A 107,826-nucleotide genomic window follows, 5' to 3' on the forward strand; every position below is an offset into this window, starting at 1 on the left:
ACGCCATTCCAGGCCACGCCGGCTTCCGAGGCATTCCTGGTTACCCCACCTGCTCCACCTCCCGAGTCGCCGCTGCCTGCGGGTGCGGCAGCGTCCGGGCTTTGGCGGACGCCGACACGGGACACGGTGGAGGAGTCCGGCGCTTTCGCCGTGGGCCGGGCCGACGTTCCAGTCACCGACCCCACTTCGCTGCCGATAGAGGTGCCGGAGCCGACAGGGTCGAAGGGATGGGATGGCGGCAGGATGGCGCTCATCGCCGCCGGTGTGATCGTGCTGCTAGGCGGGGCCGCCGCGCTCGCCCAGGTCACCGGCTGGTCATCGCGGAACGGGGCGCTGCCCGCAACCTCGTTGAGCCCACGACCAAGCATTTCGGCCTCCCCGTCCGTCAGCCCTGCCGCCTCGCCCACGCCAACCGCGGTCACGTCGCCGACGCAGGTGCCGACCAGCAAGCCCGCCACACCGAAGACCTCCGCGCCCGCATCAAGCCCGTTCTTCACTCCGGAGCTCAAGACTTTCGGTGCCGGCTGGCAGTCCGGGATGAGGTGCCACAGCAACCATGCGGCCCCAGCCCGCGCCCTCGACGCCTCCGATTGCAGCCTGTCACCCGCCCCGATCCCGGATGTGACCAAGAGCGCCTCGCGTTGGGTCACCGTCACGCTGGAGCAGTTCGCCCCCGGCGGGGCCGACGACAACATGGGCTGCGGTTCACCCGCCTATCCCATTTCGGGTATGGCCACCGCCAAGGTCGATCAGCCGGGAACCTCCGGCAATCGGGCCGGGTTCTACTGCGAGACCACGGGAAACTTCACCAGCAACGACACTCCCATCGGGGCCTGCATCTACATCATGTGGACCTCAGGCGACAACACCATGTTCGGCACTCTTTACACCTGCTTCAAGTTCGCCGACGAGGGAGCCAGCTTCCGGCCCACGCCCGCAATGTTGGCCTACCTGCGCAGTCTTTGGAACGCCAGAGCCTAGTGAGCGTCCTATCACGACAGTGAGTCAGTAACCAGTGTCCTCGGCCTGGGGCGGCGCACCTTTCCATTGGAATATCCAGCGAATGGTGTCCTCGTCCGGCAAACCTTCCCCTCCAGTAATCCCCGGCGTCACCCTCTCCGCCTCCCCCCGCTCAATCCCCCGGATGCGCTCTTCACTGATCTCAGCCAGATACTGCGCATTTCCTTCGGGGTCGTATACCCAACCCTGCTGGAGGTGATCCCAATGCATAGCGTGGTATACCAGACTTTCCAAGTCTGGTGCATAGATTCTCTCAGCTACCACAATCCCGACAGGGGCCTCTCCTTTTTCCCATCCAACCCAGTTGTTATAGACAGCAACGTATTCAATTCCCACGCGCCCAATCCTCCCTTCCAATGTCACGGTAACCGAGTTGGGTGAGGATTAATCCGAACTCAAGCACGATCTCGGGAAATGTTCGACCATTTTCGGCCAACCAGGTTTCGTATTCTGTCCAAGCCTCGGGATGTCCGCTGACCCATGCGGAGAATCCGATGTCGACGGACGGATACACCTCGTTGAGGCCGGCTGGAACTCGCTCCGGCAAGCCAAGTCGCTGGTTGACCGCCGCGATATTCAGCAGACCATGGATCCGCCGAGCCGCCAGTTCGTCAGCTCGACGAACTATCTCGTAGAGCTCATGGGTCATGTCATCTGCCCGCAGCGCGGTCGGCGAGGAGAATTGCAGCTCGAAGAGCTGGCCCTGCACCGAGCGAAGGGCTGCGTTGACACCGTAGAAGCGGTTTCCTGACTTCCAGTAGTTCCTGACCTCCACAACCTCATACCCCTGCTGACCCAAGGTTTCTAGGCAGGAGACCAGGTTTGTGGTGTATGACTGCCCGTCATCGAGAATCAGCTTGAATCGCAGTATGTCGTTGACCCGGCTTAGCGGCGCACGCGCGCCTTTGTGCGCCAGTGATTCGGCTGATTTTATGCGGTTTTCTAGGTTGTGCAGTGGGAAACCAAGGGATTCAAGATCGGCTTGAACGCGGTCAGCCTGACGTTCAGCGTCCAACCGCGCCTGAGTGAGCGTTGCTGTGGTCGATGGCGGCAGGCGGGGCGGCGTGGGTGAGCCCGGAGGCCTTCCTAATGTGACCGGCTCTTGTTTGGTACCAAACAGATGCCCTGGAAGCAGGCTTCGCTGATCTCCGGCACGGAAGAGCGCTGCCTCGCCACATGTGGTGGGGGCTTTGCCTTTCGGGTAGATGATTTCGCCTTCGTCGCCTCCGACTATCCATGAGCCGTCGGGCAGGCGGCGCAGGTCGTCTGCGAGAGGCTCGCCTGGCTCGCCCCAGGCCGAAATCGGGTCGGACGCGGCGTGGATGACCACCGGCACTCGGTCGAGGTTGGCGCGAAGGGCGGCGCGCAGGCGGCGGTGGTCGAGGCTGGCTAGGCTTCCGTCGCCCCAAAGGATGGCGTGCACGGGGCCGCCACGCCAGCCGTCGGCGCCGAGCCGGCGTTCCAGCTCGGTGGCGGCGACGCCGTCGCCGGTTGAAGCTGAGACGCTGCGCTGGGTGAAGCTGATCCGGCCCGGGTGCAGGACGGCGACGCGAGGCAGCTCGGCTCGTTGTTTGGCGGTCAGATCGGCCTCGGCCAGGCCGAGGTCCGCGGCGGTGGCGGTGCCGACCCCAAGCGCGGCAAGCTCTTCGGGCGTCGGGTCGCGCATCATCCGGTCGATATCGGTGACCGGTTTCGAGTGTGCGCGCGGCGGGCCTTCGGGGTCGACATCCCAGATGTCTTGCCCTGTGCCAAGCTCGACCGGCCGGGCGGACGGGTCGATCACAAGGACCTGCATCCGGTCGGCGCCGAGCGGGCGGCCGCCGATCAGCGGGGCCTCGGGACGCTGGGCGTCGACGTAGAAGATTTCCCCGTTCTGGTTATGGACAGTGGTGGCATGCGAGTCGCCGTTCGGCCACTGCTGGACAAGCACCGCGCAAGAACCATGGCCCTGTCCGTGCAAGACTTCCTCGAGCCGCGCAAACCCCGGCCGATCGGTGGGGAGACTTTCGAATTGGCCGCCGGTCGCGATTTCGATCCTGCGCATGCCATCCGGTTCGCCGCCGAGCGGCCTGAGCGCGTCGTCAAGGGTGAATTTATCGATAGTCCGGGGTGCGGCAACCCTTGGCCTGCCATGAAGCCAGGTGTCCAGAACCGAGAGCACCACATCGGTACAGTTGATAGCACGGCTAAGGTCAGCGGCCGGACCGCCATCATTGATGCGGCGCAACCATTCGCCGTTGAGGTCCCCGAATCGCTGCGGCCGGCCGCTCTCGTCGCGGGTCATCGCCAGTTCTACATCCTGTTGATGCAACGCAAGCGGACGTCGATAGCCACCGGGCTCGTCATAGCGCCGGCTGGTCTCGGCCGCCGGCGGATAGTCCCGTCCGGTCGCGAGCGAGGTGGCGCTCAAGTCGAGAAGCCCGCCGTGAGTCAGCCTCACCCGCGGCCGAAGGCTGTCGTCGTTGGCTATCTGCCAAAGTTCGTCCGCGATCGACTCGAGATCCTGCGGGGTGAGCGCGGCGATGGCGTTCTCGCGCAGTTCGCGTCGGCGCTCAGGGAAATCGGCCATCAGTTGATCAACCAACTGCAGGAGGCGGCTCGTCAACGCCGCGTGCACATCCTCGCGCACCTTCATGCCGTAATAGGCGCGCTCATCCGCGTCTTCGGCGACCACCGGCTGCGGCACAACGGCAACCTGAGGTGGCTCAACGCTTTTTTGTGGTACCTGAGCCAGCAACCAAGGATGCAGCACGATCGGCTCATCGGAAACGACGAAGCCCTCCGGCACCCGGGGCACAGTCCCCGCCGATGATGCCCCGGGGGGCGCGGCATAGTGCGCCCCCGGCTGCGAGACGGATGCCACCGGGTAGACCGGCGCGGGCGTGGCGGCCGGCCCCGAGGCGGGCGTGGCGGGCACCGCGACGTGCGTGGCCTGCGCCGGGACAGTGGCGGCCGGAACCGTTGCAGCGGGCTGGACCGGGGTGATACCCGCCGGGCTGATCTCTGGCGACGGCGCAGGCACAGCCGCCGCAATTGCGGCTCGGCCGGCGGCGCTCAGCTGCGCGGAGTCGGCCACCGGAGGCGCAGCCGTCGGAACGTCATGCGAAGCGGGCGCTGGCCGAACCCATGACGCCTCAGAACTCACCATTGAAGCCCGAGGCGAATGCTCGCCATGAACCGTCGCCGCACCAATCGGCGCATCCGCAAGCCGCGCAGTGTCGCCCGTGGGCCTCGGTATCTCGGCCGCAGGCCCAGCCACACCATCGGAAAGGCCAGCGCCGCCCAAACCAACCAGAGGTGCAGAAAGCAAATCACCGCCAGGCCCGGACGACATGGCAGCCAACAGATCACCGCCCGCAACCGCCGAAGCGCCAGCCGGTAGCCCAGTGCCAGGGGCAGCCGAAGCGGTCGACAGTAGCTCGCTGCCAGACGCGGCCGGAGTGGTCGACGTCAGATCACCGCCTGCAACCGTCGAAGCGGCAGGCGGTAGCTGACTGCCGGGGACGGCGGGCGTGGTTGATAGCGGATCGCCGATCGAAAGGGCAGTGGCGGGAGGGAGGTCGGTGGACCCGGGTGTGGGCTGGAGGAAGTCGGGCAGGGCCGTCGGAGTGGAATCGGCTGTCCAGTGGATGAAGTCACTGGTGAGGCGGCCGTCAACAAGGTGCTGGCCGTCGCCCATCACCGATCCGAAGGTCGCCGAACTGGCGGCCATGCCCAGTGAGGTCCAGGTGACCCCTTGGCCGGTGACCACGCCTATCGAGGTTTCGGCCAGCATCTCACCGAAGGCCCCACGGATTGCCTTCTCCCCGAAGCGGCCGCTCATGGAGGTGGCTTTGACACCGCCGACGCTGGTCACGTTGGCCACGGCTCCGCCGAGGGTGCCCAGGCCGAAAGCGGTGGCCAGATCCTTGGGCGCGAAGCCGGCCCGGTTTCCCTGACTCACCTGATAGGCCTGCACGCCGCCGCTGGTCCCCAGCTCCTCGGCCCCCTCCTCCAGAGCTTCCCGGAAGGTGTGTAGACCGAACCCGAGCAGGCGCGACTTTGCCTTGTCCCGCCAGGACTTTTTCACGGCACGTGTCAAGAGTTCCTTGGTGGCGCGGCGCAGGATCTGCTGGATGGCGAAGCGGGTGGCAAGCATGACCGGGCCGGCACCGGCGAGCGAACCGCCGAAGGTGAGCACCGCGGTCGCGATGAGGGTCAGCAGCTCGATGAGAAGCAGGCCCAGCTCGATATAGAACTCGAGCTTCACGCCCTCGATTTCGTTGGCGCCGGCGTCGACCAGATTTCCCAATGCGGGAAGAAGCTCATGGACCGCCGCCATCGTCGACTCGGGGCCGCCGCCCAGCTTGTGCCACAACGCAAGCAAGGCCTGCGCCTGGGTGCCCTCCGGCCCACCGAACGCCGCGACGGCCGAGAGCGCGGCCTGATCGGCCTCGTCGAGCAGCGGCCCGAGCCGTTGACCGGCGGCGTGCCATTCGTCGGCGAGGGCACGCATGGCTTTCTCGTCGCCCTCAGGCCAGTCAACGCCCACGACCCACTCCAGGGCGTCGCTCAACCAGCCAGGTGCCTCGAAAAAGGCCAGCGGATGCGGAATCGGAGTCGGCAGAGCCACATTCCCTCCCCAGGGGCGTTGCTGGCACCGTACTGAAAAATGTCGCGACCGGAGGGTACCGTATCCGGCATGCCCACGATCGACGATGCTCTACGCCTCGCCGCCCGTTACGCCAACTCCCATTCCCAAAGCACAGGCCAGGCATGGCGGGGCATGGTCGAGGAGTTCGAGCACGGCTGGGCGATCTGGACAGCTCCACCGGCCGGCCAGCCACCGGTGCTCGGCGATGGCAACAAGACCGTGCTCGATCGCGACTCCGGCCTGATCTCCCACTGGCCATCGTGGCCTGTGCACACGCTGGCCGAGGTCTATGCGACCGAGCGGGTCAAGGTCCGCCGCCCACCGATCGCGCATGGGCCGTCACCCGGCAAGACGTATGCGGCGTGGAATCTTGTCACCATCCTGGCCGCCGACGGCCGCACCTGGCCCCAGCGCAGCGAAAACGGTGAGCGCACGCCCGAGCACCATCCGCTGGTGGCACAGTGGCTATCCAGTCAGCCACCGGAGTCGGTGGTGCGCGGGGCCGAGCGGCATGCCCATCTGTTCGCGCTGTCCGAGGTTTTGCACGATCTGCAGCCCGAGGCGCTGCCGACCTGCACCTTCCAGCAGCAGCGCCGCGGTTGCGACACCTGCCTGCGCGCATACGTCCACTTCGGACTGTGCGAGCCGGGGGCGCTCGTGTTTTGCGAGCCCAACGACAGCCCGCTGGTGACCAGAACAGCGGCGGTGACCGATGACCGATTCGATCCGGCGCGCTGGGCTCAGATCGCCGCCGAGATGTTTGACGCCTCTGGCCCCACCCGGATTCCGCCGGTGGCGGCCGCCCGCGACGCGATCGAGCGCTACCCGGTGGTCGTCTCAGATCGGCGTGGGCCGGGGCAGCGATGCTGGGTGCGCCCGTTCCATCTCGCTGTCACGGCAGAGTTGCAGACCTATGCGCAAATCCTTGCCGCCTATGGTGAGATCCTTGGCGCCGAGCTGTTTCCGCTCGGCGAGGAGGAGAGCGGCCACGTCATCGCGGTCGATGCGCATGGAAGGTTTTTTGTCATCGACGAGGCCGGCGCGTGGTTCATCGGCTCGGGCATCGATACAGCCCTCGGTGTGCTATTCGAGGGACATCAGCCGCTACGGTTGCGCTCCGACGGCTCACTTGATTGGGAGGACCCGGATGGACAGGGTTGATCGTGAGGCGAATGCCGGGTTGCGCGCTCGTTTTGACGATGTGCACGCCCAGTACACGAAGATGCGCGAAGGCGTCAAAGATCTTCAGGATGATCTCGCCGCGATGGAAGTGCGGGTGGCGTCGCCAGACGGCATGGTGACTGTCGTGGTTGGACCGCGCGGCAACCTCAAGAGCCTCACCCTGGACAAGCGGGCCTACCAGCAGCATCCGCCGGAGCGCCTGGCCGCCCTCATCGTGCAGGCCTGCCAGCGAGCCGAGTCGGCGGTGGCGGGCGCCGTTCAGCAGCGCTTGGGCCGGATGTTGCCCGAGGGCAGCGGGCTCGACGAGGTGCTGCGGCGACACGATCAGCGGATGGGCTACAGCGATGACAAGCGATGAAATCAACCTCGACCCAGGCCGAGCGGCATCGGCGGGGCACCTGTTGAGCGATTCAGGATCAGCATTTTCCCGGGTACTGGAGACCGCAGCCGCCCCGATCGAAGAGGCGGCCAATGGCAAGCCCTGGGGCACCGACGCGCTGGGCACCGCCTTCGCCACCGACTATCTGGAGCCCGCCGCGCAGCTGCTGGAGGTCTGGAAGACGGCCGCCGATCGCACCACCCAGCTGGGCCAAGACATCGTCACCGCCGTCGATGCCACGGTCTACACCGACGTCACGGCCGCACATCGCCTCAGCACAATTTCGGAGCCCGCCTGATTTAGACGGTCGTGCACACGACCGGAGGGTTGCGTGATGTCAGATTAGACGTCACTATGACGTCATGCCTGAAACCGTCGACGCCGTAATTGAAGTCAACTCGACGTCAGCCCCTGAGTCAAGCGACCAGAAGCTGCCCAGCCTGTGGCGCAACCGTGCCTTTACGCTGCTCTGGGGCAGTCAGGCCATGTCCGATCTGGGCAGTTCCATGTCCAATCTGGCGTTGCCGTTGCTGACGCTGGCGATCACCCGATCGCCTGTTCAGGCCGGTGTGGTGGGAACGGCGGGGGCGCTGGTGCGGCTGGCGTGCCAGTTGCCCGCCGGGGTGGTCACCGACCGCTTCGAGCGAAGGCGGCTGATGCTCGCGGCGGATGCGATCCGGCTCATCGCCTACGCCATCCTCGGCTTCGCCGTGATCACCGATCGGGTCACGCTGACCTGGATCATCGTGACCACGGTGATCGTTTCGGTCTTCAACGTGGCACATGAGAACGCGCAGATGGGGGCGATCCGCAACGTGGTGCCGCTGGCCCAGGTGCCCGATGCCACCGCCCGGAACGAGGCCCGTGGCGCGGCGGTCTCGCTGGTCGGCCCGCCGATCGGCGGTGCCCTCTACAGCCTGTCCCGCAGCGTGCCGTTCTTCGCCGACGCGATCTCCTATCTGCTGTCCTTCGTGGGTGTATGGCTGGTCCGGGAGCCCCTGCAGCAGGAACGCACCGAGCCGCACGGGCATCCGGTCAAAGAGCTGATCGAGGGAGTCAAATTCACGCTCGCCGAACCCTTCCTGCGCGCTGTTCTGTTCATCGCTGCCCCCATGAACCTGGCCTTCAACGGGCTGGCCTTCGCGATCATTGTGATCCTGCAGCAGCAGGGCACGCCGCCGGCCCTGATCGGGGTGGTGGAGACGATATTCGGCGTAGGCGTGCTAGCCGGGGCCTTGTTGGCGCCCTGGATTACGCGCCGCGTTTCGTTGCGCCAGCTCGCGATCGGCATCACCTGGCTGGGCGTGGCCCTCATCGCGATCTCCGCGACGCTGACCGGTTCGATACTTGTCGGGGTCCCGATGGCTATGGCCATCTTCTTCGGCCCCGCCTGCAACGCGGCTCTCTTCGGCTATCAGGCGGCGATCACACCGGATCGGCTGCAGGGCCGGGTGGTATCAGTGATCTTCTTGGCCGCGATGAGCCTCGCCAGCGTCGCCGCGCTCCTGGGTGGCCTGCTCGTGCATTGGTGGGGCGGCCCGGCCGCGATCCTTGCCTTCGCCGCCATCCTGTCCATCTCCGCAATCGCCGCCACGGTAAGCAAAGGCATCCGCAAGATGCGCCCACTGTCCGAGATCGTCGCGGCCGGCTGACCCCGGCACAACGGCGAACCGGTGAGATTGCCGATGCGTCAACCAGTAGATCCTGGTCAATATGAGGCTGTGATGACGCATGCTCGCAAGTGCTGGGCAGTCGCGGCGGCGGCCGCGTTGATGGTGACCCTGGTTCCGGCCAGCTCCGCGATCGCCGAGCAAGCCCGAACACCGATCTCGCAGCCGGCCGTCTCCGGGCCGATCCCGGGCACCGTGCCGGGCGACCGCCTCTCGCCAGTCCTGGCGGACACCTATCCGTTCTTCTCCACCCCCGACGACCTGGCCGGTGCGGGTTACGTCGAGCAGGAGTTCTACCTGTCGGGCGTCGCCGACGGCTGGGACCTCCAGGGAAATCTGGTCGCCAGCGATGTGCCCTACCAGACCCGGATCCTGGTGAGGCGTCCCGCGAGTGATCACAGGTTCAACGGCACCGCCTTGGTCGAATGGCAGAACGTCACCGCCGGCTACGACCTCGATGCATTGTGGAACGGCGAAGCCATCATGCGCGCCGGTTACGCCTGGATCGGTGTCTCCGCCCAGCGCGTCGGCGTCAACCAGCTCCGCGGCTGGAGCCCAACCCGTTACGGCACACTGGATGTCACCGGCGGTGGGCTGTACAACGCCGACGAGCTGTCCTACGACATCTTCGCCCAGGCCGCCAAGGCCATCAGCTCGGGTGGCCGCGGATCGCCCATGGGACGACTGGACGTGCGGACAGTGCTCGCCATCGGCGCCTCCCAGTCCGCCGGGCGGATGACGGTCTACTACCAGAACATCCTGCCCAAAGTGGAGCCGGTGTTCGACGGCTACGCGTTCATCGTCGGCAACGCGCCCACCCGCGTGGGCGAAGAACCTGTGTTCCAGGTGCTTTCCGAAACCGACGTGCGCACCCCGGTCAGACCATCGCCGGACACCGATCAGTTCCGGCGCTGGGAAGTGGCGGGCGGGGCGCATTCCGGCTGGCGTGGCCAGGAGTACAGGATGCCCATCTCCGTACGTGACCTGGGCGCCGCCCCCGTCTACAACTGCACGCTGCCACCGTTCAGCCGCATGCCCGTGCACCACGCCACCGCCGCCGCCTACGACCACCTCGTCCGCTGGGTCCGCCACGGCACCCCACCGCCGACCGCGCAACCGCTGGTCTTCAACCCCGACGGCACCAAAGCCCGCGACAGTCTCGGCCTGGCGCTCGGCGGGATCCGCTACTCCCAGCTGACCGTGCCGACCGCGCTGAACACCGGCGACAACTCGGGCCAGACTTTCTGTGTCCTCTTCGGCACCTACCAGCCGTTCGACCAGGCCACCCTCGACGAGCTGTATCGCACGCACGGCGGGTACATCGCCAAGGTGGTGTTGGCGGACCTACGCAACATCCACTCCGGTTACCTGCTGCCGGCCGACGCCCGGGTCAATCTGCGCGAGGCCCTGGCATCCAGCATCGGCCAATGATTCATGTCACTCGCTTGCGCCAACAGTCTAAGCTAAGTCGATAAGCATTCGTCGATCTTTGCGCGCGAATGAATCGACATGCATAGATCATCCTGAGTTGGCCAGGAGGCGGGTTGCCCGACTGCTACTTCTTTCTCAGCTACGCCCGCGGTGATGATCGGCAGTACATCGAACGCCTGTTCACCGATCTGTCCGCTGAAGTCCGGTCACGTGCCGGACTTCCGGCCAACACCACCGTGGGTTTCCTCGATGTGCACGTCCAGGTGGGCGCGACCTGGTCGAGCACACTCATGACGGCGCTGGCGACCTGTGCCACCTTCGTGGCGCTGGTTTCGCCGCGCTATCTGGTAAGCGTGCCCTGCGGGCGGGAATGGACGATCTTCGAAAGCCGGCTGCACGCCATGCACCGGCGCGGCAAGCCACCACCTCCCGCGTTGCTGCCGCTGCTGTGGGATCCACCCGACGAAATCCCCAGGGTGATCGGTGATCGGCAATACCAGAACAGAAACATGCCCGAGGCCTACGACCGCACCGGCTTGCGGCAGATCATGCGGCTACAGCGCCACCATGACGACTATTGGGTGCTGCTGGGTGAGCTGGCGCGGCAGATAGTGTCCATCGCCAACCATCATCCAGTGCCGCACGGCCCGGACGATGTGGACTACCACCAGGTGCAAAGCGCTTTCACGGGTGCCGGCGCCGATCCCACGTCGTCGGAGTCGCAGGGCGAGGTGCATTTCATCGTGGCCGCGCCATCGCGCCGAGATCTGGATTCGGCCGAGCTGGCCGATCCGCCGCGGGATCCCCAGTTCTACGGCGAACAAGCCAATGAGTGGGCGCCCTTCAGGCCCGGGCTCGACCTGCCACTGGCCGAGTATGCGCAGGCCATCGCCACCGAACGCCAGTTTCGCACCACCGTGACCGACATCGCGGGAATCTCCGAGTGGGTCAAGGAAGCGTCCGGTCACGAAGGCATTGTGGTGCTGCTCGTCGACCCATGGTCCACCAAACTGACCGCACATCGCCACGCCCTCTATCAGATGACGCTGTTCGGCAACGATTACGAGCCGATCGGGGCGGTCATGGTACCGGCCAGCCACCACGACTATCAAACACACGAATATCTCGATGAACTTATCGACTCGCTTAGAGCACTATTGGGATGGCGCGGACACGGTGCCAATTTCCGCTCCAGCGTGCTGAGCCCGCAGGCTTTCAACGCCGATCTCCAAGCGCTGCTAGAGGCCTATCGCAACCACATATTTAGTACCGGCTCATTCATCCGCCGTCCGCCCGGCCGCATCGGCAAGCGTCCCATTCTGCAAGGCCCATAACCGCAATGTCAGCAAGCCAGGAGCAGCCAATGGCAAGCCAGAGCGAGCCCCCACATGACGGGCACATCGTCACCTTCTATTCTTTCAAGGGCCGGACTGGACGCACCACCGCCTTAGCCAACGTGGCTTGGATTCTCGCCGCCAATGGTCAACGCGTATTGGCCGTGGACTGGGACTTGGAATCGCCATGGCTTCATCGATGTTTTCGCCCATTTCTCATCGACAAAAACCTCAGCCATTCTCGAGGCGTAATCGATATTATCCGCAACTTCGTCCGGGCGGCGTTCCGTCCCCACAGCGGGCCACAGAACGCCAGCTGGTACGTCCGTTATGCCGACGTGGAAAGGGAAGCCGTCTCGCTGACGTGGCGATTCATCGGTGAGGGCGTCATCGATCTCCTTCCAGCCGGGCAGCAGGATCCGTCCTATCCGGTCACTGTCAGCACTTTCGACTGGGAGGCATTCCACCGCCTCAACGGCAAGGCGTTTCTGAAGGCACTGCGCAATGACATGCGAAAGAGATACGACTACGTGCTGATTGACAGCCGAAGCGGGCTCAGCGACACTGCCGCGATCTGCACTGTCAACCTCGCGGACACCGTCGTCGACTGCTTCGACTTGACGGACCAAAGTATCGATGCCGCCGCGACAGTGGCGGAGTCAATAGTCCGCCTGCGTAGACACGAGCCGGTTCGCCTCCTGCCGGTGCCGATCCGAACAGCGGACACCGAGCAGTACAAATTGGAGGATTGGCGAGCCCATGCCAGAAGGCGTTTCGTCCAAGACCTAGCCGCCGAGATTCCATACCAGCCCGATACGGAGGCAGAGGAAATCCTCGCTGTCTTTGACACCTCACCACATGGCGAGGCGTCGCTGATCTCGGCTTACGAAAAGCTGACCGCCATCATCACCGATGGTGCGATAACGCACCTGCCCACCATCGCCAAAGACCAGTACCGGCAATGGCTGGCGGACAACGACTCCGGTTAGCGGCCTATGTCTCCGGCGGCTCGATGTCGCTGTTGATGCGCTCGCCTTCCCGAATGGCCACGGTGTGGGGATACTGCGCACCGTAGTTGTCCTCGGCGATGCGGTAAGTATTGTCGTACAGCGCATCCGCGCCATGCTGGTCACCACTGGCCCGCATGCTGGCAATCAGGTTCGCCGCCGCAGCAAGCAACGTGGGGTGGCTACGGTTGACGAACAGACGCCGCAGCTGGCCTATGCACTTCTCGTCAAGCCCACGCGCGGTCTCGATGTCACCGGCCGCGAAACGCGCATTCGCCAGGTTCATCTGGCAGAAGACAGTATATGGGTGGTCTGGCAGCCTGGCCTGGAACCCGTCAATCGCGTCTTCCAGGATGGGTGTCGCCTCAGCGAACCTGCCCTCGCGCAACAGGAAGATCGCCATATCGTTGGCGGCGCCCATTGCAAACGGGTGGTCGGCACCATGGGCATGCTGGTAGCGCTCGAGCACATCTCTTGCCCGAGTATAAGCGCCTTCATGGTTACCCTGGGCGGACTCGATACAAGCGACCTCCAGCTCGCAGTTCAGCCGGTTGGGGTGGTCGTGTTTGAAGACCCGCTGGTATTGGGCGAACGTCTTGTCGATGACCTCGCGAGACTCCTCAGTCTGCCCGAGCCGGCGCAATGTCACCGCCAGGCTCTTGCTCGCCGAAAGAGTGATGCTGTCTGTCTCCCCGAGCTCCTTGTGGCAGTCGGTCAGCACGCTCTCCAACACGGCTTGAGACTGAACCAGCTCACCGACCTCGCGCAGGTCCCGCCCATAGGCGACCCGCGACAGCAGCGTCCACCGGTGCCCCTTGGCCAGGGTGCGCTCGTAGCGCGCCAGGGTGTCCTCATCACGCAGTTTGGCGCCGGCGAAGTCACCCATCAGGCGCAATGAGATGGCCAGGTTGTTGGCCGCCATCAAGGTGCGCTCGCCATCGCCCCCCTGCGCGGCATGCCACGCGGTAAAGGTGCGTTCGTCAAGTAAACGAGCCTCAGCGTATTTTCCGATGCCGCGATACGCGGCCGCCTGTCCACCAAGTGCGACCAGCGTGTAAGGGTGAGTGGGGCCAAGCGACCCGGACATACGCTGGACGATGTCGGCGTACGTTTCAATGCTGCGAGGGTACTCACCATGCTCAAGAAGAGTGTTCGCCAGCTCACTACGTATTCGGAGTACATACAGATCGTCCTCGCCGAACTTGGGGACCCACAGGGCGAGCGCGCGCTCCGCCAGACCTTGCGCCCCCGCGTAGTCGCCACGGTAGCGCAGGTACCGGACCGTATCAATCACCAGCTGCCGCGATTCGGGCTCCGGGGAGGCCAGCGTGTCGGATGGTTCCAAGTGGGCAAGGAGCCCCTGGTACGCCGGCCAATTTTTCTGATCTGTTGGTTCGCCCGGACGTGCATTTGCGAGAATCACGTGTACCTGCCCCTGCCGGATCACCCTAACCTGCTCCGGGAGATCGCTACGAATGACCGACTGTACCAAACGGTGCATCTTCAAGGCCCTCACAGGGTGGTCGCTCCAGACCACTGAATCCACCCTAGCCAAGCCAAACCGCGTGATCTCACGAACCAGCGAACTTCGCATTAGCTTGTCACGCAAATTTGTGTCGACAGTCGCCAGGGCCTCGACCATGCCTGCGCTATCGAACAGGTCGGTGGGGATGGGTTCCGGCGAAAGGAAGCTGCAGAGTTCAACGAGGAAGGCGGCGGCCGGCGTCTTCTCGCGCAGTCGTCTTTGAGACAGGCGCCAAGTTTCCGCCACCGCGTGACGATAGCCAGGAGGCGGGGGTTCGTTGAGGATCCGCGCCATGTGTTCGTCGAGGATCTCCAGGTAGCTGGCGGCCGACATGGCTGTGGCCTCGAGAAGCGCGGCGGCCTGCTCAATCGCTAGTGGAAGATCGCCAAGCTTCGCGGCGATGGAGTCCGCGTCGTCTGCGGTCAACCCGCCGACGCGGCGCATCAGCAAACTGACACTTTCGGAACGATCAAAGACGTTAACGTCCAGGGTCCAGGCTTGCCGTGACCACTCCTGCCCCGGCGTGGTCACAATGACGTCACCATTGCCAGTCGGCAGGTAGGGCCGCAGCAACTCCGGATCCATGGTGTGGTTGTCAAAGACAATAACCCAGTTGTCGAACGGCACGCCCAGCCGGAGCGACTCGAGTACCGATTGGACCTGTTCATCCGCGCGGCCGGCGATCGGCAACTCCAGCTTCTGCGCCAAGTCGGCCAGGGCCGTCACAATCATCGCGGGCTGGTCAGCCGATATCCACCAGGCGATGTCATAGTCAGCGGCGAATCTATGCAAATACTCGGTCGCGATTTGTGTCTTGCCGACGCCGCCGATTCCTTGCAGCACAGCAGGTCCAGCCATCGCGTTGCTGGAATTCAGGCGCCCCCTGAGCTCCTCAAGCGCCGCATCTCTACCGACGAAGTTTGTGTTGCGGGCCGGCACCTGCCAAACACGAGCGGGCTCAAACGGAAACCGCGGCGTGGGCGCCGCCGGCCCGAGGCCCTCGGCCTCCAGCACGTCGCGCATGGCCAGCCGGTTGAGAAGCGCCTGCCGTGCTCTGCGCCCGTCGAGGTTTACCATTTCCACCGACTCGCGGGCGTCAAACGGGTGCTGCAGCGGGTATCCGTCGACCCGAACCGACACCAGGAAGCGGCCGGCACCGGGTGCCTCGCGCTTGCCACCGGCGTCCCACCAGGTCAAGATTTGGGGCGTATGCATGGACTCGCGCGACAGCAGAACAATGAGCCGATCCACTCGCGACATAGCCTCTGCGACATTGACCTGCCCGGTCATGTCCTGCATCGCGCAGCGCTGACCCGCAGCGCGCAACTGATGCTGCACCCATTCGGCCCAGATCCGGTCGCGGGGAATGTAGGCGATCAGAATGTTGTCCGGATTGGCCACGCCACGATGTTCGAACTCGGCCGCCCAGGCCTGCCTGCTGGCCTCGGAGATCGCGGCCAACGTGCACCGCTCCCCCACTAGCTCACTGGCGAGCCTTTCGTAGGCCGCCAGCAGCGTGCCCTCCTGATGTGACCGATCACCGAACGCGGCCAGGGTCTCCTCGTAGGCGTAAAACACCTTGTAGGGAATTTCCACCGATCCCCAGTATTTGCTCGCGTCGGAATACCCGAGCGCGGCCACGTACTCGGCGAACCTCTGCTGAGCCAAGCTCCTGCGACGGTCCAATTTGGCCGTCTCACCATCTTCGACCCGGGTGGGCACCGGAAACATCCGCACACCGCGGGGACGCAATCGGCGAATGTTACGGGCGATGGCCACCGCGCCCTCAATGCTTTGGTTGTTGAATCCAAAGCAGTTGACGACGGCGTCCGGAAGGGCGACTGTGCAGATTCCCGCATTGTCACTCAGCCCGGTGCGGCTGTCGATGAGAGCGATGTCGTAGTTGCGGCGCATGTCATCGGCGAGGGCGAGCAGAAACTCCTCGCCATTGAGCCGTGTATAGAAGTGATCCCAGTCGAAATGGGAGACCATTCGCGAATACTCGGCCACCTGTTCTCCGGCCGGAACGAAGTCGATCGACCCGCCTTTAGGAAAGTCATATCGTTCCAGCGAGGTGGCGAAATCCTTGATTTTCGCCAGGTCGCGTATCTCGTCGGAATTCAGCGGGCTATCCGCCCGGGTGGCAGCCGCCGAAAAGCGCATCGTGGCATTAATGACACCTGGCGAATGCCTTAGGTCGCGATCCCTCAGGAATGGTGAAAAGTATCGATGAAGACCCGGCGATTCGAGGTCCCAGTCTACGGCGAGCACACGGCGCCCGGTGCTGGCGAGAATCCACGCCACGTTGGCCAGGGCCATTGTCCGGCCCACTCCACCCTTGAACGAATAGAAGGTTATGACCTGGCTTCGGCGGCGATCGGGAATCATTTTTCGGCCTCGTCACATGTCAGCGCTGCGCCGCCAAAACGACAGCACAGCACTGTCCAATCACGATGGCCTAGTCGGCGGCCAAAGGAGCGAGGCATAGCCTGCCCTCACATTGATCACTCGGGGGTACGAACGACTTAGCGTACAAACCTTAGGATAAGTTGGCTAGACAAGAAATAGCTCGAGGGCGGCCCTAATCCCGAAGTGCCTGATGGACCGGGTTCAAGGTCCTTCCAGGATCGGCCGCCGAGTTGATCCACGTTCGTTCAAGGGCCGAGTCGCATGCGCCCCATGATCTATCCGATACTGTGCTTCCGCCAGCGCCACCGAGAGATCATCATCGAAAGTCCCAGCTGATTCGATGTCGACTCGGAACATCAGGTCGCGATATCCGGCACGATCAGGGAAGACGCTTAGCACGGCCGAGCGCAGCTCGCCCTGGTACACCGTGCTTTCCTCGTCCTCCCGGTTGGCCGGCACCAGAACGGCGACGTCGTCACGCCGGCTGATGGCCTTCAACGCGTGTTTCAGGGGCTCTACCCGGGTCGCCCAGGCGTCCACCAACAACACCACGATGTCGCTACGGTGGCTCTCCGCAGAGAGGCGCTCGGCCAGCCCTTCGATCGGCACCACCTCCGATTCAAGTAGCCGCCTGGTAACGATCGTGCGCGCTTGAGCCGCCAACGGTTGCGGAAATGATGGCTGGAAGGGTGCCCAATCCTCCCGACGGGTTCCGTAGAACTGCAGATTCGTCCTTACCGCACTCATCTGTTCGCGCGTCCCGGTCGCCAGCACCAGAAAGACCTGACGGCGACGTTCTGCCAGCTGATCCTGGTGTGCGCGAACCGCGAAAATGTCGGTCGCCGTCGTCACGTCTGTCCCGCGAGGCGACGCGGGCAACCGGTCGCTGTGGGCCGTCTCCACCACGCGGTGCGCCACCGATGCCACGAACTGACGGTAGGCGAGCCGGAAACGCTGCAACCTGATCAAGACTCTCAGGTCCTCGTTGTCAGGGGTCCTATGTGGAGTTATCTCAAGATCTGCTTGGTCGAAAGGCGGCTCTGCCAAGCCTTCCCCTGCCCAAACGAGAGGGATGAGCGATCCCATCCGGCGGCCGGTGGCGTAGTAGTGATCACGAAGCCGGGTCGCGAACACCCCCCATGATCTCCCGCAGCGCTCGGTCAGGAAGTACTTCGCCGAGTACAGCGCAATAAAGGTCTGTGCGGTGGCGAGCGCATTGTTTGCATCTACCGGCCATCGGGCATCGCCCCACCGGATGCTGTCGAGGTAACCGACCTCGCGGTTCTGGTCGGCGCGGACCCGGGATCTCACCTCTTCGGAGAGATCGTCGAAGAACTTCCGGACGTAGAGCTCGTCCTCGCCGGGAGCGTGACTCAGAAAGAAATACAGCATATGCCCGCTCCCACTGCGCCTGGGATCTCGCACCGCCGCAATTCGGCATCGTCCTCGACGATCTCGTCCGCTCGCATTCCATAATTTTTACCGCATCGGAGGCACCCAAAGCATCTCCAGCACCAAGACCAAGATCTCGCCATGGTCACCTCGTCATGATGTGTGGCGGCACTGTAAGGTCTGTCGCCAGTCTCCGTGCAATATGCCGGATGAGCAGTGTCAGATCCGCGCAATAGACGCTGGGATTACTGAACAGCGTGTCCTCGCGATAGCGATGCGCGTGTTGGCCGCCTCCGCAAACGCCCACGATCGGGCAGCGCCGGCAGGTGTCTCCCAGCGACATCAGCCCAGCCTGGCGGGCTATTGCGCCAGGGTGTTGCAAATACTCGTCAAAGGAGTTCCATTCGACATGCAGGCCGGTGGCGGCCATTCCGGCGGCAACGGACTTGAGAATATCGACTAGCTCAATAGAGCCGTCGGTTTCGATAGTGGCGAGATCTACCTTGCCCAACCCGACATTCTCACTGCCGCTCGGGCCACCCAGCAGTAGCGAGATTATGGATTCAAAAAGCCTTATCCGAGTCTCCTGAACCTTGGCGTGGTACCAACGATCAAAAATGGCGATGAGCCACTTTCCATAAGGCGCTGACGTCTGGTCGGCGGTCCGTCCCGGAGGTGGATTGTCCCAATGCCCATGAGGTAACAGAAAATCAATTTCCGGTGGCTCGAAGGACAAGAGATGCTCGAATACCTCAACTGGTTCATTGGCGAGGTCCACCGTGCACAGGATGCCACCGAACAGGTGCCGAAATCGCGGGTTGTTCAGTCTTCGCAACGCCGCGGCCACACCCGCATAGCTACTGCGCCCATCGGCGAAAAGCCGATGCCTGTCGTTCGCGGCCGGTGATCCGTCGAGGCTGATTCCGACGCTGACGCCGTGTGCGGCGAAGAGCTCAAGAAACGCCTCATCCAGCAACAGGCCGTTGGTCTGGACGCCGAACGCGATCCGGGTTTGCGACCCGACCGTCCGGCGAATCGTTCGAGCCGCGTAGTCAAGGGTTTGGGTTCCGGCTAGCAGCGGCTCGCCGCCATGGAAGATCACCACTACGAACGGGAGGTCGTGTTTGCCCGCATGCTCGGCAATCCTGATCGCGGCCTGCTCGATTACCTTCGGCCGCATCACATTTGGCTGAAGCCGCCAGCTCTGGTCCGCGTGCTCGTAGACGTAGCAGTGATCGCACTTGAGGTTGCAACGGCTGTGCACTTTCATGAGGAACTGCCGTACCGGAGCCGGTTCCATCCGATACGGCGAGTTCGGATAGCTGCCAGCGCTCACCCGGGATGGACTGACATGAAGTTGGAGAACGCGGTCAACACCTCATGCGGACAGTCAAGGGTGGCCTGAACACGCCTGACCGCTTCGGCAAGCACCGCCCGGTCCAGACGAAGTTCGAGTAGCTGCGCGAGCGGGACCTCGGTGGCCCGCGGAAGCTGAGTGACAACGTCGAGCTGTGGATCCGGCGCCATGTGTCACCTCGTGAAGATCTTCGGTCGTGCAGGGACGAACCACGACACGATTTGGATTGATAAATATACCTATAGATGGCCGGATCTTGCACTTACCAAGCGGCTACAGTCCCATCCACTGAATGACGGCTCGAGGCCCCATCGCCTTTTGAGGGCTCGCATCCATGCTGTTGACCTCCCAAAAAATGGCACGGGCCAACTCTGCGTGTTCCGCAACGACCTCGGCGCCCGGGTCGGCCAGTCTCCCCATCGCCACTGCGAGCCCGGCCCAGGCGTCCGGATCATCCGTTAGCCGGATCGCCTCTTCGTAGCGGTCGACGGCCTCCTCGTACCGGCCGCAAAGCAGGTCTGCGTCTGGTTCGTTGCCGGAAAGCGTGCCCACGAGCCAGTGCCGGGCCGCGTCGGCCAGCCGCGGCCCACCACCCGGCGGCACGTCCGAGGTGAAACTTGACATCTCGGACGGCGCGGCGAACGGCTGGCCCAGCACGCAACGGGAACCCATGGCACTGGCGGATTGCCTAGCGGCGGTGCGATTCACGATGCGCCACCGAACCCGGTAGGCAAGCACGACATCGCGCACGATCTCGGCGATGGCCGCCTGGACCACGTCTTCGCCGCTATCGAATACCGTTTCCTGCATGCCGGCCGTAAACCTCACGCCCAGCTCGGTCAATTCCCCTGATTGTTTGACGGCGCCGATTCCGTCGGCCACCAGCATTTGCCACAGACAGAACTCGAAGTCCGACAGGGTGCGGCTCAAGTCTGTCTGGAACAGACGGTGTCGACGCCAAAATTCCAGGACGCCCAAATGGGCATAGCAACCTTGCAGCAATGGGCCTACCGAACGCGCGTCGCGTCGCCAGGGCGCGTAGTGCCGCGGCCCGCTGCCGGATTCGTACATGTCCACGAGATCGAGCATTGCGCCCAGTTTGAGATGTTGTGCTTCATGGACAAGCGTTTCGGCCATAGCCGCGGCATTGTCGGTGAGCGATATCGCGATCGCGCCGAACGCCTGCCGCGAGGCGCCACTGATCACCTCATCACCCTGCGGAACAAGGGGAACGACCGTCCGGATGATCAGCCGCAGCGCGCTCGCGTGTTGCGGGCACTCCCGGCCGAGCAGCAACCACGCTTTGCGCCACACCTGCCGCAGCTCGTCTGCTTCGGTCCGGCTGAGCCGCCCGGTGGGCGGCCGGTGATACGCGTCGCGATAGGGGTCGAGATCATCGATGGCGGCGGCGGGTACCTCGCCTCCGTCACCGAGCTGACGCAACGGAAGCCACATCGGGGCTTCTTCGCCGCGAAGCACATCGATCTGTACCGCCGCTTCGGTTCCGGCGCAGGACAGGACCGATCCGTTGCCGGCGAGGCGGACTGGCCCTGCTCCCAGTCGCGTGACCGCCCCGAGCGTGGGCAGCACGAGACGCCCGTCCGCGGAAACCACACTCAGCTGAAACGACACTCCCGCACGGCACGCGGCCGCCGCCGCCAGCAACGTCAGCTCGTCGATCACCGGACCGCGGTCGGCGGCCGGAGCGGTGAGCAGCCCAAGGTGATGCAGAGCCCACGCGGCCACCTGCGGCGCGGCCAGAACCCAGCTCACCGCCGCGGGATGGTGTTCCTCCGCGGCGGCAAGCGTCTTCAGCGCTGATCCGGCTGCACGAGTGGCGCCCGGCAGCCCCTCCGCGATCTTGTCCACCAGAACCCTCAGCAGGAGGCGTCGTTTGGCGGCCTGGCCATCGACCAGTATTCCCACCGCCTCGTCGTCGCCGTATCCCCGGGCTAGGCCATCGAACTGTTGCGCGGTAAGCACAAAGGGCGACAGATGACTGCGGCCGCTCATGGCCCCACGCTCACCCGGTGCTGCAGAAGCCAGTCCAGCGCGAAGGCGACCGCGTCGCCGATCGGGAAAAGACGAGCCGTTGCCGCGCCCACCTTGCCCACCGAGATTGGTCCTGCCTTGCGCTCGAACTCCATCCCGAGAGTGTCGAAAGAGGTCGCGTCGAGATCGACGCCGAGGTAGGAAACCCACTGCCGTCCCTGCGCTCCCAGCACCGCGCAGGATTTCTCCTTCCGATTGAGCGACGGCAAGCGGTACTCGGCGAGGTGAAATGCGGTGCATTTGTCATAGGAGACACCGAGCAACAGGACGCTGGCCCCCGCCTCCTCAAGCGACTTGAGCGGCGATGCCTCGCCCAGTTCGCTGTCCAGATCATGCCGGGCCATCAGATCTACCGCGTGGTACCCGATCGCGGCGAACGAGGTCTGGGGATGCGCGCTGCGCACGGCCGACGGCCAGGTCCGAACCGTCTCGGCAATGACACCCATGTTCCGGCTCGGAGTCACCGCCGGATCGAAGGCGGGCATGTGCTCCCGGATGGCCGGCCACCACGACTGCGGGATGGCGGGACTGGTCATGCTCGACGGGTCGCGATTGTCGGCGGTTTGCGTCGGCACGACCAGCGTGCCCGAATCGCCGAGCGCATCGAGCAGCGCCTGCACCACCGCCACCGGCCCGCCGCACACGTAGCCCAGTGACCGCAGGGAGGCGTGCAGCAGCAGAGTCTGACCTGGCTCTACGCCGACGGAACGCAGGTCCTCGCGGAGCGACAGCCGCGTGTGCGGGCAAGACATCACCATACGCATAGATTGTGGTCGCTAGAGCCCGCTCGATCCAGCGCGAAGACCGACGGATACCGCGAGGTAAAAGCCACCATGTCCGGATCGTCGAGGTGGGGTATGCTTGCTTCGCGGCTTGATCGGTTCTGCCTCGGCCGCGTTTGACTTGTATGGCGGCTCGCGCCGGGCAGAACGCCCCTTGACGTTCGGAGATTTCATGGCGGTCACCCGCCCGCGCAACGATTCACCCATCATGCCCGCCGGCTTTGCCGAGCTTGGGATTGCCGCATCGCTCACCAAGGTGCTCGCGGCGAAGGGCATCACCCGTCCCACCCCTATTCAGGCGCACACGCTGCCAGACTCGCTGGCCGGCCGGGACGTGCTGGGCCGTGGGCAGACCGGGTCCGGTAAGACCTATGCTTTCCTGCTTCCGTTGCTTACGAGGCTTTCCGCTTCGGCTGTGAAGCGGCAACCGGGCCGTCCGCGAGCGCTCATTCTGGTACCCACCAGAGAGCTCGCCACTCAGGTGCACGCCTCGATGGCCGAATTGGCCGAAGCGCTGTCCCTGCGATCGGTCACCATTTTCGGCGGCGTCAGCGCGAGGCCGCAGATTTCCGCTTTGCGGGGCGGGGTGGACATTGTGGTCGCCTGCCCGGGCCGGCTCGCCGACCACGTGGAGTCGGGTCACGCGTCGCTTGACGCGATCGAGATTACGGTCCTCGACGAGGCCGACCATATGGCAGAGCTTGGATTCCTGCCCGCCGTGCGCAGGCTGATGAGTCTCACGCCGCGCGACGGTCAGCGAATGCTGTTCTCCGCCACCCTCGATGGTGGCGTCGATGTCTTGGCCCGCCAGTTCATGAACCGCCCGGTGACGCACCAGGTCGACTCCGCGGCGTCGCCGCCGCCCAAGATGGCCCATCACGTGTTGCATTTGCGTCACGAAGACCGGCTGCCGGTGCTTGTTGACCTAGCCGCTTCGCCCGGCCGCACCCTGGTCTTCACGCGCACCAAGCACGGTGCCAAAAAGCTCACCAAACAACTTATTGCCTCCGGGGTACCGGCGGTGGAGCTGCACGGAAACCTGGCGCAAAACGCCCGCGACCGGAATCTTCGCGCTTTCTCCGACGGGGTCACCAACACCTTGGTAGCCACCGACATCGCGGCACGCGGAATCCACGTCGATGACGTGGCTCTGGTGATCCACGCCGATCCGCCGGTCGAGCACAAGGCATACCTGCACCGGTCGGGGCGCACAGCCCGGGCCGGCGCGGCTGGCATCGTCATCACGTTGACCACCGATGACCAGCATCGTGAGGTACGCGACCTGACTCGCAAGGCCGGTGTGAATCCGATCACCACCACCGTGCGCCCAGGTCACGCGCTGCTGGCGGAGCTGGCGCCCGGCGAGCGCTCGTTGGTGCCACCACCGCCGACCGCGCCGCGCACCTCAAACCGGCGCGGCACCCCCGCCGGCGCCTCGGCCACACCGGGCCGGCGCGGAGGAGCCGCACGGCAAGCCAGCGCCCCCACCCAGGACAGCGGTCACGCAACCCTGCGACACAGCAGCGACAGCGGGCGCGCCCCAACACGGCAGCACAGCGGCGACAGCGGTCGCGCAGGCACCCGGCACAACACCGGCGACAGCGGGCACGCAACCCTGCGGCAGAACAGCAGCGACAGTGGGCGCGCAGCCACCCGACGCAACACCAGCGACAGCGGTCGCGCAGCCACGCAGAAGCACAACGGCGCGGCGCACGACAGCGGGTATGCCGGTGAACGGCGTGGCGGCGGCGCAACGCGGGTCGGCGGCGCACGGCGCGACGGCAGCGCAACCACGGCAGAAAGCGGCCGCGCGCGGCGCGGAGCTGCCGGGCAGCGGGGCGGCACAGCCGTGGAGGAAAAGGCAACCGCATCGGCGTCGACCGGCGGGAGCCGCGGAATTGCCGCATTCTCCTCGCAGAGCCGGGCCGGCGGGCGCGGCCGGCGCTAAGCCGAGCTAGACACAGGTGTGGCCGCACCGGCGCCAGCCGGCGGGAGCCGCGCAGCCGGGCCGGCGGGCGCGGCCGGCGCTAAGCCGAGCCGGACACAGGTGTGGCCGCACCGGCGCCAGCCGCGCAGAGCCGGGCCGGCGCTGAGCCGAACTAGACAGACGTGTGGCCGCACCGGGAAACCGGTGCGGCCACACGCTTTTGGGGCTAACCGGCCGCCGCGGCGACGATGTCGTCAGTGGACATCAGGATGGCGCCGATGCCGGCTATCTCCCGCAGCCCTTGCTCGCTCGACTGGGAAACAGCGTCGGTGGCCAGCACCACGCGATAGTCGCGCTCGCTGGCTTCGATGATGCTGGCGCGTGGGCAGTTGGGCATGTTACAGCCGGCGAAGACGAGCGTGTCCACGCCCTGCGCGGTCAGCAGCGACTCCAGCGCTGTCCGATAGAACGCGCCCCATCTGGGTTTGTAGATGGCGTATTCGCCGGGGGCCAGCTCCTGCTCCTTGCCCGCGAGCAGGGCCTCATCGTCAAGGTCGAGGTCGCCCTTCGGCAGCAGGCCGGGTGCCAGCAGACGGCCCGGCGTTCCGGGCCGCACGATGCTGGCCCCGCCGGACAGCAGGGTGCGGCGAAGCAGGTCGGCGTTGCTGCCGTCGGGCTGGTAGAGCCGGACGATGTGCACGATCGGCCGGCCGGCGGCCCGGAACGCGGTGGCGAGCTTGGCCAGCGCCGGGATGACCTCGGTGGTGCCGGCCAGACCGTAGGGGCTTTCGGAGAGGAAGTCGCGTTGCATGTCGATGGTGATGAGCGCGGCGCTGCCCCAATGGGGAGCCAGATGCGGATCGGTCATGGCCTGCTGGTCAGGCTGGATGCTCCGGCGTAGCGCGCGGCCGAGCCGAGCTCCTCCTCGATGCGGATGAGCTGATTCCATTTGGCCGTGCGGTCGCTGCGTGACAGGGAACCGGTTTTGATCAGGCCGCAGCCGGTCGCCACCGCGAGGTCGGCGATGGTGGTGTCCTCGGTCTCCCCCGAGCGGTGCGACATGACCACGCTGTATCCGGCGGCGCGGGCGGCCTGTGCGGTGTCGAGCATCTCGGTCAGGGTGCCGATCTGGTTGACCTTCACCAGGATCGAGTTGGCGATGCCGGCCGCGATGCCCTCGCGAAGTAGGGAAACGTTGGTGCAGAACACATCGTCACCGACCAGCTGCACGCGAGCGCCGAGGGTCCGGGTGATCAGTTTCCAGCCGGCCAGGTCGTCCTGAGCTATACCATCCTCAATAGACACTATGGGGTACGACGCCACCAGCCCGGCAAGGTAATCCACGTGCTCGGGCATGGAGCGCGCCAGCCCTTCGCCCACGTAGTGGTAGGCGCCGTCGCGGTAGAACTCGGATGCCGCCGGGTCCAGGGCGATCGCGATGTCTTTGCCCGGGGTGTAGCCCGCGTCGGCGATCGCCTGGGTGACAAAGGAAAGCACCTCACCCGCGGTGCTCATGCTGGGCGCGAAGCCGCCCTCGTCGCCGACAGCCGTGCTGTGCCCGGCCTTCTTCAGCGACAGGCGCAGGGTGTGGAAGACCTCCGATCCCATCCGCACCGCGTCGGCGAGCGTGGCCGCTCCCACCGGAGCCACCATAAACTCCTGAAAGTCGAGCGGGTTGTCGGCGTGCGCTCCACCGTTCACTATGTTGAATAGCGGCAACGGCAGCAGCGAGGCCTCGGGGCCACCGAGGAATCGGTAGAGCGGCTCCCCTGCCGCCGCAGCGGCCGCCTTCGCCACGGCAAGGGAGACGCCGAGGGTGGCGTTGGCCCCGAGGCGTGACTTGTTCGCCGTGCCATCGAGCGCGATCAGCACATTGTCCACTTCGGACTGCGCGGATGCCTCCAGGCCCAGCACCGCCGACGCGATCTCGCCATTGACCGCATTAACTGCCCGCAGCACCCCTTTGCCCAGGTATCGCGAGGGATCGCCGTCGCGCAGCTCCACCGCTTCGCGAGTGCCGGTGGAGGCGCCGGACGGCACCGCGGCGCGGCCCAGCGCGCCATCATCGAGCAGGACATCCACCTCAACTGTGGGATTCCCGCGACTGTCAAGGATTTCACGAGCAACGACTTTGGAGATCTGCGGCATTGAGGCGCCTCCGGAGAAGGGCGGATAGGTCACGCTGCGCTGCGCCGAGGACAAACCTACCGGCTAGCCCATCCAGCCCGCAGCCCCGCGCAGGGAACCGCGGGGGCAGGAGGCAACGTGTCTAAAGGGTGAAGCTGATTGCGTTAGGGATGGCCGCCGTGCTCGTGGTGTCGGGCTGTGATACGCCACCGGAAAAGGGGGTGGCCACCGCGCAAACGCCTACGGCGGTGGCCGGCGGCGCGCCTGAACCGGTACCCACCAAGGAAACCGACTATGACAAAGCCTTGCGTTTCACCAGATGCATGACCGACAACGGCGTGCCGACGAACGACCCGGTGCTCGGTGAGATGCTGCCGACCGGCCTGAGCTGGGGACCGGGCGTGACCGCGGCGGCCATCGAAGCGCAACGGGCAGCGTGGGGCAAATGCAAGGCGCTCCTGCCGCAGACCTGGCCGGTCAAGCTCGACCAGCGGGAGATCGAGCGTTCCCGCAACTACGTGCTCTGTATGCGGGAGAACGGAATCCCGGAGCCGATCGCCGACGCCAACGGTGTCGTCGACCAGCCGACCGACGACCAGCTCTACCGGATGCCCGGCTATGACCAGGCCGTCGCCAAGTGCCGCCACCTGGTCGACGACCCGGCCAACGACCATCAGGACTGATCGAGGTCGTGCGCCAGCTTGGCGATGCGGGTGATCTCGGCATCGGAGATCTCGAAGGGGGCGGCCGGGCGGCCGACGCCCCATGTGCCCACGTTGACGGGCAGCTCGATGTTCGAAGCCGTATAGAGATAAGCCGCCTCGCGGCTGACCGGAACGTAGATGGACACCACCATGCTTTCGAAGGCGAACGGCGCGGAATGCTGACGCCGCACCCATACCTCACCCTGCGGGGTGAACAAAGTCGCGCAGCTCTCGCCGGGGGTATACGGCACGTCGTAGGGCAGCTCACAAGGGTCGGCCACCGGGGCGAGCGTGTCGACGTACCAGAAGACATGGCCCTGGCGGGACTTCCCCTCGATGATCCACATGATCCGCTCCAGCGGAGACGGCGTCGGGCGAGGCTCGAGCCGATCGGCCACATCCGCCGCGGTGAGCTGGATGGGCGCCATGCTGGCCGACGGCACCGCAATGGGTCGCGGCGCGGGGCTGGAACCGTTGCGCCCCATCTCCAGCAACCCCCACGAGCCACCGATCGCCGTCACCGCCAGGGTTGCGGCGGCCACCCGCCGCGAGATGCTGTGCCGCGCCGACCTGCGGGCCGCCGCCAGCACCTCAGCGCTGTCGCGCAGCGGGGGCGCTTGCGGATCGTCCAGCATGCGGGAAAAGACCCGTTTCATCTGCTCCATCTGCCCCACCTCCCAACAGTTTGCGCAGGCTGGCCAGGCCACGTGAGGTCTGGCTCTTGACCGTGCCCGGCGAGCATTCGAGGATCTCGGCGACCTGCTCCACCGGCATGTCCTCCCAGTAGCGCAACACCAGCACCGCGCGGTGTTGCCGGCTCAGCTGCAGCACAGCCTGCCGGATCGCCAGGCGGCCTTCCGTGTCGTCGCCGAAATCGGCTACCTCCAGGTCTTCCGCGTCCGGCTCGGTCGGGAACTCGCGGCGCCAGGGCCGTCGCCGCTCGTCGAGATAGGTTCGCAGCAACACCTTTCGGGCGAACTGGTCCATCGTGTCGTGGCGCTCTATTCGCCGCCATGCCCGATAGAGCTTGATGAACACCGTCTGGGTCAGATCCTCGGCCAGATGCCAGTCGCCGCAAAGCAAATACGCGGTGTTGCGCAGCATCGGGGCACGCGACGAGTAGAACGAGGTGAACTCGTCCTGCACAGCCCGCCGGGAGGGCCAGAATGCTACCACCGTAAAACCGGATCCCTTTCATACGCCCTACTGCTGGTCCAGCGGGGGCGGATCGCCCTGACCGCCGCTGAGGTGCTTGCGGCACAACCGATGTGCCGCCATGTATTCCGGTGACGGGCCCGGGTCGGGGCCGACCCGCGCCGCGGAGTTGTTCTTGTCGGCTATTGTGCCGTCATCTTCGACCGTTGGCACGCCTTCGATCATGCCGTGCTCGCGCATGCACAGGCCGTAGTTGCGGTACTCCTGGGCCTGGGCCGGGTCCACCTTGCGGTAGGTGATGCTCGGGTACAGGTGACGGCAGGCTATCCAGGCGTTGCGCAGGCGGTCGTCGGGGTAGTCGTCGGTGAGCGCGCCCAGGAGGGCACCGGCACCGTTGAAAATGATGATCGGCATTTCGCCGTCGACCGGGTCCTTGATCTCCACGCCGTTGGCGGTCATACAGCGCGCATACATGATCCCCTTCTCGGCCTCGGTGAGCCGCAACGGCTTCGGCGTCGGGCTCGAGCTCACGCTCGGCTGCGGGACCGGGGCGCTCTGATCGGCCGCGGTGGCGACTGACGGCTCCTTCGCCTGGGTGCATCCGGCGAAGACCAGCGCTGCCAACGCTATGGCAGTCATCCGGGTCAGCTGGCGAATCATGTTTCTTCCTTCCGGCTATGGTGCGGCGAGGGCGACGGTCGGCGATAGCCGGGCAGCGCGGGCCGCGGGGTAGATGCCCGCCAGGGCACCGACCGCGACCGTGATCGCGATACCGCCGCCGGCCGCCCACAGCGGAACCGTCGGCGGCCAGGATTGGCTCAGCGCATAGGCGAAGGTGACCGCCGCGCCCAGCACCACCCCACCGACTCCGCCAAGGGCGGCCAGAAGCACCGATTCGGTAAGGAACTGCATCCTGATGTGGCGCCTTGTCGCGCCGAGGGACCGCCGCAGGCCTATCTCCGAACGCCTTTCGAGCACCGAAATCACCATCGTGTTGGCGACACCGATGCCGCCCACCAAGAGCGCCACCGCGCCCAGGCCGAGCAGCACCGCGTTGAAGGCCCGATCGGTGGCGAGCTTGGCGGCCAAGGCATCCGAGGGCCGCGACACCTGGACATGGTAGGGCTGCGCCGGATTGGCGGTAGCCGCAAGCACTTCCCGCACCGCCTCCACCTGACGTTCGGCCGAGCGGACATAGATTGTCGTTTTGCCACTGGTGATTCCGAGATAGTCGGCAGCCGCGGCTTGCCCGATCAGCGCCGCGGAATCCAGGTCGGCCGCCAGTGGTACCGGATTCAAAATGCCGATAATCGAGAACGCTCTCCCACCGAGCTGAATGACCACATTGGACCGAACGGTGGTGATGCCCAATCGCTTGGCAGCCGAGGAACCCAGGACCACCGCCGGATAGCGCGCCGTCGCGGCGTTGAACCAGCCACCACCGGCCATGGTGGCGCCCACCACCGAGGGCAGGTCGTTGTCCACCGAATACACCACGATGCCACTGGTCCGGGCCTTGGCGATGTACTCGTGCCGGTAGACGTTGACATCGTCGGGCAGCCGGGTGACCCCGGAGGCGCTGAGCACCGGGCCGACCCGTTTGATCATCGGCAATGCGGGCTCGGGGAAGCTGACCGTATGGCCGTCGGAGTCCTTGCCCGCAGCCACGGTCAGCAGGTTGGTGCCGAGCTGGTCGAGCGTGCGGTCGAGATCGGCCCGGCCGGAGAAGGAGATGCCCACGACAGCGAGCATGGCGGCGATGCCGATGCCTATCCCGAGCGCGGAAAGAAAGGCGCGCAGCGGCCGGTTGCGCAGGCCGACCCCACCGACGCGGATCAGATCACGGGCGGAAAGCTTGTGCGGCTTGAGTTTCACGACATCACCGGACCCGGCCATCGCGCAGCGCCACCGTGCGCGGCAGACCCTCGGCGATCTCGCGATCGTGAGTGATCACCACTACCGTCGTCCCCGAGCTGTTCAGCTCCCGAAGAAGCGCGACGATCGCGCCGCCGGTCGCGGTGTCCAGGTTGCCGGTCGGCTCGTCGGCCAACAGCAGATCCGGCTCACCCACCACGGCGCGGGCGATCGCCACCCGCTGCTTCTCGCCACCCGACAGCTCGTGTGGCCGGTGGCGCATCCGATGGCCCAGCCCCACCCGCTGCAGCGCCCGTGCCGCGCGCTCGCGCCGCTGGGCCTGGCCGACGCCGCAGTAGAGCAGGCCGTCGGCGACGTTGTCGAGCGCGGTCGTCGCGGGCGCCAGATGGAACTGCTGGAACACGAAACCCACGTGATCGGCGCGCAGCGCGGACAGGTGCCGGTCGCTGAGCCCGGCCACGGGATGGCCCGCGATCCTCACCTCACCGGACGTCGGCTGGTCGAGGGTGCCCAGCAGATTGAGCAAAGTGGACTTACCCGACCCTGACGGGCCGACGATGGCGAGCAGCTCTCCCGGCTCGATGCGCAGGTCCACCTCCTGCAAAGCGGCCACCCCGCCCGGGTAGAGCTTCGACACGGCGATCAGCTCGGCCACGGCATCGCCGGTCATTGGGCCATCCCCACGGTCATGCCCTCGGCGATGGCCGGGCCGCTGACCTCCACGTTGCCGTTGGCGAAGAGCCCGGCTTCCACGGCGACCACCCGGCTGCCCGCGCCATCGATGATCTCCAGGCCGAAACCGCCTTCGGCCAGGGCCAGCAGGGCACCCACCGGTACGACGAGGACGTCCTTGCGTTCACCTACCACCATCCGCACATTGACCGGGCCGTCGTCGATGCCGCTGACCGACTCGGGGTCCACCAGCGACACATCGACTTCAAGGCCGGCGGCCGTGCCCGGATCACCCTGATCTCGTACCGGACGGATGGCGATGACCCGGCCCAGCACCACCTTGCCGCTGGGCAAAGCCACACTGACCGGTGCCCCCTTCTTGGTCAGGTCATGCTCATGGGCCTTGAGCTCGGCGGTGACCATCCGCGCTGTGGCCGTGAAGGTGAGCACCGGTCCGCTGACCCGTTGCCCGACCACGCGATCGTGACCGGCTATCCGCACCGGCCCCGCGGCGTAGAAGACCCGGCCCAGCTCGACCGCACCGCTGGGTGGCAGGCCCTGGTCCTCCTGCCAGCGGCGCAGCGCGGACTCGGAAAACCGCGAGTAGCCAAGGGCTTTGAGGTTCTGCTCGAACTGGGCGACGTCGTTGCCCTTGAGTGCCGTGGTGAGCTCGCGGTAGGCGGGCAGCTCGCCGAAGAACAGGATCACCGGCAGATCGTTGATGCGCAGCAACACCTTGCCCCGATCGACCACCGACCCGACCTCGGGCAGCCAGGTGATGATGCCTTCCAGCGGCGTTTCGACCTGATGCTCGGCGCCGTAGGCCAAGCGGCCGGGCACTGTGCGCTGATCCACCAGAGTCTGCCGGGTGATCTTCGCATGGGTCAGCGGCAAGGTGGGCGCGGCCGCGGTCGCCTGTGGGCGGCGCGCGATCCAGGCCGCCGAGCCGCCGGCGGCAGCTGCCAGCGCGACGACCCCGATCGCCAGCACACCGCGCCGGCGCGGCCGCGCCGCGCCAAGCTCCTGCTCCATTTCGTGGTCCTCTTCCGCCGGTTTGAACACCCTCCGCCAGGAAGACACGTAACCGGACCACGCCGCGGTTCCGCTGAGGACGGAAAATTTAGAGCGGCCCGAAAAGCTCGTTCTGCTGGGCCTGGGTCAGATCGACCCCACTGTGCTCGGGCGCCTGCCTCTGCTCTCCGGGGGAGGAATAGAGCCGCACGCCGTGGCTGGCCTTGCGAGCCACCGTGGGATAGGGCACCAGCCGCACCGGGTCCGGCGGAACGAGGAACGGGCCGGCACCCCATCGCACCCAGAGGGCGACCCGACCCGCGGCCGCCTCGGCGACCAGCTTTTCCACCGTGCGCTTGCGGTCGGAGCGGTCCACCTCGACCACGATCGGGGCGGCCAGATCCCGGGCGACACCGACATCGACCGTCGAGTGCCGATCGGCGTAGGAAAGCGGAACGACGCTGCGCGCGCCGCGATAGACCCGCCAGCGCTGTGCCACCGCCCACCCCAGCACCGCCTCGATCAGGGCCTCGGTCACCTGATCGGCGTTGCGGTCCTTAAGGGAGACCGCGGCAAGCCAGCCGGTCAATGAAGCAGCTACCCGATCGGCATCCTCTTTCACCGCTGTCCAAGATAGCCCTCGCCGCAGTGGCTATTCGGATGGCTCGTCGGGATCGGCGGCCGGATCGGACCGGGTGAGGATCAAAGCCGCCACCACCGCCACGATGAGCACGAGTAGGGGCAGGATCAAGGTCACCCGCATGGCCGGAATGTAGGCCTCATAAAACGTCTTCAGCGCCACCTGTTCCACCGCGGGACGCACCGACTCCGGGATCTCCGGTGGCAGGTGGGCGCCGCTTTGGCCCGCCCCGACCTCCAGGCCGTGGCCTCCGGTGGTCACCTTGTCGAAGCCCTCCAGGAAGCGGGCGCGTAGCGACTGCGGAAGGGCATCGACGTTGACCCGAGCCGACTCCGGGAGCCGGGCCACGAGCTGAGCTTGCAGCAGCGCGCCGACCGCAGCAGAACCCAGCACGGCACCCAGCTGACGGGTCGTGTTGATCAGCCCGGCGGCCGAGCCGGCCATCTTGGGCTGCACGTTGCGCATGGCGATGCTCTGCAGTGGCGCGAAGGTCATGCCGAGCCCGAACCCGGCTATCACCAGACCGGTGATCAGCTCGCGCCGGTCGTAGTAGGGGCGGGTGGCCCACAGCACGAGACCGATGCCACCGGCCCACAGCACCAGCCCGGTGATGAGGGTGTCCTTACCGCCGCCCCGATCGGCGAGGCGTCCGGCGAAAGGCGCGCTGGCGATGGAGGCCAGCGACATGGGGGCAAGGACCAGTCCGGCCTGAAGCGCGGTCAGGGACAGCACCGACTGCAGGAAGATCACGAGAGGAAGGAAGAGGCCGAGCATGCCGAACGAAATAGCGGCAACGACACCACTCATGGTGGCGAAGTTGCGATCGGCGAACATGCCCGCCGGGACAAGCGGCTCACCGTCGCGATTGCGCCACTGCTGCCACGCGAACAGGCCCAGGCACACCAGGCCCGCCAGCAGGATCATCGGGATGCTGACGAAACTCCACACCTGACCCCAGCGATGCGACGGGCCCTCGATGAGGCCGAAGCAGAACAGAAAGAGGGCGAGCGAGGCGAGCAGGATGCCGAAGAAGTCGATGCGGTGACGCCGGTTGAGGCGGATGTCGGGCAGCACCACGGCTGCCATCACCAAAGCGGCGATGCCGATCGGCACGTTGACATAGAAAATCCAGCGCCAGCTCAGACTGGTCACCAGCCAGCCGCCGAAGGTAGGACCGGCGATGGTCGCCAAACCCGCGACCGCGCCCCAGATGCCGAAGGCAGCGCCGCGCTTGTTCTGCGGGAAGGTCATGGTCAGGATGGCGAGGGTCTGCGGGGTCAGCAGAGCGCCGCCGATGCCCTGCAGCACCCGAGTCGCCACCAGCTGGGCGGGCGTCTGGGCCAGACCGCAAGCGGCCGAGGCGAGGGTGAACAGGGCCAGGCCCACCATGAACAAGCGCTTGGGGCCGTACAGGTCGCCCAGCCGGCCGCCGGTGATGAGCAGAGCCGCGTAGGTGAGCGTGTAGGCGTTGAGGATCCACAGGATCTGGTCGAGCGTCGCCGAAAGGGACACCGTCAGCTCGGGGACGGCGATGTTCACGATCGTCGTGTCCAGCAGGATGATGAAAAAACCCAGACACAGCACGGTAAGCACGAGCCAAGGGCTTCGCTTGCTGATGATCTGCGGTTCCTCGGACACGGTCTGAGTGCTCATCAAGTCTTCCCTTGGGCCGAGAGGTGTTGGCGCCGCGGGAGTCCGCGGCGCCAACGGTGGGGTGTTACGTCATTGTTGCGGGCTAGGGATTACAGGGGTTCGTTGCACCGACGCCTGCCGCGCCGACCAAGGGTCCGCGGGCCGGTGTTCATCGGGATAGTCGCAGCCTTTCCGCCGGTACCAACATTAGATCCGTTGTTACTGCGGGTAAAGCGCGACGCTGCTGTGGGCTCGGTGCCGGCCGGGCTGGAATTAGCCTGCACACCCGCGGCAGCAGCCGCTTCGGTCGGGGCGAAGAACACGTTGGCTTCGAGATCACCGGCGGGAATGTCGGTGTTCGCCGCGATCACCTGGGCAAGGGTCCTGCGGTAGTCGATCCCGAAGTTGTTCCGGATGAAGGCTTGCAGCGGGTCGTTCAGGTAGAAGAACCGGTCACCATCGCGTGCCGCGGTGAACTGCTCTCTCCAGATTGCGCGCTGCAACTCGCCAAATTCGGAACCGGTGACGTGACGCTCGGCAACCATGCCGGAGAAGGCGTCCAGGTTGGACACCGATCCGTAGACTGCCTTGAGCCGGGCCGCAAGCGTGGTCCGGCGCACGATGCGCACGGCGTTGTCGGCCTCGACGGTGGTGGGGTTACCGTCGGCGTCGAACAGCGCGATGATGTCCAGTGCGTTGGGGTCGTTGATCTCGTTGCCCGGCGTCAGCAGCGGGTCGGACGGGAACGATTCCGTCGTCTCGCCGGTGATTGCGGTGAACGAGGTCTTCGACGCCAGCCCGAAGGCGTTGCGCATCTGGTTGTAGCTCGGCATGCCGTGGTCGCGACCACGCTGGATGTCAATGGCACCCAGGTCCACTACGCCGTTGAAGCACTGCGGCAACGTGGGTCCGTCAAGGCAGGTCGGGTTGCTGGAGACCGGAACCTTGAACAGCACGCTGCGCAGCTGGTTGTCGATCAGTTCTTCGTTCTTGTACTCGGGCTCCGAACCGATCCCCTTCATGATGGGACCGAGCTGGATCAGCGGCACGAGGTCGGGGTTGAAGAAACCGACGCCCAGCGGGACGGCGATCGCGACATCAGCACCGTCGACCTCGACCTCGACGCCCTGTGCTTCGAGGGCATCCAGGTTCGCCTGGGTGTAACGGCTGACGTTGGTCTCGGCCTCGAGCTCGCCGTGGATCTGGCTGTGCGCACGGTAGCCGGTGGTGGCGAACTCGTGTGACAGCGCCGGGTTCAGGAACTCGTCGTAGCCCTGATACGCCGGCAGGCTCACTCCCATCGCGGGGAGGAACTCGTTGTAGGTGATGTACTGCTGCTCGGCGATCACTACCGCGCGGGCGATTTGGAACTTGTCCTGCTGCGAAATGGTACTGGGCAGCCTGGACACGATGCGGTTGTGTTCCCGGGCGAACAGCGTGTGGGTGGCGGTCAACGCGATGTTCTCGTTGGCGCGCTGGTCACCGGCCACGACAGCCTTGTTCGGGTTGGCCAGCAGACGTCCATCTACGGCCATGGTGGGGGCGGCCGCGGGGTTACCTCTGCTGTCCTTGCGTGGCAGGTAGTTGCTGGGCAACAACAGTGAGCCGCTGTTGTTGTCCGGGTTACCGTCCACCGTGCCGCTGCGTAGCCAGTCGAGCCGGGTGTCCGTGTTGCCATAGACAGCCTCGGCGTCGATGAACGAGGTGAGCGTGTTCACGTGCTGGCGCGCGTTGCTGACACCCGTGCCTGGTGCCGCAGCCGAGCGGACGAACGGAATGACACCCAGGTCATTGCGGAATGACTCGAGGGGGTCAGTCGAGGTGAACGGAATGTTCGCTGTGGTGCCGTTTTCCTGGCGCAGCCCGAAGGTGTGGTCCAGGAACTGGCCCCACACGAATCCCCATTGACTAACGCCACGCTCCGAGAAGACGTTGACGTTGGTGTCGTTGAAGACCCGGTTGGAGACGTTGCGGACGTTCGGTCCGGTGACCGGTGTGCTTCGCCCGTCGGCGTAACGGGCGCTGCCGATCCGCAGGTAGTTCGCTCCCGCTTTGCCCGCGCTGGGAGAGAACGGGTTGTTGTTGATGCCGTTCAGGCTCTGGACTTCCCAGATACCCAGGATGGGGGCATCCGAGGTCCCGCCGTCCTCAGCGGAAGCACTTCCGGAGGAGATGCCTAGGGCACCAACGACGATGAGCGCGGCGAGGGCGGCGGTTAGGCGTCTCCGCCGCCGGCCCGGGCGCGTGGTTACACGCATTGCCATCACTCCTTCCAAACCGACCGACAGTTTTCGGCCGGAGGTTGGCGCTCATACTCCGCCTCCTTCAATATCGCTTCAATAGATAACTCTCAAATTGTCACGTCTTTTTTAATGGTTCCAGAGATCTATGACCAGCATTGCGTCACGGCGGAGTTACCTTCCGCTTCAGGTGACTGAGTCCCGGCACAGCGGCATGGGGAATGGCAGCAAGGCAATTCCGCGCGGGAGCAGCAAAGTCGCAGAGGACTTCAATACCTTAAATTAGAGTATTGGGCGCACGCATCGGCAATATTGCCGGTCTCGAAATTTAACAATGTCGATGGTATCGTCTACCCACGGGCTCGCCCCCGGAACCTGGCTCCTGTTTGGAGCATCGAGCCGGGACAGGGCCGCGTGTGCTTATCGACGGGCCACCAATCGGCGGCACGACTCATCCAGCTCCCGGCTGAGCTCACCGAGATCCGCGGTGCGCAGCTTGGCATCGACCACCACTTCATTACCCTGAACGATTAGGCGGGCCAAGGGCGCGGGCGGGCCGAGGACCAGAGCCGCCACCGGGTCGGCGATGCCGCTGTGGCCCAGCCCATCCAGCCGCCACAGCGCCACATCGGCAAGCTTGCCCACCTCCAATGAGCCGATCTCGCCTGCCCGGCCAAGGCAGTGAGCGCCGCCCATGGTGGCCATCCACAGCGCTTCGCGCACGGTCAGCGCTTTCGGGCCGCCCTGGGCGCGGGCAAGGTAGACCGCTTGGCGCAGCTCCTCTATCAATAGCCCCGACTCCTGCGATGCCGGGCCACCCACGCCTAGGCCGACCGGGATCCCGGCGTCGAGCATCCGGCGCACCGGCGCTATCCCCGCGCCGAGGCGGGCATTGGAGCTCGGGCAGTGCGCGAGGGAGGTATTTGCTTCGGCCAGCACGGCAATGTCCCGATCCGGAAGATGCACGCCGTGCGCGAGCCAGACGTCGTCGCCTAGCCAGCCGAGGCGATCCAGGTACACCAAAGGAGAAAGCCCGAACCGGGCACGGCAATAGCGTTCCTCCTCGGTGCTCTCGGCCAGCTGCGTATGCAGGCGCACACCGCGGCTGCGGGCCAGCGCCGCGGTCTCGACCATCAGCTGAGCGCTCACCGAGAACGGGGAACACGGCGCGAGCGCCACCCGCACCATCGCCTCCGGCGACGGGTCGTGGAAGTCGATGATGGCCGCATCCATGCCAGCGATGACTTTCCCGGTTTCCTCGACGAGACTGTCGGGGGCCAAGCCGCCCGACGAGCGTCCCAGGTCCATCCCACCGCGGCAGATCTGCATCCGTAGGCCGATGCGCCGGGCGGCGCCGACCTGCGCGGCCATCATGTCACCCGCACCCTGTGGAAAGACGTGGTGTAGGTCGGCAGTGGTGGTGCAGCCCGATAATCCAAGCCAGGCAAGGCCGGCGGCGGTCGTGTCACCCACCAGATCGGCGTCGATGCCGGCCCAGATCGGGTAGAGCTCATCAAGCCAGCCGAACAGATCCTCGCTCTGCGCGAGGCCGCGGGTTGCCCACTGATATAGATGATGGTGTACGTTGACCAGCCCCGGCGTCGCGAGGCAGCCGCGACCGTCGATGCGCCGCATCCCGGCTCGGGCCGGTGCGGGGCCGGCGCCCACCGCAACGATCTTCCCGCGCTCCAGCACCACGTGTCCGTCGGTGAACTCGGTCAGCTCGCCGTCCACGGTTGCCACGGCGCATCCCTCTATGGCCAGCGCTCGCCGCGCTCGGCCGCGTGGATCTACCACAGCCAGCTCCCTACGCCGCGGCACATGCCACCGTCGTACACCCGTGTCGTGAAACGACACTCGTTCCCGGGCATGTCCGTCGACGGTGCCTTCATGTTGCCGTATCTATGTCTGATAGAGACGATCTTGAGTGGCTACCCCGGGCCGAATTCAGAAGAGGCGCCGGGTTCTGCTTTGTCCAATGCGGACAGGACGCACGCGGTCAAGAATGTAGATCGACTCTCGTCACTGCCATTGTTAAAGAGGGCCTTCCGGCTGGCAGATGACCCTCTTTGGCGGCCGTATCGGCGAAGTCCGGGGTGTTCCTTAGCCCCAGATCGTGTCGCTGCGGGTCGCGGCGGCGTGGTCGAAGGCGACAAGGGCGGTGGCCAGGTTCGACATCTCAAGCTCCTTCATGGGATTCGCTGTCGATGCCTAGGTTCTGGCCAATGCCTTCTATCGCCCTACCGTACCTCTTTCGTCCCGCTAAATTTTAGATAGATCATTTTCAATTTTATTGATACCTATCTCATCGCGCAGCGCCATCGTCCGCTCGCGCCACGCATTGGCGCGCAAGCGTTCGAAGAGTTCCAGCGCTCGGGTCAGCGCGCTGTACGCCTGATCGAGCCGGCCCGCGCCGCGGTGCAACTGGCCGATGGTGAGGTTGATTCGCGCCTCGGCAAAGGCTTCGCCAAGGTGCACGGCCAGCGCGCAGGCCGAGCGCAGCATCGCCTCGGCCTGCTCGGTGCGCCCGAGCCGGAGCATGACCGCGGCGAGGCCGTGCTTGGCGGTCGCCTCTCCCACCCGGTCGTGCAGCACCAGGACGAGGTCGAGCGCGCGCTGGAAGGACCGCTGGGCCTCGGTCACCTCATCGGCGGCCAGCTGCAACTCGCCCAGGCGGCACAGCACCTGAGCGTGGATCCGGCGCGCGCCGGTCTCCTCCGCCGCGGCGAGCGCGAGCTTGAGGTCGGTGGCGGCGGTGTCGGCGTCGCCGCGCTCCAGCCGGATCTGCGCGATGTTGCTCAGCACGTGGGCTTCGCCGACCAGGTCGCCGGCGGCCTGCAGGAGCGCCAGCGCCTCTTCGAACACGGCTAGGGCGCTGTCCAGGTCGCCCTGCACCCGGTAAAGATAGGCCTGACTGCGGATAGCCAGCGCGTAGCCGTGGTCGTGCTTAAGCTGCCGGAACAGGCGCGCTGCCTCCTCGAGCAACGGCCACGCCTGGTCGTAGCGCTGCTCGAAAGCGGTGAGCGACCCGAGCGAGGAGAGCATGGCCGCCGCGCCACGCCGGTTGCCGCTGGCCCGGGTGGCGGCGAGGGCGAGGTCGTGGGTCACCCGCCAGTCCTGGAAGTAGCGCCGGTTCTCGAAGAGGGTGACCGCGGACATCGCCAGGTCCCAGCAGGCTTCGTCCAAACCGGACTCGGCCGCCAGCCGCACCGCGGCGACCAGGCCGCCGCGCTCCGCGTCGTACCAGGCGAGCGAGTCGGCCAGGGCCGCTTCCACGGTGGCTTCGGGCAGGGGCCAGCGCGGGGCATCGCCGTGGATCAGGGTGTGGTCGCCGCCGTACTCGGAGCGGTGTGCCCGCTCCGCGAGGAAGAGCCACGACCCGACCAGCCGCTGGATCGTCTGCTCCCGCTCCGGCCCGCTCTCCTCGAGGTCCAGCAGCTCCCGCGAATAGGCCCGGATAAGGTCGTGCACCTTGAACCGGGCCGAGCTTCCCCGGCCTCGTTCCACCTCGACCAGCCGCGCGTCGACCAGCTCGTCCAGCAGATCGATTGCCGTCAACGTGTCGGTGTCCATGAGCGGACCGCAGATCCATCCCCCGAAGTCCGAGGTGCCCAGATGGCCCAGCCGGCGGAACAACCGCTGGGCGTCCGGTGTCAGCGACCGGCAGGACAGGGCGAGATTGGCCCGGACATCGAGGCCGCCGTAGACCAGCTCACTGAGGCGGCGCCGCTCGTCGGAAAGCCGCTCGACGAGGTGGGCGATCGTCCAATGTGGACGGGCGGCGAGCCGGGCGCCGGCCACCCGCAGCGCTAGCGGCAGCCCGCCGCACAGCCGCACCAGCTCGGTCGCCGGCGTCAGCTCCGAGCGCAGCCGCTCCGAGCCGAGCATGTTGCCCAGCAGCTCCAGCGAATGATCGAGGCTGAGCACATCGACCTCGACCTGATAGGCGCCGGACAGGCCGCTGAGCCGCTGCCGGCTGGTGACCAGAAGCGTGCACCCGGCCGTGGCGGGCATGAACCAGCGCACCTGCTCCTCATCGGCACAGTCGTCGAGCACCACCAGCATCCGCTGACCGGCCACACTCGAGCGGAACATGTCGACGCGTTCCTCGAGTTGCTCGGGCACCTTGTTACCCGCCACCCCGAGCGCGCGCAGAAACCTTCCCAGCACCTCGCCCGGGGCCGAGGGCTCCGGGCCCGCGCCGTGCAGGTGGGCGAAAAGCTGCCCATCGGGGAAGGAACCGACCAAGCTGTGGGCGACATGGGTGGCCAGTGTCGTCTTGCCCGCGCCGCCGCGACCGGAGATCACCACGACCTTCGGCCCGCCGCGGCCATCGCGGCGCAACACATAGCGCAGCATCGCCTCGGTCATCTCGCTGTGCCCTGCGATATCGGACAGCGCCCCGGGCAGCATCCGCGGGACGGTGCGCTGCCCGGTCATCATGCCCACGCTGACGATGCCCGAGTCGAGGCGCAGCTCTGGATCATCGCTGAGAATGGCACGCTCGATCTTGCGCAGCTGGTCGCCCGGCTCGAGGCCCAGCTGGTCGACGAGGATGCGGCGACCCTGCCGATAGACGTCCAGGGCATCGGCTCGCCGATCGGAGCGGAACAGCGCCAGCATCAGCTGCGCACGAAGCCGTTCCCGGAGTGGATAACGCTCTACCAGGTCTACTAGCTCGCCGATGATGTTCTGGTGTTGGCCAAGGCGCATCCGCAGGTCGGCGTACTCCTCCACCGCCGCGAGCCGGCGCTCGACAAGCGGAGTCGCCGCCGCCTGCAGGGTGGGGCTGGCCGATCCGGCGAAGGGCTCGCCCCGCCACAGCCCCACGGCTTGCTTATAGGCGTCAACAGCTTCCGATAGGCGGCCGGCCGACGAGGCCTGCCTGCCAACGCCGACCAGACGCTCGAACGCCAGGAGATCAACGGCGTCTTCGCGCACCTCTATCTGGTACCCAGGCGGCTTGGTGTTGATGATCGCGGGCAGCTCATGCTTGGTGAGAATGCCCCGCAGGCTGGAGATACAGATCTGGATCTGGCCACGCGCGGTGACCGGCGGCTCGTCGGGCCAGACCGCATCCACAAGCCGGTCAACCGAGACAATGCGGTTGGTCTCCAACAGCAGGGTAGACATGATGATGCTCTGCCTGGACGCGGAGAGGAGCACCGGCCCATGCTTGCCCGCCAGCTCGAGCGGGCCAAGGATCCGAAACCACATGGATGGCCCCGCATTCCATCAGCTAGACCAAGTTCAATCGCACGCTACCGAAAAGCAGCGCCGATCGCATCCTCTAGCATTCGGGCGGGGCCGTCCTGAACTGCGCTGAAGCTTCTGGGACTGTTCATGATCGACTGCTGGTGTCAGCACATCCTCCTGCGTGTGGGCACTATGGGCTGACGGCAAGTCATACAGCAGGGCTTGAGCCGGCTCGGCCGGCATCGCCGGCACCGCCGCAATGCGGTGCCCCACCAGATTTGTGGTCTCGCCTCCTGTTTGATCCAGCGGAATGCTTGGCAACTACGCGACTTCACACTCGACCGTCTTCCACACGTGACCTCCCGCCGAAAGCCCCCGTTGTTGGCATGCCGGACCCAACGGCCTGTGAACGTCACTGTCTGGATAGGACGAACCGATGCCGGCAAGACACCGGCAAGACACCAGGCACCCCCTGCACAGCCATGTGGACTTAGACATCGTTGCTCTCCATCCGTTGGCTTCACCGAGATCGTCAGCCGGTGCGCTATCGCGCTTCTTTCGCGGCTCTTTCGCCATCGCCGAACGCGAATGAAAAGTTGGTCAGCCTAGCTATTCAGGGCGATGGCGTTCTCGATCCACTGCCATCCACGCTGGGCGGTGATAGATTCGGCGAATTGGCCGCTCAGGGTCGCAAATCCGCAAACCGTCCGAGCGGATGGTAGCGAGACGATAGGGGGGCAATGGGCGTCACCACGATCACGGGTCTGGTCTTGGCCGCCGGGGGCGGCCGCCGCTTCGGCGGCCCGAAGGCACTCGCCCGCCTGCACGGAAGCCCGCTGGCGCAGCGCGCGGTCGCCCTGATGCGCGAAGGCGGCTGCGAAGACATCTATATAGTCCTCGGCGCGCAGGCAAGCAGGGTCGTCGAGACGGTCGACCTCGGTGATGCGGTGGTGGTGGACAACCCGGATTGGGAATCGGGGATCGGCTCGTCGCTCCGCGCGGGGCTCGCCGCCCTTCCGCCGGCCGCGGCCGCGGCCGTAGTCGTCCTCGTCGACCAGCCGCTCATCGGCGCCGAGGCCATCCGCCGCGTGATCCAAGCCCACCTCACCGGCGCGGCCATCGCCGTGGCCACCTACGGCGGCCAATTCGGACACCCGGTTCTCCTATCCCGACCCACCTGGGCCGGCGTCGCCCAGCTTGCCCAGGGCGACACCGGTGCCCGGGCCTACCTGCGCACCCATCCAGAGCAGGTGATCGAGGTAGCCTGCGATGAGACCGGCTCCCCCGCGGACGTCGACACCCCAGACGACCTCGCCGCTCTGCAACAGAAGCACTGACAGAATGCAGATCGCCTCTCAGCGGCGATCTGCCGCGCGTTGCTTCGCACGCGCCAGCATTAAGGAGTTCGCGATGCGAGTCATGGTTCTGATCAAGTCCGATGAGCTGGCCGAGGCGGGCCAGCTGCCCGAACAGGAAATGATCACCGGCATGATCAAGTTTAGTGAGGAGCTTGTCGAGGCCGGGGTGATGCTGGCCGGGGAAGGCCTGCACCCGAGTGCGCGGGGCGCCAAGGTGAACTGGACCGGCGGCAAGGTGACGGTGGTCGACGGACCCTTCACCGAGACCAAGGAGATCATCGCGGGCTACTGGCTCTGGCAGGTCAACTCGATGGAGGAAGCGATCGAGTGGGTCAAGCGCATGCCCGCCTCGGGTAAGCAGGACGGCACCATCGAAATCCGCGAGATCTTCGAGACCGCCGAGTTCGGAGATCACATGACCGACGAGCAGCGCGAGAGGAACGAGCGCATGCGCGCTCAGCTGGGTCAGTAGCCGTGTCAGGGGAGACGCATCAGGCGATCGATGCGGTCTGGCGCATGGAGTCCGCCCGGCTGATCGCCGCCCTCACCCGCATGGTCCACGACGTCGGCCTGGCCGAGGAGCTGGCCCAGGACGCCCTGGTCGCCGCGCTCGAACAGTGGCCCGCCGAGGGAGTTCCGCAGAACCCCGGCGCCTGGCTGATGGCGGTCGCCAAACGCCGCGCCATCGACCTGTTCCGGCGCGAGGAAACCTTGCAGCGCAAGGTGGCCGAGCTCGGGCGTGACCTGGAGACCCATCAGGCCAGCTTTGAGGCCGAGGTGGCCGCCGCGGTAGACGACTATATAGGCGACGATCTGCTGAGCCTGGTCTTCACCGCTTGCCATCCGGTCCTGCCCGCCGAGGCGCGGGTAGCGCTCACGCTGCGGCTGCTCGGCGGGCTGACCACCGAGGAGATCGCCCGCGCCTACCTTGTCCAGGAAAGCACGATCGCGCAGCGCATCGTGCGCGCCAAGCGAACCCTTGCCCAGCAACGGATCCCGTTCGAAATTCCGGAGGGCGAAGAACTCGCGCCCCGGCTGGCCTCGGTGCTGGAGGTCATCTACGCCATCTTCAACGAGGGCTACTCCGCCACCACCGGCGACGACTGGATGCGTCCCGCGCTTTGCGAAGACGCCATGCGCCTGGGCCGGATCATGGCCGGTCTCGCCCCCGACCAGCCCGAAGTGCTCGGCCTGCTCGCCCTGATGGAGATCCAAGCCTCCCGGTTGCGCGCCCGCTCAGGGCCTTCCGGCGAGCCGATTCTGCTGCTCGACCAGAATCGCGCCCGCTGGGACAGGCTGCTGGTCCGGCGGGGGCTGGCCGGTCTGCAACGCGCCGAGCAGCTCACCGACTCCCCCGGGCCCTATCAGGTGCAGGCCGCGATCGCCGCCTGTCACGCCCGCGCCACCACCGCCGAGCAGACAGATTGGGCGCAGATAGCGCGGCTGTATGAAACGCTGGGCGCCCTGACTCCGTCGCCGGTGGTGGAGCTCAACCGGGCGGTGGCGGTTTCCATGGCGTTCGGCCCGGAGGCGGCGCTCGAAATCGTTGACTCGCTTTTGACCGAGCCTGCTCTTTCCGGGTACCACCTCCTGCCCAGCGTTCGCGCGGATTTCCTGGCCAAACTGGGCCGTACAGCCGAGGCCCACGCCGAGCTGGAACGCGCGGCACAGCTCACCCGCAACGAGCGGGAACGAGCGCTGCTGCGCGACCGCGCCGCCCGCATCGCGGTGAAGTAACCGCGTCCGGGAGCCATTGACCCGCATCGCTGAAATAGGTAGCTTTGTGACCAGAGAGCGCTCTCCGGAGATCCAATGGCAGGAGTTTCCTATGCGGACTTCCCGCTCCATCGTCACCATCGCCCTTGCGGTTGTTGCCGGCACCCAGATCGCCGCGGTCGTGGGGCCCACCCCGCAGGCGGTCATCTGCAACCGGTACTGCGACGCGCGCGATCCGGGGTTGTCCACCAGCGATCGCCAACCGGTGTCCTCGACCGTCTGGGGCCGCCGGGTCGTGTTGCACCTCAACGACAACGACGCGATGGGATGGGCCTCGATCGAGAACGGCAACCCCGGCGACCGGGTCTGGCTGGATCGCTCGCTAGACGGCGGCCGTGGCTGGGAGGGATTGCTGGGCAACACCGCGATCCCGGCCGGGCAACGCGGCTGGCGAACTCTGATGTACAACAACGACTATTGGGCCACCAACGGCGTCGGGGCGCTGCGCGCGTGCGGCAAGGCCGGCGATCGCCCGGAGGTCGCCTGTACGGCGTGGGCCCGCACCACATGGAACGCCTGGAACCGCAGCACGGCCGCCGCGACCGGCCTGATGATGCTCTACAACCAGGGCACCGGCCTGTTCGACACCACCGGCTGGTGGAACTCGGCCAACGCCCTAACCGCGATCATCGACAGCGTCAAAGTGACCGGCATGCCGAGCTACCGGTACGCGATAGCCAACACCTACAACAGAAACCTCAACGCGCATCAGGGAAGCTTCCGCAACGACTTCATCGATGACACCGGCTGGTGGGGCATGGCGTGGGTCGGCGCCTTCGACGTCACCGGCGACAGCCGCTACCTCAACACGGCTCGAGCCGATGCCGACCACATGTTCCGTTACTGGGACGGCGTTTGCGGCGGAGGAGTCTGGTGGAGCACCGCGCGAACCTACAAGAACGCGATTTCCAACAGCCTCTACATCCAGCTCAATGCGGCTCTGCACAACCGGATCGCGGGCGACACCGTTTATTTGCAAAGGGCTCAAGCCGGATGGGCGTGGTTCCAAGGTACCCAGATGATAAACAGTTCAAATCTGGTCAACGATGGGATTGACCTGAGCACGTGCCGCAATAACGGCTCGGCGGTCTGGTCATACAACCAGGGCGTGCTCATGGCCGGGCTGACCGAGCTGAGCAGGGCCACCGGCGACGCGGGATTGCTCACGCGGGCAAGGCAACTGGGCAACGCGTCCACGACCAGCGGCCAGCTTAACAGCAATGGGATCCTGCGCGATCCTTGCGAGGGCGGCGATTGTGGCGCCGACGGGCCGTCGTTCAAGGGCGCTTTCGCGCGCGGGCTGGGCGCGCTCAACCTGGCACTCAGCGATCGTCCCTTCGCCGTTTACCTTCGCCGGCAAGCCGATACCGCATTCGCCCAGAACCGCACCCCGCTGGACACCTATGGGCTGCGCTGGATCGGCCCGGTCGACAAGACCGACGCCGCGCGGCAGCACAGCGCCCTGGACCTGATGAACGCCACTAACTGAGTCGCTCCAGCGCTTCCACCTGCCGCACCAGGTGCTCAGCCACGAAACCGATCCGGCGCGGGTCGGTGATGCCGCGGCTGGGCACCTCCACGTGCATGAGCAGGTCGAGGTAGAGCCGGTAGAGGACAAGCCGTTGCCGCGCAAGGCCGTAGAGCGCCACCTCGCCGTAGCCGCGCAGGAACGGGTGATCGGGCTCGTCTTCCAGGTTGCGGAAAATCGCGGGCGAGACGAAGTCGATAAGCGGATCGCCGTAGAGGTAGCGCTCGCCGTCGACCAGGCCGGTCAGCTTGCCTTCGTGCGCCAGCACGTTGCCGTCCCAGAGGTCGAAGTGCACCAGCACCGGAGTCCGCACCTCGCCCAGGGCCGGTGCCGCGGCAGCGACCACATCGCGGATCCGTTGCGCTGACACAGGAAGCGCAACCTGCCAGACGACCGCGTCCTGCAGCAGCGCCTCCATCATGGCGGCGAAGGCGGTCGGCCAGTCGGTCGCGTTTGGACGGTCGCCCGGGTAGCCGAAGAAGGTGCCGGTGATGGTGTGCACGCGGGCCAGCGCCGCACCCAGCTGCTCGCGCACTCCGGCGTGCTCCGGCTCGGGCAGCTTCGAAAGCGGTGTGCCCGCAAGCATGCTGGTGAACAGCCAATCATCGCCGTTAAACAGCACCCGCGGCACCGGCACCTCGGGCGCCTTCGCGGCAACCAGGCGAAAGTATTCGGCCTCCGACCTGATCATGTCGCGTTCATAGATGAGGATCGGCACCCCGGGCAGCGGCCCGACCTTGAGCACCGCCTCGCGCCCATCGACCAAGCCCACTTTCCAGACCGCGGCGAAGGTGCCGCCTTCCAGCGGGGCGGCCTGCGCGACCGGCAGCCCGAACGCCTCCTCGGCGAAGGCGGCTACCTGCGCAAGCGTCAGCTGGCGCTGAGTGGGGCTGGTCAAGGGGGTGCTCCGGATTTCTTAAATCGCCCACATGATGGCAAATGATGCGCCAACATGAGTTTCATGCGGATTAGGGTTCTAAGTGGGTTGACTCTCCTCGCGCTGATCTCGGCCTGCACCAGCGTTACCCCGAAAGCGGAGGTGCCCGAGCAGCCCGCGATCACCGTACCGCTCGCCGAGGTCGCCATGGATCCCGCCACCGAAACGGCGGGAGTGCCGATCAGCGCCGAGATCGGGCTCACGGTCAAGAACGGCACCCTCAAAACCGTCGCCCTCCACGACGCCGCCGGAAAGCCGGTCGCCGGGAATCTTCGCCAAGACCTTTCTTCGTGGGTACCAGATCTGCCGCTCGCGTTCAGCACCCGCTACACCGCGACCGCGGTCGTCGCCGGGCAGGACGGAAAAGAGGTCACCCAGACCAGTGCCTTCACCACCATGGCCGAGCCCGGACACCGCGTCGGCACCGGCCTTTATCTGTTCGACGGCAACGAATATGGCATCGCGATGCCGGTGGTGGTCGAGTTCACCGATGATGTGGAAGACAGTGCCCGCGCCTCGGTCGAGAAGCGGCTCTTCGTCACCACGGAACCGGAACAGAAGGGTGCCTGGACGTGGGTCGCCGCGCACCAGGTCGAGTACCGCGCGCCGGAGTACTGGCAGCCTGGTACCAAGATAACCGTGCGCGCGGCATTGGACGGCCAGCCGCTGGGCGGGGGGAAGTTCGGCGACACCGATCGGCGGGCCACCGCCACCATCGCCAAGAACCGGATAGAACTGTTCGTGGACAACGCCACCAAACAGCTGACGGTCAAGGAGAACGGCGCAGACATCCGCAGCATGCCGGTGAGCCTTGGCAAGCCCAGCACCCCGTCCTCCTCGGGCACAATGGTGATCATGGATAAGGCCGTGCACACGGTCTTCGACACCACCGGCGAACCGGGCGACCAATATCGCGCCGACATCTCCTACGCGCAGCGGATCACCTGGGGTGGCGAGTTCATCCACGCCGCTCCCTGGTCCGTGGGTGATCAGGGTTACAACAACGTCTCCCATGGCTGCATAAACATGTCTTGGGAGAACGCGGAGTGGCTGTTCGGCATCACCCATGTGGGCGACCCGGTCACAGTCCGTGGCACAGAAGTGGCATTGGCACGCGGCAACGGATTTACCGCCTGGAATGAGAGCTGGTCAGAGCATTTGAAGGGAAGCGCGTTGCCGCAGCGGTAATCGGCGGGCACGATAGTGGGACCACCCCTCGATTTTTCGGTGAGGAGATCATGCCCACCCGTCGTCATACGCTCGCCGCCATCGGCCTTGCAGGGGCCGGCCTGGCGGGAGTGGCAGCTTGTACCAACAAGCCGTCCTTCAATGCCGGGGATAAGAAGGATCCGCCACCCAAGGCCTCGGCGACGATCACCACTCCCGAGGCGGACGCGACCAACGTCTACGCCGGCGCGGAGTTCGTCTTCACCACCAAGGAAGCCAAAGAGAGCAAGTTCGAGCTGACCGACGCCAACGGCGCATCGATCGCCGGGGAGATGCACCCCGACGGCGCCGGCTGGATTCCAGCCAAGATGCTCACCTACGGAGCCGCTTACACGGCAACGCTTTCGGCCACCGGCGACGATGGCAAGACCGTCACCGCGACCACGAAGTTCACCGTGATGGCCAAGCCCACCAACGAGGTTCGCTTCACCAGCTTCCTGCCCGACAACAAGGAGATCGGCACCGGGATGCCGCTCATCTTCCAGATGAGCCGCGACATTCCCAAGGATGCCCGCGCCGGGGTGCAGCGGCGGCTCATGGTCAAGATTGAGCCTGAGGTCGAGGGAGTCTGGGCCTGGTACACGCCGCGTGAGTTGCACTGGCGCCCCAAGGAGTTCTGGAAGCCGGGCACCAAGATCTTCGTGGACGCCCGTGTGGGCGGCATACCCTGCGGCGACGGCTACTTCGGCGTGCGCAACGTCACCCTGACCACGACGGCCGCCAGGCAGCTCGTGATGTCGGTCGACGATGCGATCGCGCCCAAGGTGATGATCGTCACCAAGGACGGGCAGGAGATCCGGCGCATCAAGGTCAGCCTCGGCAAGCCCACCTGGCAGTCGTCCTCGGGCGTGATGGTGATCATCGAGAAGAAGGAACACACCATCTTCGACACCCGCAACGATCCGAACGCGCGGGAAAAATACGTCACGCCAGTCGACTACGCCCAGCGCATCACCTGGGGCGGCGAGCACATCCACTCCGCGCCGTGGTCAGTGGCCAGCCAGGGCATCCGCAACGTCTCGCACGGCTGCATCAACATGTCGGCCGACGACGCAAAGTGGCTCTTCGAGCAGACCATGGTTGGCGATCCGGTGATCACCGTGAACACCGGTCAGGCGCTCAAGTACGGCGACGGCTGGACCCACTGGACGAAGACCTTCGAGGAGTACGCCAAGGGGTCGGCAATCCCCTACACGCCGCCGGCGGCGGGCCCGAGCCCGACCGCCTCACCAACGGCTTAAACAGCAGACTTGGACCTCCCCCGCCAAGGGGGAGTCCAAGTCTGGGATTTGGGGTGATCGACGGGACTCGAACCCGCGACATCCCGGACCACAACCGGGTGCTCTACCAGCTGAGCTACGACCACCATGCACTTGCGCGCCCGCCAATGATAGCCACACCTTCTAGGTAGCTGTCGAGCGGGTAACCTCCGCTGCGATTCGCTTGGCTTCCTCGACATCCGGTCCGGGGAGCGGCACGAAGATCGTCTCGCGGTAATAGCGCAGCTCGCGGATGCTCTCCCGGATGTCGGCCAGGGCCCGGTGGGCGAGACCCTTCTCGGGCTGCCCGAAATACACCCGCGGGTACCAGCGACGGCACAGCTCCTTCACCGACGAAACGTCGATCATCCGATAGTGCAGGTGCGCGTCGAGCCGTGGCATGTCCCGAATGATGAAGCCGCGATCGGTGGCGATCGAGTTGCCGCACAGCGGCGCCGTCCGCGCCTCGGGGACGTAGCGGGTCACGTAGTCGAGAACCCTGTCCTCGGCTTCGGCCACGGTGACCGTGGATTTGCGGACCTCCTCGGTGAGCCCCGACTTCTCGTGCATCAGGCGCACGATGTCCACCATGCCCGCCAGCGCCGCCTCCTCGGCGTGGATCACGATGTCGACCCCGTCGCCCAGCACGTTGAGGTCAGGGTCGGTGACCAGGGCGGCTACCTCTATCAATGAGTCCCGTGCGGACAAACCCGTCATCTCACAGTCGATCCACACGAGTCGATCGGAGCCAATACTTCGAAGATCTGCCACCGCCACAGCCTACGACCTGGGGGCTGCATTAGGGTTTCGGCCATGCAGCGCAAGACCCGCTACGCCCTCTTTGCTCTCGTCGTCGCGGCCTCGGGCTGGGTGTTCTACTCGCTGTACAACACCGGTCATCACTTCTTCGACCTCAAGATCTACATGCGAGCGCTCGATTGGTGGACCTCGGGTCACGACCTCTACGACTATTCACAGCCCGACTTCCTGCAGAAGTATCTCTATTTCACTTACCCGCCCTTTGCCGCGCTGCTCCTGCTTCCGTTCTCGCTTCTGCCCCTCGGCCTGGTCGAAGTGCTCCTCACGATCGGCACCGTCGCGGCCACCATCGTCACCACGATCTGGATCTTCCGGGCGCTCAAACTCGACTTCAAATGGGTCATCTTCGCGATCCCGCTGATCCTCATCACCGAGCCGATGCGTGAGACCATCCCGCTTGGCCAGATCAACATGCTGCTGGTCCTGCTGGTCTTGATGGATCTGCTGGTCTTGCGCCCACGCGGGAGCCGGTGGATGGGCGTCGGGATCGGACTGGCCACGGCCATCAAGCTGCTGCCCGGGATCTTCATCCTGTATCTGCTGCTCACCCGCCAATGGCGCGCCGCGATCACCTCCATGGTCACCGCCGTCGCCGCCACTGTGATCACCGCCGTGGTCGCGCCCCGGGCCTCCTGGGACTTCTGGACCGCAGCTCTCTGGGACACGACCCGCGTCGGACGCACCGACATCACCGGCAACCAGTCACTGCTCGGCCTGCTACACCGCCTGGTCGCTCCGGCCGAACCCAATCGGGTGATTTGGGTGGCTCTGGCGCTAGCCGTCCTCGCCTTTGGACTCTGGCGCGCCGTCATCGCTCACCGCAACGGCAACGAGGTGGCCGCACTCGCCATCACCGGCCTGGTCGGCAGCCTGATCAGCCCCATCACCTGGCCACATCACCTCTACTGGTTCGTCCCCGCCCTGCTCGCTGCGCTCGCCGCCCGCGCCTGGCTGCTAGCCATCGCGGGCTACGCGGTCACCGTCTACGGCGTGGTCAGCGTCCACGACTACGGCGTCGCCGCCCAGCCCACCGACTCCGTCAAAGAGTTTCTGGCGCGCAACGCTTTTACCCTGCTCAGTCTTGCATTGATCGCTTTCGTGCCGATTCGCCATTATCCCACCACCCAACCTGATTAGACAGACTTGTCCGATCTGACATATTTATCTAATCTGGAGCAAGCCGCACGTCGTCCCCCGACGTAGGTGTGGAGACACCGTTCCCCCGGTGAGAGTGGCCTGTCGCGCGCGCGGCAGGCCACTCGCCGCTGAAATCTCATTTCTTGGCGTCGGCACGTAGTGGTCACTCGCACCTCCACTTCTGCCTCACTGCCCTAACGCAGAGATGCAGGTGCCACGGGAGCAGTAGGCAGAGGCGGCAGCAGCGCGGCGGGCAGCGGCGGAAGCGGCGATGTGCGCGGCACCTCCATCTCTGCGCCGCCTGTCTGGTGCAGAGATGGACATACCCGCTAAGAGTGGTCGTGCGCGGCGGGGCTTGGGGATGATCTAGCGGCTGCGGATCGACGGCGCGGCCGCCGGGGGTGAGTAGGCACGGAGGTGGCGTTGCCGCCGGGAGATACGGCGAGCGACCACGACGCAGCGGCGCAATGGGGTTATTGGGGTTTGGCGAAATGCAGCTGCATCCCTTCGGTGGGCATGGGGTTTTCAGCGTCGATGGTGGGGAGCTCTTGCGTGGGGATTTCCCGGGCGGACTCGGTCGTGGTTGGAGGTTCCGCAGGGGGCCAGGTCAGCTCGGGCTGGAAGGGCGGGGAGGGCTGGAAGGTGAATTGGGTCGGGAGCGAGGGTGGGGCGTCGGGGCTGATGGGGGTGGCGGTGTAGGCGGAAGGGGCGGGCGCGCCGCCGGCTACCGGGATACCTGCGGCGGAGGTGGGGGCAGGAATCGGGGTGATGGGCAGGTCGGAGGCGGGAAGAGCGGGACGGCGGAAGAGATGTGGGAGGGAGCGGGGGGCGGGCAGGGTGAAGCCGGCGCTGGCGGTGGGGGCGTCTACGACGTAGACGATTTCTCGGGGGCGCTGGGGCCAGGCCAGGGCGGCCAGGCCGAGGAGCAGCAGGACCGGGCCGAGGATGAGCAAGCCCCAGGTGGTGGAATTGAGCCAGCCGGCGGTGAGGGCCACGCTCAGGCGGATCGGGGCATCGCCGGGTGGGGCGACCACGATCAGGGCCAGATGGCGGTCGCGGTCGGTAGTGGGGGTCCAGCGCAGTTCGCCGGTGGCTGCGCGGAGCCAGAACTGCTGCGCTGAAGGTGGGGCAAGCTGGCCGCCGGTGGCGGCGGGCTGATCGCCAGAGGCGGCGGGCTGGTCGCCGGTGTTGGCGGTGGGCTGGTCGCTGGGGGCGGTGGGCTGGTCGCCGGTGTTGGCGGTGGGCTGATCGCTGGGGGCGGTGGGTTGTTGGCTGGGGGCGGCGATGGCGCGGGTCTGGATTGCCAGCGGGCCGCGGCCGAGGCTGACTCCGGAGATCTCGGTGTAGTTGACGCCGGTGAGGTAGGCGGCGAGATCGGCGGGGGTGGCCATGCCGACAAAGGAGCCGCTGTCGGCTGTGAGGCGAAGCTCGGTCTGGTCGGCGCGGGCGAAAGGTGCGTCGCGGCGGAGGACGGCGTCGACGTCGGGGACGACCACCACCCGGTTTTCGGCGGAGAGGGGGGCGAGGTCTGCTTTGAAGGCACCGTCGGGGCTGCGATGCTGCATCGTCCACCAGCCCACGGCGCCGGCCACCAGAACCGGCGTGGCGAGTAGCAACGTCAGAATCCCAAGAACCACCCGCAAAACGCGCATGCCCCGCCCTTCCCACCAAGACGTGTCCAACCAGGACAACGCAGCCCCCACACCCAGGATGCGGGTGTGAGGGCTGAAAGGCGTTGGCGTATTTAAGACCGGCGGGACCGGACAAGTGCAAGCCCGGCAAGGATCAGAGCGACAATGCCCACGCCGAGCCCCGCCCAGGCGAGCCCGTTGTTGGTGCCGGTGTTGTTGTCCGCCAAGGGAACCGATGATGGGCTGGCGGCGGGAACAAGGTTGAGGGCGGGAGCGGGATGTTCCGCACCCTCCTTGGGCGGGTCGATCCAGCGCACCACGGTGCCATCGGAATATGTCTGCAACGCCTTGAACAACACCTGATCCACGCCGGTCGGCATGGGGCCGGCCGAGATCGCGAACTCCTGGAACTCGCCCGGTTTGATGGCGGCGCCCGCGGACGCCGTCCAGGTGATGACCGAGACCTTGTCGCCGTTCTTGGTCACCGCGATGGTCCAGCCCGGTACCGGTTGCGTGGACACCGACTCGAGAGCCGCGTTCTCCGGCATCTGCACCTCGAGCTTGGTGGTGCTTGCCGTGTCGGACTCGGTCGGCACCCGGAAGGCGAGCCGGGCATAGCTGCCCTGCGTCGCCTGGCCGGGGTTGACCGTCACGTGCGCGGCGGCTGGCGTGGCGATCGCCAGCACGCCGATGGCGGCCAGCAGGATCGTCGCGACCTTTTTCATGATGTCCCCTTACTTGACCTGTACCGTGACGGCGACCGTGTCCTGGTCGAACTCTGTGAGGCGAAGCGTGAACCGGAACTCCCAGGCGCCCGCGGTGGGCAGCGTTATGGAACCGGTGGCGTGGTTGTCGGTGAGCTTGAGCGTCGGCACCTCGATCGGTTCCACGCCCGCCGCCGGCAGGGCCGCGGTCACCTTCCATTCCACTACCAGGACGGGTTTGCCGTCCGGGCCGTAGGCGAAGAGGTGCACCAGGTTGTTGCCGACCCGGGCCGGGTCGATCTCCACCTGAAGCTGATAGAGCGAGCTGTCAAGGGTTGCCGTGAAGTAGCCCGGTTGGGTGGGCGTCTGCGAGCTCACCTCGGCTGTGCGGGCCGGGGTGGTCTGGGTCAGCACCGCGGTCACGCCGAGCACCATGGCCGCGATGACCAGCTCCACGATGACGAGCCGGCGCAGCTTGCCGGTTTCCAGCCTTGGCACGAGCTTGCGCGAGAACCAGGCCGTGAGCAGAAGCAGGCTCACCAGTCCCAGCTTGACCACGAGCCAACGGCCGTAGGTGGTTTCCAGCAACGCGGACACCGTGCCGACTTCGATCAGGGCGGCCATGACGCCGGAGAGCAGCACGACGGAGACCGCGAACCCGGCCCAGCGCGACCACACCGGCAGGATCGCTTCGGCTTCCCGCTCGTCGGCTTGGCGCAACAGGAAAAGCGCGAGCATGACCAGCCCGCCGAGCCAGAACGCCGCCCCGCCAAGGTGAAGTGCGTCGGCGGCCATCGAGACCGCCGGGACCGGTGAGGCGGCCGGATGGCCGGCGGCCGAGTACGTCAGCGCGCCCAACACCGCGAGGATGAGCGCGAGGGCCCGGTCGGTCTTGCCGGAGGTGCCGTTGAGCATGGGCCGCAGCAGGATCGCGGCCACAGCGAGCACCGCGAGCCGAACCAGCATCGCGACGCCGTACCGGCTTTCCATCACGTCGGAGACCGCCGTGCCGTCGACCGAGAAGAGCGCGTTGCCGCTCGTATAGGGGATCTGCAGATAGAGCCCGGCGACTGTGGTGAGCCCCACGATCCCAAACCCGATCCACAGCACCCGTTTGGCGGGACGCCGCTCGAGCCGGGCCGGCCACAGCAGCGCAAGCACCCACGCGGCACCCACCAGGAGCACCAGGCCGAGATAGCCCAGGTATTTGTTGAACTTGATGAGGTTGCTGACCGCCGTGTTCTCGACCTCCTGCTGCGGCAGCTCGGCCGGGGTCGCCGACTGCTGTCCGTAGGAGTAGGTGAATCCGCCCGGTACCGGGTGGGAGTCGGCCGAGATGACCCGATAGCTGACCAGATACGTGCCGCGGGCCGGGTTGTCGGCCATGCCGATGCGCAGCACCCCACCCTCGACCGTGATCTTCCCGTTGTCGGCCCGTTTGCCGTCCGGCCCGATCACCCGGATCTTCTCGTTGACCGGGGTGATGGATTCGCTGAAGGTCAGCACGACCTGCTTGGGCGCTTCCTGAACCACGGAGTTGGCCACCGGGTTGGACTTGGTGAGCACGGCGTGCGCCTGGGCGGGCGAGGCCACCCCGAGTACGAGCAGCAGTCCACTTAGGACGATGAAACCCACACGCTTGATCATGCGACGGTCACCTGGCGCGGGGCGGAAGCGCGACCGGACGACACCCGTCGCGACAACGCGAGCAGCAATCCGGCTTGGGCCAGCGCGGCCACATGCGAGATTTCGTGCGCGACCAGTGTCGCGCCGGCCGCGATGTCGAAGGCGCTGGTCAGCGTGAGGCAGCCGGCCAGCACGAACGCGACCGGGACGAAGGCGCGGGCCCGTTCCGGCCACCAGGCCGCGAGCGCGAAGCCGACCGCGAGAGCGATGTCGAAGGACGCCGCCTCCCGGCTGGTGTGCAGATCCACCCCGGCCACGAGGAGACCCGGGATGGCCAGCGCCAGCTGGACCACGGCGGAGAGCCCGAGCGCGATCTGCAGGATCCGTTTGCGTCCGGCGAAGTCGGCTTGCCTCTGCTGCGCTACCGCGGCCAGGATCGGGGCGGTCAGGTCTGGTACCCCCATCGGCTGACGAATGATCAAGGTCACCTGTTCGGCGGCGGCCTGCCAGGCTCGGCAGTCCGCGCAGCCAGCTAGATGATCATCTAGGAGGGTGGCCTGGGTCAGGCCGGTGTCCTCAGCGTCCAGGCGAGCGGACAGCGCCGTGCGCATTTCCTCACAGCTCTGCGTCATGCGCGGGTAGTCGCTCGAAGAGGGCATCCAGTTCCCACGGTGTTGAACACGTAGGCTTGCTCACCGTGAACCCGCCGCCCGCCCTCGATGCGCCCACCCGCTGGGCCATCGCCGCGCGCGACGGCGACTCCGCAGCTCAGGTGGCTTTCGTGCGAGCCACCCAGGAAGAGGTGTGGCGTTTCGTAGCGGCGTTGGTCGATGTCAACGCCGCCGATGATCTCACCCAGGAAACCTATCTGCGGGCCTTTCGCGCGCTGCCCCGGTTCGAGGCGCGGTCCAGCGTGCGCACCTGGCTGCTCGGGATCGCCCGGCGCACCTGCGCGGACCATCTGCGAGCGGTGATCCGCAAACGCCGGCTCGAAGCCCGGCTGGCCACCGAGTCGCTGACCGAGTTGCCCCACCCCGATCCGTCCGGGCAGATCAGCGCTGCGGCCCTGCTCAACCGGCTTTCCGCGGCCAGACGTGAGGCTTTCGTGCTCACCCAGCTGCTCGGGCTGAGCTATGAGCAGGCGGCCGCGACCCTCGAGGTGCCGATCGGGACGATCCGATCCCGGGTGGCCCGCGCCCGAGCCGATCTTGTTGCCGACGTCGTTACGGCCTTAGCGGCATAAATCGGGCCGCGCGTCGTCGCGTTCGAGGGGCAAGGCGTGAGTAAGTGGGATCGGGCCCAACCCTGGGTCAGTCTGCTCGTCCGGCTCGGGTTGGCCGGGATCTTCCTGGTCGCCGGAACGCTCAAGATCAGCGATCTGGAGGCGAACAGCCGCTCGGTGGTCGCCTATGAGTTGCTTCCCAACACCGTCGCGGTGACGGTCGGGCGGGTTCAGCCCTTCTTGGAGATCGCGCTCGGGCTTCTGCTCCTGATCGGCCTGGCCACCTACATCGCCGCGTGGATCAGCGCCGCGGTGCTGGTGGTCTTCATCGCAGCCATCTCGTCGGCCTGGGGCCGCGGTCTCAACATCGATTGCGGGTGCTTCAGCAAGGGTGGGGTTTTGGCTGAAGGCGAGACTCCGAACTATCTGCCCAGCATTGCGTGGGATGTCCTTTATCTTGCTATGGCGATCTTTTTGATTGTGTACCCGATCAGCCGGTTCTCCCTCGACGGCTGGATCAATAGTCCGTCCATTGTGGATAGTGAGGGAAACGACAATGAATAAACGGGATCGGGACAAGACGTCTGCCGCCCGGATGGTTCGCGAGCAGCTTGCCGCCGAGAAGCGCCGCAAACGGATGATCTGGACCACAGTCTTCGTCGTCTTCGGCGTGGCCATAGTCGGGATGGTCGCCTGGATGCTGCTGCTCAGCCACGAGGCGAGCGAGGTGCACACCCCGGCCAACGCCAACGCCGAAGGCAACGCGATCGTCACCGGCTCGGGGCCGGTCGTGGTCGAGGACTACATCGACTTCATCTGCCCGCACTGCAAGACTTTTCACGATGAGACCAATGCGGCCATCAAACAGCTGGTCGCCGAAAACAAGATCACTTTGGTGCAGCATCCGGTGGCTTACCTGGACCGGTTCTCCAGCAACAAGTACTCCACCCGCGCCTCCGCCGCGTCGGCCTGCGCGGCGGACGGGGGCAAGTTCAACGAGTACGTCGACGTGCTCTTCGCCAACCAGCCCGCCGAGGGCGGCGACGGCCCCACCGACGCCCAGCTCATCGAGTTCGGCAAGGGCATCGGGCTCGGCGACGACTTCGAAGCGTGCGTCAAGAGCAAGCGATACGTCAGCTGGGCCGGCAAGGTCAGCGACGACGCCACTAAGGCGGGTGTGACCGGTACCCCCACGGTGTTCGTCAATGGCAAGAAGATTCAGGGCGGTTCGGCCGCCATCCTCGCCGCTGTGGCCGCGGCATCCGGCGGACCGGTGCCGACGCCGTCTGCGAGTTAGCATCAGCACTCATGCTGACGCGAAAGGTGGGTGCCACGCTGGCCGTGGCACTCACCCTGATCCTCTCCACCGCCTCCCCGGCCTTCGCCCATGGCGCAGACGCACCCGACGCGACCAACTACCGCAGCGCCATCACCAGCACCCCCGCGCTCGACGGGCTGGAAATCCGCACCATCGAGGCGGGCGCACGGCTTCAGCTGACCAACCGGACAGGGCGCAACATCGAGGTTCTCGGCTATCAGGGTGAGCCCTATCTCGAGATCCGGCCCGACGGTGTCTATGAGAACTTCCACTCCCCCGCCACGTACCTGAACATCACCATCGCGCACGTGGACCCGCCGGCCCACGCCGACCCGACCGTTCCGCCGGTCTGGAACAAGGTCTCCGACGAGCCGATGTACCGCTGGCACGACCAGCGCGCCCTGTGGACCTCACCGCAGCAGCCCGATGTCGTCCGGGCCGACCCCGGCCGGGAGCACCACCTGCGGGACTGGACCGTCCCGATGCGGGTGGACGCCACACCTCTTCAGCTCAAGGGAACCCTCGACTGGGTACCGCCGGGGGCCTCCTGGCTGTGGTGGCTCGCCGCCATCGGCGGTGGCGCGCTGCTGGCTCTGCTCGGCCTCACCGCCCGCCCCCGCGTCCCGCTGGCTCTGCTCGCCATCGCCGCTGGCGCGGTCGGCCTGGTCTACGCGGTCGGCCGGGAGCTCGACGCCGGGTATTCGTCGGCGCTGCCCATCCTCGGCCAGCTCTTCACCGCCCAGCTCTGGAACACGGTCACCTCGCTGGTCGCTATCGCGGCCGGCATCTATGCGCTGACCAAACCCAAGGGCGACGGCGATTTCGCGCTGGCCCTCGGCGGTGCGGCGGTGGGCCTGTTCGCCGGAATGACCAACGCGGCGGTCTTCCACCGTTCGATCACCCCGCTGCCCTGGGGCACCACCACCGCCCGGCTTCTGGTGGCCGCGGTAATAGCGCTCGGCGCCGGAGTGGCCGTGGCCGCGATGCTCCGCCTGCGCGGCACCGCCCCACCCCCATCAGAGCCCGCCGTCCTCACGGCCCTACCGCCAGCAGAGCCCGCCGTCCCCACCGCAGCCGAACCCCCGGCCGCATCCGCCCCGCCAGCCCCGCCCGCGTAGCCCGCGGCGCTGGCACAGCGGCGCGGGACCCCCGCCGCATCCGCCCTCGCCCGCGTAGCCCCCGGGCCGGCTCAGCGGCGTGGAACCCCCGGCCGCATCGGCCCCGTCAGCCCCGCCCGTGTTGCCCCCGGGCTGGCTAGCGGCGTGGGGACCCGCCGCTTCGGCCCCACCCGCATAGCCCCCGGCGCCGGCTCAGCGGCGGGGATCGATGTGGAGTTTCGGGGCGTGGCCCCACTGCGCCCGTCGGCGACCGGCGAGGACCTCGGCGACGTCGTCGAGGCCGACGGTGGCGGCTATGAGTGGATGCGGGTCTACCACGCCTGAGGCGTAGAGGTCGACGGCGCCGGCCAGGCCGCCCGATCCGCTGAGCACGCCCACGACGGTGACGTCCTTCAGCGCGATGGCGCGGGTATCGATCGTGCTCGGCTCACCGGACAGTCCAATGTAGACAACTCGGCGGCCGGGCTCGACCAGATCGAGCGCGAGCGCGGGCAGGGCGGGCGCGTTGGAGGCGTCGATGACCGCGTCCCAGCGCAGCGCGGGCAGGGTGTCGGCCGTCCACGTGTTCGGAAAGCCAAGGCCACGCGCGAAATCGAGGGCTGGACCGGGCAGACCGAGCAGATGGACTTCGGCGCCCTGCGCCCTGGCGAACTGGGCGGCCAGCAAACCGATGGTGCCCGGACCGAGCACCAGCAGCCGGTCACCGGCCGCGAGCGCAGCGGCGCGGACTGCCCGCAGAGCATTGCCGCCCGGCTCGACGAGCGCGCCCAGGGTGGCGTCGACGTTGTCCGGCAAGGTTTGCAGAGCACGAGCCGGGACGAGGAGCCGCTCGGCGAGCGCGCCGGGCCACCCGTTGCGGATGCCTGTCTCGAACCGGTCGGCACACAGATGCTGCCGGCCCGCGGCGCATCGCGGGCAATGGCCGCAGCCGAGCATGGTGTCGCCGGTGACCCGCTTTCCCAGCCACGCCGGATCGGCTCCGGCCCCCACCGAAGAGACGACACCGCACCACTCATGACCTATCCGGATCGGGTAAGCCGCTTGGCCCGTATGGAGATAGACCATCTCACCGGAGTAGAACTCCATGTCCGTGCCGCATACGCCGGCACGCTCCACATCAACGACCACTTCCCGCGCTCCCGGCACGGGCTCCTCGACCTGTTGCACCTCCGCGCGGCCCGGCCCGGTAATGACAAAGGCGCGCATCACTGGTGAACCGACCCCGCGACAGCGGCTCGGATCAGGTCAACGCCGGCGACCAGCTGGGTGAGCGGCGTGCGGTAGGCGGGCGCGGAGACGCTGACCGCTCCGGAGGGCATCGTGGGCGAGGTGAGAAAGGCCGGCACGGCAAGGCAAACGATGCCGGGCTCGTTCTCCTGATCGTCGACGCTGTAGCCGCGCTCGCGGATCGCTTGCAGCTCTTGGGCAAGCGCCCGCGCGGTGACGATGGTGTTTTCGGTGCGGCGCTCCAGCTCGCGTTCTCCTAGCCACCGGGCGACCGCGGCTTCGTCGGGCAGCAGATAGCTGAGCAACAGCTTGCCGACCGCGGTGCTGTGGGTGGGGTTGCGCCCGCCGATGGTGGAGGTCAGCCGCACCGCGCCGGTGGACGGATCCACCTTCGAGCGGTAGACAACGGTCGCGGCGTCGAGGACCGCATAGTGGGCGGACTCCCCGAAATGGTCTGCCAGCATGCGAAGGGCGGGCTGGACGCGGACATGGTCGGGTCGCGCTTCGTGATGGGCGAAGGCGAGCCGGAGGAACTCGTCGCCCAGCACATATCTTCCGCGGCCGTCGAGCGCGGCGAATCCGGCGCGGCGCAACGCGGCCAGCGCGCGGTGGGCGGTCGGCTTGGGGCTGTTGACGGCTCGGGCCAGCTCATCGAGGCCCACACCGTCGGAATGGCGCGCAAGCTCGGCGAGAACGGCCAGCACCCGGTCTGCGCCGACCAGGCTTTTGGCCTGTTCCCCGATCGTCTCGCTTGGAGTATCGTCCACGGTGTTTCGGATAGTAGACCCTCTTTCAAACTATTGGAAGAAGTGCCGATGACCGAGCTGCGCAGCGACGCCTGGTACGCCACTGGCGGCCGCAACGCCTACATCCATCGCGCCTGGATGCGCCGGGGCCTGCCCGACTCCGCTTTCCAGGGCCGGCCACAGATCGCGATCGCCAACACCGCCTCCGATCTGGCCCCGTGCAACAGCCACCTCAACGAGGTCGCCGAGCACGTCAAGCGCGGCGTTTGGGAGGCGGGCGGCGTCCCGCACAACCTGCCGGTGGTGTCCATCGGCGAGACCCAGGTGCGGCCGACCGCGATGCTGTGGCGCAACATGGCCGCGATGGCCATCGAGGAAATGTTGCGCGCCAACCCGATTGACGCGGTCGTCCTGCTCGGTGGCTGCGACAAGACCATCCCCTCGCTGCTGATGGCGGCCGCCTCGGTCGACCTGCCCGCACTGGTGGTGCCCGGTGGTCCCATGCTGACGGGCACCTTCCGGGGCGCGCCCTTGGGTTGCGGCACCGATGTTTGGCGGCTGTCCGAAGAGGTTCGGGCGGGAAGCCTGCCGGAGCAAGCGTTTCTGCAGTCCGATTCCTCGATGATCCGCAGCCGGGGTCACTGCAACACCATGGGCACCGCCTCCACGATGGGCCTGCTCGCCGAATCGCTTGGCATGACCTTGCCCGGAAGCTCTGGGATCCCCGCCGCGGACAGCCGGCTGCTGACCCGGGCCCACGAGGCCGGGCGAGTGATCGTCGATATGGTCGCCCGCGATCTGCGGCCGAGCCAGGTGATCACCACCGGGTCGTTCCACAACGCAATCGTGGCGCTCGCCGCGATCGGCGGCTCCACCAATGCGGTGGTGCATCTACTGGCCCTGGCCGGGCGGCTCAACGTGCCGCTGACGCTCGACGACTTCGATCGGGTCGGCGCAGACGTGCCGCTCCTGGTCGACCTGCAGCCCGCGGGCAGATTCCTCATGGAAGACCTTTACCGCGCGGGCGGGCTGGCGGCTGTGCTGCGCCAGGTTGTCGATCTGCTCGACCACGATGCGGTGACCGTGCTCGGCGCGCCATTGGTCGATTCGCTGGCCGACGCCGAGATCTGGGACAGGGAAGTGATCCGCCTTCGCGACGAGCCGCTGCAGCCGAAGGCGGGCATCGCGGTGCTGCGTGGCAACCTGGCCCCCAACGGCGCGATCATCAAGCCGGCCGCCGCTTCTGCGCACCTGCTGCGCCACCGCGGCCGTGCCGTGGTCTTCGACTCGATCGAAGACTTCCATGCCCGCATCGACGACCCCGACCTCGAGGTGGATGCCGACTCGGTGCTGGTGCTGCGCGGGTGCGGTCCCAAGGGCTATCCCGGCATGCCCGAGGTCTCCAATATGCCGCTACCCACCAAGCTGCTCAAACAGGGCGTGCGCGATGTGGTCCGGGTCTGCGATGGACGGATGAGCGGCACCGCCTATGGCACCGTGGTGCTGCATGTCGCGCCCGAGGCCGCCGCCGGGGGTCCGCTCGACAAGGTCCAAACCGGAGACTGGATCATTCTCGATGTCGGGGCCCGCCGTCTCGACATCGATCTGCCTCAGCAGGATCTCGATGCCCGTGAGCCGTCGCAGGCGATGCGCGACCGCTTGGCCACACCGCGCCGGGGCTGGGAATGGCTTTACGTCAACACGGTGATGGGGGCCGACACCGGCGCCGATTGCGACTTCCTCATCGGCTCCAGCGGCAACCGGGTCTCGCGCGAGTCGCATTGACCCAACCTCGGTGACCGCCCGGCCGTGTACCACACGAGAACGGGAGGTCCTGTGGATCCTTATGAGGGGTTCCGCGAATTCGTGCTGGCTCGCGGGCCGGCTCTGTCGCGGGCCGCGTACCTGCTGACCGGTAACCGGACCCAGGCCGAGGAACTGGTCCAGGCGGCGCTGGTGAAGGCCGCGGTGCGCTGGCGGCGCCTCTCTACCGGGGGCAATCCGGAGGCCTACGTCCGCAAGATCATGGTGAATGACCACATCAGCTGGTGGCGCAGGTTCGCCCGGCGCGAGCTGCCCGAGACCAGCGCCCGCGAGCAGGCCGTGCACGATCAGTCCGACCGCACTGCGCAGCGGATCGACCTCGCCGCCGCGCTGGCGAAGCTCCCGGCGCGACAGCGTGCGGTCATCGTGCTGCGGTTCTACCAGGATCTGTCCGAAGCGGAAACAGCCGCAGCCATGGGTTGCGCCGTCGGTACGGTGAAAAGCCAGACCTCCGACGCCTTGGCCAAGTTGCGCCGCCTCATCCACACCGGGGCGGACGAGACCGTGGAGGTCGGGAAATGAATCTGCATGAAGAGCTGGCCCAGCTGGCCAGGTCCGCTCCCCCGGTCGCCGAGGTCGACCTGCTCATCCGCCGGGCCCGTCACACCAAGGCAAAGCGCGCCATAGCCGCGCCACTGGCCGTCGTGCTCGTGACGCTGGTGGTCTTCCTGCCGAATTGGTCATCGCAGGGCGCGCAGCCGGTTCAGCCGACCGAAACCAGGTCGTTTCTCGTCTTGCGGAACGACGGGCCGATCGCCAGCTTCCCCGCGCTGAACGCCCTTTTGGTCAGCCGCGCCCTGGCCCTGGGCTTGATCAGCCCGCACGTTTCGCTCATAGATTCCCGAACTGTCGAGCTGAGCGTGACCGGGCTGCCCGCGGAGCGGTTGCTGCGAGCCGTCGCGCAGTCGCACCGCCTTCATGTACGCAAGGTGCTGAGCCTCACCGGCGGAAAGCCTGATGGCCCACTCAGGTTCGGGCCCGCCTCGACGCTCGATGCGGTCATCGCGAAGCTGGGTGAGGCCTATCAGGTGGCACTGAACATTCAGGATCCAAGCCACCTTGACGCCGGCGACGGCGCAAAACTGGCAGTCTTCGGCGAGCTCACCCCGGCGGAGGTGGAGGTGCTTCCGGCACAGATGCAGTTCAACGTGCCCGACGTGACGTGCGCTCAGCTGTTCGCTCGGCCGACCTCTCAAGGCACTCCACTCGACCAGCGATTCACGACCTGCCAGGGCGAGACCAAGTTCCTGCTCGATGGTGCCAAGCTGACCAATGACGACGTCGCTTCCGCGCAGGGCTCCGTCGATCAGAGCATTGGCACGGGGTTCGTCGACATGCAGCTCACGCCGGCGGGCCGGGTCAAGCTGACCGAGCTGAGCACTGAGGCCTACCAAAACTCCGGTCCCACCAAGTGCGACGCCAGCGCTCAAGGCGATCAGGAAAGATGCCTGATCGGGCTCTCGCTCGGGCCTCGCCTGCTCAGCGCTCCAGAGGTGCAGGGCATCCTGAGCTCTAATCTTCCGCTTTTCGCCGGCGGCAACGTCACCCGTGAGCAGATGATCGCGCTCGCCACGGCGGTCTCGGCCAAGGACGCCGCGCTTGCCTTGACCGTGGTCGAGGTGCGCGGGGGCGCCTAACGCGACACTGACAGCCGGGCGGTGTTCCGACCCGGGCCTGCTTCGATGTGCACCTCGTCGCACAGCTCTTGAACGATGTGCAGACCGCGACCCGCGTCGGGGTCGTCGGGCGCTGCCTGTGGGCCGATCGCCGGACGCGGCAGGCGGCCATGGTCGGTCACCTCGCAGGTGATGCTCTGCTCATCGGACCAGACGCGCAGCACTCCGCCGAGGCAGGTGTGCCGCAAGGTGTTGGTGACCAGTTCATTGACAGCCAGCTTGAGCCGGGCGCTCTGGTCGGCCGTGCTGCCTGCCAGCGCTGTCTGACGATCCAGGAACCGCCGCAACTGCGCTAGATCATCTGGGCTGGCGTAGGTCATCGCTGCGGTGTGTGGCATGCCCATCCCCTCCTTTGGTGTCGGAGTCCGAGCCTCCTTCCTGTTGTGCCCAGGATCCGCGGGTCTATTCGGGGTGCGGCGTGGCAATGTTGTGGGCATGGCCTCCAGTCGCGATGTCGGCCTCTTCGGGCCCGGTTCGGTGACCTGGCGTGTGCATGCCGAGCCGGTGCTGATGGTGGCCGGCCTCAGATCGCTTTTTCTGCAATCGCTGCACCCCCGCGCGGTCGCCGGCGTGGTGCAGAATTCCGGCTACCAAGCAGATCCTTGGGGCCGTTTATTGCGTACGATTAACTACGTTGCAACAGTGGTCTACGGCACCACGGCACAGGCACGCGCGGCCGGACGCCGGGTCAGGTCCATCCATGCCGCACTGACCGCCACCGATCCACGCACCGGCGAGCTGTTCCGCATCGACGAGCCTGACCTTTTGCGATGGGTCCACGTCACCGAGGTGGAATCATTCCTCGACACCGCGAAGCGGGCCGGTGTGGCGCTTACCGAGTCCGAAGTGGACGGTTACTACACCGAGCAGCTGCGAGCGGCCGAGCTGGTCGGCCTGGACCCCTCATCGGTGCCGGCGACCGCCGCCGAGGTCGACGCCTACTACCGACACGTCCGGCCGGAGCTGGCGATGACCGCTGACGCGGCCAAAACGCTCGCCTTCCTCGCTGTTCCGCCACTGCCGTGGCGACTCGGGCTCACCCCTGCCCGTCTGATCTACACCGGTGTCGCCGCCACCTCTTTCGGTCTGCAGCCGCCGTGGGCGCGCCGCCTTTACGGCCTGCCCGGCCTTCCAAGCACCGATCTTTCGGCCTCCCTCTCCGCCCGTGCCCTGCGCACGTTGCTCAACGCGTTGCCCCGTCGCTACTTCGAAGGCCCGATCTACAAGTCGGCCATGGCCAGAGCCGGGCGGGCCGCGTCGATTGACAGCTCAGGCACAGCTAGCGCATAGGCTGCGGCTACCCCCGGCAAATACGGTCGCCCACATCAGGCACCGACGATGGTTGGGGAGCGAAAGAAATGGAACACGACCACGAGGGCCAGCGCGTCAGCCGGAGAACACTCGTCCGCGGACTGAGCCTGCTGAGCCTGGGCGGTGTGCTGGCGGCCTGCGCCAAGGAAACCGAGGGCACACCCACCGCGACAGCGCCAGCCACCGGGACGACCGGCTCGGACCTGTTCGCCGGTCTCGCCGCGTGCGCGCTGACGCTGGAAACCACCCAGGGTCCCTACTATTTCGACGCGGACAAGGTGCGCAGCGACATCCGCGAAGACCGAGCGGGCAAACGTTTGCGGGTGGCCATCAAGGTCCAGGACAGCGAAACCTGTGCCCCGGTACCAAATGCGGTGGTAGAAATCTGGCATTGTGACGCCGACGGTCTCTACTCGGGCGCCGAAGCGCAATCCACCGGCGGCGGGGGCGGCCCGGGCGGCGGCGCCCCTCCCGGCGGCGGCGGGCCTGGCGGCACCCCGCCCAGCGGCGGGCCGGGCCCGGGCGGCGGCAACGGCGGCATAGCCGATCTCGTGCCCACCGACGACAAGCGTTACCTACGCGGGGCTCAGGTCACCAACGGGGAAGGCGTGGTCGAATTCACCACCGTCTGGCCCGGCTGGTACCGGGGGCGGACAGTGCACATCCACGCCATGGTTCACGTGAGCAACAATCGCGTCCTCACCACCCAGATGATGTTCGACGAAGCGCTCAACACGAAGGTCTTCGCCGACAAGCCCTACTCGGCCCACACCGGCCGGGACACCTTCAACAACAACGACTCCATCTTCAAGGACAGCATGCTGGCGAAGGTCACCGAGGACGGCGACGGTTACCTGAGCGCGATGGTCTTCGGCGCCGACTCGGACAAGGACGGCGCCTGACCCGACACACCAGCGTGGCCCCGGGCGCGATGCCCGGAGCCACGCTGTCCCCCGATAGGTCAATCAGCTCAGCTTCGAATAGAACTGCTGGATATCCGCGATCAGCAGGTCGGTCGCCTCGTGGGCGGCGTAGTGGCCACCGGCATCGTTGCCGCCCGGCGTCTTCAGGCCGGGATCGTAGGAGTTCCAGCTGACGATGTTGCTGTGATCGCGCTCGGCGAACCGGCGGATCGATTGGAAGTCGCCGGAGAACATCGCCAGCCCGGTGGCCACCGTCGTCGGCTCGGTCGGGTGTTGCTCAGCGTGCGCGTCCTCGTAGTAGAAGCGCGTCGAGGAGCCGGCCGTGCCGGTGAACCAATAGATGGCCACATTGGCGAGGATGAAATCCTTGTCCAGGCTTTCGCCGAGCAGCTGCGAATTCCAGGCGAGCAGGCCGATCGGCGAGTCGGCCAGCGCGAAGGCAAGCGTCTGCGGCTGCTGGCTGTGCAATTGGTTGAACGACATCTTGTTCTCGTAGAACCACTGCAGCTTGCCCAGCGCCGCCATGTCGGCCTCGGAGAGCCCTTCGAACTCCGAAGGATCGCCGGTCGGGAACGAGAACAGCTGCGTGACGTGGACGCCGATCACGTGCTCAGGATCGATGCGGCCGATCTCGGGCGCGATCATCGAACCGGCGTCGTTTCCCACCGCTCCATAGCGCTCATAACCCAGGCGGCTCATCAGCTCGGCCCAGGCGCGGGCGGTGCGGTACTTGTTCCAGCCCTTGCTCTTGGTCGGCCCGGAGAACCCGAAGCCTGGCAACGATGGAATCACCACGTGGAAGGCGGGCGCCTGCGGCGAGGCGGGCTCGGTCAGCGGCTCGATCGCCCGCAGGTACTCCACCACGGAGCCGGGCCAGCCGTGCGTGAGGATCAGCGGCGTGGCATCGGGCCGAGCGGACCGCACGTGGATGAAGTGGATGTCTTCGCCCTCGATCTCGGTGACGAACTGCGGGTAGGCGTTGAGCTTCGCCTCGAACGCGCGCCAATCGAAGCCGTCAAGCCAATACGCCGCAAGCTCTTTGACGCGCTCGTTGGTCACCCCATAGGCGTCACCCACGCCCGGCAACTCGTTGGGCCAGATCACTCGGCTGAGCCGCTGGTTGAGGTCGTCGATGGCAGCTTGCTCGACCCGAACGGTGAAGGGGCGGATTTCGTTAGACATCGGAGTTCTCCCTCGTGAATTTCAAACGGAGTGTTTCGCTCCGTTTCAACTTAACAGAGCGGAGCACTCCGCTCCAAGTGTTACGCTCAAAAACATGGAAAAACTTCCTGGGCGGCGCGGACAGGCCGTCCGAAACGACGCGATCATCCTCGAAGCGGCACGAAACGTCTTCCTCGAAGATCCGTCCGCGCCCATCGCCGCGGTCGCCGAACGCGCCGGCGTCGGCTTCAGCGCCCTCTATCGCCGCTACGCCGGCAAGGAGCAGCTATTGCGCCAGCTGTGCCATGACGGGCTGAAAAGGTTCATTGCCGAAGCCGACACCGGGCTGGCCGACAGCGACGGATGGCGCGGCCTCACCGGCTTCATCGAGCGCATAGTCGACGCCGACGTGCACTCCCTCACCGTCAAGCTCGCCGGAACCTTCACCCCCACCCCCGAGATGAACGAGGATGCCAAGCGCGCCAACAAGCTTGCGGTCACGCTGGTGAAGCGCGCCCACGAAAGCGGCCGGCTGCGCTCAGACGTCGTCCCCGACGATCTTGATCTCCTGCTTGAGGGGTGCGCCGCGATCCGCCTCCCCGACCCGGACCGCACCCGCCAACTCCGCAAGCGCTATCTCGCGCTGCTGATCAGAGGCCTGTCGGCCGACGACGCCAAACAGGAGCCCCTTCCGGGCCCAGCCCCGGACGCGCAGGAGCTGAACTGGCGCTGGACCCGCCGGCCCCAGGCGGGGACGGCGAAGCCGTAGCTCCAGCCGATGCCTGACCTGCCAGCCTCAGACTGGGACGGCGAAACCGTAGGGAAGCTCCAGCCGATGCTTGGCGAGCAGCTGGGTGTCGGCGAGGATCTCCAGGATTGGCCCGTCGGCGACGATGCGGCCCTCGTCGAGCACGACCGCGCGCTGACAAAGCTGTGCCGCGTAGGGCAGATCGTGGGTCACCATGAGCATGGTCACCGGCAGGCTCAGCAGGATCTCGGCCAGCTCCCGGCGGGCCTGCGGGTCTAGGTTGGACGACGGCTCGTCGAGCACGAGCAGCTCCGGCTTCATCGCCAGGACCGTCGCCACCGCGACCCGGCGTCGCTGCCCGAGCGAAAGATGGTGGGGCGCACGGTGTTTCACGTCGCTCATGCCCACCGCGGCCAGCGCCTCGTCCACCGCGGCGGCCAGCTCCTCGCCGCGCAGACCGAGGTTGGCCGGGCCGAAGGCGACATCTTCTCCCACCGTCGGGAGGAACAGCTGATCGTCGGGATCCTGGAAGACGAGACCGACCCGGCGGCGGATCTCGGCCAGGCCCGCCCGGTCTTTCGGCTCGATCTTCTTACCGCCCACCGCGACAGTGCCCCTGACACCGCGCATGTTCGCGGCTGAAGCCGGGGGCAGGATGCCGTTGAGGTGGAGGACGAGCGTGGTCTTCCCGGCACCGTTGGGGCCGAGGAGCGCGACCCGCTCCCCCGCCCCGATGTGCAGATCCACGCCTTGCAGCGCTTCATGTCCGTCGGGGTAGGAGTAGTGAAGGTCACTGATTTCGAGCGCTTTCACTGGAGCCCCCAAAGGATGAGAAACGCTAAGGCCACGGCGGGTAGTAGTGCGACTGTCATCCATTGCCTGGTATTGGCGACGTTGTCGGCCTGCAAAGCGGCGGGTAGACGGCCGGTGTATCCGCGCGAGCGCATTGCCAGGTAGACCCGCTCGCCTCGCTCGAAAGCACGCAGGAACAGCGTGCCCAAACCAGTGGCGAAACCCTTGACCTGCCAGAGGAAACGGGGATCGTCCAACCTGGACATTCTGGCGATGCGCATCCGTCGCGCCTCATCGGCGAGGACTTCGAGGTAGCGCAGCATGAACATGGCTATCTGGGTGATCGCCTGCGGCAGCCGCAACCGATCGAGGCCCGTCATGATGTCGCGGGCCGGGGTGGTCGCGGCCAGCAGCAGCGCGATGAGCACGCCCAGGGTGCCTTTGACGAGAATGTTCCAGCCGCCCCACAGGCCCTCCTGCGCCACCTGAAGGCCAAGGACGGAGACCTTGGGTCCGGCCGCGAAGAACGGCAGCAGCAGGGCGGTGGCCACGAACGGGATCTCGATCAGGCTTCGCTTGGCCAGCCATAGCGCCGGAACCCGCGCCAGCACCGCGATCGCGGCTATCAGCACGGCATACGCGCCGAAGGCGAGAAGGCCTTCGCGCGGCGTGGCCACCACGATGATCGTGAAGGCCAGCGCCGCGGCTATCTTCGTCTCGGGTGCCAGGTGGTGCACAGCGGAGTGCTGGTGCACGTACATGGCGTGCGCATGCCCTGCCCCCATCAGACTCGCGCCTTCCTTCGTCGCCGCACGATCTGGAAGATCGCCAGACCGACGGCGAAGGTCACCGCGACCCCGATGATGCCCGCGATGCCCGTGGTGCCCTCGACGCCGTTGATGCCGTAGTCGGCGAGCAGGCCGCCGGACAGCTCGTGCTCGCCCTGGCTCTGCGCGATGCAGCTGCCGCCGGTGATCTCCCCCGCCGCGTTGACGGTGCAGCCGCGCAGGGTGGTCGCGTCGAGACCGTCGGGCGCGCTGGAAGCGAAGTAGCTGACGCCGCCCGCCAGCACCGCCGCCGTGAGCAGGCCCGCCACCACCAGGCGCTTCGGGCTGGCCTGAGCGTGACCGTCGAGCCTTTCGCCGCGCAGGGCGTAGACCAGGTCGGGGCGCACCTTGGCGACCGCCACCACCGCAAGCGCGGCGATCGTGCCCTCACCCAGGCCGATGAGCGCGTGCACCCCGCCCATCACGGCCGAGATCTCGCCAAAGCCGATGGTCAGCGGCACCTCTCCGCCCAGCGCGTATTGCAGGACAAAGCCTTGCGACGCGATCACGACGCTGACGACCGAGGCGGCGAACACCGCCGCGCCAACGCCAAAAGCACTGCGCGGCAACAGCTTCATCAGCCCGACCACCACAAGGTAGCCAACCGCGGTGCCCAGCAGAGCCATGTTGGTGATGTTAAGACCGAGGGCCGACAATCCGCCGTCGGCGAAGATCAGCGCTTGGACGATCAGGACCACCGAGACGCAGAGCGCGCCCACCCATGGCCCGACCAAGGTCGCCGCCAGCGCACCGCCCAGCAGGTGACCGCTGACCCCGGGCAGAACGGGAAAATTCAGCATCTGGACGGCGAAGATGAAGGCCGCCACCAATCCGGCCATCGGCGCTAGTCGATCAGAAAGATCCTGTCGCGAGCGGTTCAAACAGAGCGCTAGCAGGGCAACTGCGACTCCCGCATAGGCCAGCGACACCGGCCCGTTGATGATTCCGTTGCTGATATGCATGGCGACGTTCACCCGGCCATCATTGCCTTACTGCACATAACTTGCAACAAGGTTTGAGTAAGGTCGAGAAGTATGAGGCTTGAACCTGGGGCAAAGGCCCCAACCTGGAAACTCCCCACCGCAGAAGGCACCAAGCTCGGCCTTGCCGATCTCAAGGGCAAGAAGGTCATCCTTTACGCCTATCCGGCCGCCATGACGCCGGGCTGCACCACCCAGGCCTGCGACTTTCGAGATTCCCTCGCCTCGCTGACCGCCGCCGGGTACGCCGTGGTGGGCATCTCTCCCGACAAGCCGGAAAAGCTGGCAAAATTTGTGGAGCGCGATGCGATCACCTTCCCGCTCGTCTCCGACGAGGACAAAAGCGTGCTCACGGCCTATGGCGCCTACGGCGAGAAGAAGAACTACGGCAAGACCGTGATGGGCGTCATACGATCCACTTTCGTCATCGACGAAACCGGAAAAATCGAACACGCCTTCTACAACGTCAAGGCCACCGGGCACGTCGCCAAGCTCCGGCGCGACCTCGGCCTCGACTGAGCAGGGTTGGCCGCTGGGCCGGGTTCATGATCCCCGGCCCAGGCTTTAGACTTCATGGCGTTGCGGGAGTGGCGGAATGGCAGACGCGCCAGACTTAGGATCTGGTGCCTTCGGGCGTGGGGGTTCAAGTCCCCCCTCCCGCACTAAAAAATTTTGATCATGGTGTCCACAAGCGGGGCACCGGCACACGGGCCCAGTCGAGGTCCGAGCCCAGGTAGAAACTCGGGTAGGCCGGCTGGTTGTAGGCGGTCTGCTGGCGTGCCACCTCCACCCGGTACTGGGGGTCGTGCATCAGCGTGTAGAGCTTGCGGTCGGTGAGCTCCGTGCTCAGATAGATGCGGATAGCGGTGCTGTCCACGGTGCGCAGCAACAGTTCCTCGCGCCAATCACCGAAGATGTCCGCCACGAGCGAGGGGTTGCCCTTCGTGAAGTTGTTGGCCAGCGTGCCTTCTGCGGTGAGCAGAGTCCCGCGGAGCCAGTCTTCGATTCGGGGGGTTTCCACCACGGTGGCGGCTGCGCCATTGACGACCTGGGTGGTCATGTCGGCGGCCCAGCGGATGCTCTGGTTGGTGCCGGGAATGGTGGTGCCGAGCGACCTTCCGTCGGCGGTCCACAGGCCCAAGCCGGTGACTGCCCACGCTTCCAGCCCCGGCTCGCCGGGCAGAATATCGCCGACCATGCCTCGTCCGGTGTCGCGGCCGCTGTACCCGCCGAACAAGACTTCACCGGTACGGGCATCGCGCATCGCATGGCCGTAGGGCGCGAAGGTGCCACCCTCATGCACCATGTAGATCTCGAGGCCGGGACGGTTGGGGTCGATGTCACCGACATGCAACGCGTCGCCGTGCCCGACCCGGGCCATGGTTCCGGGCTGGGCGCTTTGCGGTGGCATCAGAGCGAACGAGCTGTAGAGCAGGCTTCCGTCGTTGTCGATGGTCGCCCCGCCGTAGACGATTTCCTGTTTACCGTCGGCGTCCACATCCGCCACGCTCATGGAGTGCGCGCCCTGCGTGGTGATGGTCCCGAACTGCGGGTCGGTGCCGTTGCGGCCGTGCGGGCCGTCGTTGAACGGGTTCGTCATCGGCGTCCAGCCGCTGTCGACGAACCACTGTTCCTGCAGCCGCCTGCCGTCCCAGCGATAGGCGATCAGGGTGGTGCGCGTGTAGTAGCCGCGGGCGAAAACCGCTGACGGGCGGCGGCCATCCAAATAGGCCACAGCGGCCAGGAACCGGTCCACCCGGTTACCCGGCTCGATGCGCGACAGCGCATAGTCTCCCCACATCAGCCCGTCGTCCTCGCGACCCGGCTTGTAGGGGATGGTCTGCAGCTCCCTGCCGCTGCGCCCGTCGAAAACGGTCAGATACTCCGGCCCGTCCACGATGAAGCCCTCGAACAGCCGCAAGGCATTGCGGGCGCTACGGCTGGGCGCGTAGACATCGATGAAGTAGTCCACGAGAGCAGTCGCGTCCGCTTCCGACAGCGGATAGGAGTATTGAGGCGCGATGCCGAAGGCCTGCTCCAGCGTCGCGGGCCAGTGCCCCGCAACGACTTCCGGGTGCGCCTGCCAGCCGCGGAACATCTCGACGAGATGTGCGTGGTAGCCGGACCGGCTGAGGCGATAGTCATCGGTGTGCGAGAAACCGGCCTGCACGTCCTCTTTCGGCATCGTGATGTACTTCTCGGAGACGATGCCGCCTTCCCTGTCATATCTGATTATCTTGGTACCGGGTGCGGTCTTGAACATCATCTCGCTGCGCCCGTCCCCGTCGAAGTCGTAGACGAGGAACTGCGTGTAGTGGGCTCCGGCGCGCACGTTGACGCCGAGGTCGATGCGGTGCAGCAGGGTGCCGTCGAGGCGGTAGGTGTCGATGAAGACCGGCCCGGTGTAGCCGACCTGGGACACGTCCTTGGAGTTGGACGGATCCCATTTGACGATGTACTCGTACTGGCCGTCGCCGTCGACGTCGCCAACGCTCATGTCGTTGGCGGAGTAGGTGTAGGCCTCACCAACCGGGGTCACCCCGTCCGGTGGCTTGCGCAACGGCAGATCGTAGTGGTCCGCCGGCCAGGGTGAGACCTTGGCGCTGGAGTGCGAGCCGCCGCCCTTGCCGACCGGGACGACGCGGTAACGCGCGCCGGGAACGCTTGCTGTGTCGAGATAGTTGGTGCTGTCGGTGACGGTCGCGATGCGCTGGTCGTTGCGGTAGACGTGAAAGGCCGGTCCGGCCATGCCGGTGCCGGTGTGGCCGCTGACTTCGTTGCCAAGCAGCCGCCAGCTGAGGAAGACCCCTTGGGCCGTGGTCGCGGCGACGAGCCCGCGATCGAGACGCTCAAGCTGGATCACGTCGGGATGGTGGTGGGCCGGCTCGGCATAGGCGGCGGTCGGGTTGATGGCGACGAGCACAGCTATCCACATGCTCGCCAGGTGTCGATGTTTCATTCAGACTCCATAGAGCTATTGAAACGTTTCAACGTTTGATTCTACCGGCATCCCGCCCAAATCAGAAGACTCCGGCCGAGCATGGCATCCATAAACATGTATGGCCGGAGCGGCGCGACCGAATCGGTCTATGTGGACAATCACCCCACACGTGGGCGTGTCCGGTCTGGACTTGATCGTCGTGGTGCGCAGCGATCCTCGGCGTGAAATCGTATGCCTGCATTAAGGTGCTAGCCTTGCCTCGATGCGTGACAACCAATCGCCCCCCGACAAGCGGCCCGTGCCGACCATGCGCGATATCGCGGCGGTCGCGGCGGTGTCGCAGAGCACGGTGTCGCGCGTGCTCAGCGGCGTGGCGACCACCGTCCCCATCGCGCCGCAAACCCGGCAGCGGGTGCTGGAAACCGCCCAAGCCCTCGGTTACCGCCCGAATCCGTTGGCGCGCGGGTTGCGCGGCGCGTCCACCAACCTGATCGGGGCCGTGGTGCGCGACTTCAGCGACCCCTTCTTCGCCGGGGCGATCGAGGCGCTGGTGGCCGAGTCCATGGCGCGCGGCTACAACGTGGTGCTGAGCCACGCCCCGGGCCGCAAGGAAGATGTGGTGTCGCTGACCGCCGCCCTGGAGACCCGGCACACCGATGCCGTTGTCCTGCTTGGCGATATGCAGGAGCATCCGCAGCTGCTGGCAGACCTGCGTCACTCGATGGTGCCGGTCGTGGCGCTCTGGCCGGGGACGAGCCCACGGGAGTTTCCGACCGTCGATGCCGACGACCGGGCCGGCATCTGGGCCGGGCTGGGGCACCTGGAATCGTTGGGGCACCGCCGCATCGCCTTCGTCAGCGGCGAGCTGCCCGGCGGCTATCGGGTGCGGGAGAACGCCTACCTCGACTTCATGCGCGACCGATTCGGAGCTGTCCCACCGGGATATCTGGAGCACTGCCCGAACACGCTCGCCGGCGGCGACGCGGCGCTGCGGCGGCTGATGGAGATCCCGCAGCCGCCGACCGCGGTCGTCACCTCCACCGACCTGGTCGCCGTCGGGGTGCTGCACGCCGCGCACAGCCTCGGCGCCACCGTCCCCGAGAAGCTTTCGGTGGTGGGTTTCGACGACATTCTCATCGCCGCCCACACGGTGCCGGCGCTGACCACACTGCGCATGCCGATCTCCGAGATCGTCGGCCACGCCGTCGCCCACGCGGTTGCCTTGGCCCGTGACTCCGTTGGCGCGGCGCGCCAGCCGACCCTTGAGGTCTTTGAACCCTCGCTCATCGTCCGTGACTCGACGGCGCCGCCGCCGCGCTGAGGAAAGTCATCGCGGGATCCATACCCGCATCGCGTCCACCTTCCGGTTGGCCCAAGCGAAATAAGGGATGGCCCCCGCTTCGAGATGGCCGCCGCCGCCCGCGTCGATGACCGGAAGACTGATCCCTGTCACCGATGGCGCGATGTCTGGGCGAGCCAGCTCGACAGGCTCGCGTTCACTGTCGAACTTCAGATCCTCCAGCTGCGTGCCGCCGGGGATGTCGGCGGATTCGACGCAGTAGACCAGCGGCCCGCGTTCCAGGGCGACACATCCGCGCACGGCGTCGACCCGCCGGTCGGGCTCGGTGACGCGAATCGACAGGTCGAGGTCGAGGACCACGGTGTCGCCCGCCTGCCACCTCTGCGTGTAGAGCGCGACCGGCTGGGTTTGCGGCGAGCGGCTCCACTGCGGCAACCGCAGCGAAAGCACCCACGGCTCTTCCGGCGATTGAACTACCCGGACGGTGACCTGCCCCTGCCAGGGATAGCCGGTCTGGACTTCCAGCTCTACCGTGCCCACGGCGAGATCGGCGCGGATGGTGGCGTTGGCGTATTGGTGGATCTGAACCCCGGCGGCATCGCTGGTGGCGAGGAACTGGTGCCACGAGCTGAGCAGCCGCATGAGGTTGGGCGGGCAGCAGGCGCACGCGTACCAGGGCGCGCGCTCCGCGTCACCGGGCCGCCCGGCGCGGTGGGTGCGGCGCTGCAAGGGATTGGTGTAGAAGAATTCGTCACCGGTCAGCGAGATCCCGGACAGGACCCCGTTGAACATGGCCCGCTCGATGGCGTCGGCGTAGCCGGAGTCGCCGGTCGCCAGCAACAGCCGCCATGCCAGCATGACACTCGCGATGGCCGCACACGTTTCGGTGTAGGCGCGGTCCGGCGGAAGCTCATAGGCATCGCCAAAGGCTTCGTCACGGTGTCGGCTGCCCATGCCGCCGGTGAGGTAGGTCTTGGTCGCCATCAGATCGCTCCAGCGCCGCCGCACCGCAGCCAGCAGCTCCCGATCGCCCGACTCCACCGCGACGTCGACCGCCCCGCAGTCCAGATAGAGCTGTCGAACGGCATGACCCGCAACGGTTTGGGCCACGTTGACCGGCTCGTGGTCCTGCCAGTACTCCGGCCCGAATCGCCCGGGGCCGATCAGCCCGTGGCCGCGCAGGCTGAGCATCCGCTCAGCAAGACGCAAGTAGCGTTTGTCGCCGGTGACCCGGGTCAGCTCGACCAACGCCATCTCTATGCACGGATGCCCGTCCACGCCGGGGCGTCCGGACGGGCCGAACTCGCGGTCGATGTGGTCGCACGCGGCCACCGCGATGGCGAGCAACCGGTCGTCGCCCAGGCTGCGGTGCCAGGCGACCGCCGCTTGCGTCAGGTGGCCCACGCAGTAGAACTCGTGCCCCCAAGCCAGATCGCGGTAGGGGGCCCCGCCACGTACCACCTGGACGAAGCTGTTGATGTAACCGTCGGGACGCTGAGCGGCGGCCACCACGGCGATCGCCTCGTCCGCGGCGGCGGCCAGCGCCGGATCGTGGCCGCGGCCGAGCTCCCAGCCCACCGCCTCAAGCCACTTGTAGACGTCGGAGTCGAGGAACGGCAACGTGGTTCCGCCGGAGTCGGCCTCCGCCTGGTACTGGCCCTGGCCGCCCGCGGCGAGCCGCAGATTGCCGAGCGATCCGCTCTGCTGGAGCTGCTCGAAGCCGTGCAGAATGGTGCTGCGACGGTTGATCAGCTGCCGCTCGGCCCAGAACCCGCCGACGATTTCCACATTGGACGCAGTGATCGGCCGCAGCGCGGTTTGCGCCGCCGGCGAAGGCCACACGTTACCGATGCTCATTTCACGGCTCCGCTCATCAAGCCAGACACGTAGTACCTCTGGAGAAGCAAATAGACAAGGACGCACGGGATGATCGAGATGGTGATCCCGGCCTGCAGCATTCCCCAGTCGGTACCGCCAAGGCTGGTCTCGGTCCGGGAGGTGGCCAGGATCAGGGGCAGCGTGAACTTCGAGCTTCGGCTCATCAGGACCAGCGCGCCGAGAAACTCGTTCCACGACATGATGAAGCTGAACAGGGCGACGGTGACGATGGCCGGCACCGTCGACGGGATGAATATCCAGCGCAGTGCCTGAAATGAGGTAGCACCGTCCACAATGGCCGCCTCCTCCAGCTCCGGCGGCACCGCGTTGAAGCTGTTGCGCAGGATGTAGAGGCTGAACGGCAGCTGGATCGCGGTGTGCAGGATGGCCAGACCGAGCAGCGAATTGGTCAGCCCCATCTTGGCGAACATGAGGAACATCGGGGTCAGCAGCGCCTGGTAGGGAATGATGAGCGCGAGCAGCAGGACGACGAAGATGACTTCCTTGCCCGGAATGGGAAAGCGGGCGAGCGCATAGGCGGCGGGCACGGTCAGCAGGAGGGTCAGGCCGATCGCCAGCAGGGCGGTGCCAAAGCTGTTGGCCAGATAGGCGGGCAGCCCCTGCTGATAGGTCCAAAGGCGCTCATAGCTGTCGAAGCTGAACCGGTGCGGCAGGTAGGTGGGAGGCGAGGCGGCTGCCTCCACGGTCGGCTTGAGCGAGGCCAGGACAGACATCAGCAACGGCAGCAACATGACCGTGCAAATGATGATGCAGATCGCGCCGACCAGGTAACGGCTTCGCCCGGTGCCTGTGCGCACGGCGCTCATGCATGGCTCCGGCGGGTGAGCAGCAACTGGAATACCGTGAACACCAGGATGAAGGCCGCGAGAATCATCGACAGAGCCGCTCCATAGCCGAGCTTGAGGTAGGGGAACGAGTTCAGGTACACGTAGAAAACCGAGGTCGCCGTTTCGTTCTGGGGCTGCCCGGCGGTCATGATGTAGAACTGGTCGAAGGCGAGCAGTGAGCCGATCACACTGACCAGGGTGACCAGCAGCACCGTGCGCATGGTCAGCGGCAGGATGACGCGGGTGACCCGCTGCCGATAGCTGGCCCCATCTACCTGAGCGGCTTCGGTGATGTCGGTGGGGATCGCTTGAATGGCCCCGACAAACAGGATCATCCCGAAACCGATGACCTTCCACACCACCGAGGCGATGATGGCGGCGTTGGAGACGTCGGCATCCACGCCCAGCCACAGCACCGGTTTGGAGATCCAGCCCAGATCGAGCAGGACCCGGTTCACCAGACCGAAGTCGGTGCTGAAAAGCCAGTACCAGAGCAGGCTCGACACCCCCAGCCCGATCACCACCGGGATGAAGACCACTGTGCGGGTTACCTTGCGCAGCAAGGAGTTCTGTGACGTGAGGAGCGCGAGAAGGTATCCGCCGATGATGAGCACCGGCGTGATGAGCGCGGTGTACCAGAGGGTGAACCGGAACGAGACCCAGAACTGGGTGTCCTTGAACGCCCGCTCATAGTTGTCCAGGCCCACGAACCTGGGCGGCGTGATCAGGGACCAGTTGTGCAACGACATCCATGCCATCTGGCCCAGCGGGTAGGCCGTGAAGACCAGGACGAAGACCAGAGCCGGTGCCAGGTAGGCGAACCCGACCACGGCGCTGCGCCGGTTTCTGCGCACGACACCTCCGTCAACTTTGGTGTCCACCGGGCGATGGGCCCGGTGGACACGACGAGCGCTCATCTTGCTGGGCGACCCTAGGACTGAGCCGCGATGGCTTTCATCTCCTTCTTGCCGTCGGCGATGACGGTGTCGAGATTGTCTTCGCTGTAGTAAGCCCGTTGCAGCAGCTTCAGCCACGGACCCTGCGGCGAGTTGATCTGCTCGAAGAAGGTCAACGTATAGGGCGTTCTTCCGACGGTCAGAGCCTTGGCCACGTCCTGCACCAGCGGCTCGGCTTTGAAGTACTTGTTATCGACCATGTCACTGCGGGTGGTGAGGTTGAGCGCCTTGGCGTAGACCTCGACCTGAACCTCATCCGAGAGCAGGAACTTCATCACGTTGACCGCGTCGTTGACCCGCTTGCTGCCCTTCGGCACGACCACCAGGTCGCCGCCGATGAAGGAGGCCGACGAGTTCGGCGCCATCCCGGGAAGCAGAGCGATGCCGAATTTCATCGTGGGGTTTTGCTCGCGGGCAAGGGTGATGTTGAAGTTGCCGGTGCCCATCATGCCCACCTTGCCAGAACCGAACTGCAGGTGGAACGTCTCGCCGTTCTCTGTCCGGTCACCGGCGTGCACATTGCCGGACTTGACCATGTCGCGGGTGAATTGGAGCACCTGCTTGACGCCGTCGCCTACGAGCGGCTCGTCGCCCGGCCCGGCGGCTTCGATCTTGGCACCGGACGCCCACATCAGGGGACCGACGGTGAAGATGTTGCAGCCGGCGCAGTTGCCCGGCAGGTAGTAGCCCTTGATGTCCCCGCCCAGGGCGGAGATCTTGTCGGCGTAGCTGCGCAGCTCACCAAGGCTGGTCGGTGGTTTGGTCGGATCGAGACCGGCGCGGCTGAACAGGTCTTTGTTGTAGAAGAGCGCGGAGACGTCAGCGTAGAGCGGGACACCGAAGAGCCGGTTCTGGTAGGTCGCCACCGTCATGTGGCCCTTGCTGGCCGTCTTGAGCTCTGACCAATCCTTCAACCGGTCGGTGAGGTCGACCAGCTGCTGCGCCTTCTCGAACTGCGGTGCGTAGATCAGATCCATGCCCATCAGATCGGGGACCTCGCCGGACGCGATTCCCTGGGCGATCTTTCCCACCATTTCCGTGTGGGGGATGTAGGTCAGTTTGATCTTGCAGTCGGGGTTCTTGGTGTTCCACGCCTCGACGAGCATGTCCACCATCTGCTTGTTGCCACCCGAGCGCTCCCACATGGTCAGGTCGCCCTTGCTGGCACATGTCGTGGTCGCGGCCGGCCCTTCGCCGGCCGTGGGCGGTGCTTCCTCCTGGCTGCAGGCGGCGGCTGCGAGCATCAGCGCCGCTGTGGCCGCCAGGGCGGGCCACCTGGGACGGGTCCTCATTGCCACGCTCCTCTGTGTCGAGTGGACCGGGGTGATGTGACCCGGGCCGATGGCAATGTAACCGCTGATGAATACGATTGCATACAATCGTTTTCGTTTCGTGACGATGACCGTCCAGTTCGGACGAAGTTAATTCCATGATCGGCTAATGCCGATGCACCGACGGGTGAGCGACAGTTCATGGGAGTGGCCGCACCCGCCCCCTAGAGTCCGGCCATGCGTTGGGTTGCTCGGGTGGCCGCCAGTGCCGCCGTATTGACGATGCTGATGGTGACATGGCCGCAGGCTGCACTCGCGGGCCAGGCCGAGGGCGGTCTATCGCTGGAGCTGAAGTCCGCCCGCTCTGCCTACGGCGCGAATGAGCCGGCCCGTCTGACATTGACCATAACCAATAATGGTGGTACCGGGTGCCGCCTGGCGAAGACGGCCGAAGGCACCGTGCAGGTGTTGTCGGTGCGCCGCGACGGGCAGGACCTCTCCCCCGTGCTCAGCCGCAGTTTCTACGAGGACGGCATCAACAGCGCCATCGCGTCGCGGATGACGGAGGCGAAGCCGCAGTCGGCCGTGGAGGTGCCGCTGGTCGGGTTGCGGGTTCAGGAGGGCACGGTGCTGCGCTCGGTGACCGCGGTCCCGGACGGCACCGGGATGGACGCGCTGTGGCCGATCGGCGAACCCGGCCGGTACGAGGTCACCCTCAGCTATGCGGCGCCACCGGTTGCCGGGGCGTGTCCGGGCGTGACCGAGTCCAAGACGGTGAGCTTCACCGTCGGCGAGGCGCAGGATCAGCGGCCCTGGCTCTGGATCGTGGTCGCCGCGGCGGTACTGCTGCTGGTGCTCGGGCTCGTGGTCGTGCTGCTGCTGCGCAGAAAACATCGCGCATCCGCGGCCGCGGTGCTGATGCTTGTCGCTCTGGTAGCCGTGGGCGGGGCCACCGGGCGGCCCGCTTTCGCCGACTACGAGGTCGACCCGACCGCCGGGCTCCCCGTCGACGGCGTGGACTTCAAGGCGGAGGTTGACGCGTGCTTCGCGAAGTTCTCCGCATCCGGCGGCGACCCGGCTGGAATCATGAGCCGGCTCAAGGACCCGAAGACGCCCAAGGTGAGGATCATCCCGACCACCGGCGGCTCGGACACCTTCGAGACGCCCTTGAGCCCGGCCGGGAAGGGCTCCTCCACCATCACCTGGAATCCAGTCAACCTTGAGAACTACGAGGGTGATGTGGCGCGGGATCCGTGCTCGGCGCTGTATCACGAGCTGAGTCACGCCGATGACATCTCCAAGGACAGCGTGCCCAAAGGCGACTGTGGCGACACCGGCATCAAGACGGCCGAGGTGAAGGCGACCTTCACCGAAAACAAGTACCGCACGGCGAAAGGGCTGCCGCCGCGCAAGAAGTATGACGGCAAGGACCTGCCGAAGAGTTTGGAGGACTGCAAGAAGCCCAAGAAGAAAACACCGCCCGCCAAGGGTCCGGTGAAGCTTTGCGAGGGTGCGGGCAAGAACCAGTGCGGCAGCACCAATGGCGACCCGCATCTGGTCACGTTCGACCGCGCCTACTACGACTTCCAGGCGGTGGGCGAATTCGTGGTGGCCCGATCGACCTCGGGGGATCCGTTGGAGGTGCAGGCCCGGCAGGCGCCGTTGGGCAGCTCGAAGACGGTGTCGATCAATTCGGCCGTGGGCTTTCGGCTTGGTACCCAGAAAATTGATCTGTCGCTTGTCCAGGGCGTAACCCAGGTACGGCTTGGCGGCGAGCTCCTGGTTGTGCCGCCCGGCGATAAGGCGCTGCCCGGCGGCGGCAAGCTCACCCGGCGCGAATCCGACCTCAGCTCGGCGGACGGCTATGACGTGCAATGGCCCGACGGTTCGGCGGCCGCGGTGGACCAGATCGGCAACTACGGATATCGCCTTCTGCTTCGGCTCGCGGCGGGCCGGGCGGGCAAAGTGCAAGGCCTGCTTGGCAACTTCGACGGCGATCCGGAAAACGACATTGCACCGCTGGGCGGCAGCGCGCTGGCCCGGCCGATTTCCTTCGACAAGCTCTATCCCTCCTATGCGGACAGTTGGCGGATCAAGCAGGGCGAGTCGCTGTTCACCTACGCATCCGGCCAGAGCACCGAAACGTTCACCGATCGTCAGTACCCGCAAAAGCCTTTGGGCATAAGCGATCTCGACGTCTCCAGGCGCGCCCAGGCGGAGGAGATCTGCCGCTGGGCCGGGGTGACCGACACCTGGCAATTCCTGGAGTGTGTCTTCGATGTCGCGGTGAGCGGGCGGCCCGAATTCGCCGTCGGCAGTCTCGGCACCGAGCGGATCGCTCCGCCGCAAGCGGCGCCGATCAGCGCGGCTCCCCTCGCCACCGCTACGCTCGCGGCCGGCACCGGCGCTCGGCTCACCTTCGCCGGGCGCACCGGGCAGGCGGTGTTCGTCGATGCGATCGCACCGACGATGCTCGATCGATGCTCGCCCTACCGGCTCCTGGATCCGGCCGGCAAGTATCTCAACAGTGGCTGCAATATCAATGGAATCGGCCACATCGACCGCACCGAGCTGCCGGCCGATGGCGAATACACGGTGCTGATCGACCCGGCCGTGACCGTGGGAAGGGCCACGTTACGGGTCTACCTCGCCAAGGACACAAACACCGACATCGCGCCCAATGGCGCCGCGATGTCGGTGACGATCGAGCAGCCGGGATCGGTTGCCCGCTACCGGTTCGCCGGTGTCGCGGGGCAGCGGGTCTTCGTCGATGTGCCCGAAAGCAGCCTGCCCGACCAATGTTCGCCGCTTCAGCTGCGCGACCCGGCGGACAGGGTGCTTGCCTCGGGCTGTGTCATCAACGGCTCGGGTGACATCGAGGGCACGGTTTTACCCGCCGATGGCAGCTACACCGTTGTTGTCGACCCCCAGGTGCGGAGCATCGGTACGGCCCAGATCCGGCTTTTCGCGGCCAAGGATCAAACTTCGGCCATTGCCTTGGGCGGCCAGCCGGTGATCGCGAACGTGACCCAGCCCGGATTGGCGCTTCGGTACCAGTTCAGCGCCACCGCAGGGACATCGGTAACCCTCGACGTCACTGAATCGACGCTGCCCGACCAATGTTCGCCGCTGCGGCTGCTCGACCCGGACGGCAAGCAGCTGCGCTCCGGTTGTGTCATCAACGGCAAGGGCGACCTGGCGAAGGTGAGCCTGCCGGTGACCGGCACCTACACCATCATCGTCGATCCGTCAGGGGCGGCCACCGGAACGGCGAAGCTCGTGCTCCATCAGTAACCGTCACAGCAGCGCGGCCAGCAGATTGGCCGCGCGCTGGGCGCCATCGGTTTCCACTGGCAGGTAAGCCGTTTCGCGACCGATCTGTTTGGCGATGGCATCGGCCAGCACCTCGGGCGTCAGCTCGTCGTAGTCGAGCCGCTGCCCGGCGCGGTAGCGGCTCAGCCGGTGGGCCACATGGAAATTCTGCTCGAAGTGATGACGCAGCGGTATGTAGAGGAACGGCCGCCCCGAAGCGGTCAGCTCCATGCAGGTCGTCAGTCCACCTTGGACGATGGCCAGGTCGCTGGCAGCCAGATGCCGATAGAGGTCCGGGACGAAGGCGTGCACCTCCAGACCCCGGCGCGCCCGGATCTTCCCGGCGTCGATCCGTGGCCCGGTGACCACCACCATCCGCAGCCCGGCCACCCGCTGAGCGGTCTCATCGAACGCCGCCACGACCCGGCGCAGGAGATGCTCGCCAACGCCCGAACCGCCGACGGTCACCACGCAGACCTGCTCGTCGGGCCGATAGCCCAGCTGCGCGCGCAAAGCTTCCCGGTCGGCCACCGCGGCCGGGTCGAAACCGGTGACGTAGCCGGCGAAATCGTAGTGCTGCTGCGTCCAATCGCGAATCAGCGGCAAGCCCGGGCCGAAGGCGCCGCCCACCACATCGTCGGGATTGCCCACGAAAATTGCCTTATCCCTTATCCGTGGGTACCGGGCAATGTGCTCGATCATCTCGGCGTTGTAGTCCGCTGCCACCAGCGCTTCGCGCTGTCCGCCATCGGGCATGGGCAGGTTGCCCACGAAGTCGGTCATCCAGGCGTAGCTGAAACGTTTGAGCTCCGGGTTCTCATGTAAGAAATGGTCCACATCCCAGGCCTCATCGCCGATCACCAGGTCGTAGGAGGTCTCCTGCACGACATCATGAAAGATCATGAAGTTGGCCACGAGCACCTCGTCCATCCGCCGGATGGCCTCGAAGGCATGCAGGTCATGCTCGCCAGCCTCGTCCTCGATGTGGGCGGATTCGTTGGCGAGCCAACGGCTGGCCGGGTGGACGCGCTCGCCGTGCTCGGCCAGCACCCGCGTCACGGGATGCTGGGCGAGCCAATCGATCTGGAGGCCCGGGTGCCGCTCCCGCAGGGCCGCGGCGATCGCGACGTCACGGCGGGCGTGGCCCAGCCCGATCGGCGACGACAGGTAAAGCACCCGCTTGGGCCGGTGACTCCACCGCGCCCAGGTCCGCCCTCGCGCCGGACTCTGCTCCCGCGACACGGCCGGGCTTTGTTCCCGCGACACAGCCGGGCTCTGCTCCCCCGACACGGCCGGGCTTTGTTCCCGCGACACGGCCGGGCTCTGCCACCACGACAGGGCCGGGAGGAGCCGGGCGGCGAATTCGTGCAGGAGCAGGTTCACCTTCACCGGGTCGCGGGCGAGCGGGATGTGGCCCGCGCCCCGCATGGCCACCAGCTCCCCGCCGGTCCATTCCGCCATGATCTCGCTGCGCAGCAGGGGGCTTATCCGGTCTTCGTCGCCATGAATGAACAACATCGGTCTCGTGATGCTCCGGCACCACTCTTCGAAGGCTTGCGGGCCGGGCGCGCTGCGATGGCTGTCGGCGATGAGCACCGAGCCCGAGGTGTCCCGGCCCCATCCGACGCAGTCCTCGATCTGCTTGGTGGAGTGTGGCTCGCTGAAACATTGGCCGAAGAAGAACCAGAGGAAGTCGTCGTAGCTGTTCAGGAAGTACTCGCGGTTGTATTTGGCCCAGTGCTCGACGGGATCCGTTGCCAGCAAAGGAACTCCAGACGGTGGCAGCTCCGGCGCCGGATCGTCGATCTCGATCTGCGGGCGCGGGGCCAGGCCGCGCGTGGGCACCGGAACCGACGATCCGATCAGGACAGCCGCCTCGACCCGGGAGGCGTGGTTGGCGGCCAGGTCCACCGCCCAGACCGCGGCCATGGAGAGCGCGACCAGCACCGCCCGGTCGGTGCCCGTCGCGTCGAGCACCTTGAGCGCGTAGGCCACCTGGGCCTCATGCCCGTAGGCGGACGGGTCGAGCGGACGGTCGGAGCTTCCGTTGCCGGGCCCGTCGTAGGTGACGACCCGGTGATGGCGTGCCAGGTAAGGGATCTGGCCCTTCCAGAATCGCTTGTGGATGATGGTCCAGGTGGGCATGAGCAGCAGGGTCTGTTCGGCGTCGCCGTAGACCTCGTAGTGGATGCGCACGCCGTCGTGCTCGACGAAACCTTCGGCGTCCGCGCTGCGTGCCCTCATCTGAAGTCCCTCACAGCTCAAATTCGGTCGATCGACCGAATTTCTGTACGGTAACATTCGGTCGATCGACCGAGCAAGAGGAGCGCCGAGGTGGAAACCTCAACCATGATCATGGAGTCGGCCCGGACGTGCCTGCTGGCCGACGGCTACGCCGGCCTGTCCACCCGCAAGGTCGCCGATCGGGCCGGGGTTCCCCTCAGCCAGATCCACTATCACTTCGGCGGCAAGCGCGGCATGGTGCTCGCGCTGCTGGACTACGAGAACCAGCTGCTGGTCGGGCGGCAACGGCAGATGTATGCTGCGACCGCTCCCCTCTGGCAGCGCTACGAACAGGCCTGCGAGTTCCTCGACGACGACCTCGCCTCCGGGTATGTGCGGGTGCTGCAGGAGATGGTCGCCGCGGGCTGGTCCGATGATGCTGTGGCCCAACAGGTTTTGGGCATGTTACAGAGCTGGATGGACCTCCTGGAGACCGTGGCCCGCGAGGCCGAAACCCGCTTCGGCTCACTAGGCCCCTTCACCGCGGCCGATATCGCGACCCTCATCGGCCTGGCGTTCCTCGGCGGCGAGACGCTGATCCTGTTGGGCGACAACGACTGGACCGAACGAGTCCGGGGCAGCCTGCGCCGGGTCACCGAACTGATCCGGGCCCTAGAGGAATCCGCCGCTTAAAGCTCTTGTAAGTCGAAATCTTTACATGCACCAAGCCCCGTCAGCGGTCGCCGCGAAGCAGGGGCATGAACGATCGCGACGCGGGGGAATTCGCGAGGGCGTACGGGCTTCACGCCCCGGCCGTGCACGCCACCGCCCGCCGGATCCTGGGCGACGTACCGGCCGCCGAGGATGTCGTGCAAGAGGTCTTCCTTGAGCTGTGGCGGCGGCCCGAAGCCTATGACCCCCACCGCGGCGCGCTGCGCTCGTGGCTGTGCACCATCGCCCGCAACAAGGCCATAGATCAGGTGCGCCGGTCCCAGCGGCAGTCCGCCGCGATGGCGATCCTCGCCGAGGTGGGGTTGGCCGAGGACGCCGCGGAGGCGGTGCTGCGCAAGGAACTTGCCGGTTGCGTGCGCGACGCGATCGACACCCTCCCCGCGGCCCACCGCGCCGCCATCGTGCTGGCCTACTACCAAGGCTTCACCTATAGACAGGTGGCGCTGACCCTGTCCATCCCGGAGGGGACGGCCAAGTCCCGGCTGCGGCTGGGGTTGCGCCGGCTCAACCAGCTGCTCGCCGCCATCGACGACGAGGGCGCCGCGCAGTGATCACGTAAGCCAGGTGATCGCGGCCAGCGTACCGAGCAGCATGAACGGACCGTGCGGAATGGAGTCCTTACGGGTGAGTTTGCCCGACAGCAACATCGCCGCGGCAAAGATCCCGGAGAGCAGAAAGCCGCTCGCGGCGCCGTAAACCACGGCCAGCCAACCGAACCAGCCGAGGGCCAGGCCAAGGCTCAACGCGAGCTTGACATCGCCAAGACCCATGCCGGCCGGGTTGGCCAGAGCGAGCACCAGATACAACCCGGACAGAGCGAGGCTACCGAGCAGAGCCCACGCAAAGTGTGCCAAGTTGGCCGCGGCGAAGAATACGGCCGCACCTGCGAACGCGGGCAAAGTCAGCCGATCGGGCAGCCGATGCACAGAGAAGTCCACAAACGCCAGAACCACTCCCACCAACGCGATCCACACCAAAGCGGCCAGTGCCAACGGATCATTCACACGCCAGATCAAAAGGGCTAGAACAGCTCCGGTCACCAGCTCGACGGTGACCGGGGGCGGACCGATTCGGATTCCGCAGCTGGAACAGCGTGCATTCCATCGAATAAACCGAATTCGATGGTCGCAACTTTGACATCGTGTGCGCCATGGCTCGCCATTCGGGACGGAATGTAAAAACATCTGACCCCGCAGAACCGGGGAGAGCAGGACGCCGGTTAACAAACCGGTCACGGTCCAGACCGGACTCATGCCTTGACCTGCGGCTGACCTGCGAAGGCGGCCGATGATCCGAAAATGAATGCTGTACGTATGGACACCATCGACCCCTTGTTACATAGGTGAGAATCATCGTACGATCGGCCCTCGGGAGCGCAACCCCACCAACGACGAGGGGGTCGGATGTACCCAAAACTTGTCGCCATATCCGCGGCGCTACCGCTGTTACTGGCCGGGTGCCAATCCACCCGGGTCGACGACGTTGCCGCCGAGCCAACAAAAGTCAACATTCGTACCTCTCCAGGAATTCGGCTTACCGCCGATGACCAGGCCGCGGTCGACGCGGTCTGGGCCAGTTACACGAAGCTAAATACGATCTATATAAAAGCTGCTCAAACCGGTACCTATAACTGGGATGACGACCCCGCGAAGCGCCCACTCTATGAGTACGCCGCGGGACAGTTTCTCGCGGCGCTTGAAAGAGACCTTGATTTCATGAGTGAACAGGGCATCGTGCGCACCGGCGAGCCTAAGGTCTCGCTGCGCCGCGTCGTGTCCGTCAGCTCGACCTCCATCCTGATCGAGTCGTGTGTCGACGACACCGCCGTGGACTCGGTCGATAAGACCACCCGCAAATCGGTGGCCGCGCCCAATCAGAATAAGCGTTATCCGGTAACGCTTAGGGCCGGCCTATTCCCCGATGGCCAATGGCGCTGGGTGCAATCTCAAGCCGACCGAGCGTCGTCATGTTAGCCCGCCGCCTGATTGTTCAACTGATGACCGGGTTGTTCCTCGTCACCGGATTGGTGGTGGCTTTGCCACAGGCCGCCTCGGCCGATTACATCTACTGCCCGCCCGACAATGGCCCCTGCGTCATCATCGTCACCGGTGGTGGCGGCGGTGGGGGTGGCGGCGGAGGAGGCGGGGGTGGGGGCGGCGGCGCTGCCCGCTGCCTGCACGAGCAGCTGGGCTGGATCTCGTGTTTCCGGCAGGGCATGGGCTGGTTCAACCACACCGACGCCTGTTACTACCGGCGTCTCGATCTGGCCATCGACGACCCGCTGTGGGGCGGCAACAACCCGGCCAACGGGTTCATGTACTCGGTGTATTGCTGGCAGGGGAGCTCGGCCGGCTGGGTGCTGGAACGCTTCCGCTACCTGACCAGTTCGCCGCCCGGATACGGCGGGCTTCCGTCGCCGCTAAGCCTTGCCCTGCAAGCGATTAACCGATTGCCCATCACCGGCCCGGCGATCGGGCTGGCCCCGGACCCGGCCGGTTCGGGCCTGGTCGGTCTGCCCGTCTGGATGTGGACCGCGCAGAATGCGCAGACCTGGGGCCCGTCCTCGGCCACCGCCTCGGTCCCGGGGCTGTCGGTGACCGCCACCGCCAGAGCCCGCTACATCGACTGGAACATGGGCGACGGCACGGTGGTGCGCTGCAACACTGCGGGCGCGCCCTACAACCCGGCATTCGGCGACAAGACCTCGCCCAACTGCGGGCACAGATACACGTGGCCGTCCCGCGCCACCTCCAGCGGCCGCTTCACCATCACCGCCACCACCAGATGGAACGTCACCTGGTCCGGCGGCGGCCGTAGCGGAACGGTCAGCATCGACCGAACCAGCACCACGTCCATTCGCGTCAACGAGCTACAGGTGGTCACAGGATGACAGTTTCGACGACCACCAGACCGGCGGGCGCGCCGAGTCTCGGCGTGGTGAAAAGCGCGCCACGAAGGCGATCGGTGATGCAGGGCGCTCTGGCCGTCCTGCTCATCATCGCGGGTGCGCTCACGGCCGGCTATGTGGCACAACGGATGGGCTCCACACACGACTTTCTGGGCGTGGCTCGCGAAGTGGGCAAAGGCGGCAAGATTTCCGCGGAGGATCTGATGATCATTCGCGTGAACGATGCCATCGGGCTCAAGCCGATCCCGTCCTCCCGGGCCGGCAGCGTCATCGGCAAGCACGCGGTGATGGCGTTGGTACCGGGAACCCTGCTCACCATGGATCAGGTGACCGAGATCCCGATCCCGGCGCCCGGCCACCAGCTGATCGGCCTTGGCCTGGAAGAGGATCAGATGCCCTCGTCCCGCCTGGACGTGGGCGTGAACGTGCTGCTGGTCGTGGTTCCGCCGAAGAACCAGGTGATCCTGCCCGACAAGGAAGGCGCCACAGCCGCGGATCTGGTGCCCCCGCGCACCTTCAACGCGACCGTGATCGATCTCAAGCCCGGGACGAAACAGGGCCTCATGCTGATCAACGTGGAGGTCACCACGGCGGATGCCCCGACGGTGGCGGCCCTCGCCTCCGACGATCGCATCGTCATCGCGCTAGCCGGGAACTGACACCATGCCTCTGATCGCCATGGTTTCGGCTAAGGGCTCGCCGGGAGTCTCGACGGCCGCGTTGGCCTGCACGCTGACGTGGCCGGCGCCGACGCTGCTGGCCGAGTGTGACCCGGCCGGCGGTGATCTGCTTTCCGGCTATCTGTCCAAGTACGAGCTGCCAAGCGATCGCGGCATCCTGCCGCTGGCCGGATCGGCGGTGCGCGGGACGGCCGACATGGACCTGGCGGGCCAGCTGATCGACCTCGATTCGCCACGGCAGCAACGGATGGTGCTGCCCGGCATCAGCGATCCGGCGCAGGCCGCCTCGCTGAACCCGGGCTGGGCAAGGCTGGGCGAGTTCTTCTCCACGCTGCCACCGACGGTCATCGTCGACGGTGGCCGCCTTGCCGCTCCTTTTCCACCAATACCGTTGCTGGCTAGCGCGGATCTCGTGCTGCTGGTGTTGCGGCCCAAGTCGATTCGCACCATCTCGCCCGCGATCCCCGCCATTAACCGGCTGCGCCGCGAGCTGCCCGATGAGGACAGGCTCGGGCTGGTTCTGGTGGGCGACGGCATCACCACCCGCGAGGTGGTGCACAACCTTCAGGTGCCCGTGCTGATGAGACTGGCCTGGGACACGAGCACGGCGGCGGCGCTGTGCGGCGAGGGCAAGGGAAGGATGCGCGGGCCGCTGATGCGCTCGGCCATCGCGGGCTACCGCAGTGTCCACACCGCGCTGGCCAGCCGCCGCGGCGCGATGAACTCGCTGGCGCGACGGGACACCGACTCGATACCGGTGATCCGATGACGATCCCTCGTTTTGTACCGATGCCGCAGCAGCCCGAGCCGGAGCCGGTTCGGCACAATGGCCACACCCATTTCCCGCCGCCGGCGAAACTGCCCCTTGACTATTCGGTGGTCCGCCTGTTGCAGAACAGGGTCACCGACGCGCTGACCAACCTGCTTGCCGACTCCGCCAACGTGACCCCGTCCTACCGGCGAGAGCTTGCCCAGCGGGTGGGCCGGGAGATCGTGGCCGACTATTCCAGGGCGATGGCGCACGCCGGGCAGCCGGTGAGCCCGGCGCAGGAGAACGCCTTGCTCGATGCCGTGGTGGCCGGCATGTTCGGGGCCGGGCGGCTGCAGCGGCTGCTGGACGATCCGCACATCACCAACGTGCACATCATCGGCTGCGACCAGGTTCTGCTGCACCACCCCGACGGCTCGCGCAGCATCGGCGATCCGGTGGCCGACAGCGATGACGAGCTGATCAGCATGCTGCAGGTGCTCGCGATGCGGGTGGCCGCCACCGAACGCCAACTCTCCGAGTCCAACCCGGAGCTGGACATGCAGCTGCCCGACGGGTCGCGAATGACCGTGCTGTACAAGGTTTCCCCGCGCCCGGTGGTCTACATCCGCAAGCACACCCTGTTCAACGCCTCGCTGGAGGAGCTGCGCGACCGCTGGGGGATGATCGACCATCTCCTGTACAGGTTCCTGGCCAAAGCCTTGGAATCGGGCGCCAACATCATGATCGCCGGGCTCGCCGCTTCCGGAAAGACCACCCTGTTGCGCGCGCTCGGGCGCACCATTCCCGCCGCCGAGCCCTACATCACCCTCGAGGAGTCACGCGAGCTCGGCCTGCACGAGCCGGTCGGGGCCAACTGGGTGATCAGTCTGGAAGCGTTGCAGGGGCACGGTGAGTACGACGCCAACGGCAAGCGGCGCGGTGAGAAGACGTTGCACGACATGATGCCCATCACCCAGCGGCTCGGGGTAAGGCGGGTGATCGTGGGTGAGACCCGCGGCCGGGAGATCGTGCCGATGCTGCGCGCGATGACGGTCAGCCGGGGCGCCATGTGCACGATCCACGCCCGGCAGGCGCGCGAGGTGATGGACTCGATCGTTCAGCTCGCCTGTTCCTACGGCAACGACATCGGCGCGGACCAGGCGCTGCGGATGGCGGCGCAGGGCATCGACCTCATCGTCTACACCGCGGTCGTGGACGAGCGCGCGATCGGCGGCGGCGAGCACCGGTTCGTCTCGCATGTCATCGAGGTCGGCGGGATGCGCGAGGATCGCGTCGTCACCACCACCATCTTCGGCCCCGGCCCGGACGGCCGGGCGGTGCCCAAGCATCTGCCCGAGCGCATCCGCGACGATCTGATGGACGTCGGCTACGACCCTCGCGAGCTGGTGGCCTACATCGAGGCGGGCGCCAACAACCGGGGCGCGTGGACCCGGGAGCTGCACACCAAGCGGGTGCGCAAATGACGAGACTTCTCGCGGTCTTCTCGATCCTCCTGCTGGGGTCGGGAATCGCCCTGTCCATCGTCTTTTTCGTCGGCACCCGTAAACCGCCGGGCCCGGCGTCCCCGCTGCGGCTGTGGCTGCGCAAGTTCTGGTCCGGTTCGGGGCGCACCGTCGCCCAGCGGCGCACCCACCAGACGCTCCTGATCGTCGCGGTCGCCGTGGGCGCGCTCACCTGGGTGCTGACCCGATGGCCGGTCGGCGGTCTCATCGTCGCCATCGCGATCCCAGGCGTGCCATGGCTTTTCTCCGCGGCGACGGCGGAGAAGAAGGCCATCGCCCGGCTGGGCGCGCTGGAGGCGTGGACCAGGCGGGTCAGCGACTACGTGCGCAACGGCATCGGCCTGCAGGCCGCGATCGTTGCCACGGCAAGGACAGCGCCACCCCTGCTCGCGGTCGAGGTGAAGACGCTCGCGGCGCGCATGCAGGCCGGAACAGATCCGGGTCTGGCTCTGCGCGCCTTCGCCGACGACCTCGACGACTACAGCGCCGATGAAGTGGTCGCACCGCTGATTCTGCAGCTGTCCGACGCCGGAGAAGGTTTGCACAACTCGCTTTCCGACATCGCGCACGGCCTGTCCGAGGAGATCGCGACGCGATCGACGGCCGACAGTGAGCGCGCCAGCGCCCGCTACACGGTAAGGTTCCTCACCGGCGCGACCGTGGTGGTCCTCGCGTTCGGCGCCGTCAACGCCACCTACGCCACTCCCTACCGGTCGTTGCTCGGCCAGTTCATCCTCGTGGCGATGGCCGCGCTCTACGTCGGCCTGATGCTCTGGATCCGTTCACTGTCCCTCCCGGACAAGCTTCCCCGCTTGCTCAGAGCGGAGGGAGAGCGATGATATTCAACTTCTGGCTGGCCGTCGCGGTGACGGCCGGAGCGGTCACCGGTTACGGGCTCTTCCTGCTCGCCGTGCAGTTCGTGCCGACCACGCCCGCGCTGGGCCCGGCCCTCAAACGCTTGCACCCGCCCACCGCCTCGCCCTCGGTGGCGACCGTGGCGCCGGAAAAGCCCAAGCACGACGCGGATCTGGCCATCCTCGGCCGCACCCAAGAACGCCATCTGATGTCCATCGTGCTTTCCGGGGCGCTGGCGCTGATCCTGCCCGCCATGATTACGATCTTCGCGTTTCTCTTCGGCTTCCCGCTGCCGTTCACGATTCCGCTCGCGCTGACGGTGGTGATCTGCGGCGGCGCGGCGCTGCTGGCCCATCGGGACATGCGAACCAAGGCCAGATCGGCTCGGGCCGAATTCGCCCGGGCCCTGTGCACCTATGCCGCGCTGACCGCGCATCAGGTGCGATCGGGGCACGGCGCGGTGGAGGCCATGGAAAGGTCGGCCGGCATCTGCAAGGGCTGGCCCTACGTTCGGCTGCGGACGGCTTTGCTGACCGCCCAGCTTCAAATGCGCCCGCCCTGGGACGAGCTCAAGTCGCTGGCGCTCGACATCGATGTGGTGGAGCTGGCCAGTTTCGCCGACATCATGCGCAGCGCCGGATCCGACGGTGCGCAGGTCTACCAAACGCTTCGGGCGCAGGCATCGTCGCTGCGTGACCAGATCCGGGTCCGCGCCCTGGAGACGGCGAAAACCCGTACCTCCAAATTGGACATACCATCCACCATGCTCGTCATCGTGCTTCTGGTGCTTGTCGGATACCCCCTGATGGCAAGCCTTCTCAACAACAGGTAGAGAGGAAAACCGATGTTTCTCAAACTGGCCACTCGGATTGAGATGTTAAAGCAGGATCGCGGCGAAGGTCCCATCCCCCACATCATCATGATCGCACTGATCTCGGCTGGGGCCGTGATACTCGCGGCGGGCATCCTTCAGGTCGCCACCGGCTGGGTCAACAAGATTCCGAAGTAATGGCGATGAAACACAAAGCCGATCGAGGCGGCGGGCCGGTCGAGTTTGCCGTGCTCGCACTCCCCATCCTGGTGCTCACGTTCATCGTGGTCCAGGCGGCTTTTGTCTTCTACGCCCGCTCGACTGCGCTGGCGGCCGCGACCCAGGGGGCCAACGCCGCCCGCGCCTACAACGCCCCGGCCAACGCAGGGGTCAACAAGGCCAACGACTTTCTCGGCCGAGTCGGGGGTGGATTGCGCAATCCAACGGTCACCTACTCGTCGACGGCGACCACAGCCACGGTGACCGTGACCGGCAAGGCACAGACCATCATTCCAGGGCTCACCTTCAACGTCACCCAGAGCGCGAGCGGGCCGGTGGAAAGGTTCGTGTCATGAGAGGGGGCGAGCGAGGCGCGACAAGCATCGAGCTGGCCATCCTCACGCCCGCGGTCATCGGGTTCTTCGCGGCCGTGGTCATCGCGGGCCGGATAACCCTTGCCCTGCAAGCGGCCGACTCCGCCGCCTACGACGCCGCGCGCACAGCGAGCCTGGCCCGCACCGCGGCTGCCGCCCAGCCCGCGGCAACCAACGCTGCGCGCGCCTCGTTCAGCTCGCAGGGCATCACCTGTACCAGCCTGACGGTCACGGCCAACACGAACGGTTTCTTCGTCCCGGTCGGCCAGCCGGCCACCGTGACGGTGACCGTCACATGCGTCGCCATGCTTTCCGACGTCGCCCTGCCGACGATGCCCGGCAGCACCACCCTCACCTCCAGCTTCGTCAGTCCGCTGGACCGTTACCGGGCAAGGGGTTGACGCCATGGTGACTCGCGACAGCGGCAAGGTGACCATCTTCTTCGCCATCATCGCCCCGGCCTGGGTCGCCATGCTCGGGCTGGTCATCGTCGGCGGCGGCCGGATCCGCGCCTTCCAGCGGGCCGACAACGTCGCCGCGGAAGCGGCCCGTGCCGCCGGGTCGGCCATCGAAACCGGGGCAGCGATCAGCGGCGGAGCGAAGGTCATCGACCCGGCCCGAGCCCGCACCGCAGCCCTGGACTATCTCAACGCCGCGGGCGCCACCGGCAGCGTCACCGTCTCGGCCGACCGCACCCAGCTCACGGTCACCGCCGTCATCACCTATGCGAATCCCTCCGGACTTGAGTTCATCGGGGGAGCGAAATGGCAGGCGACCGGGGTCGCCACCGCGACGCTCCTCATTGGATAGAAGGGTGTTGCCATGAATTGGTTGAGGCGCTTCATCGCCGGCCTATTCGCGTTGGCTATCACTGTCGCCATCGCCGCGGGCACGCCCTGGCTTCTCTACCGTGTCGCCGGCAACCCGCTGCCCAAGCACGTACCCAGCATCGACGAGCTGGTCGCCGCGCTGACCTCGCCCGACAACGGCGACCTGTTCCTGCGGGTGCTGACCATCGTGGGCTGGCTGGCCTGGGCCACCTTCACCATCAGTGTGCTCATCGAGATCCCCGCCCAGTTGCGGGGGCGGCGCGCGCGGCGGATCCCCGGCATGAAGGTCCAGCAGAAGGTCGCCGCCGCTCTGGTCGGATCGATGATCGCTGTGTTCGCCGGCGCGAGCGTGGCCCATGCCATGGTGGCGGCCCCGGTACCCGCCAAATCCTCAATCACCAAAACGGTTTCCGTGCCCCAGCCGCGCCCCTACCAACAGGTCAAGGAAACCCAGGTCTATGTCGTCATGAAGGGCGACTACCTGGGCCGCATCGCGGAACGCTTCACGGGAAACTTCGACCGCTACCGCGAGATCGCCGCGCTGAACCAGGAACTGATCCGCAATCCCAACCACATCGAGCCCGGCTGGCAGCTGAACCTTCCGGCCCGCGCGGTGGACCGCGGCATCATGAGCCACGCCACCGGACAGCTAATCTCCGCCGGAAGCCAGCCGCCGCCCGCCGCGGAACAGCCCGCTCTCCCAGCGCCGCCACCACCTCCTCCGCCACCACCATCAAAGCCACCTACGGCGACCAAGGCTCCGACTCCCCCTCCGCCAAGCTCGCAGCCAACAACGCGGCCGAGCGTGCAGCCAAGCAACCAAGCCCCGGCCAACGCCGCACCGGCTGAGGAGGACGAGAGCAAGAAGGGCGCTCACGCACCGCTGGCGGCCGGGGCCGGCATCGCCGCGGCGAGCGTGCTGGCCGCACACGTGATCGTGCGCCGGCGTCAGATCCGGCGGCGCAGGCAGTCGCGGATCCGCCGCAACCGGCCCATGCAGAGTTTCCTGCCGGTCGACGACAGCATCGACACCTATGCCGCCCGGCAGAGCGCCAAGCACCGTGCGGCCGACCGGCTCGACGCCGGGCTGCGCCGGCTCGCGGTCGGGCTGCGTGGCCGGGTCGCCTCGGACATGCCCGACATCGCCGCCGCGTGGCAGAACGGTGGCGATCTCGCCATCATTCTCACCTCGCCCTGTGACGACCCGCCCGAGCCGTATGAGGAGCGCTGGCAGAACACGTGGTCGCTGCCGGCCACGGTCAAGCTGCCCGACTCGAGCTGGGCGCCCTCTCCCCTGCCCGGTCTGCTGACCTTCGCCACCTGGCCGCAGGGCGGCGAGTTGCTTGTCGACTGCGAGCGCACCGGCCTGCTCTCGATCACGGGCGACCCCATCGGCTGCGACAACCTTCTGCGCTGCCTGGCCACCGAGGCGGCCACCGCGCCCTGGGCCGACGGCGCTTCGGTGCAGATCTGCGGCCTCAACAACGCCGACACCCGCTATCTCGCCTCGCTCAACCCCGGACGGGTAAGGGTGGGCGCCTCGATCCCCGAGGCCATCGCGCGGCTGAGCAAGCGCGCCGCCGCCAACGCGGCGATCCTGCGCGAGTCGCATATCGCCGACATCATGCTGGCCCGCCTCAACAACATGACCGAGGCGAGCTGGCTGACCCATCTGCTGTTCATCGCCGACCCGTGGGGCGAGCACACCGCCCAGCTTCTCGAGCTCGACGCCCAGCTGGCCGGCCTGCGCCGGGTGGGGGTCGCGGTCGTGGTCACCCATCCCACCGCGACGCGCTGGTCGGCCACCGTCGGCATCGACGGCAGCCTGCACATGGCCTGGCTCGCGGTGGCCGGGGCGCAAGCGCGGCAGATGGACTCGGACTCGTTGGCGGAGCTTGCCGAAGCCGCCCTGGAGCACGAAGGCTAGGCTTGATCATGTGCGCTTCGAAACCGAACCCAACCTCACCGAGAGCCTCAAAGAAGAAATAGTCGACCTCTGGCTTCAGGTCACCAACGCGGGCGGGGCGGTCGGCTTCGTCGCCCCGGTCACCCGCGACGACGTCGCCGCCGTGGCCGCACCTGCGCTGGCCAGGATCGCCTCCGGCGAGGACCAGATCCTGCTCGGCTACGACGAAGACGGCCAGCTGGTAGCGATGCTCATCTTCGTGTACGGCTTCAAGCTCACCGCGCATTGGCGCACCGTAAAACGGGTGATGGTGCACCCGCAGACGCAGGGCCGCGGCTACGGCCTGCTGCTGATGCGGGAGGCCGAAGACGTGGCCCGTTCCATGGGCTGGGAAGGGTTGTTCCTGACCGTTCGCGGCGGCCTCGGCCTCGAGCGCTTCTACGCCGCCTTGGGCTACAAGGAGGTCGGCCGCCTGCCGGGCGCGCTGCGGCTTGCTCCCGGCGACGACCGCGACGAGATCCTGATGTGGCTCCCGCTCAGCTGACCTGATCGCCCACCCGCACCACGCCCCGCTGCGCGGGAATCAGGTTCGCGCCGAAGAGCAGTTTTTGATCGACATTGCGGTGCTTGGCGAGGGCTCGCAGCGGCTCCTTGCCCCGCTCGCCCGTCTCCTGGTCGGTGGTGGTGACCACGCACCGGCCACACGGCTCGGCCACCCGAAACTCGATCTCTCCAATGTGGACAGAGCGGCCGGTCCACTCGTCCTCGGCGAAGGGCCGGTCGCTGTCGATGACGATATTGGGGCGGAAGCGCGTCATCGGCAACGGCTCGTCCATCCACTCGTTGAGCTGACGCAGCGAGGCATTGTTGGTCAGCAGCAACGGATACCCATCGGCGAAACTCACCGTCTCGCTGGGCGTCGCATAGTCTCCGCCGATGAGCCGCCTGGTCGGATCGTCAAGCCATACCAGCCTCACGTCCCGCTGGAGCGCCTCGCTCAGCCACACATCGGCCCCCTTGCCCGCCGGGGTGGCCGCCACCCTCGCTCCGAAGACGTCACCTTCTGCTGTGGCATCAGGCTTCATATGTGGTACCAAGAACGGCTCGCGCCCGGCATAGGAGAGCGTCAGCCCATCCGGGCCGGGATTGGCCCGCAGCAACGCCAAGGTCGCCACTTCGCGCTGAGTGACCGCCACGCCGTCGGGATCGGTCACCAGCCATCGCCTGTCGCCCTGCAACCCCCACGGCTCCACCACAGCCGAATCGTGGTCAAGCCGCCGGCAGCCCTTGATGGGATAGGTATGAATCGCGCTCACCTGCATGCGACCGAGAATACCCGTTTCGAGGAACCGTCAGATCTTGGCGACGCTCGCCACCTCCTCATCCAAATAGGACAAAGGGACCGACCGCCATCACCCAGGATATCTACGGCCGCCGATATCCAATCAGATTTGCCGAGAGAGACCATTATTCGATCATGGTCTCAGTGGCCAACCCGCTTGCGGGCTGAATGAAAGTTTGCATACAGTGGCGACGTGAATGATGCTGTTCGCGAGTTGGTGCTGACCACGCGCTTGACGCCGACCCAGCGACGCATCGCTCGGGAATTGGTCAATCGGGCCGAGGACGTTCCGCACCTGTCCGCCGCCGAGCTGGCCGAGTTGGCGCAGGTCAGCCAGCCGTCGGTGACCCGGTTCGCGATAGCGCTCGGGTTCGACGGCTACCCCGCGCTCAAACGCCGCCTGCGCGACCTGGTTGGGCGTCCCACCCAGCGGGAACAGGACGGAAATGACCTGCAACGCGCTGTCCGGGATGAGATGGACAATCTGAGCCGGCTCGCCGACGGGCTCGCCGATCCGCGGCTGCTTCAGGCGGCCGCAGGGCTGTTGGCGGCTAGCCGGCCGCTGCCCGTGCTCGGGTTGCGGGCGGCCGCGCCGCTCGCCGGCTACTTCGGCTACTTCGCCTCGAAGATCCACTCGGAGGTGCGGGTCCTCGACCACGGGGGCAGCCTGCTGGCCGAGCGGCTCGAGCAGGCGGCCGGCTGCGGAGCCAGCGCTGTGCTCGCCTATGCGCTTCCCCGGTACCCAAGAGAAATGCTCGATGGTTTGGCAGAGGCCCGCCGTCTCGGCCTTGCCATCGTCGTGATCACCGATTCACCGGTGAGCCCGGCCGCGGAGCTGGCCGACCTCACCCTGGTCGCCTCGGTCGGATCGCAGCTGCTTTTCGACATGCACACCGCCCCCATGGCGCTGACCATGGTGCTGCTGCAGGCCATTAGCGATGTCGATCCAAGCACGACCCAGAGACGGCTTGAGGATTTTGAACTTTCCGCATCCCGACGACACCTGTTTGTGGAGTGACTTCAATGGAGCAGATTATTCGCGCGGCGAGGGGCACAAGCCTGACCGCGCAAGGTTGGCCACAGGAAGCCGCGATCCGGATGCTGTGTAACAACCTCGACCCCGACGTGGCGGAGCGCCCGCAGGATCTCGTGGTTTACGGGGGCACCGGCAAGGCGGCTCGGGACTGGCCCAGCTTCCACGCCCTCATCCGCACCCTTACCACCCTGAAGAACGACGAGACGATGCTTGTCCAATCCGGACGGCCGGTCGGCGTTTTCCGGACCCACGAATGGGCTCCGCGAGTGCTATTGGCCAACTCGAATCTGGTTGGAGACTGGGCCACCTGGCCCGAGTTCCGCCGTCTCGAACACCTCGGCCTCACCATGTACGGGCAGATGACAGCCGGTTCATGGATTTACATTGGGACCCAAGGGATTCTGCAGGGGACCTATGAAACGTTTGCTGCTGTGGCGGCCAAGAGGTTCGGCGGCACGCTCGCCGGGACGCTCACGCTGACCGCGGGCTGCGGAGGCATGGGCGGGGCACAGCCGTTGGCGGTCACCATGAACGGCGGCGCCTGCCTGATCGTCGACGTCGATCGCGCCCGGCTGGAGAAGCGGGTCGCGACCCGTTATCTCGATGTCGTCGCCGACAACCTGGATGACGCGCTGGCGCAGGCGCAGGCCGCCAAGCGAGAAAGGGTGCCGCTGAGCGTCGGGGTCGTGGGCAACGCGGCAACCGTTTTCCCGGAGCTGTTGCGCCGCGGCGTCCAGATCGACATCGTCACCGATCAGACCAGCGCGCACGACCCGCTGAGCTATCTGCCCGAGGACATCGATCTCGGTGATGCGCCCGACTATTCGGCCAAAAAGCCCGAGGAGTTCACCGACCGGGCCCGCGCCAGCATGGCCAAGCACGTCGAAGCCATGGTGGGTTTCATGGACGCCGGGTCCGAGGTCTTCGACTATGGCAACTCGATTCGTGGCGAGGCCAAGCTCGGCGGATTCGAGCGTGCCTTCGCCTTCCCCGGCTTCGTGCCCGCATACATCAGACCGCTGTTCTGCGAAGGCAAGGGCCCGTTCCGGTGGGCCGCGCTCTCCGGCGATCCCGCGGACATCGCCGCCACCGACCAGGCCGTGCTCGACCTGTTTCCGGAGAACGAATCGCTGGCGCGGTGGATCCGCATGGCGCAGGAGAAGGTCGCCTTCCAGGGTTTGCCCGCGCGCATCTGCTGGCTGGGCTATGGCGAGCGGGACAGGGCCGGGCTGGAGTTCAACTCGCTTGTCTCCAGCGGCAAGGTGAAGGCGCCGATCGTCATCGGCCGCGACCACCTGGACTGCGGCAGCGTCGCCTCGCCCTACCGGGAGACCGAGTCGATGCTCGACGGCTCGGACGCCATAGCCGACTGGCCGCTGCTCAACGCCCTGGTCAACACGGCCAGCGGTGCCTCCTGGGTGAGCATCCACCACGGCGGTGGAGTCGGCATTGGACGGTCGATTCACGCGGGTCAGGTGACCGTGGCCGACGGCACCGACCTGGCCGCCGAGAAGATCGAGCGGGTGCTCTCCAACGATCCTGGGATGGGTGTCATCCGCCATGTGGACGCCGGCTACGACCTGGCCCTGACAGTGGCCCAGGACAAGCACGTGCGCGTCCCGATGAGCGAATCATGAGGCTCCTCGAGGAGATCGCTCATATCGGGCGGGATCCCCACACCGGAGGCTACCTGCGTTACGCGTGGACACCGGCCGACCTGGAGCTGCGGGCCTGGTTCCGCGCCCAGGCAGAGCAACGCGGCCTTGATGTGGAAGAGGATGGGAACGGCAATATCTTCGCGTGGTGGGGATCCGGTGGCGATGCCGTCGTGACCGGAAGCCACTTCGATTCCGTCCCCCAGGGCGGCGCCTACGACGGTCCACTTGGGATCGTCAGCGCGTTACTTGCCGTCGACGAACTCCGTTCACAGAACATGAAACCGAAACGCTCCATTGGCATAGCTGTCTTTGCCGAGGAGGAGGGCTCCCGGTTCGGGCTGGCCTGCCTGGGCTCGCGGCTGCTGACCGGTGCGGTCGACCCGGCAATCGACCTGAGCGACCGCGACGGGGTGCGTCTGCAGGAGGTCATCACTCCGGCCGGGCGGCGCGACGACATTCTCGCCCGCATCGGCTGCTTCATCGAGCTGCACATCGAGCAGGGCCGGGCGCTGACCCAGCCGGTTGGAGTGGCGAGCGCGATCTGGCCGCACGGCCGCTGGCGGCTCGACTTCACCGGCGAGCCCAACCACGCGGGCACCACGCTGATGGCCGATCGCCGCGATCCCATGATCACCTTCGCCTTCACCGTGCTCGCCGCCAACAAGGAGGCCCGTCAGCGCGGGGCGCACGCCACCATCGGGCGGGTCTCGGTGCAGCCCAACGCCACCAACGGGATCGCGAGCCGGGTCAGTGCGTGGCTCGACGCTCGCGCGGCTGCCACGGACACCGTCGACCATTTAGTCTCGGCCGTCTTCGAAAAGGCCCAGGAACGCTCCAAAAGGGACGGTACTTCGGTGGAACTCACCACCGAATCGGTGTCGGGTGAAACACTCTTCGACACTGAGCTGCGGGACAGGCTGGCCAAGGTTCTCGACGATGCTCCAATCCTGCCAACGGGTGCAGGCCATGACGCGGGCGTGCTCAGCGCGCACGTGCCGACAGCGATGCTGTTCGTGCGCAACCCGACCGGCGTCTCCCACTCCCCCACCGAACACGCGACCGACTCCGATTGCGAGGCCGGCGTGGCGGCCCTCGCCCGGGTGCTCCGGGATCTCACATGTTAGGCGACACATACAAGATCTGGTGTGACTATGCGTGGCTCCCAGCCGGGCCGGCGCCCGATGTGGAAATCGAGATCGCCGATGGGCGCATCACGACAGTGAGCCATGGGCGCCAAGGCATTCACCGGGAAGGGCTGACCCTGCCCGGTTTCGCCAACGCCCACTCGCACGCCTTCCATCGGGCGTTGCGCGGGCGCACCCACGCCAACCGCGGCTCGTTCTGGACCTGGCGCGAGCAGATGTATCACGTCGCCGGCAAGCTCGACCCCGACTCCTATTACCAGCTCGCTCGGGCGACCTATGCCGAAATGGCGCTCGCGGGAATCACCACGGTAGGCGAATTCCATTACCTGCACCACGGCCCGGGCGGGATCCGGTATGAGGAGCCCAATGCCATGGGCCACGCGCTGATCCGGGCGGCCACCGACGCCGGTATCCGGATCACTCTGATCGACTCCCTGTATTTGACATCCAATGTAGATGGAGCATCGCCCGAAGGTGTCCAGTTACGCTTCAGCGACGGTGACGCCGAGACCTGGGCGCAGCGGGTCACGGGCCTGACGGGCACCATCATCGGTGCGGCCGTCCATTCGGTGCGGGCTGTCCCGCCCGCGCAGATGTGGCCGGTGGCCGAGTTCGACGGGCCGATCCACGCCCATGTCTCCGAACAGCGCGCTGAAAACGACGCCTGCCGGGCTCTGCACCACTGTTCCCCCACCGAGCTGCTCAAAGAGCACGGCGTGCTGCAGGAGGGTTTCACCGCGGTCCACGCCACCCATCTGTCCCAAACCGATATCAATCTTCTGGGTACCGCCTACGCCTGCTTCTGTCCCACCACAGAACGAGATCTCGGAGACGGCATCGGCCCCGCCCCGGCCCTGAAGACAGCCGGGGCACGCCTCACCCTCGGCAGCGACAGCCACGCGGTAATCGACTTCTTCGAGGAAGCACGGGCGCTGGAACTCAACGAGCGGCTCGCTTCCCAAGCGCGGGGCCATTTCAGCGCGGCCGAGCTGCTCGACGCGGCCACCGCCCACGACAGCCTCGGCTGGACAGACACCGGCCGCATCGAGGTGGGCCAGCGCGCCGACCTTGTCACCGTGGCCCTGGACACCCCCCGGACAGCGGGCATCGACCCCGAGGGGATCCTCTTCGCCGCCTCACCCGCCGACATCCGGCAGGTGATGGTCGACGGCCGCGAGATAGTCCGCGACGGCGAGCACGCGTTCATCGACGTGCCCTACGAGTTGCGGGAGGCGATATGCGCACTCTACTGATCACCAACATCGGCGAGCTGACCACGTTCTCTGACGACATCGGTGACGCGATCATCGTCTCCGATCGCGTGGAATGGGTTGGCTCGTCAGCGAATGCGCCCGCCGCCGACGAAAGGCTCGACGCCGGCGGCGCGGCCGTGATGCCCGGCTTCGTCGACAGCCACAGCCACCTCATCTTCGCCGGCGACCGCGCGCACGAGTTCGCGGCACGCATGGCGGGCGAGCCCTATACCGGGGGCGGCATCCGCACCACGGTCGCCGCCACCCGGGCCGCCAGCGACGAAGAGCTGGCGCGCAACGCTTCGCGCCTCGTCGCCGAGGCGATGCGGCAAGGCACCACCACCATCGAAATCAAGAGCGGCTACGGCCTCGACGTCGAGAATGAGGCGCGCAGCCTGCGCATCGCCTCCACGCTCACCACCGAGACCACGTATCTGGGCGCACACATCAAACCCTCACCCGACGTTGACTACGTGGGTCTGGTGACCGGAGCGATGCTGGAAGCCTGTGCGCCACATGCCAAATGGATCGACGTGTTCTGTGAACGCGGCGCCTTCGACGTCGACGAGAGCCGGGCGATCCTCACCGCGGGCATGGCCAAGGGGCTTCAGCCCCGCATTCACGCCAATCAGCTCACCATGAGCAAAGCCGTGCAACTGGCGGTCGAGCTCGACTGTGCGAGCGCAGACCACTGCACCCATCTGGCCGACGAGGATGTGGACGCGCTGGCGTCCTCGCACACGGTGGCGACCCTGCTGCCCGGATGCGAGTTCTCCACGCGCGCGCCCTACCCCGACGCCAGGCGGCTCATCGATGCCGGCGCGACGGTCGCGCTGGCCACCGACTGCAACCCAGGCTCCTCCTTCACTTCATCGATGCCTTTCTGCATCGCGGTCGCGGTGCGGGACATGCGGATGACTCCCGCCGAGGCACTCTGGTCGGCCACCATGGGCGGTGCCAAAGCCCTGCGTCGCAACGATATCGGCCATCTGGGCGTGGGCGCCCAGGCCGATCTCGTCATCCTCGGCGCCCCAAGCTCTTTGCACCTCGCCTACCGGCCGGGCGTGCCCCTGGTTAAGAAAGTTCTGCGCATAGGAGTGCCGCAATGACAGTCGTCGTCAACCACCACGGGGTCAGCGCCGCTGACGTGCTCACGGTAGCGCGTGAATCAGCGACAGTTTCTTTGAGCGTCGACGCGATAGCGGCGATGACGAAGAGCCGGTCCATTGTGGACTCCATCGAGCGCGACGGCCGTCCCGTCTACGGCATCTCCACCGGCTTCGGCGCCCTGGCCAACACGTTCATTTCACCCGAGCGCCGGGCCGAGCTGCAGCACGCGCTGATCCGCTCCCACGCCGCCGGCATCGGTGCGCCGATGCCGCGGGAAGTGGTGCGCGCCATGATCCTGCTGCGCATCAGAAGCCTCGCCCTCGCCCACTCCGGAGTGCGCCACATCATCGTTCAGGCGCTCGTCGACCTTTTAAACCATGACATCACTCCCTGGGTACCAGAGCACGGTTCCCTTGGCGCATCAGGTGACCTGGCCCCGCTCGCGCACTGCGCGCTGGTGCTGATGGGCGAGGGATGGGTGCTGGGCAAGGACGGACATCGCATCAACGGCGGCGACGCGTTGATGGCAGCCGGGCTCACCCCGATCGAGCTGTCCTCCAAGGAAGGACTGGCGCTGATCAACGGTACCGACGGAATGCTCGGCATGCTGATCCTCGCCAATGACGACCTGGCCCACCTGTGCACCATGGCCGATGTCACGGCCGCCCTCTCGATCGAAGCGATGCTCGGCACGGATCGGCCGTTTCATCCGTCCATCCACGCCATCCGCCCCCACCCGGGGCAGGGGCTGAGCGCCGCCAACATCTTCCGGCTGTTGCAAAACTCGGCCATCATGGACAGCCACCGCGACGACTTCGAACACGCTGTCCAGGACGCTTACTCGATGCGCTGCGCGCCACAGGTCGCCGGCGCGGCCCGCGACACCCTCGACTTCGCCCGCGGCGTCGCCGCCCGCGAGCTGGTGAGTGTCGCCGATAATCCGGTCGTGCTGCCCGATGGAAGGGTGGAGTCGACGGGCAACTTCCACGGCGCACCACTCGGCTTCGCCGCGGACTTCCTCGCCATCGCCGCCTGCGAGATCGGCTCGATCAGCGAACGCCGCGTGGACAGGCTCCTGGATGTCACCCGATCCCGTTCCCTGCCACCGTTTCTCACCCCTGACGCGGGAGTCAACTCGGGCCTGATGATCGCCCAGTACACGGCCGCCGGGATAGTCGCCGAGAACCGCAGACTCGCTTCGCCCGCGTCTGTCGACACCATCCCGACCAGCGGCATGCAGGAGGACCACGTCTCGATGGGCTGGGCCGCGGCCGTCAAACTGCGCCGCGTCCTGGACAACCTGACCAGCCTGCTCGCGGTCGAGCTGCTCGCCGCCGTCCGCGGCCTGCAGCTGCGCGCCCCCCTCCAACCCTCGCCGGCCGGAAGGATTGCCACCGAGTTCGTCTCGCTCTTCGCCGGCCGCCCCGGCCCGGACGTCTTCCTCGCCCCCATCCTGGAACACGCCCGCGCCACCATCTCCGGCCGCGACCTGCGCCAAGCCCTCGAAGCCGAAGTAGGCCCGCTAGCATGATCTAGAGAAGACTCTCATTTTTGGTAGTTCCAAATTTGGTACTACCAAAAATGGATGTATCCTCGACGAGTGGATGGATTTGTTGGGCGCTCCGGCGAGCTCGCCGCGCTTGAGCGCCTGCTTCAGCGGGTGACCGACGGTGGGCGAACCGGACGGCACGGCCGTGCCCTGCTCATCCGCGGACGACGCCGCGTGGGCAAGTCCCGCCTGGTCGAAGAGTTCATCCAGCGAGCAGGCGTCGCCCAGGTCTTCTACACAGCATCAGCCCAGTCCACCGCCGCGGCAGACATCGACTTGTTCGTCCAAGCGGTGAGGCAGTCGAGCCTGCCCTCTGCGCACCTTTTCGCCGATCAGTCACCGGGTACCTGGGATGCGGCCCTTAGCCTCCTAGCGAGCGCCCTTCCCTCCGACCAGCCCGCCGTGGTGGTGCTCGACGAGATGCCCTATCTCATCGGCAACGACACCGGCTTTGAAGGGACACTCCAGAAGATCTTCGATCGTGAATTCTCCCGGCGCCCGGTCCTGTTGATCTGCATTGGCTCCGACCTGGCCATGATGGAAGCCCTAAACGCCTACGGCAGACCATTTCACCAGCGCGCCACCGAAATGATCGTTCCTCCGTTGAGCCCTGCTGACGTTTCAGAGCTGCTTGATCTGCCCGCTGCCGAGGCAATCGATGCTTACTTGGTCTCGGGCGGCCTTCCGTTGATCCTCGACGAATGGCCTCGCGGTGCGACACTTCAGGACTATTTGGCAGAAGCGATCCCAGATCCAACGTCGGCCCTCATCGTCAGCGGGGAACGGTCATTGGCAGCCGAGTTTCCCGGCGACGCGCTGGCGCGGCTCGTGTTGGGAGCCATCGGGTCGGGCGAACGAACCCACTCCTTGATCAGCCGAGCCGCGGGTGACCTGCCCACCGCATCGATGGCCCGCGCCCTGCGGCTGCTTACCGGCAAGCGGATGATCGACGTAGCCACTCCCCTGTCGACGAAGCCTTCGAGAGAGACCAGGTATTCGATCGCCGATCCGCACTTGAGATTCTGGCTGAGTTTCCTCGGCCCCTACCTGCCCGAAATCGAGCGCGGACGCGGAGACCAAACCCTGCAGCGGATGAAGGCAAGCTGGACGGCCTGGCGGGGTCGCGCCGTGGAGCCGGTCGTTCGCGAGGCGTTGCGGCGACTACCTCAGACCGCGCTGCCAGCCGAT

General features: G+C 66.3%; 92 protein-coding genes, 2 tRNA genes and 3 pseudogenes. 53 read left to right on the forward strand and 44 right to left on the reverse strand.

Annotation, left to right across the window (positions count from 1 at the left end; genetic code table 11):
- Window positions 1-981, forward strand: a pseudogene (locus Rhe02_RS24845) (hypothetical protein); the annotation flags it as partial.
- 24 nt (window positions 982-1,005) lie between these two features.
- Here Rhe02_RS24845 and Rhe02_RS24850 read toward each other — a convergent pair.
- Window positions 1,006-1,356 carry a hypothetical protein gene (locus Rhe02_RS24850; protein WP_203910757.1) on the reverse strand — a complete coding sequence of 117 codons (351 nt, stop codon included), beginning with the start codon at window positions 1,354-1,356 and terminating at the stop codon, window positions 1,006-1,008.
- The gene (locus Rhe02_RS24855; protein WP_203910758.1) at window positions 1,346-5,632 is read right to left on the reverse strand and encodes a toxin glutamine deamidase domain-containing protein; all 4,287 of its coding nucleotides are present in this window, start codon (window positions 5,630-5,632) and stop codon (window positions 1,346-1,348) included. The genes Rhe02_RS24850 and Rhe02_RS24855 overlap by 11 nt, the downstream gene beginning before the upstream one ends.
- 69 nt (window positions 5,633-5,701) lie before the next feature.
- On the opposite strand from Rhe02_RS24855, the gene Rhe02_RS24860 reads away from it, so the two are divergent.
- From Rhe02_RS24860 to Rhe02_RS24890, 7 genes are all read left to right on the forward strand, one after another.
- On the forward strand, window positions 5,702-6,814 hold the full coding sequence (locus Rhe02_RS24860; protein ID WP_203910759.1) for an SUKH-3 domain-containing protein: 1,113 nt from the start codon (window positions 5,702-5,704) through the stop codon (window positions 6,812-6,814).
- Window positions 6,801-7,193 (forward strand): YbaB/EbfC family nucleoid-associated protein, encoded by a 393-nt coding sequence (locus Rhe02_RS24865; protein WP_203910760.1) that lies wholly within the window; start codon window positions 6,801-6,803, stop codon window positions 7,191-7,193. The genes Rhe02_RS24860 and Rhe02_RS24865 overlap by 14 nt, the downstream gene beginning before the upstream one ends.
- Window positions 7,180-7,512 (forward strand): hypothetical protein, encoded by a 333-nt coding sequence (locus tag Rhe02_RS24870; protein ID WP_203910761.1) that lies wholly within the window; start codon window positions 7,180-7,182, stop codon window positions 7,510-7,512. The genes Rhe02_RS24865 and Rhe02_RS24870 overlap by 14 nt, the downstream gene beginning before the upstream one ends.
- Before the next feature lie 64 nt (window positions 7,513-7,576).
- A complete protein-coding gene (locus Rhe02_RS24875) occupies window positions 7,577-8,866 on the forward strand; it encodes an MFS transporter (protein WP_203910762.1) in 1,290 nt (429 codons plus the stop codon).
- Between the two features lie 72 nt (window positions 8,867-8,938).
- A complete protein-coding gene (locus tag Rhe02_RS24880) occupies window positions 8,939-10,315 on the forward strand; it encodes an alpha/beta hydrolase domain-containing protein (RefSeq protein WP_239124042.1) in 1,377 nt (458 codons plus the stop codon).
- 113 nt (window positions 10,316-10,428) lie between these two features.
- Window positions 10,429-11,649, forward strand: a complete 1,221-nt coding sequence (locus tag Rhe02_RS24885) for a TIR-like protein FxsC (RefSeq protein WP_203910764.1) — start codon at window positions 10,429-10,431, stop codon at window positions 11,647-11,649.
- A 5-nt stretch (window positions 11,650-11,654) separates the two neighbouring features.
- The gene (locus Rhe02_RS24890) at window positions 11,655-12,638 is read left to right on the forward strand and encodes a tyrosine-protein kinase family protein (RefSeq protein WP_203910765.1); all 984 of its coding nucleotides are present in this window, start codon (window positions 11,655-11,657) and stop codon (window positions 12,636-12,638) included.
- 4 nt (window positions 12,639-12,642) lie between these two features.
- On the opposite strand, the gene fxsT is transcribed toward Rhe02_RS24890, so the two are convergent.
- From fxsT to Rhe02_RS24920, 6 genes are all read right to left on the reverse strand, one after another.
- A complete protein-coding gene (gene fxsT, locus Rhe02_RS24895) occupies window positions 12,643-16,569 on the reverse strand; it encodes an FxSxx-COOH system tetratricopeptide repeat protein (protein ID WP_203910766.1) in 3,927 nt (1,308 codons plus the stop codon).
- Window positions 16,570-16,791: 222 nt separating this feature from the next.
- Entirely contained in the window at window positions 16,792-17,982 is a 1,191-nt protein-coding gene (gene fsxC, locus Rhe02_RS24900) for an FxsC protein (protein ID WP_203910767.1), read from the reverse strand.
- A gap of 145 nt (window positions 17,983-18,127) precedes the next feature.
- Window positions 18,128-19,282 carry an FxsB family cyclophane-forming radical SAM/SPASM peptide maturase gene (locus Rhe02_RS24905; RefSeq protein ID WP_203910838.1) on the reverse strand — a complete coding sequence of 385 codons (1,155 nt, stop codon included), beginning with the start codon at window positions 19,280-19,282 and terminating at the stop codon, window positions 18,128-18,130.
- Between the two features lie 32 nt (window positions 19,283-19,314).
- On the reverse strand, window positions 19,315-19,509 hold the full coding sequence (locus tag Rhe02_RS24910) for an FxSxx-COOH-like cyclophane-containing RiPP peptide (RefSeq protein ID WP_203910768.1): 195 nt from the start codon (window positions 19,507-19,509) through the stop codon (window positions 19,315-19,317).
- A 103-nt stretch (window positions 19,510-19,612) separates the two neighbouring features.
- Window positions 19,613-21,352, reverse strand: a complete 1,740-nt coding sequence (locus Rhe02_RS24915) for an aKG-HExxH-type peptide beta-hydroxylase (protein ID WP_203910769.1) — start codon at window positions 21,350-21,352, stop codon at window positions 19,613-19,615.
- Window positions 21,349-22,149 (reverse strand): AAC(3) family N-acetyltransferase, encoded by an 801-nt coding sequence (locus tag Rhe02_RS24920; RefSeq protein WP_239124028.1) that lies wholly within the window; start codon window positions 22,147-22,149, stop codon window positions 21,349-21,351. The genes Rhe02_RS24915 and Rhe02_RS24920 overlap by 4 nt, the downstream gene beginning before the upstream one ends.
- A gap of 196 nt (window positions 22,150-22,345) precedes the next feature.
- Between Rhe02_RS24920 and Rhe02_RS24925 the strand changes: the two are divergent.
- Window positions 22,346-23,755 (forward strand): annotated as a pseudogene (locus tag Rhe02_RS24925) (DEAD/DEAH box helicase); the annotation flags it as partial.
- Between the two features lie 571 nt (window positions 23,756-24,326).
- Here the strand turns inward: Rhe02_RS24925 and Rhe02_RS24930 are convergent.
- The gene (locus Rhe02_RS24930) at window positions 24,327-24,968 is read right to left on the reverse strand and encodes a cysteine hydrolase family protein (protein WP_203910772.1); all 642 of its coding nucleotides are present in this window, start codon (window positions 24,966-24,968) and stop codon (window positions 24,327-24,329) included.
- Entirely contained in the window at window positions 24,965-26,248 is a 1,284-nt protein-coding gene (gene eno, locus Rhe02_RS24935) for a phosphopyruvate hydratase (protein WP_203910839.1), read from the reverse strand. Before eno ends, Rhe02_RS24930 begins: the two co-directional genes overlap by 4 nt.
- Window positions 26,249-26,376: 128 nt before the next feature.
- On the opposite strand from eno, the gene Rhe02_RS24940 reads away from it, so the two are divergent.
- The gene (locus tag Rhe02_RS24940; protein ID WP_203910773.1) at window positions 26,377-26,910 is read left to right on the forward strand and encodes a hypothetical protein; all 534 of its coding nucleotides are present in this window, start codon (window positions 26,377-26,379) and stop codon (window positions 26,908-26,910) included.
- On the opposite strand, the gene Rhe02_RS24945 is transcribed toward Rhe02_RS24940, so the two are convergent.
- The 11 genes from Rhe02_RS24945 to Rhe02_RS24995 form a co-directional block, all read right to left on the reverse strand.
- The gene (locus Rhe02_RS24945) at window positions 26,901-27,596 is read right to left on the reverse strand and encodes a hypothetical protein (protein WP_203910774.1); all 696 of its coding nucleotides are present in this window, start codon (window positions 27,594-27,596) and stop codon (window positions 26,901-26,903) included. The two genes, Rhe02_RS24940 and Rhe02_RS24945, sit on opposite strands and share 10 nt — an antisense overlap.
- A complete protein-coding gene (locus Rhe02_RS24950; RefSeq protein WP_239124029.1) occupies window positions 27,523-28,107 on the reverse strand; it encodes a SigE family RNA polymerase sigma factor in 585 nt (194 codons plus the stop codon). The genes Rhe02_RS24945 and Rhe02_RS24950 overlap by 74 nt, the downstream gene beginning before the upstream one ends.
- 27 nt (window positions 28,108-28,134) lie before the next feature.
- Window positions 28,135-28,746 carry a hypothetical protein gene (locus Rhe02_RS24955; protein ID WP_203910775.1) on the reverse strand — a complete coding sequence of 204 codons (612 nt, stop codon included), beginning with the start codon at window positions 28,744-28,746 and terminating at the stop codon, window positions 28,135-28,137.
- A 15-nt stretch (window positions 28,747-28,761) separates the two neighbouring features.
- Window positions 28,762-29,982, reverse strand: a complete 1,221-nt coding sequence (locus tag Rhe02_RS24960; RefSeq protein WP_203910776.1) for an ABC transporter permease — start codon at window positions 29,980-29,982, stop codon at window positions 28,762-28,764.
- Window positions 29,966-30,631, reverse strand: coding sequence for an ABC transporter ATP-binding protein (locus Rhe02_RS24965; RefSeq protein ID WP_203910777.1), 666 nt, complete (start codon window positions 30,629-30,631; stop codon window positions 29,966-29,968). The genes Rhe02_RS24960 and Rhe02_RS24965 overlap by 17 nt, the downstream gene beginning before the upstream one ends.
- Entirely contained in the window at window positions 30,628-31,665 is a 1,038-nt protein-coding gene (locus Rhe02_RS24970; protein WP_203910778.1) for an efflux RND transporter periplasmic adaptor subunit, read from the reverse strand. The genes Rhe02_RS24965 and Rhe02_RS24970 overlap by 4 nt, the downstream gene beginning before the upstream one ends.
- A gap of 88 nt (window positions 31,666-31,753) precedes the next feature.
- Entirely contained in the window at window positions 31,754-32,266 is a 513-nt protein-coding gene (locus Rhe02_RS24975; protein WP_239124031.1) for a hypothetical protein, read from the reverse strand.
- A 30-nt stretch (window positions 32,267-32,296) separates the two neighbouring features.
- Window positions 32,297-33,937 (reverse strand): MFS transporter, encoded by a 1,641-nt coding sequence (locus Rhe02_RS24980; protein WP_203910779.1) that lies wholly within the window; start codon window positions 33,935-33,937, stop codon window positions 32,297-32,299.
- Window positions 33,938-34,026: 89 nt separating this feature from the next.
- A complete protein-coding gene (locus Rhe02_RS24985) occupies window positions 34,027-36,174 on the reverse strand; it encodes a peroxidase family protein (protein WP_203910780.1) in 2,148 nt (715 codons plus the stop codon).
- Between the two features lie 402 nt (window positions 36,175-36,576).
- Window positions 36,577-37,977, reverse strand: a complete 1,401-nt coding sequence (locus Rhe02_RS24990; RefSeq protein WP_308442013.1) for an 8-oxoguanine deaminase — start codon at window positions 37,975-37,977, stop codon at window positions 36,577-36,579.
- 441 nt (window positions 37,978-38,418) lie between these two features.
- Window positions 38,419-41,373, reverse strand: a complete 2,955-nt coding sequence (locus Rhe02_RS24995; RefSeq protein WP_203910781.1) for an AfsR/SARP family transcriptional regulator — start codon at window positions 41,371-41,373, stop codon at window positions 38,419-38,421.
- Window positions 41,374-42,092: 719 nt separating this feature from the next.
- Here Rhe02_RS24995 and Rhe02_RS25000 point away from each other — a divergent pair.
- The 4 genes from Rhe02_RS25000 to Rhe02_RS25015 all read left to right on the forward strand — a co-directional run bounded on the left by Rhe02_RS25000 (window position 42,093) and on the right by Rhe02_RS25015 (window position 45,975).
- Window positions 42,093-42,689, forward strand: coding sequence for a nucleotidyltransferase family protein (locus tag Rhe02_RS25000; protein ID WP_203910782.1), 597 nt, complete (start codon window positions 42,093-42,095; stop codon window positions 42,687-42,689).
- A 73-nt stretch (window positions 42,690-42,762) separates the two neighbouring features.
- Window positions 42,763-43,182 carry a YciI family protein gene (locus tag Rhe02_RS25005; RefSeq protein ID WP_203910783.1) on the forward strand — a complete coding sequence of 140 codons (420 nt, stop codon included), beginning with the start codon at window positions 42,763-42,765 and terminating at the stop codon, window positions 43,180-43,182.
- A 2-nt stretch (window positions 43,183-43,184) separates the two neighbouring features.
- Entirely contained in the window at window positions 43,185-44,447 is a 1,263-nt protein-coding gene (locus tag Rhe02_RS25010) for an RNA polymerase sigma factor (protein WP_373320689.1), read from the forward strand.
- Window positions 44,448-44,538: 91 nt separating this feature from the next.
- Window positions 44,539-45,975: a glycoside hydrolase family 76 protein gene (locus Rhe02_RS25015; RefSeq protein ID WP_203910784.1), complete on the forward strand. Its 1,437-nt coding sequence runs from the start codon at window positions 44,539-44,541 to the stop codon at window positions 45,973-45,975.
- Here the strand turns inward: Rhe02_RS25015 and Rhe02_RS25020 are convergent.
- Window positions 45,968-46,912: a phosphotransferase family protein gene (locus tag Rhe02_RS25020; RefSeq protein WP_203910785.1), complete on the reverse strand. Its 945-nt coding sequence runs from the start codon at window positions 46,910-46,912 to the stop codon at window positions 45,968-45,970. The two genes, Rhe02_RS25015 and Rhe02_RS25020, sit on opposite strands and share 8 nt — an antisense overlap.
- Before the next feature lie 63 nt (window positions 46,913-46,975).
- Here Rhe02_RS25020 and Rhe02_RS25025 point away from each other — a divergent pair, with 63 nt between their 5' ends.
- Together Rhe02_RS25025 and Rhe02_RS25030 are read left to right on the forward strand one after the other, a co-directional pair.
- The gene (locus tag Rhe02_RS25025) at window positions 46,976-48,139 is read left to right on the forward strand and encodes a L,D-transpeptidase (RefSeq protein ID WP_239124033.1); all 1,164 of its coding nucleotides are present in this window, start codon (window positions 46,976-46,978) and stop codon (window positions 48,137-48,139) included.
- 50 nt (window positions 48,140-48,189) lie between these two features.
- Window positions 48,190-49,419 carry a L,D-transpeptidase gene (locus Rhe02_RS25030; RefSeq protein WP_203910787.1) on the forward strand — a complete coding sequence of 410 codons (1,230 nt, stop codon included), beginning with the start codon at window positions 48,190-48,192 and terminating at the stop codon, window positions 49,417-49,419.
- A 49-nt stretch (window positions 49,420-49,468) separates the two neighbouring features.
- On the opposite strand, the gene Rhe02_RS25035 is transcribed toward Rhe02_RS25030, so the two are convergent.
- Window positions 49,469-49,544: transfer RNA gene (locus tag Rhe02_RS25035), tRNA-His, on the reverse strand.
- Between the two features lie 37 nt (window positions 49,545-49,581).
- The gene (gene orn / locus Rhe02_RS25040) at window positions 49,582-50,214 is read right to left on the reverse strand and encodes an oligoribonuclease (protein WP_373320691.1); all 633 of its coding nucleotides are present in this window, start codon (window positions 50,212-50,214) and stop codon (window positions 49,582-49,584) included.
- A 36-nt stretch (window positions 50,215-50,250) separates the two neighbouring features.
- On the opposite strand from orn, the gene Rhe02_RS25045 reads away from it, so the two are divergent.
- Window positions 50,251-51,393 carry a glycosyltransferase family 87 protein gene (locus Rhe02_RS25045; RefSeq protein WP_203910789.1) on the forward strand — a complete coding sequence of 381 codons (1,143 nt, stop codon included), beginning with the start codon at window positions 50,251-50,253 and terminating at the stop codon, window positions 51,391-51,393.
- A gap of 473 nt (window positions 51,394-51,866) precedes the next feature.
- On the opposite strand, the gene Rhe02_RS50590 is transcribed toward Rhe02_RS25045, so the two are convergent.
- The 4 genes from Rhe02_RS50590 to Rhe02_RS25065 form a co-directional block, all read right to left on the reverse strand.
- A complete protein-coding gene (locus tag Rhe02_RS50590) occupies window positions 51,867-53,045 on the reverse strand; it encodes a hypothetical protein (protein WP_203910790.1) in 1,179 nt (392 codons plus the stop codon).
- A gap of 92 nt (window positions 53,046-53,137) precedes the next feature.
- Window positions 53,138-53,749, reverse strand: a complete 612-nt coding sequence (locus Rhe02_RS25055; protein WP_203910791.1) for a YcnI family copper-binding membrane protein — start codon at window positions 53,747-53,749, stop codon at window positions 53,138-53,140.
- A 9-nt stretch (window positions 53,750-53,758) separates the two neighbouring features.
- The gene (locus Rhe02_RS25060; protein ID WP_203910792.1) at window positions 53,759-55,375 is read right to left on the reverse strand and encodes a copper resistance CopC/CopD family protein; all 1,617 of its coding nucleotides are present in this window, start codon (window positions 55,373-55,375) and stop codon (window positions 53,759-53,761) included.
- Entirely contained in the window at window positions 55,372-55,965 is a 594-nt protein-coding gene (locus Rhe02_RS25065) for a zf-HC2 domain-containing protein (RefSeq protein ID WP_203910793.1), read from the reverse strand. The genes Rhe02_RS25060 and Rhe02_RS25065 overlap by 4 nt, the downstream gene beginning before the upstream one ends.
- A gap of 86 nt (window positions 55,966-56,051) precedes the next feature.
- Here Rhe02_RS25065 and Rhe02_RS25070 point away from each other — a divergent pair, with 86 nt between their 5' ends.
- Genes Rhe02_RS25070 through Rhe02_RS25085 form a run of 4 tightly spaced genes read left to right on the forward strand, consistent with a single transcriptional unit; the run spans window position 56,052 to window position 59,012 of the window.
- Window positions 56,052-56,597, forward strand: coding sequence for a sigma-70 family RNA polymerase sigma factor (locus tag Rhe02_RS25070; protein WP_203910794.1), 546 nt, complete (start codon window positions 56,052-56,054; stop codon window positions 56,595-56,597).
- 36 nt (window positions 56,598-56,633) lie between these two features.
- Window positions 56,634-57,140, forward strand: a complete 507-nt coding sequence (locus Rhe02_RS25075) for a MauE/DoxX family redox-associated membrane protein (protein ID WP_203910795.1) — start codon at window positions 56,634-56,636, stop codon at window positions 57,138-57,140.
- Window positions 57,133-57,873: a DsbA family protein gene (locus tag Rhe02_RS25080; protein WP_239124035.1), complete on the forward strand. Its 741-nt coding sequence runs from the start codon at window positions 57,133-57,135 to the stop codon at window positions 57,871-57,873. The genes Rhe02_RS25075 and Rhe02_RS25080 overlap by 8 nt, the downstream gene beginning before the upstream one ends.
- 11 nt (window positions 57,874-57,884) lie before the next feature.
- The gene (locus Rhe02_RS25085; RefSeq protein ID WP_203910796.1) at window positions 57,885-59,012 is read left to right on the forward strand and encodes a hypothetical protein; all 1,128 of its coding nucleotides are present in this window, start codon (window positions 57,885-57,887) and stop codon (window positions 59,010-59,012) included.
- Window positions 59,013-59,204: 192 nt separating this feature from the next.
- On the opposite strand, the gene Rhe02_RS25090 is transcribed toward Rhe02_RS25085, so the two are convergent.
- Window positions 59,205-60,218 carry a zinc-dependent alcohol dehydrogenase gene (locus tag Rhe02_RS25090; RefSeq protein ID WP_203910797.1) on the reverse strand — a complete coding sequence of 338 codons (1,014 nt, stop codon included), beginning with the start codon at window positions 60,216-60,218 and terminating at the stop codon, window positions 59,205-59,207.
- Window positions 60,218-61,006 (reverse strand): IclR family transcriptional regulator, encoded by a 789-nt coding sequence (locus Rhe02_RS25095; RefSeq protein WP_239124036.1) that lies wholly within the window; start codon window positions 61,004-61,006, stop codon window positions 60,218-60,220. Before Rhe02_RS25095 ends, Rhe02_RS25090 begins: the two co-directional genes overlap by 1 nt.
- Before the next feature lie 48 nt (window positions 61,007-61,054).
- Between Rhe02_RS25095 and Rhe02_RS25100 the strand changes: the two genes are divergently transcribed.
- From Rhe02_RS25100 to Rhe02_RS25110, 3 genes are read left to right on the forward strand one after another with little or no spacing between them, the layout of a single operon-like run.
- Window positions 61,055-62,770, forward strand: a complete 1,716-nt coding sequence (locus Rhe02_RS25100) for an IlvD/Edd family dehydratase (protein ID WP_203910798.1) — start codon at window positions 61,055-61,057, stop codon at window positions 62,768-62,770.
- Between the two features lie 51 nt (window positions 62,771-62,821).
- A complete protein-coding gene (locus Rhe02_RS25105) occupies window positions 62,822-63,331 on the forward strand; it encodes a SigE family RNA polymerase sigma factor (RefSeq protein ID WP_203910799.1) in 510 nt (169 codons plus the stop codon).
- Entirely contained in the window at window positions 63,328-64,446 is a 1,119-nt protein-coding gene (locus tag Rhe02_RS25110; RefSeq protein WP_203910800.1) for a hypothetical protein, read from the forward strand. Before Rhe02_RS25105 ends, Rhe02_RS25110 begins: the two co-directional genes overlap by 4 nt.
- Here the strand turns inward: Rhe02_RS25110 and Rhe02_RS25115 are convergent.
- Window positions 64,443-64,823, reverse strand: a complete 381-nt coding sequence (locus Rhe02_RS25115; protein ID WP_203910801.1) for an ATP-binding protein — start codon at window positions 64,821-64,823, stop codon at window positions 64,443-64,445. The two genes, Rhe02_RS25110 and Rhe02_RS25115, sit on opposite strands and share 4 nt — an antisense overlap.
- Window positions 64,824-64,920: 97 nt before the next feature.
- Here Rhe02_RS25115 and Rhe02_RS25120 point away from each other — a divergent pair, with 97 nt between their 5' ends.
- Window positions 64,921-65,775 (forward strand): oxygenase MpaB family protein, encoded by an 855-nt coding sequence (locus Rhe02_RS25120; RefSeq protein ID WP_203910802.1) that lies wholly within the window; start codon window positions 64,921-64,923, stop codon window positions 65,773-65,775.
- A gap of 68 nt (window positions 65,776-65,843) precedes the next feature.
- Entirely contained in the window at window positions 65,844-66,698 is an 855-nt protein-coding gene (locus Rhe02_RS25125; RefSeq protein ID WP_203910803.1) for an intradiol ring-cleavage dioxygenase, read from the forward strand.
- 63 nt (window positions 66,699-66,761) lie between these two features.
- Here the strand turns inward: Rhe02_RS25125 and Rhe02_RS25130 are convergent, their stop codons facing one another.
- Window positions 66,762-67,901, reverse strand: coding sequence for an epoxide hydrolase family protein (locus Rhe02_RS25130; RefSeq protein WP_203910804.1), 1,140 nt, complete (start codon window positions 67,899-67,901; stop codon window positions 66,762-66,764).
- A 94-nt stretch (window positions 67,902-67,995) separates the two neighbouring features.
- Between Rhe02_RS25130 and Rhe02_RS25135 the strand changes: the two genes are divergently transcribed.
- Window positions 67,996-68,649, forward strand: a complete 654-nt coding sequence (locus tag Rhe02_RS25135; RefSeq protein WP_203910805.1) for a TetR/AcrR family transcriptional regulator — start codon at window positions 67,996-67,998, stop codon at window positions 68,647-68,649.
- Between the two features lie 27 nt (window positions 68,650-68,676).
- Here the strand turns inward: Rhe02_RS25135 and Rhe02_RS25140 are convergent, their stop codons facing one another.
- The 4 genes and pseudogenes from Rhe02_RS25140 to Rhe02_RS25150 form a co-directional block, all read right to left on the reverse strand.
- A complete protein-coding gene (locus tag Rhe02_RS25140; RefSeq protein WP_239124037.1) occupies window positions 68,677-69,441 on the reverse strand; it encodes an energy-coupling factor ABC transporter ATP-binding protein in 765 nt (254 codons plus the stop codon).
- Window positions 69,438-70,205 (reverse strand): cobalt ECF transporter T component CbiQ, encoded by a 768-nt coding sequence (gene cbiQ, locus Rhe02_RS25145; RefSeq protein ID WP_203910807.1) that lies wholly within the window; start codon window positions 70,203-70,205, stop codon window positions 69,438-69,440. The genes Rhe02_RS25140 and cbiQ overlap by 4 nt, the downstream gene beginning before the upstream one ends.
- Entirely contained in the window at window positions 70,205-70,519 is a 315-nt protein-coding gene (locus tag Rhe02_RS49985) for a PDGLE domain-containing protein (protein ID WP_239124043.1), read from the reverse strand. Before Rhe02_RS49985 ends, cbiQ begins: the two co-directional genes overlap by 1 nt.
- Window positions 70,520-70,555: 36 nt before the next feature.
- Window positions 70,556-71,209: pseudogene (locus Rhe02_RS25150) on the reverse strand (energy-coupling factor ABC transporter permease); the annotation flags it as partial.
- A 72-nt stretch (window positions 71,210-71,281) separates the two neighbouring features.
- On the opposite strand from Rhe02_RS25150, the gene bcp reads away from it, so the two are divergent.
- Entirely contained in the window at window positions 71,282-71,746 is a 465-nt protein-coding gene (gene bcp / locus Rhe02_RS25155) for a thioredoxin-dependent thiol peroxidase (RefSeq protein ID WP_203910808.1), read from the forward strand.
- A 62-nt stretch (window positions 71,747-71,808) separates the two neighbouring features.
- Window positions 71,809-71,889, forward strand: a tRNA-Leu gene (locus Rhe02_RS25160).
- 14 nt (window positions 71,890-71,903) lie between these two features.
- On the opposite strand, the gene Rhe02_RS25165 is transcribed toward Rhe02_RS25160, so the two are convergent.
- The gene (locus Rhe02_RS25165; RefSeq protein WP_203910809.1) at window positions 71,904-74,186 is read right to left on the reverse strand and encodes a rhamnogalacturonan lyase; all 2,283 of its coding nucleotides are present in this window, start codon (window positions 74,184-74,186) and stop codon (window positions 71,904-71,906) included.
- 244 nt (window positions 74,187-74,430) lie between these two features.
- Here Rhe02_RS25165 and Rhe02_RS25170 point away from each other — a divergent pair, with 244 nt between their 5' ends.
- Window positions 74,431-75,489: a LacI family DNA-binding transcriptional regulator gene (locus tag Rhe02_RS25170; protein ID WP_203910810.1), complete on the forward strand. Its 1,059-nt coding sequence runs from the start codon at window positions 74,431-74,433 to the stop codon at window positions 75,487-75,489.
- A 6-nt stretch (window positions 75,490-75,495) separates the two neighbouring features.
- Here the strand turns inward: Rhe02_RS25170 and Rhe02_RS25175 are convergent, their stop codons facing one another.
- The 4 genes from Rhe02_RS25175 to Rhe02_RS25190 all read right to left on the reverse strand — a co-directional run bounded on the left by Rhe02_RS25175 (window position 75,496) and on the right by Rhe02_RS25190 (window position 80,442).
- A complete protein-coding gene (locus tag Rhe02_RS25175) occupies window positions 75,496-77,325 on the reverse strand; it encodes a glycoside hydrolase family 127 protein (RefSeq protein WP_203910811.1) in 1,830 nt (609 codons plus the stop codon).
- Window positions 77,322-78,173, reverse strand: coding sequence for a carbohydrate ABC transporter permease (locus Rhe02_RS25180; protein WP_203910812.1), 852 nt, complete (start codon window positions 78,171-78,173; stop codon window positions 77,322-77,324). Before Rhe02_RS25180 ends, Rhe02_RS25175 begins: the two co-directional genes overlap by 4 nt.
- Window positions 78,170-79,048 (reverse strand): carbohydrate ABC transporter permease, encoded by an 879-nt coding sequence (locus tag Rhe02_RS25185; RefSeq protein WP_203910813.1) that lies wholly within the window; start codon window positions 79,046-79,048, stop codon window positions 78,170-78,172. Before Rhe02_RS25185 ends, Rhe02_RS25180 begins: the two co-directional genes overlap by 4 nt.
- Window positions 79,049-79,125: 77 nt before the next feature.
- Window positions 79,126-80,442, reverse strand: a complete 1,317-nt coding sequence (locus tag Rhe02_RS25190) for an ABC transporter substrate-binding protein (protein WP_239124038.1) — start codon at window positions 80,440-80,442, stop codon at window positions 79,126-79,128.
- Window positions 80,443-80,658: 216 nt separating this feature from the next.
- On the opposite strand from Rhe02_RS25190, the gene Rhe02_RS25195 reads away from it, so the two are divergent.
- The gene (locus tag Rhe02_RS25195) at window positions 80,659-83,715 is read left to right on the forward strand and encodes a VWD domain-containing protein (RefSeq protein WP_203910814.1); all 3,057 of its coding nucleotides are present in this window, start codon (window positions 80,659-80,661) and stop codon (window positions 83,713-83,715) included.
- 3 nt (window positions 83,716-83,718) lie between these two features.
- Here the strand turns inward: Rhe02_RS25195 and Rhe02_RS49990 are convergent, their stop codons facing one another.
- On the reverse strand, window positions 83,719-85,977 hold the full coding sequence (locus Rhe02_RS49990) for an alpha/beta hydrolase (RefSeq protein ID WP_239124039.1): 2,259 nt from the start codon (window positions 85,975-85,977) through the stop codon (window positions 83,719-83,721).
- Between the two features lie 90 nt (window positions 85,978-86,067).
- On the opposite strand from Rhe02_RS49990, the gene Rhe02_RS25210 reads away from it, so the two are divergent.
- Together Rhe02_RS25210 and Rhe02_RS25215 are read left to right on the forward strand one after the other, a co-directional pair.
- Window positions 86,068-86,649 (forward strand): TetR/AcrR family transcriptional regulator, encoded by a 582-nt coding sequence (locus Rhe02_RS25210; RefSeq protein ID WP_239124040.1) that lies wholly within the window; start codon window positions 86,068-86,070, stop codon window positions 86,647-86,649.
- Between the two features lie 65 nt (window positions 86,650-86,714).
- Entirely contained in the window at window positions 86,715-87,239 is a 525-nt protein-coding gene (locus Rhe02_RS25215; protein ID WP_203910815.1) for an RNA polymerase sigma factor, read from the forward strand.
- Here the strand turns inward: Rhe02_RS25215 and Rhe02_RS25220 are convergent, their stop codons facing one another.
- Window positions 87,240-87,692 (reverse strand): prepilin peptidase, encoded by a 453-nt coding sequence (locus Rhe02_RS25220; RefSeq protein ID WP_203910816.1) that lies wholly within the window; start codon window positions 87,690-87,692, stop codon window positions 87,240-87,242.
- Between the two features lie 399 nt (window positions 87,693-88,091).
- Between Rhe02_RS25220 and Rhe02_RS25225 the strand changes: the two genes are divergently transcribed.
- The 13 genes from Rhe02_RS25225 to Rhe02_RS25285 are packed head-to-tail and all read left to right on the forward strand — an operon-like array spanning window position 88,092 to window position 98,089.
- Window positions 88,092-88,661 (forward strand): hypothetical protein, encoded by a 570-nt coding sequence (locus tag Rhe02_RS25225; protein ID WP_203910817.1) that lies wholly within the window; start codon window positions 88,092-88,094, stop codon window positions 88,659-88,661.
- Between the two features lie 23 nt (window positions 88,662-88,684).
- Window positions 88,685-89,578, forward strand: a complete 894-nt coding sequence (locus tag Rhe02_RS25230) for a hypothetical protein (protein ID WP_203910818.1) — start codon at window positions 88,685-88,687, stop codon at window positions 89,576-89,578.
- Complete coding sequence (locus Rhe02_RS25235) at window positions 89,575-90,255, forward strand: SAF domain-containing protein (protein ID WP_203910819.1); 681 nt, start codon at window positions 89,575-89,577, stop codon at window positions 90,253-90,255. The genes Rhe02_RS25230 and Rhe02_RS25235 overlap by 4 nt, the downstream gene beginning before the upstream one ends.
- Window positions 90,256-90,259: 4 nt before the next feature.
- The gene (locus Rhe02_RS25240; protein WP_203910820.1) at window positions 90,260-91,045 is read left to right on the forward strand and encodes a P-loop NTPase family protein; all 786 of its coding nucleotides are present in this window, start codon (window positions 90,260-90,262) and stop codon (window positions 91,043-91,045) included.
- Window positions 91,042-92,511 (forward strand): TadA family conjugal transfer-associated ATPase, encoded by a 1,470-nt coding sequence (locus Rhe02_RS25245; RefSeq protein WP_203910821.1) that lies wholly within the window; start codon window positions 91,042-91,044, stop codon window positions 92,509-92,511. The genes Rhe02_RS25240 and Rhe02_RS25245 overlap by 4 nt, the downstream gene beginning before the upstream one ends.
- Window positions 92,508-93,389, forward strand: a complete 882-nt coding sequence (locus Rhe02_RS25250; protein ID WP_203910822.1) for a type II secretion system F family protein — start codon at window positions 92,508-92,510, stop codon at window positions 93,387-93,389. The genes Rhe02_RS25245 and Rhe02_RS25250 overlap by 4 nt, the downstream gene beginning before the upstream one ends.
- On the forward strand, window positions 93,386-94,237 hold the full coding sequence (locus Rhe02_RS25255) for a type II secretion system F family protein (RefSeq protein WP_203910823.1): 852 nt from the start codon (window positions 93,386-93,388) through the stop codon (window positions 94,235-94,237). The genes Rhe02_RS25250 and Rhe02_RS25255 overlap by 4 nt, the downstream gene beginning before the upstream one ends.
- 12 nt (window positions 94,238-94,249) lie before the next feature.
- Complete coding sequence (locus Rhe02_RS25260; RefSeq protein ID WP_203910824.1) at window positions 94,250-94,414, forward strand: hypothetical protein; 165 nt, start codon at window positions 94,250-94,252, stop codon at window positions 94,412-94,414.
- Between the two features lie 5 nt (window positions 94,415-94,419).
- Window positions 94,420-94,791 (forward strand): TadE family protein, encoded by a 372-nt coding sequence (locus Rhe02_RS25265; RefSeq protein ID WP_203910825.1) that lies wholly within the window; start codon window positions 94,420-94,422, stop codon window positions 94,789-94,791.
- On the forward strand, window positions 94,788-95,210 hold the full coding sequence (locus tag Rhe02_RS25270; RefSeq protein WP_203910826.1) for a TadE/TadG family type IV pilus assembly protein: 423 nt from the start codon (window positions 94,788-94,790) through the stop codon (window positions 95,208-95,210). The genes Rhe02_RS25265 and Rhe02_RS25270 overlap by 4 nt, the downstream gene beginning before the upstream one ends.
- A gap of 4 nt (window positions 95,211-95,214) precedes the next feature.
- Window positions 95,215-95,619, forward strand: coding sequence for a hypothetical protein (locus Rhe02_RS25275; RefSeq protein ID WP_203910827.1), 405 nt, complete (start codon window positions 95,215-95,217; stop codon window positions 95,617-95,619).
- Window positions 95,620-95,631: 12 nt separating this feature from the next.
- Window positions 95,632-97,566 (forward strand): LysM peptidoglycan-binding domain-containing protein, encoded by a 1,935-nt coding sequence (locus tag Rhe02_RS25280; RefSeq protein WP_203910828.1) that lies wholly within the window; start codon window positions 95,632-95,634, stop codon window positions 97,564-97,566.
- A gap of 10 nt (window positions 97,567-97,576) precedes the next feature.
- Window positions 97,577-98,089 (forward strand): GNAT family N-acetyltransferase, encoded by a 513-nt coding sequence (locus Rhe02_RS25285; protein WP_203910829.1) that lies wholly within the window; start codon window positions 97,577-97,579, stop codon window positions 98,087-98,089.
- Here the strand turns inward: Rhe02_RS25285 and Rhe02_RS25290 are convergent.
- Window positions 98,082-98,867: an MOSC domain-containing protein gene (locus tag Rhe02_RS25290; RefSeq protein ID WP_203910830.1), complete on the reverse strand. Its 786-nt coding sequence runs from the start codon at window positions 98,865-98,867 to the stop codon at window positions 98,082-98,084. The genes Rhe02_RS25285 and Rhe02_RS25290 overlap by 8 nt on opposite strands.
- Before the next feature lie 213 nt (window positions 98,868-99,080).
- Between Rhe02_RS25290 and Rhe02_RS25295 the strand changes: the two genes are divergently transcribed.
- The 7 genes from Rhe02_RS25295 to Rhe02_RS25325 all read left to right on the forward strand — a co-directional run.
- On the forward strand, window positions 99,081-99,905 hold the full coding sequence (locus tag Rhe02_RS25295; RefSeq protein ID WP_203910831.1) for a MurR/RpiR family transcriptional regulator: 825 nt from the start codon (window positions 99,081-99,083) through the stop codon (window positions 99,903-99,905).
- Between the two features lie 5 nt (window positions 99,906-99,910).
- The gene (hutU, locus tag Rhe02_RS25300; RefSeq protein WP_203910832.1) at window positions 99,911-101,560 is read left to right on the forward strand and encodes a urocanate hydratase; all 1,650 of its coding nucleotides are present in this window, start codon (window positions 99,911-99,913) and stop codon (window positions 101,558-101,560) included.
- Window positions 101,557-102,705: an allantoate amidohydrolase gene (locus tag Rhe02_RS25305; protein ID WP_203910833.1), complete on the forward strand. Its 1,149-nt coding sequence runs from the start codon at window positions 101,557-101,559 to the stop codon at window positions 102,703-102,705. The genes hutU and Rhe02_RS25305 overlap by 4 nt, the downstream gene beginning before the upstream one ends.
- Window positions 102,699-103,979 (forward strand): formimidoylglutamate deiminase, encoded by a 1,281-nt coding sequence (locus tag Rhe02_RS25310; protein WP_203910834.1) that lies wholly within the window; start codon window positions 102,699-102,701, stop codon window positions 103,977-103,979. Before Rhe02_RS25305 ends, Rhe02_RS25310 begins: the two co-directional genes overlap by 7 nt.
- The gene (hutI, locus tag Rhe02_RS25315) at window positions 103,964-105,088 is read left to right on the forward strand and encodes an imidazolonepropionase (protein WP_203910835.1); all 1,125 of its coding nucleotides are present in this window, start codon (window positions 103,964-103,966) and stop codon (window positions 105,086-105,088) included. Before Rhe02_RS25310 ends, hutI begins: the two co-directional genes overlap by 16 nt.
- Window positions 105,085-106,620: a histidine ammonia-lyase gene (gene hutH, locus Rhe02_RS25320; RefSeq protein WP_203910836.1), complete on the forward strand. Its 1,536-nt coding sequence runs from the start codon at window positions 105,085-105,087 to the stop codon at window positions 106,618-106,620. Before hutI ends, hutH begins: the two co-directional genes overlap by 4 nt.
- Window positions 106,621-106,689: 69 nt before the next feature.
- On the forward strand, window positions 106,690-107,826 hold a 1,137-nt coding region (locus Rhe02_RS25325), incomplete at its 3' end, for an ATP-binding protein (RefSeq protein ID WP_239124041.1).

Origin of the sequence: Rhizocola hellebori (assembly GCF_016862955.1) — a bacterium.
Classification (GTDB): domain Bacteria; phylum Actinomycetota; class Actinomycetes; order Mycobacteriales; family Micromonosporaceae; genus Rhizocola; species Rhizocola hellebori.

Coding starts and splice junctions, on each gene's coding strand:
- Rhe02_RS25290 (WP_203910830.1), bottom strand. CDS start 98,867: ATGCAGGTGAGCGCGATTCATACCTATCCCATCAAGGGCTGCCGGCGG.
- Rhe02_RS25255 (WP_203910823.1), top strand. CDS start 93,386: ATGATATTCAACTTCTGGCTGGCCGTCGCGGTGACGGCCGGAGCGGTC.
- Rhe02_RS25250 (WP_203910822.1), top strand. CDS start 92,508: ATGACGAGACTTCTCGCGGTCTTCTCGATCCTCCTGCTGGGGTCGGGA.
- fsxC (WP_203910767.1), bottom strand. CDS start 17,982: ATGCTGTATTTCTTTCTGAGTCACGCTCCCGGCGAGGACGAGCTCTAC.
- Rhe02_RS25005 (WP_203910783.1), top strand. CDS start 42,763: ATGCGAGTCATGGTTCTGATCAAGTCCGATGAGCTGGCCGAGGCGGGC.
- Rhe02_RS24865 (WP_203910760.1), top strand. CDS start 6,801: ATGGACAGGGTTGATCGTGAGGCGAATGCCGGGTTGCGCGCTCGTTTT.
- Rhe02_RS25130 (WP_203910804.1), bottom strand. CDS start 67,901: ATGTCTAACGAAATCCGCCCCTTCACCGTTCGGGTCGAGCAAGCTGCC.
- Rhe02_RS24880 (WP_239124042.1), top strand. CDS start 8,939: ATGACGCATGCTCGCAAGTGCTGGGCAGTCGCGGCGGCGGCCGCGTTG.
- Rhe02_RS25305 (WP_203910833.1), top strand. CDS start 101,557: ATGAGGCTCCTCGAGGAGATCGCTCATATCGGGCGGGATCCCCACACC.
- Rhe02_RS24955 (WP_203910775.1), bottom strand. CDS start 28,746: ATGATTCGCCAGCTGACCCGGATGACTGCCATAGCGTTGGCAGCGCTG.
- Rhe02_RS24910 (WP_203910768.1), bottom strand. CDS start 19,509: ATGGCGCCGGATCCACAGCTCGACGTTGTCACTCAGCTTCCGCGGGCC.
- Rhe02_RS24860 (WP_203910759.1), top strand. CDS start 5,702: ATGCCCACGATCGACGATGCTCTACGCCTCGCCGCCCGTTACGCCAAC.
- Rhe02_RS25195 (WP_203910814.1), top strand. CDS start 80,659: ATGCGTTGGGTTGCTCGGGTGGCCGCCAGTGCCGCCGTATTGACGATG.
- Rhe02_RS25270 (WP_203910826.1), top strand. CDS start 94,788: ATGAGAGGGGGCGAGCGAGGCGCGACAAGCATCGAGCTGGCCATCCTC.
- Rhe02_RS25030 (WP_203910787.1), top strand. CDS start 48,190: ATGCCCACCCGTCGTCATACGCTCGCCGCCATCGGCCTTGCAGGGGCC.
- Rhe02_RS24920 (WP_239124028.1), bottom strand. CDS start 22,149: ATGGTGATGTCTTGCCCGCACACGCGGCTGTCGCTCCGCGAGGACCTG.
- Rhe02_RS25170 (WP_203910810.1), top strand. CDS start 74,431: ATGCGTGACAACCAATCGCCCCCCGACAAGCGGCCCGTGCCGACCATG.
- Rhe02_RS25125 (WP_203910803.1), top strand. CDS start 65,844: ATGGAACACGACCACGAGGGCCAGCGCGTCAGCCGGAGAACACTCGTC.
- Rhe02_RS25065 (WP_203910793.1), bottom strand. CDS start 55,965: ATGCGCACGGCGCTGTCCGCTCGCCTGGACGCTGAGGACACCGGCCTG.
- bcp (WP_203910808.1), top strand. CDS start 71,282: ATGAGGCTTGAACCTGGGGCAAAGGCCCCAACCTGGAAACTCCCCACC.
- Rhe02_RS24980 (WP_203910779.1), bottom strand. CDS start 33,937: ATGAGCACTCAGACCGTGTCCGAGGAACCGCAGATCATCAGCAAGCGA.
- Rhe02_RS25235 (WP_203910819.1), top strand. CDS start 89,575: ATGACAGTTTCGACGACCACCAGACCGGCGGGCGCGCCGAGTCTCGGC.
- fxsT (WP_203910766.1), bottom strand. CDS start 16,569: ATGATTCCCGATCGCCGCCGAAGCCAGGTCATAACCTTCTATTCGTTC.
- Rhe02_RS25085 (WP_203910796.1), top strand. CDS start 57,885: ATGCTGACGCGAAAGGTGGGTGCCACGCTGGCCGTGGCACTCACCCTG.
- eno (WP_203910839.1), bottom strand. CDS start 26,248: ATGCCGCAGATCTCCAAAGTCGTTGCTCGTGAAATCCTTGACAGTCGC.
- Rhe02_RS25165 (WP_203910809.1), bottom strand. CDS start 74,186: ATGAAACATCGACACCTGGCGAGCATGTGGATAGCTGTGCTCGTCGCC.
- Rhe02_RS24945 (WP_203910774.1), bottom strand. CDS start 27,596: ATGGAGCAGATGAAACGGGTCTTTTCCCGCATGCTGGACGATCCGCAA.
- Rhe02_RS24970 (WP_203910778.1), bottom strand. CDS start 31,665: ATGGAGCAGGAGCTTGGCGCGGCGCGGCCGCGCCGGCGCGGTGTGCTG.
- Rhe02_RS25265 (WP_203910825.1), top strand. CDS start 94,420: ATGAAACACAAAGCCGATCGAGGCGGCGGGCCGGTCGAGTTTGCCGTG.
- Rhe02_RS25110 (WP_203910800.1), top strand. CDS start 63,328: ATGAATCTGCATGAAGAGCTGGCCCAGCTGGCCAGGTCCGCTCCCCCG.
- Rhe02_RS25080 (WP_239124035.1), top strand. CDS start 57,133: ATGAATAAACGGGATCGGGACAAGACGTCTGCCGCCCGGATGGTTCGC.
- cbiQ (WP_203910807.1), bottom strand. CDS start 70,205: ATGGGGGCAGGGCATGCGCACGCCATGTACGTGCACCAGCACTCCGCT.
- Rhe02_RS25120 (WP_203910802.1), top strand. CDS start 64,921: ATGGCCTCCAGTCGCGATGTCGGCCTCTTCGGGCCCGGTTCGGTGACC.
- Rhe02_RS25215 (WP_203910815.1), top strand. CDS start 86,715: ATGAACGATCGCGACGCGGGGGAATTCGCGAGGGCGTACGGGCTTCAC.
- Rhe02_RS25045 (WP_203910789.1), top strand. CDS start 50,251: ATGCAGCGCAAGACCCGCTACGCCCTCTTTGCTCTCGTCGTCGCGGCC.
- Rhe02_RS25100 (WP_203910798.1), top strand. CDS start 61,055: ATGACCGAGCTGCGCAGCGACGCCTGGTACGCCACTGGCGGCCGCAAC.
- Rhe02_RS50590 (WP_203910790.1), bottom strand. CDS start 53,045: ATGCGCGTTTTGCGGGTGGTTCTTGGGATTCTGACGTTGCTACTCGCC.
- Rhe02_RS25275 (WP_203910827.1), top strand. CDS start 95,215: ATGGTGACTCGCGACAGCGGCAAGGTGACCATCTTCTTCGCCATCATC.
- Rhe02_RS25190 (WP_239124038.1), bottom strand. CDS start 80,442: ATGAGGACCCGTCCCAGGTGGCCCGCCCTGGCGGCCACAGCGGCGCTG.
- Rhe02_RS24870 (WP_203910761.1), top strand. CDS start 7,180: ATGACAAGCGATGAAATCAACCTCGACCCAGGCCGAGCGGCATCGGCG.
- Rhe02_RS24965 (WP_203910777.1), bottom strand. CDS start 30,631: ATGACCGGCGATGCCGTGGCCGAGCTGATCGCCGTGTCGAAGCTCTAC.
- Rhe02_RS24875 (WP_203910762.1), top strand. CDS start 7,577: ATGCCTGAAACCGTCGACGCCGTAATTGAAGTCAACTCGACGTCAGCC.
- hutU (WP_203910832.1), top strand. CDS start 99,911: ATGGAGCAGATTATTCGCGCGGCGAGGGGCACAAGCCTGACCGCGCAA.
- Rhe02_RS25135 (WP_203910805.1), top strand. CDS start 67,996: ATGGAAAAACTTCCTGGGCGGCGCGGACAGGCCGTCCGAAACGACGCG.
- Rhe02_RS49990 (WP_239124039.1), bottom strand. CDS start 85,977: ATGAGGGCACGCAGCGCGGACGCCGAAGGTTTCGTCGAGCACGACGGC.
- Rhe02_RS25015 (WP_203910784.1), top strand. CDS start 44,539: ATGCGGACTTCCCGCTCCATCGTCACCATCGCCCTTGCGGTTGTTGCC.
- Rhe02_RS24915 (WP_203910769.1), bottom strand. CDS start 21,352: ATGAGCGGCCGCAGTCATCTGTCGCCCTTTGTGCTTACCGCGCAACAG.
- Rhe02_RS24995 (WP_203910781.1), bottom strand. CDS start 41,373: ATGTGGTTTCGGATCCTTGGCCCGCTCGAGCTGGCGGGCAAGCATGGG.
- Rhe02_RS25025 (WP_239124033.1), top strand. CDS start 46,976: ATGCGGATTAGGGTTCTAAGTGGGTTGACTCTCCTCGCGCTGATCTCG.
- Rhe02_RS24930 (WP_203910772.1), bottom strand. CDS start 24,968: ATGACCGATCCGCATCTGGCTCCCCATTGGGGCAGCGCCGCGCTCATC.
- Rhe02_RS25115 (WP_203910801.1), bottom strand. CDS start 64,823: ATGCCACACACCGCAGCGATGACCTACGCCAGCCCAGATGATCTAGCG.
- Rhe02_RS25310 (WP_203910834.1), top strand. CDS start 102,699: ATGTTAGGCGACACATACAAGATCTGGTGTGACTATGCGTGGCTCCCA.
- Rhe02_RS25230 (WP_203910818.1), top strand. CDS start 88,685: ATGACCGGGTTGTTCCTCGTCACCGGATTGGTGGTGGCTTTGCCACAG.
- Rhe02_RS25175 (WP_203910811.1), bottom strand. CDS start 77,325: ATGAGCATCGGTAACGTGTGGCCTTCGCCGGCGGCGCAAACCGCGCTG.
- Rhe02_RS24905 (WP_203910838.1), bottom strand. CDS start 19,282: ATGGAACCGGCTCCGGTACGGCAGTTCCTCATGAAAGTGCACAGCCGT.
- Rhe02_RS25060 (WP_203910792.1), bottom strand. CDS start 55,375: ATGATCAAGCGTGTGGGTTTCATCGTCCTAAGTGGACTGCTGCTCGTA.
- Rhe02_RS25000 (WP_203910782.1), top strand. CDS start 42,093: ATGGGCGTCACCACGATCACGGGTCTGGTCTTGGCCGCCGGGGGCGGC.
- Rhe02_RS25260 (WP_203910824.1), top strand. CDS start 94,250: ATGTTTCTCAAACTGGCCACTCGGATTGAGATGTTAAAGCAGGATCGC.
- Rhe02_RS25280 (WP_203910828.1), top strand. CDS start 95,632: ATGAATTGGTTGAGGCGCTTCATCGCCGGCCTATTCGCGTTGGCTATC.
- Rhe02_RS25090 (WP_203910797.1), bottom strand. CDS start 60,218: ATGCGCGCCTTTGTCATTACCGGGCCGGGCCGCGCGGAGGTGCAACAG.
- Rhe02_RS25240 (WP_203910820.1), top strand. CDS start 90,260: ATGCCTCTGATCGCCATGGTTTCGGCTAAGGGCTCGCCGGGAGTCTCG.
- Rhe02_RS24985 (WP_203910780.1), bottom strand. CDS start 36,174: ATGCGTGTAACCACGCGCCCGGGCCGGCGGCGGAGACGCCTAACCGCC.
- Rhe02_RS25245 (WP_203910821.1), top strand. CDS start 91,042: ATGACGATCCCTCGTTTTGTACCGATGCCGCAGCAGCCCGAGCCGGAG.
- hutH (WP_203910836.1), top strand. CDS start 105,085: ATGACAGTCGTCGTCAACCACCACGGGGTCAGCGCCGCTGACGTGCTC.
- Rhe02_RS24960 (WP_203910776.1), bottom strand. CDS start 29,982: ATGGCCGGGTCCGGTGATGTCGTGAAACTCAAGCCGCACAAGCTTTCC.
- Rhe02_RS25180 (WP_203910812.1), bottom strand. CDS start 78,173: ATGAGCGCCGTGCGCACAGGCACCGGGCGAAGCCGTTACCTGGTCGGC.
- Rhe02_RS25225 (WP_203910817.1), top strand. CDS start 88,092: ATGTACCCAAAACTTGTCGCCATATCCGCGGCGCTACCGCTGTTACTG.
- hutI (WP_203910835.1), top strand. CDS start 103,964: ATGCGCACTCTACTGATCACCAACATCGGCGAGCTGACCACGTTCTCT.
- Rhe02_RS24890 (WP_203910765.1), top strand. CDS start 11,655: ATGTCAGCAAGCCAGGAGCAGCCAATGGCAAGCCAGAGCGAGCCCCCA.
- Rhe02_RS25055 (WP_203910791.1), bottom strand. CDS start 53,749: ATGAAAAAGGTCGCGACGATCCTGCTGGCCGCCATCGGCGTGCTGGCG.